The organism is Pseudarthrobacter sp. GQ63, from assembly GCF_059758765.1.
This window is the reverse complement of the sequence record NZ_JCAXEF010000014.1, coordinates 1-95,639: the sequence shown is the minus strand read 5'-3', so window position 1 is coordinate 95,639 and position 95,639 is coordinate 1. Positions and strand designations below refer to the sequence as shown.

Annotated in this window: 85 protein-coding genes and 1 tRNA gene; 63 read left to right on the top strand and 23 right to left on the bottom strand. The window is 66.0% G+C overall.

What is annotated here, in order from left to right:
* The first annotated feature begins 256 nt into the window (after positions 1 to 256).
* The 10 genes from AC6CHP_RS17935 (at position 257) to AC6CHP_RS17890 (ending at position 11,097) form a co-directional block, all read left to right on the top strand.
* The gene (locus AC6CHP_RS17935) at positions 257 to 2,119 is read left to right on the top strand and encodes a hypothetical protein (RefSeq protein WP_498231378.1); all 1,863 of its coding nucleotides are present in this window, start codon (positions 257 to 259) and stop codon (positions 2,117 to 2,119) included.
* A 3-nt stretch (positions 2,120 to 2,122) separates the two neighbouring features.
* On the top strand, positions 2,123 to 3,112 hold the full coding sequence (locus tag AC6CHP_RS17930) for an HAD-IIA family hydrolase (RefSeq protein ID WP_498231376.1): 990 nt from the start codon (positions 2,123 to 2,125) through the stop codon (positions 3,110 to 3,112).
* Between the two features lie 9 nt (positions 3,113 to 3,121).
* Positions 3,122 to 3,373: a hypothetical protein gene (locus AC6CHP_RS17925; RefSeq protein ID WP_498231374.1), complete on the top strand. Its 252-nt coding sequence runs from the start codon at positions 3,122 to 3,124 to the stop codon at positions 3,371 to 3,373.
* Positions 3,373 to 4,188 (top strand): TlyA family RNA methyltransferase, encoded by an 816-nt coding sequence (locus AC6CHP_RS17920; RefSeq protein ID WP_498231372.1) that lies wholly within the window; start codon positions 3,373 to 3,375, stop codon positions 4,186 to 4,188. The genes AC6CHP_RS17925 and AC6CHP_RS17920 overlap by 1 nt, the downstream gene beginning before the upstream one ends.
* 13 nt (positions 4,189 to 4,201) lie before the next feature.
* On the top strand, positions 4,202 to 5,227 hold the full coding sequence (locus AC6CHP_RS17915) for an NAD kinase (RefSeq protein WP_364318306.1): 1,026 nt from the start codon (positions 4,202 to 4,204) through the stop codon (positions 5,225 to 5,227).
* A gap of 4 nt (positions 5,228 to 5,231) precedes the next feature.
* Entirely contained in the window at positions 5,232 to 6,971 is a 1,740-nt protein-coding gene (gene recN / locus AC6CHP_RS17910; protein WP_104188805.1) for a DNA repair protein RecN, read from the top strand.
* 123 nt (positions 6,972 to 7,094) lie between these two features.
* Entirely contained in the window at positions 7,095 to 8,864 is a 1,770-nt protein-coding gene (pyrG, locus tag AC6CHP_RS17905) for a CTP synthase (protein ID WP_104188822.1), read from the top strand.
* A 24-nt stretch (positions 8,865 to 8,888) separates the two neighbouring features.
* A complete protein-coding gene (locus AC6CHP_RS17900; RefSeq protein ID WP_104188803.1) occupies positions 8,889 to 9,551 on the top strand; it encodes an NUDIX domain-containing protein in 663 nt (220 codons plus the stop codon).
* A 170-nt stretch (positions 9,552 to 9,721) separates the two neighbouring features.
* Positions 9,722 to 10,615, top strand: a complete 894-nt coding sequence (gene xerD / locus AC6CHP_RS17895) for a site-specific tyrosine recombinase XerD (protein ID WP_498231381.1) — start codon at positions 9,722 to 9,724, stop codon at positions 10,613 to 10,615.
* 2 nt (positions 10,616 to 10,617) lie between these two features.
* Positions 10,618 to 11,097, top strand: a complete 480-nt coding sequence (locus AC6CHP_RS17890; protein WP_498231369.1) for an 8-oxo-dGTP diphosphatase — start codon at positions 10,618 to 10,620, stop codon at positions 11,095 to 11,097.
* Between the two features lie 90 nt (positions 11,098 to 11,187).
* On the opposite strand, the gene AC6CHP_RS17885 is transcribed toward AC6CHP_RS17890, so the two are convergent.
* The 4 genes from AC6CHP_RS17885 to AC6CHP_RS17870 are packed head-to-tail and all read right to left on the bottom strand — an operon-like array spanning position 11,188 to position 15,476.
* Positions 11,188 to 12,339: a bifunctional 2-methylcitrate synthase/citrate synthase gene (locus tag AC6CHP_RS17885; protein WP_498231367.1), complete on the bottom strand. Its 1,152-nt coding sequence runs from the start codon at positions 12,337 to 12,339 to the stop codon at positions 11,188 to 11,190.
* Positions 12,340 to 12,398: 59 nt separating this feature from the next.
* Positions 12,399 to 13,304 (bottom strand): methylisocitrate lyase, encoded by a 906-nt coding sequence (gene prpB, locus AC6CHP_RS17880; protein ID WP_498231365.1) that lies wholly within the window; start codon positions 13,302 to 13,304, stop codon positions 12,399 to 12,401.
* On the bottom strand, positions 13,304 to 14,824 hold the full coding sequence (locus tag AC6CHP_RS17875; RefSeq protein ID WP_427117397.1) for an MmgE/PrpD family protein: 1,521 nt from the start codon (positions 14,822 to 14,824) through the stop codon (positions 13,304 to 13,306). Before AC6CHP_RS17875 ends, prpB begins: the two co-directional genes overlap by 1 nt.
* Positions 14,817 to 15,476: a GntR family transcriptional regulator gene (locus AC6CHP_RS17870; RefSeq protein ID WP_498231363.1), complete on the bottom strand. Its 660-nt coding sequence runs from the start codon at positions 15,474 to 15,476 to the stop codon at positions 14,817 to 14,819. The genes AC6CHP_RS17875 and AC6CHP_RS17870 overlap by 8 nt, the downstream gene beginning before the upstream one ends.
* Positions 15,477 to 15,650: 174 nt before the next feature.
* Here AC6CHP_RS17870 and AC6CHP_RS17865 point away from each other — a divergent pair, with 174 nt between their 5' ends.
* Positions 15,651 to 17,549 (top strand): AMP-binding protein, encoded by a 1,899-nt coding sequence (locus AC6CHP_RS17865; RefSeq protein ID WP_188732287.1) that lies wholly within the window; start codon positions 15,651 to 15,653, stop codon positions 17,547 to 17,549.
* A gap of 37 nt (positions 17,550 to 17,586) precedes the next feature.
* Here the strand turns inward: AC6CHP_RS17865 and AC6CHP_RS17860 are convergent, their stop codons facing one another.
* A complete protein-coding gene (locus AC6CHP_RS17860) occupies positions 17,587 to 18,300 on the bottom strand; it encodes a response regulator (protein ID WP_188732272.1) in 714 nt (237 codons plus the stop codon).
* On the bottom strand, positions 18,297 to 19,931 hold the full coding sequence (locus tag AC6CHP_RS17855) for a sensor histidine kinase (RefSeq protein ID WP_188732271.1): 1,635 nt from the start codon (positions 19,929 to 19,931) through the stop codon (positions 18,297 to 18,299). The genes AC6CHP_RS17860 and AC6CHP_RS17855 overlap by 4 nt, the downstream gene beginning before the upstream one ends.
* A gap of 182 nt (positions 19,932 to 20,113) precedes the next feature.
* Between AC6CHP_RS17855 and AC6CHP_RS17850 the strand changes: the two genes are divergently transcribed.
* The 10 genes from AC6CHP_RS17850 to AC6CHP_RS17805 all read left to right on the top strand — a co-directional run bounded on the left by AC6CHP_RS17850 (position 20,114) and on the right by AC6CHP_RS17805 (position 29,744).
* Positions 20,114 to 21,469: a cation:dicarboxylate symporter family transporter gene (locus AC6CHP_RS17850; protein ID WP_188732270.1), complete on the top strand. Its 1,356-nt coding sequence runs from the start codon at positions 20,114 to 20,116 to the stop codon at positions 21,467 to 21,469.
* Positions 21,470 to 21,719: 250 nt separating this feature from the next.
* Entirely contained in the window at positions 21,720 to 22,619 is a 900-nt protein-coding gene (locus AC6CHP_RS17845; RefSeq protein ID WP_104188770.1) for a ParA family protein, read from the top strand.
* A 7-nt stretch (positions 22,620 to 22,626) separates the two neighbouring features.
* Positions 22,627 to 23,439 carry a segregation and condensation protein A gene (locus tag AC6CHP_RS17840; protein WP_188732269.1) on the top strand — a complete coding sequence of 271 codons (813 nt, stop codon included), beginning with the start codon at positions 22,627 to 22,629 and terminating at the stop codon, positions 23,437 to 23,439.
* Positions 23,436 to 24,098 carry an SMC-Scp complex subunit ScpB gene (gene scpB, locus AC6CHP_RS17835; RefSeq protein WP_188732268.1) on the top strand — a complete coding sequence of 221 codons (663 nt, stop codon included), beginning with the start codon at positions 23,436 to 23,438 and terminating at the stop codon, positions 24,096 to 24,098. The genes AC6CHP_RS17840 and scpB overlap by 4 nt, the downstream gene beginning before the upstream one ends.
* A 110-nt stretch (positions 24,099 to 24,208) precedes the next feature.
* A complete protein-coding gene (locus AC6CHP_RS17830) occupies positions 24,209 to 25,408 on the top strand; it encodes a pseudouridine synthase (protein WP_498231359.1) in 1,200 nt (399 codons plus the stop codon).
* Positions 25,409 to 25,411: 3 nt separating this feature from the next.
* Complete coding sequence (locus tag AC6CHP_RS17825; protein ID WP_498231357.1) at positions 25,412 to 26,521, top strand: prephenate dehydrogenase; 1,110 nt, start codon at positions 25,412 to 25,414, stop codon at positions 26,519 to 26,521.
* A complete protein-coding gene (gene cmk / locus AC6CHP_RS17820) occupies positions 26,521 to 27,234 on the top strand; it encodes a (d)CMP kinase (protein ID WP_188732265.1) in 714 nt (237 codons plus the stop codon). The genes AC6CHP_RS17825 and cmk overlap by 1 nt, the downstream gene beginning before the upstream one ends.
* Before the next feature lie 31 nt (positions 27,235 to 27,265).
* Positions 27,266 to 27,946 (top strand): lysophospholipid acyltransferase family protein, encoded by a 681-nt coding sequence (locus tag AC6CHP_RS17815; protein WP_188732286.1) that lies wholly within the window; start codon positions 27,266 to 27,268, stop codon positions 27,944 to 27,946.
* A 10-nt stretch (positions 27,947 to 27,956) separates the two neighbouring features.
* Positions 27,957 to 29,507, top strand: a complete 1,551-nt coding sequence (gene der, locus AC6CHP_RS17810) for a ribosome biogenesis GTPase Der (protein ID WP_104188756.1) — start codon at positions 27,957 to 27,959, stop codon at positions 29,505 to 29,507.
* A 160-nt stretch (positions 29,508 to 29,667) separates the two neighbouring features.
* Positions 29,668 to 29,744: transfer RNA gene (locus AC6CHP_RS17805), tRNA-Pro, on the top strand.
* A 50-nt stretch (positions 29,745 to 29,794) separates the two neighbouring features.
* Here the strand turns inward: AC6CHP_RS17805 and AC6CHP_RS17800 are convergent.
* Positions 29,795 to 30,664: an Fpg/Nei family DNA glycosylase gene (locus tag AC6CHP_RS17800; RefSeq protein WP_498231354.1), complete on the bottom strand. Its 870-nt coding sequence runs from the start codon at positions 30,662 to 30,664 to the stop codon at positions 29,795 to 29,797.
* A gap of 165 nt (positions 30,665 to 30,829) precedes the next feature.
* Here AC6CHP_RS17800 and gcvH point away from each other — a divergent pair, with 165 nt between their 5' ends.
* The 5 genes from gcvH to AC6CHP_RS17775 all read left to right on the top strand — a co-directional run bounded on the left by gcvH (position 30,830) and on the right by AC6CHP_RS17775 (position 33,916).
* Entirely contained in the window at positions 30,830 to 31,216 is a 387-nt protein-coding gene (gene gcvH / locus AC6CHP_RS17795) for a glycine cleavage system protein GcvH (RefSeq protein ID WP_104188752.1), read from the top strand.
* A gap of 155 nt (positions 31,217 to 31,371) precedes the next feature.
* A complete protein-coding gene (locus AC6CHP_RS17790; protein ID WP_188732263.1) occupies positions 31,372 to 31,848 on the top strand; it encodes an FHA domain-containing protein in 477 nt (158 codons plus the stop codon).
* Positions 31,849 to 31,871: 23 nt separating this feature from the next.
* The gene (ftsR, locus tag AC6CHP_RS17785; protein ID WP_188732262.1) at positions 31,872 to 32,588 is read left to right on the top strand and encodes a transcriptional regulator FtsR; all 717 of its coding nucleotides are present in this window, start codon (positions 31,872 to 31,874) and stop codon (positions 32,586 to 32,588) included.
* Positions 32,588 to 33,091, top strand: coding sequence for a bifunctional nuclease family protein (locus AC6CHP_RS17780; protein ID WP_009358600.1), 504 nt, complete (start codon positions 32,588 to 32,590; stop codon positions 33,089 to 33,091). Before ftsR ends, AC6CHP_RS17780 begins: the two co-directional genes overlap by 1 nt.
* A gap of 231 nt (positions 33,092 to 33,322) precedes the next feature.
* A complete protein-coding gene (locus tag AC6CHP_RS17775) occupies positions 33,323 to 33,916 on the top strand; it encodes a MerR family transcriptional regulator (protein WP_066275050.1) in 594 nt (197 codons plus the stop codon).
* A gap of 78 nt (positions 33,917 to 33,994) precedes the next feature.
* On the opposite strand, the gene AC6CHP_RS17770 is transcribed toward AC6CHP_RS17775, so the two are convergent.
* Positions 33,995 to 34,813 (bottom strand): ParA family protein, encoded by an 819-nt coding sequence (locus tag AC6CHP_RS17770; RefSeq protein WP_498231350.1) that lies wholly within the window; start codon positions 34,811 to 34,813, stop codon positions 33,995 to 33,997.
* A gap of 301 nt (positions 34,814 to 35,114) precedes the next feature.
* Between AC6CHP_RS17770 and AC6CHP_RS17765 the strand changes: the two genes are divergently transcribed.
* Positions 35,115 to 38,513, top strand: a complete 3,399-nt coding sequence (locus AC6CHP_RS17765; protein WP_377195250.1) for a pyruvate carboxylase — start codon at positions 35,115 to 35,117, stop codon at positions 38,511 to 38,513.
* 196 nt (positions 38,514 to 38,709) lie between these two features.
* Here the strand turns inward: AC6CHP_RS17765 and AC6CHP_RS17760 are convergent, their stop codons facing one another.
* Entirely contained in the window at positions 38,710 to 40,518 is a 1,809-nt protein-coding gene (locus AC6CHP_RS17760) for an AMP-dependent synthetase/ligase (protein WP_427117383.1), read from the bottom strand.
* 190 nt (positions 40,519 to 40,708) lie between these two features.
* On the opposite strand from AC6CHP_RS17760, the gene AC6CHP_RS17755 reads away from it, so the two are divergent.
* Positions 40,709 to 41,803, top strand: coding sequence for an ROK family glucokinase (locus tag AC6CHP_RS17755; RefSeq protein ID WP_104188737.1), 1,095 nt, complete (start codon positions 40,709 to 40,711; stop codon positions 41,801 to 41,803).
* A gap of 62 nt (positions 41,804 to 41,865) precedes the next feature.
* Here the strand turns inward: AC6CHP_RS17755 and AC6CHP_RS17750 are convergent, their stop codons facing one another.
* From AC6CHP_RS17750 to AC6CHP_RS17740, 3 genes are read right to left on the bottom strand one after another with little or no spacing between them, the layout of a single operon-like run.
* Complete coding sequence (locus tag AC6CHP_RS17750; RefSeq protein WP_427117380.1) at positions 41,866 to 42,453, bottom strand: hypothetical protein; 588 nt, start codon at positions 42,451 to 42,453, stop codon at positions 41,866 to 41,868.
* On the bottom strand, positions 42,440 to 43,261 hold the full coding sequence (locus tag AC6CHP_RS17745; RefSeq protein ID WP_427117378.1) for an alpha/beta hydrolase: 822 nt from the start codon (positions 43,259 to 43,261) through the stop codon (positions 42,440 to 42,442). The genes AC6CHP_RS17750 and AC6CHP_RS17745 overlap by 14 nt, the downstream gene beginning before the upstream one ends.
* Positions 43,258 to 44,046 (bottom strand): alpha/beta hydrolase, encoded by a 789-nt coding sequence (locus AC6CHP_RS17740; RefSeq protein ID WP_188732256.1) that lies wholly within the window; start codon positions 44,044 to 44,046, stop codon positions 43,258 to 43,260. Before AC6CHP_RS17740 ends, AC6CHP_RS17745 begins: the two co-directional genes overlap by 4 nt.
* Positions 44,047 to 44,157: 111 nt before the next feature.
* On the opposite strand from AC6CHP_RS17740, the gene AC6CHP_RS17735 reads away from it, so the two are divergent.
* The gene (locus AC6CHP_RS17735; RefSeq protein ID WP_498231346.1) at positions 44,158 to 44,985 is read left to right on the top strand and encodes a lysophospholipid acyltransferase family protein; all 828 of its coding nucleotides are present in this window, start codon (positions 44,158 to 44,160) and stop codon (positions 44,983 to 44,985) included.
* A gap of 73 nt (positions 44,986 to 45,058) precedes the next feature.
* Positions 45,059 to 46,453, top strand: coding sequence for a class II 3-deoxy-7-phosphoheptulonate synthase (locus tag AC6CHP_RS17730; RefSeq protein WP_104188725.1), 1,395 nt, complete (start codon positions 45,059 to 45,061; stop codon positions 46,451 to 46,453).
* Between the two features lie 46 nt (positions 46,454 to 46,499).
* On the opposite strand, the gene AC6CHP_RS17725 is transcribed toward AC6CHP_RS17730, so the two are convergent.
* Together AC6CHP_RS17725 and AC6CHP_RS17720 are read right to left on the bottom strand one after the other, a co-directional pair.
* Positions 46,500 to 48,674, bottom strand: a complete 2,175-nt coding sequence (locus AC6CHP_RS17725; protein WP_498231344.1) for a protein kinase domain-containing protein — start codon at positions 48,672 to 48,674, stop codon at positions 46,500 to 46,502.
* Positions 48,675 to 48,775: 101 nt separating this feature from the next.
* Positions 48,776 to 50,161 carry a LysM peptidoglycan-binding domain-containing protein gene (locus tag AC6CHP_RS17720; RefSeq protein ID WP_498231342.1) on the bottom strand — a complete coding sequence of 462 codons (1,386 nt, stop codon included), beginning with the start codon at positions 50,159 to 50,161 and terminating at the stop codon, positions 48,776 to 48,778.
* Positions 50,162 to 50,400: 239 nt separating this feature from the next.
* Here AC6CHP_RS17720 and AC6CHP_RS17715 point away from each other — a divergent pair, with 239 nt between their 5' ends.
* Positions 50,401 to 50,754, top strand: coding sequence for an Rv2175c family DNA-binding protein (locus tag AC6CHP_RS17715; protein WP_188813264.1), 354 nt, complete (start codon positions 50,401 to 50,403; stop codon positions 50,752 to 50,754).
* A 91-nt stretch (positions 50,755 to 50,845) separates the two neighbouring features.
* On the opposite strand, the gene AC6CHP_RS17710 is transcribed toward AC6CHP_RS17715, so the two are convergent.
* Both AC6CHP_RS17710 and AC6CHP_RS17705 read right to left on the bottom strand, forming a co-directional pair.
* Positions 50,846 to 51,940 carry a polyprenyl synthetase family protein gene (locus AC6CHP_RS17710; protein ID WP_498231339.1) on the bottom strand — a complete coding sequence of 365 codons (1,095 nt, stop codon included), beginning with the start codon at positions 51,938 to 51,940 and terminating at the stop codon, positions 50,846 to 50,848.
* Positions 51,937 to 52,464, bottom strand: coding sequence for a hypothetical protein (locus tag AC6CHP_RS17705; RefSeq protein WP_498231337.1), 528 nt, complete (start codon positions 52,462 to 52,464; stop codon positions 51,937 to 51,939). The genes AC6CHP_RS17710 and AC6CHP_RS17705 overlap by 4 nt, the downstream gene beginning before the upstream one ends.
* Before the next feature lie 90 nt (positions 52,465 to 52,554).
* Here AC6CHP_RS17705 and dinB point away from each other — a divergent pair, with 90 nt between their 5' ends.
* The 23 genes from dinB to dnaE all read left to right on the top strand — a co-directional run bounded on the left by dinB (position 52,555) and on the right by dnaE (position 79,589).
* The gene (gene dinB, locus AC6CHP_RS17700; RefSeq protein WP_498231335.1) at positions 52,555 to 53,766 is read left to right on the top strand and encodes a DNA polymerase IV; all 1,212 of its coding nucleotides are present in this window, start codon (positions 52,555 to 52,557) and stop codon (positions 53,764 to 53,766) included.
* A gap of 274 nt (positions 53,767 to 54,040) precedes the next feature.
* Complete coding sequence (locus tag AC6CHP_RS17695; protein ID WP_104188817.1) at positions 54,041 to 54,415, top strand: SCO2097 family morphological protein; 375 nt, start codon at positions 54,041 to 54,043, stop codon at positions 54,413 to 54,415.
* Positions 54,416 to 54,809: 394 nt separating this feature from the next.
* Complete coding sequence (gene mraZ / locus AC6CHP_RS17690) at positions 54,810 to 55,238, top strand: division/cell wall cluster transcriptional repressor MraZ (protein ID WP_104188709.1); 429 nt, start codon at positions 54,810 to 54,812, stop codon at positions 55,236 to 55,238.
* 163 nt (positions 55,239 to 55,401) lie between these two features.
* Positions 55,402 to 56,394 carry a 16S rRNA (cytosine(1402)-N(4))-methyltransferase RsmH gene (gene rsmH / locus AC6CHP_RS17685; protein ID WP_498231332.1) on the top strand — a complete coding sequence of 331 codons (993 nt, stop codon included), beginning with the start codon at positions 55,402 to 55,404 and terminating at the stop codon, positions 56,392 to 56,394.
* Positions 56,391 to 57,125, top strand: coding sequence for a cell division protein FtsL (ftsL, locus tag AC6CHP_RS17680; RefSeq protein ID WP_188732246.1), 735 nt, complete (start codon positions 56,391 to 56,393; stop codon positions 57,123 to 57,125). The genes rsmH and ftsL overlap by 4 nt, the downstream gene beginning before the upstream one ends.
* 48 nt (positions 57,126 to 57,173) lie before the next feature.
* Positions 57,174 to 58,970, top strand: a complete 1,797-nt coding sequence (locus AC6CHP_RS17675) for a peptidoglycan D,D-transpeptidase FtsI family protein (protein WP_377195238.1) — start codon at positions 57,174 to 57,176, stop codon at positions 58,968 to 58,970.
* Between the two features lie 81 nt (positions 58,971 to 59,051).
* Positions 59,052 to 60,713, top strand: coding sequence for a UDP-N-acetylmuramoyl-L-alanyl-D-glutamate--2,6-diaminopimelate ligase (locus tag AC6CHP_RS17670; protein ID WP_188732244.1), 1,662 nt, complete (start codon positions 59,052 to 59,054; stop codon positions 60,711 to 60,713).
* 6 nt (positions 60,714 to 60,719) lie between these two features.
* Positions 60,720 to 62,186, top strand: coding sequence for a UDP-N-acetylmuramoyl-tripeptide--D-alanyl-D-alanine ligase (locus tag AC6CHP_RS17665; protein ID WP_188732243.1), 1,467 nt, complete (start codon positions 60,720 to 60,722; stop codon positions 62,184 to 62,186).
* Positions 62,183 to 63,292 (top strand): phospho-N-acetylmuramoyl-pentapeptide-transferase, encoded by a 1,110-nt coding sequence (mraY, locus tag AC6CHP_RS17660; RefSeq protein ID WP_104188696.1) that lies wholly within the window; start codon positions 62,183 to 62,185, stop codon positions 63,290 to 63,292. Before AC6CHP_RS17665 ends, mraY begins: the two co-directional genes overlap by 4 nt.
* Entirely contained in the window at positions 63,274 to 64,848 is a 1,575-nt protein-coding gene (murD, locus tag AC6CHP_RS17655) for a UDP-N-acetylmuramoyl-L-alanine--D-glutamate ligase (RefSeq protein ID WP_188732242.1), read from the top strand. The genes mraY and murD overlap by 19 nt, the downstream gene beginning before the upstream one ends.
* Before the next feature lie 2 nt (positions 64,849 to 64,850).
* Positions 64,851 to 66,191 carry a putative lipid II flippase FtsW gene (ftsW, locus tag AC6CHP_RS17650; protein ID WP_104188692.1) on the top strand — a complete coding sequence of 447 codons (1,341 nt, stop codon included), beginning with the start codon at positions 64,851 to 64,853 and terminating at the stop codon, positions 66,189 to 66,191.
* A 6-nt stretch (positions 66,192 to 66,197) separates the two neighbouring features.
* Positions 66,198 to 67,298, top strand: coding sequence for an undecaprenyldiphospho-muramoylpentapeptide beta-N-acetylglucosaminyltransferase (gene murG / locus AC6CHP_RS17645; RefSeq protein WP_498231328.1), 1,101 nt, complete (start codon positions 66,198 to 66,200; stop codon positions 67,296 to 67,298).
* On the top strand, positions 67,295 to 68,671 hold the full coding sequence (gene murC / locus AC6CHP_RS17640) for a UDP-N-acetylmuramate--L-alanine ligase (RefSeq protein ID WP_498231326.1): 1,377 nt from the start codon (positions 67,295 to 67,297) through the stop codon (positions 68,669 to 68,671). The genes murG and murC overlap by 4 nt, the downstream gene beginning before the upstream one ends.
* A complete protein-coding gene (locus tag AC6CHP_RS17635; protein ID WP_498231324.1) occupies positions 68,664 to 69,644 on the top strand; it encodes a cell division protein FtsQ/DivIB in 981 nt (326 codons plus the stop codon). Before murC ends, AC6CHP_RS17635 begins: the two co-directional genes overlap by 8 nt.
* A gap of 183 nt (positions 69,645 to 69,827) precedes the next feature.
* On the top strand, positions 69,828 to 71,066 hold the full coding sequence (gene ftsZ / locus AC6CHP_RS17630) for a cell division protein FtsZ (RefSeq protein ID WP_188732238.1): 1,239 nt from the start codon (positions 69,828 to 69,830) through the stop codon (positions 71,064 to 71,066).
* Between the two features lie 8 nt (positions 71,067 to 71,074).
* A complete protein-coding gene (locus AC6CHP_RS17625) occupies positions 71,075 to 71,764 on the top strand; it encodes a purine nucleoside phosphorylase YfiH/LACC1 family protein (protein ID WP_498231322.1) in 690 nt (229 codons plus the stop codon).
* On the top strand, positions 71,757 to 72,518 hold the full coding sequence (locus tag AC6CHP_RS17620; protein WP_498231320.1) for a YggS family pyridoxal phosphate-dependent enzyme: 762 nt from the start codon (positions 71,757 to 71,759) through the stop codon (positions 72,516 to 72,518). The genes AC6CHP_RS17625 and AC6CHP_RS17620 overlap by 8 nt, the downstream gene beginning before the upstream one ends.
* A 90-nt stretch (positions 72,519 to 72,608) precedes the next feature.
* Entirely contained in the window at positions 72,609 to 73,139 is a 531-nt protein-coding gene (locus tag AC6CHP_RS17615; RefSeq protein ID WP_104188679.1) for a cell division protein SepF, read from the top strand.
* 120 nt (positions 73,140 to 73,259) lie between these two features.
* Positions 73,260 to 73,547, top strand: a complete 288-nt coding sequence (locus AC6CHP_RS17610; protein ID WP_104188677.1) for a YggT family protein — start codon at positions 73,260 to 73,262, stop codon at positions 73,545 to 73,547.
* Positions 73,548 to 73,724: 177 nt separating this feature from the next.
* Positions 73,725 to 74,411: a DivIVA domain-containing protein gene (locus AC6CHP_RS17605; protein ID WP_104188675.1), complete on the top strand. Its 687-nt coding sequence runs from the start codon at positions 73,725 to 73,727 to the stop codon at positions 74,409 to 74,411.
* Positions 74,412 to 74,503: 92 nt separating this feature from the next.
* On the top strand, positions 74,504 to 75,076 hold the full coding sequence (gene lspA / locus AC6CHP_RS17600) for a signal peptidase II (protein ID WP_104188673.1): 573 nt from the start codon (positions 74,504 to 74,506) through the stop codon (positions 75,074 to 75,076).
* On the top strand, positions 75,069 to 75,995 hold the full coding sequence (locus AC6CHP_RS17595; RefSeq protein ID WP_377195229.1) for an RluA family pseudouridine synthase: 927 nt from the start codon (positions 75,069 to 75,071) through the stop codon (positions 75,993 to 75,995). The genes lspA and AC6CHP_RS17595 overlap by 8 nt, the downstream gene beginning before the upstream one ends.
* 36 nt (positions 75,996 to 76,031) lie before the next feature.
* The gene (dnaE, locus tag AC6CHP_RS17590) at positions 76,032 to 79,589 is read left to right on the top strand and encodes a DNA polymerase III subunit alpha (RefSeq protein WP_498231316.1); all 3,558 of its coding nucleotides are present in this window, start codon (positions 76,032 to 76,034) and stop codon (positions 79,587 to 79,589) included.
* Positions 79,590 to 79,672: 83 nt separating this feature from the next.
* Here the strand turns inward: dnaE and AC6CHP_RS17585 are convergent, their stop codons facing one another.
* On the bottom strand, positions 79,673 to 80,173 hold the full coding sequence (locus AC6CHP_RS17585; protein WP_188732234.1) for a flavin reductase family protein: 501 nt from the start codon (positions 80,171 to 80,173) through the stop codon (positions 79,673 to 79,675).
* A gap of 132 nt (positions 80,174 to 80,305) precedes the next feature.
* On the opposite strand from AC6CHP_RS17585, the gene AC6CHP_RS17580 reads away from it, so the two are divergent.
* The 3 genes from AC6CHP_RS17580 (at position 80,306) to nrdR (ending at position 82,871) form a co-directional block, all read left to right on the top strand.
* Positions 80,306 to 80,836, top strand: a complete 531-nt coding sequence (locus AC6CHP_RS17580) for a hypothetical protein (RefSeq protein WP_498231314.1) — start codon at positions 80,306 to 80,308, stop codon at positions 80,834 to 80,836.
* 9 nt (positions 80,837 to 80,845) lie between these two features.
* A complete protein-coding gene (hisD, locus tag AC6CHP_RS17575) occupies positions 80,846 to 82,216 on the top strand; it encodes a histidinol dehydrogenase (RefSeq protein ID WP_188732232.1) in 1,371 nt (456 codons plus the stop codon).
* Between the two features lie 151 nt (positions 82,217 to 82,367).
* Positions 82,368 to 82,871 (top strand): transcriptional regulator NrdR, encoded by a 504-nt coding sequence (gene nrdR, locus AC6CHP_RS17570; RefSeq protein WP_104188663.1) that lies wholly within the window; start codon positions 82,368 to 82,370, stop codon positions 82,869 to 82,871.
* Positions 82,872 to 83,062: 191 nt separating this feature from the next.
* Here nrdR and ppgK read toward each other — a convergent pair whose 3' ends face one another.
* Together ppgK and map are read right to left on the bottom strand one after the other, a co-directional pair.
* Entirely contained in the window at positions 83,063 to 83,866 is an 804-nt protein-coding gene (gene ppgK, locus AC6CHP_RS17565) for a polyphosphate--glucose phosphotransferase (protein ID WP_104188661.1), read from the bottom strand.
* Positions 83,867 to 83,998: 132 nt separating this feature from the next.
* Entirely contained in the window at positions 83,999 to 84,877 is an 879-nt protein-coding gene (gene map, locus AC6CHP_RS17560; RefSeq protein WP_498231311.1) for a type I methionyl aminopeptidase, read from the bottom strand.
* Between the two features lie 121 nt (positions 84,878 to 84,998).
* Here map and AC6CHP_RS17555 point away from each other — a divergent pair, with 121 nt between their 5' ends.
* Positions 84,999 to 85,163, top strand: coding sequence for an SPOR domain-containing protein (locus AC6CHP_RS17555; RefSeq protein WP_188732230.1), 165 nt, complete (start codon positions 84,999 to 85,001; stop codon positions 85,161 to 85,163).
* A 69-nt stretch (positions 85,164 to 85,232) separates the two neighbouring features.
* Here the strand turns inward: AC6CHP_RS17555 and panB are convergent, their stop codons facing one another.
* Positions 85,233 to 86,135, bottom strand: a complete 903-nt coding sequence (panB, locus tag AC6CHP_RS17550; RefSeq protein ID WP_498231308.1) for a 3-methyl-2-oxobutanoate hydroxymethyltransferase — start codon at positions 86,133 to 86,135, stop codon at positions 85,233 to 85,235.
* Between the two features lie 275 nt (positions 86,136 to 86,410).
* Here panB and glnA (AC6CHP_RS17545) point away from each other — a divergent pair, with 275 nt between their 5' ends.
* From glnA (AC6CHP_RS17545) to AC6CHP_RS17530, 4 genes are all read left to right on the top strand, one after another.
* Positions 86,411 to 87,751 carry a type I glutamate--ammonia ligase gene (gene glnA / locus AC6CHP_RS17545; RefSeq protein ID WP_066280551.1) on the top strand — a complete coding sequence of 447 codons (1,341 nt, stop codon included), beginning with the start codon at positions 86,411 to 86,413 and terminating at the stop codon, positions 87,749 to 87,751.
* A 9-nt stretch (positions 87,752 to 87,760) separates the two neighbouring features.
* Positions 87,761 to 90,772 carry a bifunctional [glutamine synthetase] adenylyltransferase/[glutamine synthetase]-adenylyl-L-tyrosine phosphorylase gene (locus AC6CHP_RS17540; protein ID WP_498231306.1) on the top strand — a complete coding sequence of 1,004 codons (3,012 nt, stop codon included), beginning with the start codon at positions 87,761 to 87,763 and terminating at the stop codon, positions 90,770 to 90,772.
* A 69-nt stretch (positions 90,773 to 90,841) separates the two neighbouring features.
* Positions 90,842 to 91,285 (top strand): VOC family protein, encoded by a 444-nt coding sequence (locus AC6CHP_RS17535; protein ID WP_427117344.1) that lies wholly within the window; start codon positions 90,842 to 90,844, stop codon positions 91,283 to 91,285.
* 5 nt (positions 91,286 to 91,290) lie between these two features.
* Positions 91,291 to 91,806 (top strand): N-acetyltransferase, encoded by a 516-nt coding sequence (locus AC6CHP_RS17530; RefSeq protein WP_498231304.1) that lies wholly within the window; start codon positions 91,291 to 91,293, stop codon positions 91,804 to 91,806.
* Positions 91,807 to 92,057: 251 nt separating this feature from the next.
* Here AC6CHP_RS17530 and glnA (AC6CHP_RS17525) read toward each other — a convergent pair whose 3' ends face one another.
* Positions 92,058 to 93,482 carry a type I glutamate--ammonia ligase gene (gene glnA / locus AC6CHP_RS17525; protein ID WP_174177032.1) on the bottom strand — a complete coding sequence of 475 codons (1,425 nt, stop codon included), beginning with the start codon at positions 93,480 to 93,482 and terminating at the stop codon, positions 92,058 to 92,060.
* Between the two features lie 300 nt (positions 93,483 to 93,782).
* On the opposite strand from glnA (AC6CHP_RS17525), the gene AC6CHP_RS17520 reads away from it, so the two are divergent.
* Positions 93,783 to 94,220 (top strand): RDD family protein, encoded by a 438-nt coding sequence (locus tag AC6CHP_RS17520; RefSeq protein ID WP_104188642.1) that lies wholly within the window; start codon positions 93,783 to 93,785, stop codon positions 94,218 to 94,220.
* 37 nt (positions 94,221 to 94,257) lie between these two features.
* On the opposite strand, the gene AC6CHP_RS17515 is transcribed toward AC6CHP_RS17520, so the two are convergent.
* Both AC6CHP_RS17515 and AC6CHP_RS17510 read right to left on the bottom strand, forming a co-directional pair.
* Positions 94,258 to 94,617: a DUF3817 domain-containing protein gene (locus tag AC6CHP_RS17515; RefSeq protein WP_188732225.1), complete on the bottom strand. Its 360-nt coding sequence runs from the start codon at positions 94,615 to 94,617 to the stop codon at positions 94,258 to 94,260.
* 82 nt (positions 94,618 to 94,699) lie between these two features.
* Positions 94,700 to 95,452, bottom strand: coding sequence for a DUF4191 domain-containing protein (locus tag AC6CHP_RS17510; protein ID WP_188732224.1), 753 nt, complete (start codon positions 95,450 to 95,452; stop codon positions 94,700 to 94,702).
* Positions 95,453 to 95,639 lie beyond the last annotated feature (187 nt).

The window sequence follows — 95,639 nt, the reverse complement described above, 5'->3', positions numbered from 1 at the left end:
AGAGAGCGCCCCGGGAAACCCCGCATCAAGTGAGAGAGCGTCACAGGAAACCCCGCATCAAGTGAGAGAGCGTGTGAATATTCCCACGATGCGGCGTACTGGGCTTCACCCGTGCTGCTCTGCGGGGCGGCTCCTCTAGAATTGATGAAGATGTACGGACTTCGAAGCGCTTGATTTCGGGTTGCGTAGGAAACGAAACACGGATACGAGCGGCTGCAGTTGCGCCAGTGGTCAGCTCATAACAGGAGGAATCCACATGGCTGAGCACAACGGGGGCAACCGCGGCGGAAATGACCGCGGCGGATTCCGGGGCAACAACAATTCGGGCGGTGACCCCAGGGGTTTCCGCTCCCGCGGCAACCGCGACGGCGGCGAGTCCTCCGGACGTCCTCCCGGTGGCGGGGAGCGGAAGCCTTTTGGCGACCGTGACCGCAAGCCGTATGGCGATCGTGACCAGAAGCCCTTTGGTGACCGTCCGCGTCGTGACGGCGAAGGGGACCGCCGCGGGTTCGGTGGCGGGGAGCGGAAGCCCTTCGGTGACCGTGACCGCAAGCCGTATGGCGATCGTGACCAGAAGCCCTTTGGTGACCGTCCGCGCCGTGACGGCGAAGGGGACCGCCGCGGGTTCGGTGGCGGGGAGCGCAAGCCGTTCGGTGGCGGGGAGCGCAAGCCGTTCGGTGACCGCAAGCCGTATGGCGATCGAGACCAGAAGCCGTTCGGTGATCGTCCGCGTAGTGACGGCGAGGGAGACCGCCGCGGTTTCGGTGGCGGGGAGCGGAAGCCCTTCGGTGACCGTGACCGCAAGCCCTTCGGTGACCGTGACCGCAAGCCCTTCGGTGACCGTGACCGCAAGCCGTATGGCGATCGAGACCAGAAGCCGTTCGGTGATCGTCCGCGCCGTGACGGCGAGGGAGACCGCCGCGGTTTCGGCGGGGGAGAGAACCGGAAGCCGTTCGGTGACCGCAGCGACCGTCCCGGCCGTGGCGACCGCCAGGACCGCGCACCGCGCAATTTCGATCGTGGCCCCAGCCGGGGAGACGCAGGTCCCCGTACCTTTGGCCGGGACCGTCAGGAAGACCGCCCCGTTCGCGAACCCAACGTCCGCGACCTCCGCAGCGCGAACCGTCCTGACCGGGAGAGGTCTCCGCAGATCGATGAGGACGTCACGGGCAAGGAACTCGACCGCGCCACCCAGCACCAGATCAAGACACTTGAAGCAAAGAGCGCGGAATGGGTTGCCCGCCACCTTGTGATGGCCGGCCGGCTCATCGATGAAGAACCGGAGCTCGCCTTCCAGCACGCCCTTGCTGCAAGCCGCCGCGGCGGCAGGCTGGCCGCCGTCCGCGAAGCCGTGGGCCTGACCGCCTACGCCGCAGGCCATTACGGCGAAGCCCTCCGCGAATTCCGCACCTACCGCCGCATCAGCGGTTCCAACGTCCACCTTCCGATCATGGCTGACTGCGAGCGTGGACTGGGACGCCCTGACCGCGCCCTTGACGTGGCTCGGTCCGAGGAAGCCCAGGACCTGGATGCGCCCGGCAAAGCAGAACTCGCCATTGTGGCAGCAGGTGCCAGGACCGACCTGGGACAGCTGGACGCCGCAGTAGCCGAACTCGAGATCCCGCAGCTGGACATCAACCGGGCGTTCTCCTACAGCCCCCGGCTGTTCCGTGCGTATGCTGACGCCCTCGCCGGCGTTGGCCGCGATGATGAGGCCGAGAAGTGGCGGAAGCAGGCCGTGGTTGCCGAAAACGCGCTGGGCCAGGGCGTAGACGAAGAGCCCGACATCATTGACCTCGGCTGGGACGAGGAGGAGGAGGCAAAGGAGGAAGCAGAGCGCCGCCGCCTGCTCGACCGTGCATCACAGGCATCCGACGCTGCCCCCAAAGCAGCATCCAACGCCGGCGCCCCAGCCGCGCCCGCCCACGCTGCAGATCCGCAGGACGCCAGCATCGATGACCAGGAAGCTGACTACTTTGTTTCCGACGACGCCGAATCGGACCAGGATTCGGTGGAACAGGACGAGCTGGAGTCCCCTGAAGCCCCGGAAAGCGGCGCTGCCGACGAACATGACTCCTCTGCGGAGTACCAGGACCAGCAGGACCGCCGGGCAGACTGACGAATGACCGACGTTCCCCTGATCTCCCTGTTCGATGCACTCCTGGCCGACCTGGACGGCGTGGTTTACGCCGGTCCGCACGCCATTCCTGGTGCCATTGAGTCGCTGAAGCAGCTCTCCGGTATTGGCGTGGGCCTGGGATACGTGACCAACAACGCGTCGCGCTCCCCGGGCCAGGTTGCCGCCCACCTCCGCGAGCTCGGGGCGCCCGCCGAAGACAACCAGGTGGTGAGCTCCTCACAGGCCGCAGCGGATCTGCTCGCGTCCCTGCTGGCTCCCGGCTCCCGGATCCTCATCACAGGCAGCCCGGCCCTCGCCGCCGAGATCGAACTCGTCGGGCTGGTGCCCGTGTACAGCCAGGACGAGGGTCCGGTGGCGGTGGTCCAGGGCTTCAACCCCGAGATTGGGTGGAAAGACCTGGCCGAAGCCACGTACGTGGTGAACGCCGGAGCCCTGTGGGTGGCCACGAACACGGACATGTCCATACCACAGGCCCGCGGCATCGCGCCCGGAAACGGAACGCTGGTCTCAGCCGTGGCAGCCGCAACAGGGCAGACACCCCGCGTGGCCGGCAAACCCGAGGCACCGCTCTTCCACTCCGCAGCCAAGCGTCTCGGGGCAGAACGCCCGCTGGTGGTGGGGGACCGGCTGGACACCGACATCCTCGGCGGAAACAACGCCGGCTTCGCCACCGTGGCGGTACTGACCGGCGTTGACACCCGCCAGACCATCCTGGCCGCCCGCGCCGCCGAACGCCCGGACTACATCATCAGCAACCTGGCGGACCTGCACCGGCCGTACCCTGACGTGACGCACCACGACGGCACGTACGCCTGCGGCACAGCCACAGCGCGGGTGGCGAACGGTGCGGTGGGCATCATTGGCAGCCAGGACAACCTGGACTCCTGGCGCGCCGCGTGCGCAGCGTGGTGGGCGGCGACGCCAGACGCCTCTGCCCCCCAGGCTCCCGAGCTGGTGTGGCTGGATCACTAGACTGGTGGAATGACTGAGCTGACCGAACCGGAATCCGCAGCAGCCCAGCCATCCCCGGACTGGCCCGGCATCAGCGATCCTGGAGTGAAGGATCCCGTGGTGGCACAGGCGCTGGCCCGGCTGGAGGCACTGCCGCAGGTCCCGGTGTCCGACCATGAAAACGTCTACAACGAACTCCACGACGAACTGCTCGCCGCGCTGAACAGCGTTCCCGGCAACAGCGCGCCCTCGAGTGCGGATCCGACGGACGGTGCCGCCTGATGCCGGTACGCCTCGACCAGGCTTTGGTGGCCCGCGGGCTTGCAAGGTCCCGGACGCACGCAGCCGCCTTGATTGCCGAAGGCAAGGTCACGTCAGCAGGACAGGTCCTGGCCAAGGCGTCCCTCCAGGTGGACGAGGACAGGCCCCTGGACGTCGACCATGACGAGCGGGACACCTACGTCAGCCGGGCCGGACATAAACTTGCCGGCGCGCTTGACGCTTTTCCCGGCATCACACCGGACGGCAAAAGGTGCCTCGACGCCGGTGCCTCCACCGGCGGCTTCACCGACGTCCTGCTGCGGCGCGGTGCCGCACACGTGGTGGCAGTCGACGTCGGGCACGGCCAGCTGGTGCAGCGGCTGCGGGAAGATCCCCGCGTGGACGTCCATGAGGGATTGAACGTCAGGTACATGTCGCCCGCGGACGTCGGGGGCGCCGCGGAACTTACCGTGGCAGACCTGTCCTTCATCTCCCTCACCCTGGTGGTCCAGCCGCTGGCGCTGTGCACCGAACCCGGCGGGGACCTGGTGCTGATGGTGAAGCCGCAGTTCGAGATCGGCAAGGACCGGCTGGGACGGACAGGGGTTGTCACCTCCGAGCGGGAACGCCGCCTGGCGGTGGAGAAAGTGGCCAGGGCAGCGCTCGACGCCGGGCTGGACCTCTGCGGCCTGGCGGTCAGTCCGCTGCCGGGCCAGGACGGAAACGTTGAATACTTCCTGTGGATAAAACGCAGGATCAGCCAAGACTTGCCTAAGATCGAAGAGCGGGAGGCAGCGGCTGCTGCCTTGCTCCGACGAATCTGGCCGAACCACTAGAGAGCGGAACCTGATGAGCAGGCGTGTACTGGTCCTCGCCCATACCGGCCGCGAGGACTCGCTGAAGGCCGCCTGGGAGGCATGCGCCCTCCTGCACGCCTCGGGCATCGTGCCGGTCATGCAGGAATCCGAACTTGCAGACATGGAACGGTTCTTCGGGCACCTGGCCCAGCCCGTGGAGGTCCTCCACGACCATGTCCAGCTGCCGGATGTTGAACTGGTGATGGTCCTTGGCGGCGACGGCACCATCCTGCGCGCCGCTGAACTGGTCCGGGAGGTGGACGTGCCGCTGCTGGGCGTCAACCTTGGCCATGTGGGCTTCCTTGCCGAAAGCGAGCGGGCGGACCTCGCCCAGACCGTCGAGTGGATCGCCAGCCGCGAGTACACCGTGGAAGAGCGGATGACCATTGATGTCCAGGTGTGGGTCCGCGGCCAGAAGATCTGGCACACGTGGGCGCTGAACGAGGCCGCCATCGAGAAGGCCAACCGCGAACGCATGCTTGAGGTCGTGACCGAAGTGGACGAACGTCCCCTCACGTCCTTTGGCTGCGACGGCATCGTCCTGGCCACCCCCACCGGCTCCACGGCCTATGGTTTTTCGGCCGGCGGGCCCGTGGTGTGGCCCGAAGTGGAGGCACTGGTGATCGTCCCCATCAGTGCCCACGCACTCTTCGCCAAACCGCTGGTGGTCTCGCCCCGTTCCCGGCTGGCTGTGGAGGTCCTGGGCCGGACGGATGCCCAGGGCGTCCTGTGGTGTGATGGCAGGCGGTCCGTGGACCTGCCGCCCGGTGCCAGGGTGGAAGTCACTAAATCAGCCACGCCCGTGAGGCTCGCCCGCACCCACCAGACGCCGTTTTCTGCCCGCCTGGTCCGCAAGTTCGAGCTGCCGATCCACGGCTGGCGGGGCCCTGTGCCCAAGGCGGACGCCATCCACACCGGCCCCATACCCATCGTCCGGACACCGCGGCCCATGCCGCCGCTCCAGGTGCCGCCGGCCAGCCAGCCCGACATTGACTCCGATCCGTCCACCGCAAAGTGAAGCCATGCTTGAAGAACTGAGAATCCGCGATCTTGGCGTCATCACTGACGCAACGCTGCCGCTCGGGCCGGGCCTGAGCGTGGTGACCGGCGAGACCGGCGCCGGCAAGACCATGGTGGTCACCGCCGTCGGCCTGCTCCTGGGCGCGCGTTCCGATGCCGGAGCCGTCAGGAGCGGCGCGAAGAGCGCCACGGCCGAGGCCGTGCTGAAGCTCGACGCCGGCCACCCCGCGATTGCCAGGGCATTGGAGGCGGGGGCGGATACGGAAGAGGTCGACGGCGGCGCGGAGCTGATCCTTGCCCGTCGCCTTGGCTCCGACGGCCGCAGCCGTGCCTTCCTGGGCGGCAGGGCCGCGCCGGTGGGTGTCCTGGCTGAAATCGGCGAGACGCTGGTGGTGGTCCACGGCCAGTCGGACCAGATCCGGCTCAAGGGAGCGGCCGCCCAGCGGGGCGCCCTGGACAAGTTCGCCGGTGAATCACTGGCCGGTCCGCTGGCCGCCTACCAGGACCTCTACAACCACTGGAAGTCCAGCCAGGCAGAGCTGGACAGCCTCCGCAGCGCTGCGCGTGACAGGCTGCGTGAGGCCGAATCCCTGCAAAGCGCCCTCGCCGAAATCGATGAGGTTGATCCGCAGCCGGGGGAAGACGAAGTCCTCAAAGCCGAAGCGGTGAAGCTGGCCAACGTCGAGGAGCTTCGCATCGCCGCGAGCACGGCCCATCAGGCGCTCATCGCCGAGGACTTCGGTGAAGAAGGGGACGCCACCACCCTTGTTGACGCTGCCAAGCGGACGCTGGAGCATGTGGCCGAGCACGATGCCGAGCTGGGGTCCGCCGCGGCGCGGCTGGCCGAAGTGGGCTTCCTGTTGAACGACATCGCCACCGAGCTGGCCAGCTACCAGGCCGGGCTGGATACGGAGGGGCCCGAACGGCTCGCGGAGATCGAGGACCGCCGGGCCGTGCTGGCCAAATTGGTCCGCAAATACGCTCCCACCATCGACGAGGTGTTGGTCTGGGCGGAGAACGCCCGCGTGCGCTTTGATGAACTGCAGGACGATTCCACCCGGATCGAAAAGCTGGACGCCGAAGTGGTTCAGGCGGAGGCCGACCTGAAGAAGCAGGCCGCGGCCATCAGCAAGATCAGGGCCAAGGCCGCGAAGGACCTATCAGCCCGGGTCAGCGCGGAGTTGAAGGCGCTGGCCATGGCTGATGCCACTTTGGTCATCAATCTCGAGCCCGGTGGCCAGCTGGGGCCGCACGGCGCGGACGAAATCAGCTTCCTGCTGCAGCCGCACTCCGGAGCCCCCGCCCGGCCCCTCGGCAAGGGCGCCTCCGGCGGTGAACTGTCCCGCGTCATGCTCGCCATCGAGGTGGTGCTGGCAGCCGTGGACCCGGTCCCGACGTTCGTCTTCGACGAGGTGGACGCCGGCGTGGGCGGCCGCGCCGCCGTCGAAATCGGCCGCAGGCTCGCCATGCTGGCCCGCCACGTCCAGGTGCTGGTAGTCACCCACCTGCCGCAGGTGGCCGCTTTCGCGGACCAGCACATCACCGTCACCAAGACCTCCGTCCGGGGAGCCGACGGCGGAACGGCTACCGGGTTCACGTCCAGTGATGTCCGCCTCCTCGACGGTCCCGAAAGGGTCCGCGAATTGGCCCGCATGCTGGCAGGCCAGGAGGATTCAGAGTCGGCGCAGGCCCACGCCCAGGAACTGCTGGACGACGCGAAACTGCTGCCACAGCGGGCCTGAAAGCGTGCCCGGGCGGGTTCCGGCCGGGCTCCGTATGCAGTCCGCCCCTTGATCGGCGGCCGGCACACGGGCAAACTTGGACGTTTGGGGAACACTGCCGGCGATCCGTGGAAGGCTCAAATGATGATAGGCTCGAATTCCGTGGTGCAGCGATCAAATTCCCGTGTAAATTCCCGGTTCCCGGGCTCATCCAAGACGACCAAACACATCTTCGTAACCGGTGGTGTGGCGTCCTCGCTCGGTAAGGGACTGACGGCATCAAGCCTCGGTCACCTGCTGCGCGCACGCGGCCTGTCTGTGACTATGCAGAAGCTCGATCCGTACCTGAACGTGGATCCGGGCACCATGAACCCTTTCCAGCACGGCGAGGTCTTCGTCACCGACGACGGTGCCGAGACGGACCTGGATATCGGACACTACGAGCGCTTCCTGGACGAAAACCTGGAAGGTTCAGCGAATGTGACCACGGGACAGGTGTACTCAACAGTCATCGCCAAGGAGCGCCGCGGCGAGTACCTCGGCGACACCGTCCAGGTCATTCCGCACATCACCGATGAGATCAAGCGCCGCATGCGCCTGCCGGCCGAGGGCAAGAACGCCCCGGACGTCATCATCACCGAAATCGGCGGCACCGTGGGCGACATCGAATCCCAGCCGTTCCTCGAATCGGCCCGCCAGGTGCGCCAGGACATCGGCCGCACCAACGTGTTCTTCCTCCACGTCTCCCTGGTCCCGTACATCGGGCCGTCCCAGGAGCTGAAGACCAAGCCCACCCAGCACTCCGTCGCAGCCCTGCGGTCCATCGGTATCCAGCCTGAGGCGATCGTCATTCGCTCGGACCGCGAAGTGCCCGAAGCCATGCGGGAAAAGATCGGTCGGATGTGCGACGTCGACATCGATGCCGTGGTGAACGCCGCCGATGCCCCCAGCATCTATGACATCCCCAAGACCCTCCACACGCAGGGCCTGGACTCGTACATCGTGCGCGCCCTGGACCTGCCCTTCAAGGATGTGGACTGGACCAGCTGGGACAAGCTGCTCGAGGCAGTGCACAACCCCAAGCACGAGGTTGAGATCGCGCTGGTGGGCAAGTACATCGACCTGCCCGACGCCTACCTGTCGGTGACCGAGGCCCTGCGCGCCGGCGGCTTCGCCAACGACACCAAGGTCAAAATCCGCTGGGTCCCGTCTGACGAATGCGAAACCCTCGAAGGCGCCATCAAGGCGCTCGATGGCGTCGACGCCATCTGCGTTCCCGGCGGCTTCGGCATCCGCGGGCTTGAAGGCAAGCTCGGCGCCCTGAAGTTCGCCCGCGAAACCAAACTGCCCGTCCTGGGACTCTGCCTGGGCCTGCAGTGCATGGTCATCGAATACGCCCGCAACGTGGTGGGCCTCGAAGGCGCTTCGTCCAGCGAGTTCGAGCCCGACTCGAAGTACCCCGTCATTGCCACCATGGAAGAGCAGCTGGAGTTCGTCGAAGGCGGCGGCGACCTCGGCGGCACCATGCGCCTGGGCCTCTACGAAGCAAAGCTCGACGCCGGATCCGTCATCGCTGAAACGTACGGCAAGACCACCGTCAGCGAACGCCACCGCCACCGCTACGAGGTCAACAACAAGTACCGCGACCAGATTGCAGCCGAAGGCCTGGTCTTCTCCGGCACGTCCCCGGACGGCAAGCTCGTTGAATTCGTCGAACTGCCTGCGGACGTCCACCCGTACTATGTGGCCACCCAGGCGCACCCCGAGCTGAGCTCACGCCCCACCCGGCCGCACCCGCTGTTCGCCGGCCTGGTCAAGGCAGCCCTGAAGCACCAGGAGGGCCCCGACACGGCCGCCACCGCAGATGCCGGCGCTGCCGACGCCCTGCAGTCCGGTACGGTAGCCGCTAAGTAGTTCCAACAGAAAAAGGACGGCGCGATGCCCGGTACACCTGAAGCCACCCCTGCTGCGAAGCAGGTTTCGGATGCACCGAGCCCGCGCCGTCTTTTGTCTACGGAGAAGGTCTACGAAGGCCGGATCTGGGACGTGGTCAGCGACAGCTTCCAGCTGCAGGAGACCGGCGAGGCACTCACCCGCGACTACATCGACCATCCCGGTGCGGTGGCCGTCCTGCCCATGAACGCTGCCGGCGAGATCCTCCTCCTCAGGCAGTACCGCCATCCGGTGGGCATGGATCTCTGGGAGATTCCCGCCGGCCTGCTGGACGTTGAGGGTGAGGACTTCGTGGTGGGGGCCGCCCGCGAACTGGCCGAGGAAGCGGACCTCGCTGCGGGTACCTGGAACGTTCTGGCGGACTTTTTCAATTCCCCGGGCTCCTCCAGCGAGGCCATCAGGATCTACCTGGCCCGGGACCTCGCAGACATACCCCATCACGAACGCCACGAACGGACGGATGAGGAAGCCGAGATCGAATTCCACTGGATCAGCCTGGACGACGCCGTGGACTCCGTCCTGGCCGGCCGGCTCCACAACCCGTCCGCCGTCGTCGGAATCCTGGCCGCCGCTGCCGCACGCGCCGGAGGGTACCAGGGGCTCCGGCCGGCCGATGCACCCTGGCCGGCGCACCCCAGCCAGCGCTGATGGTTCCGCCTCCCTCCGCCGAAGTGGCCTCCGCAGAGCTGGTCCCCGCCGAGGCAGTCCGGGCAGACCCGGCTCCCGCCGAGGCAGTCCGTGCAGAGCCGGTCAGGGATGCCGCCCCGCCCGCCCCGCCCACGGCCATCGACCGCGGCATCACCGACTACCTCCAGCACATGGGAGTGGAGCGCGGCCTGGCGGCCAACACCCTGTCGGCCTACCGGCGGGATCTTATCCGGTATGCCCGGTACCTCTCCGCCGCCGGCTGCACGCGCCCGGAGGACATCACCCGGCACCACGTCACGGGATATGTCCGGGCGCTGGCTGACGGGTCCGACGGCGGTTCCACCCTGGGCGTCAGGTCCGCCGCCAGGACCGTGGTGGCCGTCCGCGGACTCCACAAGTTCTGGGCTTTGGAAGGCTTCACGCCCACGGACCCCGCCAGCGAAGTCCACCCGCCCATGCCCGGCAAGCGGCTGCCGAAGGCCATCAGCGTGGACGAAGTCACGCGGATCCTCGAAGCGGCGGGAACGGACACGGCAACGGGGCTGCGCGATCGTGCCCTCCTTGAATTCCTGTACTCCACTGGAGCGAGGATCAGTGAAGCCGTGGGCCTGGACGTTGACGACATCTCATTGGATGCAGAGGCGTCCGGCCCGGCCATCGTGCGGCTCTTCGGCAAGGGCTCCAAAGAACGGCTGGTGCCCCTTGGCTCCTACGGTGCCAGAGCCTTGGACGCGTATTTGGTGCGGGGCCGGCCCCTGCTGGCAGCCAAGGGAAAAGGCACCCCGGCGCTGTTCCTGAATGCCCGCGGCGGCCGGATCAGCCGGCAGAGCGCCTGGACCATCCTGAAGGCGGCGGCCGAAAAGGCGAACATCACCAAGGACGTTTCACCCCACACCCTCCGGCACTCCTTTGCCACCCACCTGCTCGAGGGCGGCGCGGACGTCCGTGTGGTCCAGGAACTGCTGGGCCACGCCTCGGTGACCACCACGCAGGTGTACACCCTGGTTACTGCCGATACCCTGCGGGAGATCTACGCCGCCGCGCATCCCCGGGCGCTGGGCTGAGCATGGCTGCCGCGGTTGCCCTGTGCTTCCTGCTCCGCGAGGCTGACGGCGTACCCCAGGTGCTGCTGGGGCTGAAGAAGACCGGCTTTGGGCGCGGAAAGATCGTGGGCATCGGCGGCCACGTGGAACCGGGCGAGAGCGACGCGGAGGCCGCGATCCGCGAGGTGCGGGAGGAAGCCGACGTCGGGCTCCGCCACGAGGACCTTCGGGACGCTGGGGTCATCCGGTTCGTGTTCCCTGCCAAACCGGAGTGGGACATGCGCACGCGGCTGTTCACAGCGGTGCGCTGGGACGGCGAGCCCACGGAGAGTGTTGAGGTCGCCCCCGCCTGGTTTGATACCGCCACCCTGCCTGTGGAGCGGATGTGGCAGGATGCCGACCACTGGCTGCCGGTGGTGCTGGAGGGCGGAAAAGTCAACATCGTTGTGACCATGGACAACGACAACGAGGCCGTCGCCTCCTCCGAAAGCCTCCTTTTCTGAAACTTCGGGAAAACGACGGCGGCCCGGCCCCTCAAAGTGACCTGGCCGCCGTCGCGCCTTCCGGCCGTGGTGCCTTATCCGGCAGCAGCCCTAAGGCAGGTGCCGTTCCTCCGGGCCAACGTATTCACTCAGCGGACGGATCAGCGAGTTCGAGTCCAGCTGCTCCATGATGTGCGCCGTCCAGCCCGTGATCCGGCTGGCGACGAACAGGGGAGTGAACGTCTCGGTGTCGAAGCCCATAAGGTGGTAGGTGGGTCCCGCCGGGTAGTCGAGGTTGGGCTTGATGGCCTTGGCCTCGTCCATGGCAGTCTCGAGGCCCTGGTACAGGCCCAGGAGTTCCGGCCTGCCGTAATGCGCAATCATCTTGTCCAGGGCCGCCTTCATGGTGGGCACCCGGGAGTCGCCGTGCTTGTACACCCGGTGTCCGAACCCCATCACCTTCTTCTTGTTGGCCAGGGCGTCCTCCATCCAGGCCTTGGCGCGCGCTGCCGCTTCGTCCAGCGATTCCTCCGGCCGGATGCCAATCTCATCGAAGGTATGCATGACGGCCTCGTTCGCGCCTCCATGCAGCGGGCCTTTCAGTGCCCCAATGGCTCCCGTGACCGCTGAATGCAGGTCCGAAAGTGTGGAGGTGATGACCCGTGCCGTGAAGGTCGAGGCGTTAAAGCTGTGTTCGGCGTAAAGAATCATGGAAACGTTGAACGCCTCCACCACTTCCGGCACCTGTTCCTCACCGAAGGCCATCCACAGGAAATTGGCCGAGTAGCCCAGGTCGTCACGGGGCGCCACAGGTTCAACGGGGCGTCCCGCCGCGTGCCGGCGTCGCTGGTCATAGGCCACCACGGCCGGCATCGCAGCAAAAAGGTCCACGGCCTTTGCCATGTTGGCTTCCCGCGACGAATCACCGGTCAGCGGATGCCTGGCACCCATGACAGAGGCTGCCGTCCGGCAGACATCCATCGGGTGGGCGCTGGTGGGCAGGGCATCGACTACCTGCTTGACCACCGGGTCCAGGGCCCGCCCGGCCCGCTCCCGCACGGTGAATTCGGACAGCTGGTCCGCGGTGGGCAGCTCCCCGTTCCAGAGCAGGTACGCGACTTCCTCAAAGCTGCACCGCGCCGCGAGCTCCTGCACCGGGTAGCCGCGGTACAGCAGCGAGTTGGTGTCCGGGTTGACCTTCGAGACGGACGTGTAGTCCACTACGACGCCGGCGAGACCTTTTTTGATGTCCTGTTCAGCCATGCTGAAACTCCCTTGTTCCTGTCGCCTTTCGGATGCCGGCCGCGGCCGGCGGTGGTCCTTTAGTGCTTCCCGGGGACCTGGAAATTGAAGACCCCGGTGTCAAAACGGTTGTAAGCCTCGTAGTCAACGAGTTCGTACAGCCGCGCCCGGGTCAGCATGCTGCCGACCTGTGCCTCCTGCGTTCCCTCAGCCTTGATCGAGTCCAGCGTACGCTCAGCAGCGCCCATGGCACTACGGAGCAGAGTGACCGGATAAATCACCATGTTCACGCCCACAGCTGCCAGCTGGTCCACCGTGAAGAGGTCGCTCTTTCCAAACTCCGTCATGTTGGCCAGGATGGGCACGTCCACGGCATCGCGGATGGCCTGGAACTCGTCCAGGGTGGCCATGGCTTCCGGGAAGATTGCGTCTGCGCCAGCGTCCACGAGTGCCTTTGCCCGGTCCTGTGCCGCCGCCAGTCCATCCGTGGCGCGGATGTCGGTGCGGGCCATGATCAGGAAGTTGGGGTCGCGGCGGGCGTCTGCAGCAGCGCGGATGCGTTTGGTGGCGGTGTCCAGGTCCACGACGTTCTTGCCGTCCAGGTGGCCGCAGCGCTTGGGGTTGAACTGGTCTTCGATGTGCAGTCCGGCGAGGCCGGCGTTCTCGAGTTCCTGCACGGTGCGGGCAACGTTCATGGGTTCGCCGAAGCCGGTGTCCGCATCCACGATGGCGGGCAGGTCCGTCATGCGGGCGATCTGTCCTGCGCGGGTGGCCACTTCGGTGAGGGTGGTCAGTCCGATGTCCGGCAGGCCGAGGTCGTTGGCCAGCACTGCACCGGAGATATAAACCCCGGCGAAGCCCTTCTCCTCGATCAGCCGGGCGGAAAGGGGGTTGAACGCGCCGGGGAACTGCTGGATGGTTCCGGAGGCCAGGAGCTCCCGGAACCGGATCCGCTTCTGCTCCGGCGTGGTCCTGGAATACAGCATCAGAACAGTCCCTTGGGTGCGGCGGCGAAGTCGATAACGCCGGGGGCAGCGGTGATGTTCAGCTGGTCCAGCTCACCGGCGGAAAGTTCCGGCAGCCGCTCGGCGGCGGCCAGGAACCGTTCGATCTCGGCTTCCTCCACCAGCCCCGCGGCGAGGGTGCGGAACTTGTTGACGTACTGGTCCCGTCCGAACGGCCTGGCGCCCAGCGGGTGGGCATCAGCTACGGAAATGTCGTCCTTGATGACCGTGCCGTCCGTCAGGGTGATCTCCACGGAACCGCCGAAGGCCTTCTCTGCAATGTTGAGGGAGTGGTAGCGGCGGGTCCACTCAGGGTCTTCCTCGGTGCTGACCTTCTGCCACAGGTCCACCGTGTCCGGCCGCCCGGCACGTTCGGGGGAGTAGGAGTCCACGTGGTGCCAGGCGCCATCCTGCAGGGCCACCGTGAAGATGTAGGGGATGGAGTGGTCCAGCGTCTCCCGGCTGGCCTTGGGATCGTACTTCTGCGGATCGTTGGCGCCGGAGCCGATGACGTAGTGCGTGTGGTGGCTCGTCCTGATCAGGACGGACTTCACGTTGGCCGGGTCCGTGGCTTCGGGATGTTCACGGTTCAGTTTTCGGGCCAGGTCGATCCAGGCCTGCGCCTGGTACTCGGCGGAGTGTTCCTTGGTGTAGGTGTCCAGGATGGCGCGCTTTGCTTCCCCGGCCTCCGGCAGCGGCACCATGTAGGAGGCATCCGGGCCGTCCAGCATCCAGGCGATGACGCCGTCTTCACCTTCGTAGATGGGCACCGGAGAGGTCTGTCCGCGCATGGCACGGTCTGCGGCCTCGACGGCCATTTTTCCGGCGAAGGCGGGGGCGTGGGCCTTCCAGGTGGAGATCTCGCCCTTGCGGGACTGCCTGGTGGCCGTGGTGGTGTGCAGGGCCTGGCCGACGGACTGGAAGATGGTCTCGACGTCGAGACCCAGGAGTGTGCCGATGCCGGCGGCTGCCGACGGGCCAAGGTGCGCCACATGGTCGATCTTGTGCTTGTGCAGGCAGATTGCCTTGACCAGGTTCACCTGGATTTCGTACCCGGTGGCGATCCCGCGGATGAGGTCCTGTCCGCTGGCACCGGTGTGCTGGGCAACGGCCAGGATCGGGGGGATGTTGTCGCCGGGATGTGAGTAGTCGGCGGCCAGGAAGGTGTCGTGGTAATCCAGTTCCCGCACGGCAACCCCGTTGGCCCATGCGGCCCATTCCGGTGATACGCGCTCGCCGATGCCGAAGACTTTGGCGCCCTGGCCGCCGGTACTGGGGCCGTGGGCCAGGGCCTGGGCGCGGGCGGCCACAATAGGCCCACGGTTCAGGGAGGCGATGGCCACCGAGGCGTTGTCGATGACCCGGTTGATCACCATGTCGGCCACCTCGGGCGTTACCGCGACGGGGTCGGTGGCAACCTTGGCGATCTTGTAGGCGAGCTGTTCCTCGCGGGGCAGGTTTTCCTCGCTCCTGTAAACCCGGACGTGGTGTTCCTTAACCATGGTGCTCCTTGTGGTGGGGTGTGTGCGTGTTCTTGACGTGCGTAAGGCTTCGGTGCAGGTGGAGGATGGTGGCGGCTTCGGCCAGCCGGGGGTTGCGGGCGGCGATAGCTTCGGCGATGGCTGCGTGCTCTGCTGCTGCGGCTGTGAGCCGCTGCGCATCGTCGGCTGCCAGGCGGCGCACGCGCACCAGGTGCACCCGCAGGCCGCGCATGGCCTGCGCCAGGTAGGAGTTGGAGACGGCGGCATCGATGGCGGCGTCGAGGCGCCCGGCAAGATCGTAGTAGGCGTGCCGGCCTGGGTCGCTGCCGTCAATGAGGGCCGGGGCTTCGAGGAGCTCGTTGCGGAGCTGGAGGAAAACGCCGGGATCACCGCGTTCGGCTGCCAGCGCTGCGGCTTTGCTTTCGAGGGTTTCGCGGAGCTCGAAGAGTTCGTCGATGTCATCGAGCGAAACGTCGGTGACGACGACGCCGCGGCTGCCGGCCGTCGTCGTCAGCCCTTCGGCGGTAAGCCGGCTGAGCGCCTCCCGCAGTGGAGTGCGTGAGACGCCAAGGCGTTCGGACTGTTCTACCTCGGCAAGCACCGTGCCCGGCTGGAGGCGCCATTCTGTGATGTCGTCGCGTAGGGCGGCGTAGGCCCTGTCACTGGCGCGCATCGCTGCCTCCTTCGGTCATGGACTTCCCCCAGTGTATACAGAGGGTCCCCGTTTGCCAATGAAAAGATGCTAAAACTTGGAATAGCCGTATCTGTGTATACAAAACACTTGTTTCGCCATCGGACTCCCGGCTAACATGGCGGCTACACAACGTCGTGGATGGGAAGCACTTTCATGGTCACCAGCAGCTATCGCGAAACGTATGAAGCAAGCCTTGGGAAACCCGGGGAGTTTTGGCTCGATGCAGCCGCAAGGGTTTCCTGGTCGGTGCCGCCCCGGCACGCGCTGGACGCAAGCCGGGCTCCGCTCTACACCTGGTTTCCGGACGGGGTCCTCAACACCTCCTACAACGCCCTGGACCGCCACGTAGAGGCCGGCCGGGGTGACCAGGATGCGCTCATCTACGATTCCGCCATGCTCGGCACCCGCCGGCGCTTCAGCTACGCGGAACTCACCGGGCTGGTGGCACGCTTTGCCGGCGCCCTCCGCCGCAGCGGGGTGGGCAAGGGGGACCGCGTCGTGATCTACATGCCGATGATTCCCGAGGCCGCCATCGCCATGCTGGCAACAGCGCGCCTCGGAGCCGTCCATTCGGTGGTCTTCGGCGGGTTTGCCCCGAAAGAGCTCGCGGCACGCATCCGCGACGCCGTCCCCGCCGTGGTGGTCACCGCCTCCGGAGGGATCGAGCCCACCCGCCGGATTGAATACCTCCCCGCCGTCGAGGAAGCCCTCCAGCTGGCGGGAGTGCCGGACCTCCCCGTCATCGTCCGGGCCCGGGAGGGCTTCGCAGCCACAGCGGCGGACCATGGCTGGCAGGACTGGGACTCGGAAATGGCCGCTGCGGAACCTGCCGCGCCCGTGGACGTCGCGGCCACGGACCCGCTGTACATCCTCTACACCTCAGGCACCACCGGAGCACCCAAAGGCGTGGTGCGGGACAACGGGGGCCACGCCGTCGCACTCGCCTGGACCATGGACAACATCTACGGCGCCGGTCCGGGGGACGTTATGTGGACCGCATCCGATGTCGGCTGGGTGGTGGGGCACTCCTACATCGTCTACGGCCCGCTGATTGCCGGTGCCACCACGGTCCTCTATGAGGGCAAACCGGTTGGAACGCCTGATGCCGGCGCGTTTTGGCGCGTGATCCAGGAACACGGAGTCAACGTCCTGTTCACCGCCCCCACGGCGCTGCGGGCCATCCGGAAGGCCGACCCTGAGGCAGCCCTGCTGCGGAACTATGACCTCTCCAGCCTGCGCACGCTCTTCACGGCGGGGGAGCGGCTGGACACGGACACGTTCCACTGGGCCTCCCGGTCGGTTGGCGTTCCTGTGGTGGACCACTGGTGGCAGACGGAGACGGGCTGGGCCATCTGCGCCAATCCCCGCGGCCTGGAAGAACTGCCCATCAAGGCAGGTTCGCCCAGCGTGCCCATGCCGGGATTCAGGCTCAGCATTGTGGATGGCCTTGGCGTGGAGGTGGAACCCGGCACGGAAGGAAACATCGTGCTCGGGCTCCCGCTGCCGCCCGGGACCCTGGCCACGCTCTGGGGCAACGACGAACGCTACATCTCCTCCTACCTGCAGGCTTTCGAGGGGTGCTACGCCACCGGGGATTCCGGCTACCGGGACGCGGACGGCTACGTGTTCGTGATGGGGCGGACCGACGACATCATCAATGTCGCGGGGCACCGGCTGTCCACCGGCGCCATGGAACAGGTCATCGGACAGCATCCGGCCGTCGCCGAGTGCGCGGTGATTGGCCTGGCCGACCCCCTTAAGGGCCAGCGCCCCAGCGGCTACGTTGTGCTCAAGTCCGGGGTGGAGGTATCCGAGGACGTCCTGGCCAAGGACCTGGTGGCGATGGTCCGCCGGGACATCGGAGCCGTTGCGGACTTCAAGCACGTGACGGTTGTTGATGCCCTGCCCAAAACCCGGTCCGGGAAGATCCTCCGCAAGACGATGCGGCAGATTGCCGACGGCGAGGAGTACACGGTACCGTCCACAATCGAAGACGCCGGGGTGATTGACCAGCTGATCGGGAGCCTCCGGCCCGGCGGAAGCGGAGACTAGCAGCGGACGGAGCCAGGGGCCCGGGTCAGCGGCCGGGTCAGCGCCCGCGCCAGCGGTACTCGTTTTCCGGCCGGCCCGGTGTTCCGTAGCGGGCGGTCCTGGAGACCGTGCCGGCGTCCGCCAGGTACTCGAGGTAACGGCGGGCGGTGACGCGGGACATGCCGAGGGCGTCCATGACTTCCGTGGCGGATACGGCGTCGCTTTGTTGCCTGACGAACTCCTGCACCGATCCCAGCGTGGAAGCGGAGAGGCCTTTGGGCAGGGGCAGTTCCGACGGCGCCCGCAGGCTTGCGAAGGCCTGGTCCACTTCGCTTTGGGATGCTCCGGCCTTTCCGGAGCCGGCGTTCGGGCCTGCGAGCTGCTGCCTGAATTGCCGGTAGCTTTCCAGCTTGTCGGCGAAAGTGGCGAACGTAAACGGCTTGATCAGGTACTGCACCACCCCGATGGCCACGGCGCTCCGCACGATGGCCAGCTCCCGGACGGCGGTGATGGCAATGATGTCCGCCAGGATCCCGGCTGCCCGCATCCGCCGGGCGATGTCCAGGCCGTGGAGGTCCGGCAGGTTCATGTCCAGGAGGACCAGCTCCACCGGGTTGCCCGCCGCCGAGAGCTCACCGAGCAGCCGAAGGGCGGACTGGCCGTCAGGTGCGCTTCCGGCCAGCTCAAAGCCCGGCAGCCGCCCGATATAGGCTGCGTGTGCCGCCGATGCGATGGCCTCGTCCTCAACGACGAGGACCCGGATGTTGCTCACGGTGTGTGCTCCTTTTGCGGGGACTCTGCTGCGGGAAGGAATACTTCGAATTTCGCTCCGCGCCGTCCGTTGATGGTCAGGGTACCGCCCAGCCGCTGCACTGCCTGCCGGACCAGGGCCAGCCCGATGCCCCGGCCGCCGGGCCCGGAAGGCTTGGTGCTGAAGCCGTGGCGGAAGATGGTGTCCGCGGCCTGCGCGTCCAGGGCGGCGCCGGAATCGTGGACGGCGATGTCCAGCCCCTCCTCATCCGACTCCACCGTCAGCTCCACGCGCCGGGGCGGGGGAGCGTCCGCTGCCGCGTCGATGGCATTATCCAGCAGGTTTCCCAGGATTGTCACCAGGTCCTGCACAGCCACTCCCGCCACCGTACCGGAACCCAGCGTGGCAACATCAAGCTGGACACCGCGTTCGTGGGCTTCCGCCACCTTGCCCATGACGAGTGCCCCCAGGACAGGTTCATCAACGGAGCTGACCATGTCATCCGTCAGCTGCTGGCTCAGCTCCAGGTCCCGGGTGGCGAAATCCAGGGCTTCCTGCGTCCGGCCCAGCTCCAGGAGCGAGACCATGGTGTGGAGCCGGTTGGCGTGTTCATGGGTCTGGGCGCGGAGTGCGCCGGAAAGGGTCCGCATGGTTTCCAGTTCGGTGCCCAGCGCTTCAATTTCGGTACGGTCCCGCAGGGTTGCCACCGTACCGTACACGGGTGCCCTGCCCCGGGTTCCCGGGGAGCCGGGCGCCCTGGCCGGCCCCTGGTTGACCACCAGCACCCGGGAACCGGTAAGGATGATTTCGTCATTGGCCGGCCGGCCGGACTCGAAGAGGTCCCGGAGTTCCTCCTCGAGCGGCAGTTCCGCCAGCGACGGCGGCCGGGTGGGGTCCTTGCTCCCGGCACCTTCGAGGCCCAGCAGTTCCGCCGCCTGGTCGTTGTACATCACCACGCGGCCCTTCGTGTCAATCAGGATCAGGCCTTCGCGCACCGAGTGCAGGACGGATTCGTAGTAGGCGAACAGCTGCGAGAGCTGCTCAGGACCCCACCCCCGGGTCACCCGGCGAAGGTACCGGCCAAGGAACCAGGACGCCAGCGAACCTCCCACCAGCAGGGCCAGGCCAATCAGCAGCAGGGCCGGCAGGCGTCCGGCGAAGGCGACGTCCACCGTGCGGACCGTAACGCCCACCGCCACCAGTGCCTTCACCTCGCCCGCCTGGTCCTTGACCGGAACAATGGTCCGCACCGACGGGCCCAGCGTCCCCGCCGTCACTTCGGTGAGCTGCCCACCCTGCAGTGCAGCGTCGATGGAGCCGATATACGGGCGGCCGATCTCCCCGACCCGCGGATGCGTCCACCGGGTGCGGTCGGGAGCCATGATGGTGACGAAGTCGACGTCGGCCTCTGCCATAACGTCCCTGGCATAGGGCTGCAGAGAGGCAGTCGGGTCCGGGCTGGAGGCCGCCTCCAGCACCAGCGGGCTGGCCGCGATGGCAGCGGCGATCCCCGCCATCCGGTGGCCGGCCTCGTCGTAGGTGCGGTCACGGGCGTCAACGAACGTGGCCGAGCCGACGACGGCGATAAACACCACCACAATCAGCAGGTTCGCCACGAAGAGCCGGCGGGCGATACTCCAGGGGTGGATCACGTGTACCTCCCGACGCCGTTTCCGGGCGCCATCCTTAGTAAGCATGTGCGCCGCGACCAATATGAACGCAACGGTGAGCTGGGTCACGGCGTACCCAATGATGGATATCACACCGGAGGACGCGCAGAGCCCAGAGAATGTGCCGCAGCGTCTATCAGATTATCCATATAAGGAGACACATCATGGCTTCTCAACGAGGAGAGTCGCTTGACACCGTGAAGACGCGGCGCAAGGGCATCGACAAATCGCATTACCTCTACATTGCGGTCATCGCCGCCGTCATCCTCGGCGCCGTAGTGGGCCTGATGTTCCCCGAGGTCGGCAAGTCCATGAAGCCGCTGGGTGACGGGTTCATCAAGCTGATCAAGATGATGATTGCGCCCATCATCTTCTGCACCATCGTCCTGGGCATCGGCTCCATCGCAAAGGCCGCCACAGTGGGCAAGGTCGGTGGCCTGGCACTGGGATACTTCGTGCTCATGTCTACCTTTGCGCTCGCCATCGGCCTGGTTGTTGGCAACCTGATCCACCCGGGCGAGGGCCTGAAGCTGGCGCCGTACGATCCTTCCAAGAAGGCAGAAGTCGACAGCACCGTCGCCTTCCTCCTGGGGATCATCCCGGGCGACATTCCGGTCCTTCCGACGCTCTTTGCCGCGCTCCTTGTAGGTTTCGCCCTGCAGAAGATGGGCCCGCAGGGTGCGCCGGTACTCAAGGCCATCGGCCACGGCCAGGCCGTCGTCTTCCGCATCCTCATCATGATCATGTGGCTTGCTCCCGTGGGCGCCTTCGGTGCCATCGCCGCCGTTGTCGGAGCCACCGGCGTCCAGGCCATCGTCAGCATGTTCACCCTGATGGCCGCCTTCTACATCACCTGCGCACTGTTCATCGTCATCATCCTGGGCGGTCTGCTGAAGGTTGTGTCCGGAGTCAACATCTTCAAGCTCATGAAGTACCTGGGCCGTGAATACCTGCTGATTTTCTCCACGTCCTCTTCCGAAGCTGCCCTGCCCCGCCTGATCGCAAAGATGGAGCACCTCGGTGTTTCCAAGCCGGTGGTTGGCGTTACCGTTCCCACGGGCTACTCCTTCAACCTGGACGGCACCGCCATCTACCTGACTATGGCTTCCCTCTTCGTGGCCAACGCCATGGGAACCCCGCTGGATCTGGGAGCCCAGGTTTCGCTGCTGATCTTCATGATCATCGCTTCCAAGGGTGCCGCCGGTGTCACCGGCGCCGGCCTGGCCACCCTTGCTGCAGGCCTGCAGGCACACAAGCCGGAACTGCTGGGCGGCGTGGGCATGATCGTTGGAATCGACAGGTTCATGTCCGAGGCCCGCGCCCTGACCAACTTCACCGGCAACGCCGTAGCCACCGTCCTGATCGGCACCTGGATGAAGGAGATCGAACGGGGCCAGGTTGACCAGGTACTCTCCGGCGGACTGCCCTTCGACGAGCAGACCATGATTGCCAGCCACACCGGCCACGCGGCGCCGGCAGCCACGGAAACCGAAGAGCGGCGCGTTCCGGCCGGCGTCTAGGCACCACGCCGGGCGCCCGCCACGCACAAACAGTATTAACGCAGCAGCCCCCGCAGCCCTGGCCGCGGGGGCTGCTGCGTGCCCCGGCCAAACCAACCTTCGACCTCAGCTAGAGGGTCAAGGCTCAACATGGGGGGAAAGTCAAGTTCCGTCGAATACCGTGTCGGTCGCTGTAACCTTGGGAAGAAGAAGGAACGGCGCTGGCATCCAGCGGCAGGAAATCACCGTCATCGAAAGTGTGGATAGATACGTGAGCAGCGAACAGGGTTCGGCAACTCTGGAGGGCACGGAATTTGACCTGGACAACGCGGTGATGGGCCCCACGGGACGCCCATACCGGGAGTTCCCGGAACCGGCACCGCTGTCCTCCCACGGTCCGGCGCGTGTGATCGCCATGGTGAACCAAAAAGGCGGCGTCGGCAAGACCACCTCCACCATCAACCTCGCGGCAGCGCTGGCGGAGTACGGGCGCCGGGTACTCCTGGTCGATTTCGATCCCCAGGGTGCGCTGTCGGCAGGGCTCGGCGTGAACCCCCACGAGCTGGACCTTACGGTCTACAACGTGCTGATGGACCGCAAGGTCAACATCCGCGACGCCATCCACCAGACCGGCGTCGAGAACGTCGACCTGCTGCCGGCCAACATCGACCTCTCCGCGGCCGAAGTCCAGCTCGTCAACGAGGTGGCACGCGAGCAGGTCCTGGACCGGGCGCTGAAGAAGGTCGAGGACGATTACGACGTCGTCCTCATCGACTGCCAGCCCTCCCTGGGCCTGCTGACGGTCAACGCCCTCACCGCAGCACACGGCGTCATCATCCCGCTGATCTGCGAATTCTTCGCCCTTCGTGCGGTGGCCCTGCTGGTGGAAACCATCGACAAGGTGCAGGACCGCCTCAACCCGCGCCTGCAGGTGGACGGGGTGCTCGCCACAATGTATGACGCCCGGACCCTGCACAGCCGTGAAGTCATCACCCGGCTGGTGGAAGCGTTCGGGGACAAGGTGTTCGAAACCGTCATCAAGCGTTCCATCAAGTTCGCGGACGCCACGGTGGCGGCGGAGCCGATCACCAGCTACGCAGGCAACCACATCGGTGCGGACGCCTACCGGCGCCTGGCCAAAGAACTGATTTCGCGCGGCGGCGCACCCTAGCCAGGACGTGGCCGAATCCAAGCCCGGCTTCGAGGTGCGGCTGGCCAACTTCACGGGTCCCTTCGACCTCCTGCTGGGACTGATCGCCAAGCACCAGCTGGACATTACCGAGGTGGCCCTCGCCACGGTGACAGACGAATTCATCAAGTACATCCGCAACCTGCAGAAAATGGGCGGGGAATGGGCGCTGGATGAAGCCAGCGAGTTCCTGGTGATTGCCGCGACGCTCCTGGACATCAAAGCTGCCAGGCTCCTTCCCGCCGGTGAGGTGGAAGACGACGAGGACATGGCGCTGCTCGAGGCCAGGGACCTGCTCTTCGCCCGGCTCCTGCAGTACAAGGCCTTCAAGCACGTGGCCGGTCTCCTGGGTGAAACACTGCACCAGGAAGCCATGCGCTTTCCCCGGCAGGTTGCCCTGGAGGAGCATTTCGCGGCCATGCTCCCGGAACTCGTGTGGAAGCACACCCCGGAACAGTTTGCCGCGCTGGCGGAAACTGCGCTGCGGCCCAAGGCGCCGAAGCCCACCGAAGTGGGCCTGGCACATCTCCATGGCGGCAATGTCAGCGTCAAGGAGCAGGCGGAAATCGTGGGGCTGCGGCTCCAGCGGGAATCGCCGCTCACGTTCCGGGCCATCATCGCCGACGCCGAGTCCACCCTTGTGGTGGTTGCGAGGTTCCTGGCGCTGCTGGAACTGTTCCGGGACAAGGCGGTGTCCTTCGACCAGGTGTCGCCGCTGGCGGATCTTGCCGTCCACTGGACCGCCGGCAGCCGGCAGTGGTCCGCCGACAACCTAAGCGAAGAGTTCGAGGAGCAGCTGTGACCAGGGAAGCCACGGAAGACACGCAACTGGGGGAGGAGGACCTCGAAAACCTCCCGGGCGGGGCCAAGGCTGCCATTGAGGCTGTGCTGATGGTTATCGACCAGCCGGCCACAGAGGAGGAACTGGCAGCCGGCCTTGGCCTCACCGTGGACAAGGTCAGCGCGCTGCTGGCCGAACTGCAGCGCGAGTATAGCGGCTATACTGTTAAAGCCCCGGATATGGATCAAGCCAGTCACGCTGGTTTCGGCTCCAGCCCCCGGGGTTTTGAATTGCGGAACATCGCCGGTGGCTGGCGGATCTACTCCCGCACCGACTTCGCCGACATTGTGGGCAAGTATGTGCTGGAAGGCCAGACTGCCAGGCTTACCCAGGCAGCCCTGGAAACGCTCGCGGTCATCGCGTACCGGCAGCCCGTCTCAAGGGCCAGGGTTTCTGCAATTCGGGGTGTCAATGTTGACTCAGTGGTGCGGACACTCGCCCAACGCGGGTTGATCGAGGATTCGGGAACGGATCCGGAATCCGGGGCCATGCTGTACCGGACCACATCGTATTTCCTGGAACGGATGGGAATCGGCTCTGTGGCCGAGCTGCCGCAGTTGTCTCCCCATCTTCCGGGTCTGGACGGCATCGCGGAGTACTACGACGCCGAAGGGATCTAGGCAGTTTCGAGCTGCCTGGGCAAGGATATTTATCAGGGCAGATTATTTCTGCACGGCTGGTTAGGGTTGTCTCCGGACACCTTTCCGGCCAAACAATTGAAGGACGGGTCATGACACAGGCGGGACGCCAGGGTTCAGCACGTAACAGCTCGGGACGCAACAATCCCCAGCGCAACACCTCCCAGGGTGGCAAGTCAGCGGGCGGGTTCCGCGGCGGTGCCCCGAAGCGGGGCGGCGGGTTCGGCATCGACCGCCCGCAGCGCGCACCCAAGCCGCGCGAGGAACGCTTCATCGATCCGGATCTGGCGTCGGACGGCCCCCAGCAGGGCCGGGGCGCCGCAGATCCAAAGGCCGCCAGGCTTTCCTCACGGAAGCCTGCAGCGCGCAAGCCCGGAGCCAAGAAGGCGCCGGGCACTCCAGGCGCCCTCAAGCCGAAGCCGCGCACCGGTGTGCCCGGTGCCGCAGCCTCCCGTGCTTTCGGCAGCGAACGCTTCGGCCAGAACTTGGGGCCAGTGCGCCGGCCGTCACGGAAGAAGGGCCCGCGCGGCGACGTTCCCCAGTCGGAACTCCACGACGCCGACGGCGTGCGCCTGCAGAAGGTCATGGCCTCGGCCGGCGTCGCCTCCCGCCGCGTCTGCGAGGAGATGATTGCCGAGGGCCGGGTGGAAGTGGACGGACAGGTCGTCACCGAGCTCGGTGTCCGGGTTGATCCCAAGACCTCCGTCATCCACGTGGACGGCCTGCGCATCCAGCTGGATGAGAACCTCGTCTACATGGTCTTCAACAAGCCGAAGGGCGTTGTCTCCACCATGGAGGACCCTGAGGGCCGGCCCTGCATCAGCGATTTCCTCAAGAGCAACAAGAACACCGGCGAACGGATGTTCCACGTGGGGCGTCTCGACGTCGCCACCGAGGGGCTGCTCCTGCTGACGAACGACGGCGAACTGGCCAACCGCCTGACGCACCCCTCCTACGAAGTGCCCAAGACGTACCTGGTACAGGTCCGCGGTCCCTTCCCCCAGGGTATCGGCGCGCAGCTCAAGGAAGGCGTGGAACTGGAGGACGGCTTTGCGTCCGTCGACTCCTTCCGGCTGGTTGACTCAACCCCCGGCCACGTGTTGATCGAAGTTGTGCTGCACTCGGGCAAGAACCGTATTGTCCGCCGCCTCTTCGACGCCGTCGGCTTCCCGGTCCTGCGGCTGGTCCGCGTCAAGGTGGGCCCTATCGGCCTGGGTGACCAGCGCCAGGGCAGCATCCGCAACCTCGGCAAGCAGGAAGTCGGGCATCTGCTGGCATCCGTAGGGCTCTGAGGCATGTCCGCCTTCCATAGCCAGGGCCGCGGGCACCTGGATGGTCCGGTGGTGGTCCTCGGGACCGGCCTGCTCGGCGCCAGCATTGGCCTGGGCCTGCGCGGACGGGGCGTTCCGGTGTTCCTGTCCGACCCCTCGCCCACGAACCAGGCGGTGGCCGTGGACATCGGCGCAGGCCGGCCGCTGCCGGAACTGGGCAGCGCTGTTCCGCAGCTGGTGGTGGTTGCTGCGCCGCCGGACGTTACGGCCGACGTCGTGGATAAAGCCCTCTCGGATTTTCCCCGCTCAGTTGTGGTGGATATAGCCAGCGTCAAGGCGGGCATCCTGGCCAGCCTGCGGCGCCGCGGCGTCGACCTGTCCCGGTACGTGGGCACCCACCCCATGGCCGGGCGGGAAAAGTCAGGCCCGGTGGCTGCCCGGGGCGAGCTGTTCACTTCGATGCCGTGGGTAGTGTGCCCCACAGAGGAAACCTCTGGCGCCGCCCTCCAGACGGCCCGTTCCCTGGCCTCGGACCTGGGCGCAGTTGTATCCCAGTTCACGGCCGACGAGCACGATGAAGCTGTTGCCCTGGTGTCCCACTTGCCCCAGGTCATGTCCTCGCTGCTGGCGAGCCGGCTCCAGGGTACGCCGCTGCATGCCCTGTCCCTGGCTGGCAACGGGCTCCGGGACGTCACGCGGATAGCGGCGAGTGACCCGTCCCTGTGGGTCCAGATCCTCGGCGGCAACGCTGCGAAAGTCGTGGAAATCCTCTACGGCGTCCGGGAGGACCTCAACCGCCTGATCGGAACGCTCGAGGACCCCACGGCTCCGGGCGCACGGCTGGACCTCGCGCAGCTGATGAGCGAAGGCAACGCCGGCCAGGCACGTATTCCGGGCAAGCACGGCGGGCCGCCGCAGGCGTACTCCTGGCTGACCGTCCTGGTGGACGACAAGCCAGGACAGATCGCCCGGCTCCTCACGGAAATCGGCGAGATCGGCGTCAACCTCGAGGACCTCCGCCTTGACCACTCGTCCGGCCAAAACGTAGGTATGGTGGAAATCTCCGTGTTGCCGAACAAGCATGACCACCTGATCGAAGCACTCAACGACCGCGGATGGCGGGTACTCCAGTAATGACACAGGAACTTCTCGATACCATGCCTGCGCTGCGCATCGGCCGGCCGCTGGTGGTGGCCATTGACGGCCCGTCCGGCTCCGGCAAGTCCAGCGTCAGCAAGGAAGTGGCCCGCAGGCTCCGGCTCGCGTACCTGGACACCGGCGCGATGTACCGTGCCCTCACCTGGTTCTGCGTCAACAGGGGCATCGACCTCGACGACGCCGCAGCAGTGGAACAGGCCGCACGCGACCTCGTCCTGGAACTGAGCACCAGCCCGCTGGAGGAGTACGTTCGGGTGGACGGTGTTGACGTGACCGACGCCATCCGCGAGCCGGCCATTTCCTCCGCCGTCAGCGCCGTGGCCACCACCCTGGGGGCCAGGACTGAGCTGATCCGCCGGCAGCGGGAACTGATCGAAAAGCACCACCGCCGCATGGTGGTGGAGGGCAGGGACATCACTACCGTCGTCGCGCCCGGGGCGGAAGTCCGGATGCTGCTCACCGCCAGCGAGGAAGCGCGGCTGCGCCGGCGTGGAATCCAGCTTGGCGGCACCCAGAATGCCGAGCAGCTGGCGGCGCAGGTGACCCACCGCGATGCCAAGGACTCTTCCGTCGTGAACTTCACCAAGGCCGCCTCCGGTGTAGTGACGCTGGATTCGTCGGACCTCGACTTCGACCAGACCGTGGCCGCAGCCCTGGTGATCGTGACAAAGGTCCTCAACCGTGACTGACGGCAGGCCGGGCGTTCCCTCTGGCCTGACCATGGCGTGGAGCAGGCCGGTGGGCTGGATCCTCGACCACGTGGTGTACCGGACCACCGTCAGGGGCCGGGAGAATGTTCCTACCGGCGGACCCGTGATCTTTGCGGGCAACCACATCAGCTTCCTGGACGGGCCGGTCATGTTCGGCGCGTCACCGCGCCCCATGCACATCCTGGTCAAGCAGGAGATGTTCAAGGGCTTCCTCGGCCAGGTGCTGACAGCGTCGGGCCAGCTGCCGGTGGACAGGCGCGGCGACCGGACCGCGCTGCAGCGGTGCAAGGAAGTGCTCGACGCCGGCAGGTGCGTTGGCATCCTCCCCGAAGGAACCAGGGGGAGCGGGGCAGCGGCGGACATCAACGGCGGCGTCGCCTGGCTGGCGCTGAATTCCGGTGCCCCGGTGGTCCCCGTGGCCATCCTGGGCACCCGCAGGGGAGCGGAGCACCTCGATTCCGTGCCCCGGCCGGGCAGGCGCTTCCACGTCAGCTTCGGAAATGCCCTCACCCTTGCCCGCCGGGCAGGGGAAAGCGGGCGTGCTTCAATGGACAGGGCGGCGCTGGAAATCCGCGCCGCGCTGGCAGGGCACGTCCAGGACTCCATTCAACTCAGCGGGCAGCCACTGCCTTTCGCAGATGCCCGCCAAGACTTAACAGCAGTAGCCGGGACGCCGGCAGATGACCACTAAGGACAGTGCAATGAGCGATACGACTCAAACTCCCGGCCACTTCGGCGCCGGCGAAGACGAATACACGCCCACGGGCACGGACCAGGTGGCCGAGCGGCTGGCTGCCATTGACGACGACGAGGCAGAGCTCCGCGCGGCGTCCCTCCGGGCGGGCCTGGAGGACTACGACCTCGACGAGGAAGACGCCGCACTGCTGAGCGGCGAATACGGCGACGAGGACTTCGACGGCCCCGTCAAGCTCGATCCCGTCCTGGCCATCATCGGCCGGCCCAACGTGGGTAAGTCCACGCTGGTGAACCGTATCCTGGGGCGCCGCGAAGCCGTGGTGGAAGACACCCCGGGAGTCACCCGCGACCGCGTCATGTATTCCGCCAACTGGAACGGCCGCAACTTCACCCTGGTGGACACCGGCGGCTGGGAACACGACGCCCGCGGTATCCATGCCCGCGTGGCCGAGCAGGCCGAGATGGCCGTTGAGCTCGCGGACGCAGTGCTCTTCGTGGTGGACTCCGCCGTAGGGGCAACCGCCACCGACGAGGGCGTCATGAAGATGCTGCGCCGCAGCAAGAAGCCGGTCATCATGGTGGCCAACAAGGTGGACGACTTTGCCCAGGAGGCGGATTCCGCCACACTGTGGGGCCTGGGCTTTGGCGAGCCCTACCCGGTCTCCGCGCTGCACGGCCGCGGCGTGGCGGACCTGCTGGACCACGTGATGGACGTGCTTCCGGAATTCTCCACCATCGAGGGCCTGGAACGCTCCGGCGGACCCCGCCGCATCGCCCTGATCGGCCGCCCCAACGTGGGCAAGTCCTCCCTGCTGAACAAGCTGGCCGGGACTGAACGGGTGGTGGTGGACAACACCGCCGGCACCACCCGCGATCCGGTGGATGAGTTCATCGAACTCGGTGGCCGGACCTGGCGCTTCGTGGACACGGCAGGCATCCGCCGCCGCCAGCACATGGCGCAGGGCGCGGACTACTACGCTTCCCTCCGCACGCAGGCCGCGCTCGAAAAGGCGGAGGTCGCCGTCGTGCTCCTTGCCGTGGACGAGGTCCTCAGCGAGCAGGACGTCCGGATCCTGCAGCTCGCCATTGAGTCGGGCCGCGCCCTGGTGCTGGCCTTCAACAAGTGGGACTTGCTCGACGACGAACGCCGGCGCTACCTCGAGCGTGAAATCGAGCAGGACCTGGCCCACGTGGAATGGGCACCCCGCGTGAACATCTCGGCCAAGACCGGGTGGCACAAGGACCGCCTGGTTCCTGCCCTGGACCTGGCGTTGGAGAACTGGGACAAGCGCATTGCCACCGGCCGCCTCAACGCGTTCCTTGGCGAGCTTGTTGCCGCCCACCCGCACCCCGTCCGCGGCGGAAAGCAGCCGCGCATCCTCTTCGGCACCCAGGCATCCAGCCGTCCGCCGAAGTTCGTCCTGTTCACCACCGGTTTCCTGGACCCCGGATACCGGCGCTTCATCACCCGCCGGCTGCGGGAAACGTTCGGCTTCGAGGGCACGCCCATCGAGGTCAGCATGCGCGTGCGGGAAAAGCGCGGCAAGAAGCGTTAATTCCGGTGTTGTCTCCGACACACCAGAGGGCTGAATCCGGGAAAGTGTCACTGGCACGCTCCGGGATCGTGTAAGCTCTTCTAGGTGGTTCGGCCGGACTGCTGGTGGAAATCCTGGGAGCGATTCAGGGATCAAGCACAGCGGAGAACGGCAGAACCAGCGGGCTGTAGCGCAGCTTGGTAGCGCACTTGACTGGGGGTCAAGGGGTCGCAGGTTCAAATCCTGTCAGCCCGACCAACAAGCGGAAGCGCCGGAGAAAATCTCCGGCGCTTCCGCTTTTTGTGTGGTTACTTGAGGAACTTCGAGGTCCTGCGGTCAGCCAGGATCTTCCCCTTCGTCTGGCAGGTGGGGCAGTACTGCAGGGAGGTGTCGGCAAAGGAAACCTCTCGGACCGTGTCTCCGCACACCGGGCAGGGCTGGCCCGCCCTGGCATGGACGCGCATGTGGCTCCGTTTCACGTCCTTGAGATCCTTCGGCGGCTTGCCGCTGGCCTCCGCCAGCGCAGTGCCCAGGACGTCATGGATGGCGTCGTACAGCACCTGGACGGTTGCCCGGTCCAGGGATTTGGCGGTGGCAAACGGCGAGACACGGGCGGCATGCAGAATTTCGTCGCTGTAGGCGTTGCCGATGCCGGCTATCACGCCCTGGCTGCGCAGGAGTCCCTTGATCTGCTGGGAACTGGACCCCAGGATCCCAGCCAGCATGTCGGCGTCGAACGCTTCACTGAACGGGTCCGGGCCCAGCGTGGCGATGCCCGGCACCTCCCGGGGATCTTTCACCACATAAACCGCCAGGCTCTTCTTGGTGCCCGCCTCGGTGAGGTCGAAACCGCGCGCGCCCCCGGGGCCGGTGAAGGCAAGGCGGGCGGCGATGTGCCCCTTCCCCATTTTCAGCTGGGCGTCGGTGGGGGAGTCCGTGAAGCGGACCCAGCCCGCCCTGGCCAGGTGGAAGACGAAGGAAATGCCGCCGGTGTCAATGCTGATGAACTTTCCGAAGCGCCGTACACCGGTGACGGTCCTGCCCTCGAGGGCACTGAAGGGAGGATCGGCTGTCTTCAGCACGGCAAAGGACACGATCTGCACTTTGGAAACCACGGTTCCCTGCAGATGGTCGTCCAGGTAGCCTGCCAGGCCGGAAACCTCGGGGAGCTCAGGCATCCGTCACCCGCCGTTCCTGGCGTGGCCGCTGACCGTGCGTGCGCTCATGCGTCCCATCTTGTCAGAAACCCCGGCGAACGCCCCGGCAGTTGTGCCTATACTTTCAACGCAGCCCGTTTCCCGGGCCGCGTTGACAGTGGTGTTCGACCCGATGAAAGGCCCCTGATGAGCAACATTCCCGAGGATCTGTCCTACACCGCCGAGCATGAGTGGGTCACCGCCCCCAATGCCGACGGCGTGGTCCGGGTAGGCATCACCGACTTTGCCCAGGACGCACTCGGGGATGTTGTCTACGCCCAGATGCCGGAAGTTGGCACCAAGATTACGGCAAACGAAGTTGTGGGCGAGGTGGAGTCCACCAAGAGCGTCAGCGACATCTACGCTCCCGTCAGCGGCGAAGTTGTGGGCCGGAACGAGTCCCTGGACACCGATTCCGCCCTGATCAACACCGATCCCTATGGGGACGGCTGGCTGATCGAGATCAAGCTTGCCGAAGCTGACGCCGTCGACTCATTGCTCAGTGCATCGGAGTACGAACAGCAGGTAGGCTAAAGCTAACCGGAATTTCCGGTCCGGCCCAGGGCGAAGCCAGAATGTCTTCGCACGTCAGCGGCCGGATCGGCAGCCGGTTCCGGACCTGCGCTGCAGGCCCGGAGGACATATGTTGGTTGCAGGCCTGACGGCCGCAGCGGAAAGAGGAGGAGTCCATGGCTGGCCACACACAGAACCCTGCCGACGGGGAATACGGCTCGGGTGCGGCCAGGGAGTCGGAGACCACCTCCATCCATCTCACCCCGGTGAGGGATGAGCCCACGATCACACCCAAACTCTCGTCCGAGGAGCGCAGCTCCGTGGAGGCGCTGCCGGCTGGTTCGGCGCTGCTGGTCGCCCACAGCGGCCCCAATGCCGGCGCACGGTTCCTGCTCGACTCCGATGTCACCACGGCAGGCCGGCACCCGGACGCCGATATCTTCCTGGACGACGTCACAGTCTCCCGCCGCCACGTCGAGTTCCGCCGCACGGCACGCAGCTTCGAAGTGGTGGACAAGAACAGCCTGAACGGCACCTACGTCAACCACGACCGCGTGGACAGCGTGGAGCTCAAGTCCGGCAGCGAAGTCCAGATCGGCAAGTTCCGCCTCACCTTCTACCTGAGCCCTGCCACCGCTGCAGGCCGCGGCTGAACCGGGGACCACTGCCTGTGGCAATGGCACAACCGGAACGCCGGGGACCCCAGGTCCTCAACATCGGGGAAGTCCTCGCACAGCTCAGCGGGGACTTTCCCGGCATGACTGCGTCCAAAATCAGGTTCCTTGAGGAAAAAGGGCTGATCAACCCCCGCCGCACGCCTGCCGGGTACCGGCAGTACTCCGACGGCGACGTCGAGCGGCTGCGCTTCGTGCTCGCCCTGCAGCGGGACCAGTACCTTCCCCTGAAAGTCATCAAGGACTACCTTGACGCGATCGACAGGGGCGAACGCCCGGAGAACCTGCCGCCCGGCGTCGTTGTTTCCCCCCGCATCGTCTCCGACGAGCTGGCGGCGGAACTGCAGAGCCGGGGGCGCAAGCTCACCGAGGAACAGCTCCGCACTGAGTCCGGCGCAAGCGTGCCGCTGTTGCAGTCCCTCCTGAGCTTTGGCCTGATCAGCCACACCAACGGGCAGTTCGACGAGCACGCCCTCCAGGTGGCCCGGGCCTGTGTCCAGCTGGAAAGCCACGGCCTTGAACCCCGCCACCTGCGCCCCTTCCAGGCGGCTGCCGAGCGGGAGTTCGGCCTGGTGGAACGCGCGGTGGCGCCGCTGGCGTCCCGCAAGGACGCTGCGTCCCAGGCGCGCGCGGCCGAGGCCGCCCGTGAAATCAGCGACCTCTGCCTCACCCTGCACCGGGCTCTGGTGCAGGACCATATCTCACGCATGGACATCTGATGATTGAAGTCGAGATTGTAGGCGTTCGCATCGAACTGCCTTCCAACCAGCCGCTGGTCCTGCTTCGGGAGATGCACGGTGAGCGGCACGTTCCCATCTGGATCGGTACTCCCGAAGCCAGCGCTATCGCCCTGGCCCAGCAGGGCGTCGTGCCGCCCCGTCCCATGACCCACGATCTCCTGGTGGACGTGGTGGAAGCGCTGGGGCACTCGGTGGTCAGCGTCAACATCGTGGCAGTGGAGGACAACATCTTCTACGGCCAGCTCCAGTTCGAGAACGGCACTACGGTGAGTTCGCGGGCCTCGGACGCGCTTGCAGTGGCGCTGCGCGCGAAGTGCCGGATCTGGTGCGCCGACTCGGTCATGGACGAGGCCGGCGTGCGCATCACAGAGCACGACGAGGGCGAGGACACCGAGCCCGGCCCCACCGTTGACGAAGAGCGCGAACTGCGACGGTTCCGCGAGTTCCTGGACGATGTGGAACCCGAGGATTTCGACGGCTAAGGTCACGTTAAGGTTAAAGTTGAGGATGAAACTTTCGACACGCCTCGTGAAACCCCTCAGGGTCTTTGACCTTGCAGGCCGCCGGGCCTAACGTCGAAGTATCAAGTTCCCATTGCTTACGGCAGCCTCGCAAGTCACACTGGAAAGTGCGCCCCGCGAAAATTACATGCATGGTCTTCATGCACCGCTGCTGCAGTAGTTACCCGGGAGCGCATGACAAGGAGGATCCAGGTGAGTCCCAAAGGCGAAGCAGGCGGGCTGAAGCAGCCCACGGCTGGTGTTGCTGTGCCCGCGAGCGGTGCCCAGGGCCTCCTGTTTACCGAGGACCTTCCTGTGCTGGACGAGGACGCCGGTTACCGGGGCCCCACGGCCTGCAAGGCTGCCGGCATCACCTACCGCCAGCTCGACTATTGGGCCCGCACCGGCCTGGTGGAGCCTGCGGTCCGCGGCGCTGCCGGGTCCGGATCCCAGCGACTCTACGGCTTCCGCGACATCCTTGTCCTCAAAGTGGTCAAGCGCCTCCTGGACACGGGGGTATCGCTGCAGCAGATCCGCAGCGCCGTGGAGCACCTGCGGGAACGCGGCGTCGAGGACCTTGCCCAGATCACGCTGATGAGCGACGGCGCGAGCGTCTACGAGTGCACCTCCGCCGATGAAGTCATCGATCTTGTCCAGGGAGGGCAGGGCGTCTTCGGAATCGCCGTGGGACGGGTGTGGCGTGAAGTGGAAGGCAGCCTGGCATCACTTCCCAGTGAGCACGCCGCCGAACAGTCCTTTCCGGACGACGAACTGAGCAAACGCCGAGCAGCCCGCAAAATCAGCTGAGGCTTAACAGATAAGGGGCCGTCCTCCATGTGGAGGACGGCCCCTTATCCGTTTAACCGGATTTGACGGCTTGGTGCCTTACCGGGCGCGGCTGCGCAGGCCGCTTCCCACTGCCATCACGTTTGCCAGCAGGTCATCGAAGAGTGCCGCGGCAGACTTTGCGGAGTCGCCGGGCCAATGGTGCACGGGGTGGGCAGCGCCCTGGATCTGCTGCCAGTTGGCCTGCTCGGGGATCCGGGGGCTCAGGAGGAGGTCGCCGAACATGGATTCCATTTCCGCGAGCCGGTAGGTGTGTTCGGAGGACCCTGACCGCACCCGGTTTGCCACGATGCCTGCGGGGGAGAGATTGGGGGCGAACTCCTGCCGGAAAAGCTGGATGGCCCGCATGGTCCGCTCGGTACCCGCAACCGAGAACAGGCCGGGCTCGGCGACCAGCGCCACCTTGTCGCTGGCAGTCCACGCCATCCGGGTCAGGCCGTTGAGCGACGGCGGGCAGTCCACCAGGACAAGCTGGTAATCGCCGCCGGTGGCCAGCACCGAGGAGAGCCTGCGGAGGTCCCGGCGGCGCAGGTCCGGACGGTCGTAGATGCCCGTGTAGGCGGATCCGACGGCGACGTCGAGTACTGCCGGGCCGGAGCCGTTGGCCTGGGCGCGCGCCGTCCAGCTGCTGCGGACCACGTTTTCGGCCAGGTTGGCACGGCGGGGGCTCTTGAGCATGCGGCCAATATCCAGCTGGTCGCCGGGCTGCACGCCCAACGCAGTGGTGGCATCTGCATGCGGATCAAGGTCCACCACCAGCGTGCTGATGCCTGCGGCCAGCGCCGCAGACGCCAATCCTGTGGTGACGGAAGTCTTGCCGACTCCACCCTTGAGGCTGCTGATGCTGACTACTTGCACTTGAGAGACCAAAACCTAACGCCGGATGCCGTGTTGGGGGTAATGTTTGCTCCGGCAGTGCCGAAGCCGGACGGTCCTGCCGCCCTACTCATCATATGTTGATGCGTCGGCGAATCCTGCTTTATCGGGCGTCGGCATGGCACCGACTGTGCTGCGGGGGCGGTTTCCGCCCGCGGCGGCAAAAGGGTTCGGGACATGACGGGGAAATCTGTGATGGTGGCCACAAAGATTTGTGTTTGTCCTTGTAGGTCCTAGACACTGTGACCACTCACCGATCCACCCGCAATGATGCAGGAGAAGTATGTTTTCCAAAGTTCTGGTGGCCAACCGCGGCGAAATCGCGATCAGGGCCTTCCGCGCCGGCTACGAGCTGGGCGCCAAGACCGTTGCCGTATTCCCCCATGAGGACAGGAACTCGATCCACCGCCAAAAAGCGGACGAGGCCTACCTGATTGGCGAAGAGGGCCACCCCGTCCGGGCATACCTGGACGTTGACGAAGTAGTGCGGGTAGCCAAGGAATCCGGAGCGGACGCAATCTACCCGGGCTACGGTTTCCTTTCCGAGAACCCGGACCTCGCCCGGGCAGCCAAGGCTGCGGGCATCACGTTCGTTGGGCCGCCCGCTGAAGTCCTGGAACTGGCGGGCAACAAGGTGGCAGCGCTGAAGGCTGCCCGCGACGCCGGCGTGCCGGTCCTGAAGTCCAGCGCGCCGTCCAAGGACCTGGACGAACTCATTGCGGCTGCCGACGACATCGGATTCCCCATCTTCGCCAAGGCCGTCGCCGGCGGCGGTGGCCGCGGCATGCGCCGGGTGGATACCCGGGAAGCCCTCCCCGAGGCCCTGCAGTCCGCAATGCGCGAAGCCGATGCGGCATTCGGCGATCCCACCATGTTCCTGGAGCAAGCCGTCCTCCGCCCGCGCCACATCGAGGTACAGATCCTGGCCGACGCCGAGGGCAACGTCATGCACCTCTTCGAGCGCGATTGCTCCATCCAGCGCCGCCACCAGAAGGTCATCGAAATCGCGCCGGCCCCCAACCTGGACGAAGGCATCCGCCAGGCGCTCTACCGGGACGCCGTCAAGTTCGCCAAGGCACTGAACTACGTCAACGCCGGCACCGTGGAGTTCCTGGTGGACACCGTCGGTGAGCGCGCCGGCCAGCACGTCTTCATCGAAATGAACCCCCGCATCCAGGTGGAGCACACGGTCACGGAGGAAGTGACCGACGTCGACCTGGTCCAGGCGCAGATGCGCATCGCCTCCGGCGAGACGCTGGCGGACCTGGGCCTCTCGCAGGAGACGGTGCACCTCAAGGGCGCGGCGCTGCAGAGCCGCATCACCACGGAGGACCCTGCGAACGGCTTCCGTCCCGACGTCGGAAAGATCACCGGTTACCGCTCCGCCGGCGGTGCAGGAGTGCGGCTCGACGGCGGCACGGTTTACTCGGGTGCCGAGATCAGCCCGCACTTCGATTCCATGCTGGTGAAGTTGACCTGTCGGGGCAGGGACTACCCGTCCGCCGTCGCCCGTGCCCGCCGTGCGCTGGCGGAGTTCCGCATCCGCGGCGTCTCGACGAACATCTCTTTCCTGCAGGCAGTGCTTGACGACGCCGATTTCATTGCAGGCGACGTCGCCACCTCCTTCATTGACGAGCGCCCGCAGCTGCTCAAGGCCCGCGTTTCCGCCGACCGCGGCACCAAGCTCCTCACCTGGCTGGCCGAAGTCACCGTCAACAAGCCCAACGGTGAGCTGACCGTCCACTCCAACCCGGCCAGCAAACTGCCGTCGGTCAAGGACAAGCAGGCTGCACCCGGCTCCCGCCAGAAGCTGCTTGAACTGGGACCCGAGGGTTTTGCCAAGGCCCTGCGCGAACAAAACCCGGTGGCTGTCACGGACACCACCTTCCGGGACGCACACCAGTCGCTGCTGGCCACCCGGGTGCGCACCCGCGACCTGGTGGCGGCCGGCCCCGCGGTCACGGCACTGCTGCCGGAGCTGCTGTCCGTTGAGGCCTGGGGCGGCGCCACCTACGATGTGGCCCTCAGGTTCCTGGGCGAAGATCCCTGGGACCGGCTCGCCGCCCTTCGCCAGGCGCTCCCGAACGTGTGCCTGCAGATGCTCCTCCGCGGCCGCAACACCGTGGGCTACACGCCTTACCCGGAGGAGGTCACCGAGGCCTTCGTCAACGAGGCCGCGGCAACCGGCATCGACATCTTCCGGATCTTCGACGCCCTGAACGATGTAAGCCAGATGGCTCCTGCCATCCGTGCAGTCCGGGCAACCGGCACCGCTGTCGCCGAGGTGGCCCTGTGCTACACGGCGGACATGCTGGACCCGGAAGAAAAGCTCTACACGCTGGATTACTACCTGGAGCTGGCACAGAAGATCGTGGACGCCGGAGCCCACATCTTGGCGATCAAGGACATGGCTGGCCTGCTCCGTCCGGCCGCGGCCGCGAAGCTCGTTGCGGCCCTCCGTGAACGGTTCGACCTGCCGGTGCACCTGCACACCCACGACACCGCGGGCGGCCAGCTGGCCACCCTCCTTGCTGCCGTGGACGCCGGTGTGGACGCCGTGGACGTTGCCTCGGCATCGCTGGCCGGAACCACCAGCCAGCCGTCGGCCTCGGCACTGGTTGCGGCACTGGCCCACACACCCCGCGACACCGGCCTGAGCCTGGCCGCGGTGAGCTCCCTTGAGCCGTACTGGGAAGCGGTCCGCCGGGTCTACGCGCCCTTCGAATCCGGCCTGCCGGGCCCCACCGGCCGCGTGTACCAGCACGAGATTCCGGGTGGACAGCTGTCCAACCTCCGCCAGCAGGCCATGGCTCTGGGCCTGGGCGAACGGTTCGAGGCCATTGAGGACATGTACACCGCCGCCGACCGTATCCTTGGCCGCCTGGTCAAGGTCACGCCGTCGTCGAAGGTAGTCGGTGACCTTGCCCTGCACCTGGTGGGCCTGAACGCGGATCCGGCCGACTTCAACGAGAACCCGCAGAACTATGACATTCCCGATTCGGTCATCGGGTTCCTGTCCGGCGAGCTCGGCGATCCTCCGGGCGGATGGCCGGAGCCGTTCCGCACCAAGGCCCTGCAGGGCCGCAGCGTGAAGGTCCGGGACGTGGAACTCAGCGCCGAGGACAGTGCTGCCCTGAAGTCCGACTCGAAGACCCGGCAGCACACGCTTAACCGGCTGCTCTTCGACGGTCCCACCAAGGACTACCTCAAGAGCGTGGAGACCTACGGCAACCTCTCCGTTTTGGACACCCGAGACTACCTCTACGGCCTGCAGCGCGGCGCGGAGCACGAAATCCAGCTGGAGAAGGGCGTACGCCTGATTGCTTCCCTGGAAGCGGTGTCGGAGCCGGACGAGAAGGGCATGCGCACCGTCATGTGCACCCTCAACGGCCAGTCCCGGCCCGTCGTGGTGCGGGACCGGTCCGTGGTGAGCAACGTGAAGGCCGCCGAGAAGGCGGACCCGGGCCAGCCCGGCCACGTTGCGGCGCCCTTCGCCGGTGCCGTCACCCTGACGGTCAAGCAGGGCGATGAGGTCAAGGCAGGCGACACCGTGGCCACCATCGAGGCAATGAAGATGGAGGCGTCAATCACGACGCCGGTGGCCGGCAAGGTTTCCCGTCTCGCCGTCTCCGCCGTCGAACAGGTGGAAGGCGGGGACCTCCTGCTGGTGGTCGAGCAGTAGGGCACGGCAGCGAGTGATACGACGAGAGGGTCCCCCGTCAGGAGGACCCTCTCGTTTGTTTGCGGCAGTGGTTGAGGCAGGCCTGATCCTCTGCGTGCTATTCCCCGTGCCCCGCTAAGGCCGCTTCGCGGCGAGCGGGGGCACGGGGCCCCTTTTACGCACGCTGCCGGACCAGGCCTGCCTCATGAGATGCCTGCTACGAGCGTGGTGCCGAGTACATTTCCTCGATGACCGTTTCGAAGTCCTTCATGACCTGGGCCCGCTTGACCTTCATTGAAGGCGTCAGGTGGCCGGACGCCTCGGTGAAGTCGGCGGGCACAATGCGGAACGACTTGATCGCTTCGGCCTGCGAGACGGAGGTGTTGGCCGCCGTGATCAGGTCCTGGACGGCCGCCTTGACCACCGGATTGTTCGCGGCGTCCGCAAGGGAGGTGTCCGCGGGGAGGTTGTGGCGCTGGAGCCAGCCGGGGAGGGCTTCCTGATCCAAGGTGACCAGCGCACCGATGAACGGCCGGTTGTCACCCACCACCAGCACCTGCGAGACGAGCGCATCCGCTCGGATCTGGTCTTCCAGCAGGGCGGGAATGACGTTCTTCCCGCCGGCGGTGACAATGATTTCCTTCTTGCGCCCCGTGATCCAGACGAAGCCGTCCTCATCCAGGCGGCCTATGTCTCCGGTGCGCAGCCACCCATCCTCGAACGTTTCGTCGGTGAGGTCCGGGCGCTGGTAGTAGCCCCGCATAACGCAAACACCCTTGGCAAGGATTTCCCCGTCCTCGGCGATCTTGACCGAGTTACCGGGCAGGGGCTTCCCGACGGAGCCGATCTTGATCCGTGACGGCGTGTTCACGGAAATGGGGGCGGTGGTTTCGGTCAGGCCGTATCCCTCGAGCACCTGCAGCCCGATGCCCTGGAAGAAGTGGCCCAGGCGTTCGCCCAGGGGGCCGCCGCCGGAGACTGCGTGGGCCACGTGCCCGCCCATGGCCGCCCGCAGCTTCCCGTAGACCAGCTTGTCGAACAAGGCGTGGCGGAGCTTCAGGCCCAGGCCGATGCGGCCGTCCTGCCGCGCCTTGGAATACGCGATGGCAGTGTCGGCCGCCTTGTGGAAGATCGCACCCTTTCCGCCGTCCTCCGCCTTGGTCAGGGCAGAGTTGTAGACCTTCTCGAAGACGCGCGGCACCGCGAGGATGAACGTGGGCTCGTAGCTCTGGAGGTCTGCCAGGAGGTTCTTGATGTCCGGGGTATGGGCCACCGTGGTGCCGGCAGCCATCGCAAGGACGGAGATGAAGCGGGCGAAGACGTGTGCCAGGGGGAGGAACATGATGGTCTTGGCGTTTTCATGGACGATTTCGCCAATAATGGCCAGCGCGTTGTCCGACAGCTCGACGAAGTTGCCATGCGTGAGTTCGCAGCCCTTGGGCCTGCCTGTGGTGCCGGACGTGTAGATGATGGTGGCGGTGTCGCGCAGTCCGGCGGTCTTCCTGCGGGCTTCAAGGTCGTCGTCGCTGACGCCACGGCCGGCTTCGCGGAGGGCATCGAGACCGTTCCCTTCGAGCTGCCAGACATGCTGGAGCGCGGTGAGTGCTTCCGCCGTCACGGCCTGGCGGATGGTGTCCTCATGGTGGGCTGCCTCGCCGAAGGCGGCCACAGCGCCGGAGTCACCGAGGTTCCACGCAACCTGGGAAGGCGAGGACGTTTCGTAGATGGGGACGGAGACGGCTCCGGCGAACCAGATGGCAAAGTCCACCAGGGACCATTCGTACCGGGTGCGGGACATGATGCCCACGCGGTCGCCCGCTCCCACGCCGCTGGCCATCAGTCCTTTTGCAAGCGCCCGGACGTCCGCCAGGAAATCAGTGGCGGAAATGTCCTGCCAGGCTCCGGAGGCATCGAGCCGCGAAAAGAGTGCCGGGTTGCTGGCCTTTGCTGCCTGCCGCAGCACTAGGTCGGTGATGTTGGTCTCCGGTGGGACAACAACAAGAGGCGGAACACTGAATTCGCGCACTATAGCTCCTTTGATATCCGAGGTCCCGCGCAGGGGTATGCCTAAAGACTAGTACGCCCATGCGTGACCATGCAGTATCTAAAGTTACTGGCCGGTAACTTTGCCGTCAATGCTGCCCTGCGGACATGCCGGCAGCAGCTCAGCCCGTCCGCGCACGGCCGTGGAATAAGCCCACCTAGAATGGGGAACTATGTACGCACCGCCCCCCGGCAAGCAGCCCGGGCCCTTGAGCAGAACTGCCCCCTGGAGGGCGCGGCCCACCTCGCGCCGGGCCGGGACACGGCACGACGGCGGGGGCTTCCGTGAGCATCTTCGCCTCGGCCGCAAGGGCCTCGCCATTGGAATCGACATCGGCGGGACCAAGGTGGCCGCCGGCGTCGTGGATGCAGACGGACGCATCCTCCGCGAAGCGCGGCGCGCGACCCCCGGCAGCGACCCCCGGGCCGTGGAGCAGGTCATCGTGGAGCTGGTGGAGGAACTGGGCAGGGGGCATCGCATCTGGTCCGTGGGCATCGGTGCCGCCGGGTGGATGGATCTCGACGGCGGCACGGTGCTTTTCAGCCCCCACCTGGCCTGGCGCAATGAACCGCTCCGGGCAAACCTGCAGCAGCTCCTCCGCAGGCCCGTACTCCTGACCAATGACGCCGATGCCGCGGCGTGGGCGGAATGGCGCTTTGGCGCGGGGCAGGGGGAAGACCGGCTGGTCTGCATCACCCTGGGCACCGGCATTGGCGGCGCCATGGTGATGGACGGCAGGGTGGAGCGCGGACGGTTCGGCGTGGCAGGCGAGTTCGGCCACCAGATCATCATGCCGGGCGGGCACCGGTGCGAATGCGGAAACCGCGGCTGCTGGGAACAGTATGCCTCCGGGAACGCGTTGGGGCGCGAAGCCCGTATCCTGGCGCGCGCAAACTCTCCGGTGGCGCAGGACCTGCTTGCGGCCGTCGGCGGGCGGACCGAAGCAATCACGGGTGCTATCGTCACGGAGCTGGCACTTGCCGGTGACCCGGCGTGCCGCGAGCTGCTTGAGGAAGTGGGGGAGTGGCTGGGGCTGGGGCTGGCCAATCTGGCGGCGGCGCTGGATCCAGGACTTTTCGTCATCGGCGGCGGCCTGTGTTCAGCAGGCGACCTTCTGGTGGAGCCTGCCCGGAAGGCCTTCGCCCGCAACCTGACGGGGCGGGGTTTCCGGCCGGCCGCCGGCATCCAGCTGGCTGCCCTCGGGCCGAATGCCGGACTCATCGGAGCCGCGGACCTGTCCCGCGTCAGCAGCCGGGCGCGCCGCTGACGGCACGCGGCGCGCTCCTCCGGCGTTGACCAGGGGGAGCGCAGCCGGGGAAGCCGGCCGCGCTAAACCCGTGCGCCGTCGTCGTTCTCGTCTTTTTCCTGCGGAAGCTTCATGATCAGGTAGACGGTTCCCAGGACGAACGCGGCCACAATAGCCACGATGGCCAGGAGCGGGGCGGAGCGCCAGAACATGACGGACAGCAGGAGCGCCACCGGCCCGCCCACGGCGGCGAGCCACGCAAGCATGGTCAACGGATCTGTCCCGGCCAGGCTGGGCGGTTCCTCCGGGACGAATTCACCGTCATCCGGGTCCACATCGTAGTCGCGGGGGCCGGAAGGGAAGCCCGCCTCGAGGCCGGGGCCCGCTGTTTCCGCTGAGGCCTGCCGTTCCGCCGCGGACAACTCCGCGGGGACTGCGCCCGCAAGGCCCAGCGGGTCGAAGTCGCGGAATGCCGGCGGCCTTCCGCCCGGTGCTGCAGCATCCAGGCGCGGCCCCGCGTCCGTAGCGGGATCGTTGTCGGTTCCGGTTCCGGTGGTGCTGCCCGGGCCTGCATGCGGGGCGCCGGATTCAAGGCGGGCCACGAGGTCCAGCCAGACGGCGTCGTCGGGGTTAGCGCCCTGGTCCTGCGGTCCGGGGTCAGGCCTGTTCATGGGGCGTGGCCTCCAGGTTCGATATTGCATTTGCGGCTGGCCGTTCCGGGTTTCCGCCGGAAACCACTGCCCGGATGAAGTCCACGGAGCCCTGGAAAATCTGCTCGGCGTCGTTGTCCAGGGTGGCCACGTGGTAGCTGTTTTCAAGACTGACCAGATCCAGGGGAGCGTGGGTCAGTCCGCGGCGGAGGGCATGGATGCTGGAGTCGGATACCACGTGGTCAACGGTGGACCGGTAGACCCTCACCGGAGCGGTGACCCTGGGCAGGATCCTGATGGTGTCCTTGAACAGCTTGTTGAGCTCATGGGCGGCAGCTACCGGGGTTCGCGAATAGGCGCCCTCGTCCATGCCCTTTTTAAGGATGTCGTTTCCGATGGCCGGCGTACTTTTCATGACCAGCTTCAGGATACCGGCGAGGGGCGCTCGCGGATCGTCAATGACCAGCCCCGGGTTGACAAGGACCACCCCGGCCACAGGGCGGGTGGCAGCGATCCGCAGGGCAAGCGCTCCACCCATGCTCAATCCTGCCGAAAAGACATAATCGCAGCTGGCGTCCAGCTCCAGGTACGCGTCGTCCAGCGCGCCGTGCCACTGCTGCCACCGCGTACGGGCGAGTTCCTGCCAGCTGGTGCCGTGACCGGGCAGCAGGGGCATGCGCACGGCGAAGCCGGCGCCGGCCAAGGCCTGGGCCCAGGAACGCAGCCCGTGCGGGCTGCCGGTAAATCCGTGGGAGAGGACCACACCGATGCGGGGCCCGTCGCCGGTGCAGCCGCTGCTGAAGGGGCTGTGGTCCAGGCCGGAGGTCATGGAGTCTCCAATGCGGTGTTCTGGCGGGCGAGGGCGTGGAAGAAAGCACTGGATTTCGCAAAGATCTCCGGTGCGTCCACGTCCAGCGTAGCCACATGTCCGCTGCTGTGGAGGTCCACCACCTCAGTGAGGTGGCTGCCGAGTCCTTTCCGGAGCAGCGCCAGGGACGTCGGCGGTACCACGGCATCGGTGCGGGACTTGAAGACCTGGACCGGCGCCGTGACTTTGGGCAGGCCGCGGGCCGCTGCACCAAAGAGCTTCTTCAGCTCGTGCACCGCTGCCAGGGGAGTACGTGAGTAGTCCCCGTCATTGGTGACTGCCGCCGTCGCCTGTTCCTCCTCTATTGGGAGGGTTGTCCGCTGGAAGTACTTCAGCACTCCGATCACCCGGACCCGCCGGTCGTAGAAGCTCAGGCCCGGGTTGACCACGGACACTCCGGCAACGGTGTGACGGGAGGCCGTCAGCAGCGCAATGGCCCCGCCCATGGAGAGCCCGGCCACAAAGCACGTTTCGGTGTTCCGCGCGAGCTCCAGGTAGGCGGCCTCGAAGCTGCGGTACCAGTCGGTCCACCGTGTCCTGGCCAGGTGGCGCCAGTCCGTCCCATGGCCCGGTAACAGGGGTACGGTCACGGCGTAACCCTGTGAAGCGAGGTGCTCGGCCCACGGCAGGACACTGAGGGGGCTTCCCGTGAAGCCATGGCAGATGGCGATGCCGATCCGCGCATTGGGCCCGTGTCCGGGATAGCTGAAAGCGGCAGGAGGGGACGGGATGCTGCTTTCGCTCATGCCTCCATCGTGTCACTGTTCCGGACAAATCTCACTAGAGTAGGGTTGCATTGAACTGCTGGCCAGGCCCGACGCGGGGCCTGCAGGCCGCCTTCCGGAGAGGTTTCTCACGTGTTCTATTGGGTCATGAAGCGGATCTTCCTCGGTCCTGTGTTGAAGCTCCTTTTCCGCCCCTGGGTGAAGGGACTGGACAATATTCCGGCTGAAGGCCCGGCGATCATTGCGTCCAACCACCTCTCCTTTTCCGATTCAATCTTTATGCCGCTGATGGTCCGCCGTCCGGTGGTTTTCCTGGCCAAATCGGAGTACTTCACCGGCACTGGAATCAAGGGCAGGCTGACTGCCCTGTTTTTCCGCCTGACCAACCAGCTGCCCATGGACCGGTCCGGGGGAGCTGCCTCCGCGGCGTCACTGACTGCCGGCATGGAGGTCCTCACGCATGGCGGACTGCTGGGCATCTACCCTGAGGGCACGCGGAGCCCGGATTCCAGGCTTTACAGGGGCAAGGTTGGCGTGGCCAGGCTTGCGCTGCAGGCCGGGGTCCCGGTGATTCCTGTCGCCATGATCGGTACAGACAAGGTCCAGCCCATTGGAAAGCGGCTGCCCAACATCCGCAGGATCGGCATGATCTTCGGGGAACCGCTGGACTTCAGCCACTACCGGGACCAGGCCGAGGACCGCGACATCCAGCGGAAAGTCACCGATCAGATCATGTTCGAACTGATGCGTCTCTCCGGGCAGGAATACGTGGACGAGTACGCCGCGGTGGTAAAGCTGCGGCTGGCAGGCAAGGCGGTTGAGCCGGCAGCTGCCGCCGAGCCCCTGGCAACGCCCGCACCTGAATCCGGCAGTGTAAGTCAGGCCTCTCCCGGCGCCGGCAAGGGCGGTCCTTCGGATGACACGCGAAAAGCGGACGACGGCGGTGCTGCCGCGGGCTGAGCGGGTTGTGACGCGGCAGGCCCGAAGCGTGACAGTGCGGTGTCCCGGGGACCTGCGCGACCGCTAGTCTTAGATGGTGACTGAGCTATCTGCAAAACCCGCCTTTTCGCTGTCCAGCACCGCCCAGAGCGGAGCAGCCGACTATCCCGGACTTGATAACTGGCGGGACCTCCCCATTTCCCAGCAGCCCAGCTGGCAGGACCGTGACGTGTTCGACGCCTCGGTGAAGGAACTCTCCGTCCTTCCCCCGCTGGTTTTCGCGGGCGAAGTGGATGTCCTCCGCGAGCGGCTGGCCGCTGCTGCCCAGGGCAAGGCCTTCCTGCTGCAGGGCGGTGACTGCGCCGAGACCTTTGAGGCTGCCACGGCAGACAAGATCAGCGCCCGGGTCAAGACCATCCTCCAGATGGCCGTGGTGCTGACGTACGGTGCCGCCATGCCCGTCATCAAGATGGGCCGCATGGCCGGGCAGTTTGCCAAGCCCCGTTCATCCAATGACGAAACCCGCGGCGGCATCACCCTGCCCGCCTACCGGGGCGACATTGTGAACGGTTACGAGTTCACTCCAGAGTCCCGGGGCCATGATGCCTCCCGGATGCTCCGCGCCTACCACACGTCCGCTTCCACGCTGAACCTGATCCGTGCCTTCACGCAGGGAGGGTTTGCGGACCTGCGTTCGGTGCACCAGTGGAACAAGGGCTTCACCGAGAACCCGGCACACGCACGCTACGAGTCCCTGGCCCGCGACATCGACCGCGCCATCAAGTTCATGGCCTCCTGCGGCGCCGACTTCGAAGCACTGAAGCGCGTCGAATTCTTTGCCAGCCACGAAGCGTTGCTGCTGGACTATGAGCGGGCGCTGACCCGGATCGATTCACGCACCGGATTCCCGTACGACACCTCCGCCCACTTCCTCTGGATCGGCGAGCGGACCCGCGAACTGGACCACGCGCACGTTGACTTCCTCTCACGGGTGCGGAACCCCATCGGCGTGAAGCTGGGCCCGTCCACCACAGGCGATGACGCCCTTCGCCTGATCGACAAGCTGGATCCGGAGCGCGAGCCCGGCCGGCTGACGTTTATCACCCGCATGGGGGCCGGCAATATCCGCGAGAAGCTGCCTGCCGTCGTCGAAAAAGTCACCGCGTCCGGCGCTCAGGTGCTGTGGGTCACGGACCCCATGCACGGGAACACCGTTACGTCCCCCAACGGCTACAAGACCCGCAATTTCGACGACGTCATTGACGAAGTGCGCGGCTTCTTCGAGGTGCACCACGCGCTGGGGACCGTTCCTGGCGGCCTGCATGTGGAAATGACCGGCGACGACGTCGCAGAGTGCCTCGGCGGCGCCGATCCCGTGGACCAGGACGCATTCCTGGACCGTTACGAGTCGGTCTGCGACCCGCGCCTGAACCACATGCAGTCCCTCGAGATGGCCTTCCTGGTAGCCGGCGCCCTGGCAAAGCACTAGGCGCCGCACACTCATGACCCGATAGTGGTGTGGCCGGCAGGTCCGGCTACACCACCGTCAGGGTGATGACTGATCCCTCCGGAACCTCTTTGTTGACCGGGTCCTGATCCCTGACGGTTCCGAAGAAGCCGCCGAGGATATTGTTCACCTTCACGTCGAAGCCGAGCTGGCGCAGTGCCTGTTCGGCTTCTTTGGCCTGCTTGCCGATGTAGCTAGGGACTTCCACCATCCGGGGGCCCTTGGAGATGGTCAGGGTCACGGTTCCGCCGCGGGTAAGCGTTCCCTCCGCCGGCGCCTGGCTGACCACAGCGCCCTTGGGAATGTCCCGGCTGAAGACTTCCTCGCCGGCCACATCTGCCCGGAGACCGGCTGCCGTGATGGCATCAACGGCGTCGTCCTGGTCCTGGCCCACCACCACCGGCACCGGGATAGGCTCGGGCCCCTTGGAAACCACCAGGCTGACAGGCGTACCGCGGCGGACATCCGTCCCTGCAGCGGGGTCCTGCGACAGGACCGTGCCCGCGGGTGCCTGCTCGTCGAACTGCTCCGTCGCGGGCCCCAGTGCCATGTCCGCCGCGTTGAGGCCGTTCTTGGCTTCCTCAAGGGTGCCGCCGGCCAGAACGGGCAGCGGAAAAAGCTGGGGCCCCTTGGAAACATAGAGGGCCACGGGCTGGAACTTGCGGATTTCCGCGCCCTCGGCGGGCTCGCTGCCCACCACCAGACCGGAAGGCACGTCGTCGTCGAACACGTCCCTGGTGGTGGACCGGAAGCCGGCGTCGTTGAGCAGCTGCTGCGCCTGCGCTACGGTCTTGTTGGCGACGGAAGGGATGGACGCGGCTGCGCCGGGGCCCATCCCGAAAAACCAGCCGGCGCCTGTCGCCAGGAGGGCAGCCACCACGAGGATTATCACCCACAGGGCGCCGCGGCGCCGGGGATTCCCTTCCCGGAGCGTCCGTGCGGGGGTGGCGGCGGCACGCGCCCGTGCCTTCTCGTCCTCCCTGTCGGCCTTGCGCTGGGCGCGTTTGCCCAGCACCGGAGGAGGCGGCGCCCACGCCTGGTCGTCGTCAGGTGGTGACAGGGTGCGCCTGGCAGCACCGGCAGCAGGACCTGAAGGCTGCATGGCGGCCCGGGACTGGCCCGGCGAGGGCTGGTAGGCGGGCCCAGGCGTCTGTCCGTAAGGCATCACCGTGGTGGGATTGTTGGTGCGGCCGATGACCTCGGTGGGATGCTGGACATGCCCGGTGTTGTTGGACCCGACAGGCTCACGGGATGGCGGAGGCCCCGGGGGCGGGGAAGGAATCCGGACCGGGGCAACCTGTTGGGGCGCGGTCACGGTGCCGCCGGCGGCAGCCGCCGGCGGACGCAGGTCCAGTTCAGCATCTGTGAGGTTGGTCCGGATGTGCCGCAGTTCCTGGAGCAGGGCGTTCCCGTCCACTGGCCGGTTCTCGGGGTCGTTGGCAGTGCACCACTGCACGAGTTCGTCCACTTCGGCGGCCAGGCCCGGGACCAGGGCCGACGGCGGTCCGACCGTCCCGTTGACGTGCTGGTACGCCACCTGGATAGGGACTTCGCCGTCGAACGGCTGCTGTCCGGTAAGCATCTCGTACAGCATGATGCCGAGGGAGTAGATGTCGCTGCGCGCGTCAGCCGGCCTGCCCAGGACAAGTTCAGGGGAAAGGTATGCCACCGTTCCAATCAGGGTGCCGGTGCTGGTGGCGGTGGTGACAGCACGGGCCAGGCCGAAATCCCCGATCTTGATCCGTCCGTCGTCCGAGATCAGCACATTTTCTGGCTTGACGTCACGGTGGATGAAACCGGCGGTATGCGCTGCACCGAGCCCCTCAACAACCGGGTCGATCAGTGCCAGTGCCAGGCGGGGCGGGAGTGCGCCCTTTTGGTTAATAAGGTCACGCAGCGTGTGGCCTTTGATGTATTCCATGACCAGGTAGGCCGTGCGGCCGTCGTTCCCTTGGTCGAGGACCCCCACCACATGGGGATGGGACAACCTGGCAGCCGCCTTCGCCTCGCGGCCGAGCCTGTCCAGGAAGTTGTCATCAGCGGAGAGGTGGGGGTGCAGCACCTTCAGCGCCACGTCCCGCTCCAGCCGCTGGTCCGTGGCAAGGTAAACCGTGGACATGCCGCCACGCGCGAGCTTGGACCGCACGGCGTACCGGTTGTCCACCAGCGTTCCTACAAGAGGGTCTGACACGTGTTCCTGCACCCTACGATCCTAATCCCCGCAACGGAACGGGCCCGAACCTTTACCGGTCCGGACCCGTTCAAACTTTCCCGTCCCCGCGGTGCGCGGGCGGCAGCAGCAGCTCAGCCGAAGTTTTTCTGGTGTGCCTTGATGGCCGCCACATAGGCTTTGGTGTCGTCGTACATGCCGTACTTGCTGACAGAATACTGGCCCTGGTAGTAGCCGGCGATGGCCGTGTCCCTGTCCTTGCTGGTGGCCAGGAGCTGGCGGATGATTGCTACCCCGGCCGTGGCGTTGTCATAGGGGTCCAGCAGGTTCAGCTTGCGTCCCACCAGGTCCGAAGCCCACTGGCCGGAGGTGGGGATGACCTGCATGGTACCTATGGCGTTGGCAGGGGAAACTGCCCGCTGGTCAAACCCGGATTCCTGGTGCGCGAAGGCGAGGGCCAAGGAGGGTTCCACGCCCATCCTGCGCGCGGTATCTGCCACGATGTTCCGCATTTCAGCTCGGGAGGGCACCGGGGAGGCGTTCAGCAACGCTTTGTTCTCGTTGGCGGAGCTGACCACTGCGGCAGGGTAGCTGAAGCCCAGGAATGAGCTCGGGACCAGGGGCGTGACCGAGGCTGCCGGCTGCGGAGCGGCAGGCTGTCCGTTGGCGCCGGGGATGGCCAGCTTGTTGCCCGGGTAGATGACACTGGTCATGCCCAGGCGGTTGGCGGACAGCAGCTCGGAAAGCTTGACGCCGAGCCGGGACGCGATCGCAGAGAGCGTGTCGCCGGCTTTGACGGTGTACGAGCCGGAGGCAGGGGCCGCAGGCGCGGCGGGAGCCGATGTCGAGGCCAGCCCGCCCGGGACAGGAGCGGCGGCGGGCGCGGGAGCCGCACCACCGGCCCCGACCTTGATCTTCTGCCCCGGGTAGATAACGGAGCGCATGTTGAGGTTGTTCCACGAGAACACATCCGCCAGGCCCACGTTGTGCCGGGCAGCGATGGCACCCAGCGTGTCACCGGGCTTCACCGTATATGTGGCGCCGCCTGCGGGTGCGGCTGCAGGTGCGGCCGGGGCGGGCGCGGCGGAGGGCGCTGCAGGTGCGGCGGCCGAGCCGGAAAGCTTGATCTTCTGGCCGGGATAGATGATCGTGTTCGCCTGAAGGTTGTTCAGCTTCAGGACCTCAGCAGTGTTAAGTCCGAATTTTCCCGCAATGGCACTGATGGTGTCCCCACGGGCAATCGTGTACTCTGCCGGGGCGGAAGGCTGGGCCGGCTTAAAGGCCGAGGGGATCGCCGTCGACACCGACGCTGCGGGAATAACCGTTGCGGTGGCCGTCGCGGCCTGGGCTTTCATGGCCGCTGCAAGCGTCCCCGGAATGGCGCGGACAGGCTGCTCGGCAGCGGCTGGCTGGGCCAGCGCCAAGGATGACAATACGACCGCTGGCAGCGCTGCCGTCGTCGCGGCGAGCATAGGCAGGCTCGGCTTGGGGGGCTGCTTGTGCGAGCGGGACATCGTCATGGAAAGAATCCTCTTCTCAACTGCGGGCGCGGGCGGGGATGCCGCTGATTCCGATACTACTGTTACTGCTGTTAATACTGTTACAAATGTGGTCAATGAGAATCTCTCACGGATTGTGGATTAGCACAAGAATTCCGGTATCAGCTGCAAGGAAGAATTTTGGGAGTGTCTGCGGGTCAACGCGTTCCGCCGAATGCATCAACTAGGCGGCAAGGCGCACGCCGTGGCAACCTTGATCCGTGAGCAATGTAGAAAACCTTGTGGGCGAATGGTTGCCCCTGCCCGACGTCGCCCGTTTATTGGATGTTTCCATCACCAAGGTGCACAGCCTGCTGGATGAACGTGCCCTGGCGGCGCTGAGGGTCGGTGAACGGAGAATCAGGTCGGTGCCGGCAGAATTTATTCAGGACGGCCAGGTGGTGGACAGCCTTAAGGGAACCATCGTTGTCCTGTCTGACGCAGGGTACTCGGACGAGGACCTGATCGTCTGGCTCTTTACCCCGGACGAGTCACTGCGCGGACGGCCCATCGACGCCCTGCGTGAGGGCCGGAAAACAGAAATACGGCGCAGGGCCCAGACCCTCGCCTGGTAGTTTCCCGGCCCGGCACGTCGCCTGGCTTGCCGTAAACCGCACGTCGCCTGGCTTGCCGTAAATCGCACGTCGCCTGGCTTGCCTTAAACCGCTAGGAGGCGCGGCTGACGGTCGCTTCAGCCAGCCGCCGAAGGGCAGTCTTGGGCAACTCCACGAGGGGGAGTGCCTCCAGGGCCTCGAAGGCGGCGGCGCCAAATTCATTGATGAGGACCTCGGTGGCCGCCAGTGCCCCGGACTCCTCAATAATCCGCCGGATCTCGTCGACGTCGTCCTCCGAGAGGTCCGGGCTCCCGAGCCTGGAGTCGATGAAGGCCGCCTCTTCAGCCGTTGCCTGGCCCATGGCCAGGGCAACCAGCACAGTGCGTTTCCCTTCCCTCAGGTCGTCGCCCGCCGGCTTGCCGGTTGTCAGCGGATCGCCGAAGACACCGAGCACGTCATCCCGGAGCTGGAACGCTTCCCCCAGGGGCAGCGCAAATGCCGAGTAGCCGCGGAGCAGGTCATCCGAGGCTCCCGCGAGTGCGCCTCCTAGCGCCAGCGGATGTTCGGTGGAGTACTTGGCAGATTTGAAGCGGATGATGGACTGGGCCCGCGAGACGGCGCCGGCGCGGTCCCTGGCCGGCCCGGCAACCTCTTCCAGGATGTCCAGGTACTGGCCTGCCATGACTTCGGCCCGCATGAGGTTGAAGATCAGCCTTGCCCTGCTGCCGGCTGCTGCCCGCTCGCCAATATCCGTGAAGGCCTCCTCGCTGAAGGAGAGGCAGAGGTCTCCCGCCAGAATGGCGGCTGCCTGCCCGAAGCGTTCGCTGTCCAGCGCCCAGCCCTGTGAGCCGTGCAGCTCGCTGAACCGGCGGTGGACGCTTGGTCCGCCCCGCCTGGTGTCAGACCGGTCGATGATGTCGTCGTGGATCAGCGCAGCGGCCTGGAACAACTCAAGGGCTGCGCCTGCCGTTACTACCTGCTGGGCCGCAGGTTCTCCACCGGCACCCCGCCAGCCCCAGTAGCACATCAACGCGCGCAGGCGCTTGCCGCCGGTCACCAGGTTGGAGATTGACCCCATGATCGGATCAATGTCCGGCGAAATGGCGGACATGACTGATTGCCGCGAGGCCAGGAACCCGGTGAGTTCGCCGGCCACCGCCGCCACGAAGTCGGCCTGTTCATGCCTGAGCTGCTCGGCCGCCGTCACTTGGCTGACTCAGCTGGCACGTTGGCGCCGATGGTAAAGGTGGAAATTCCAGCTGCTTCAACTACCGAGATATTGACGGTCTCGCTGTCCCCCCGGAGAAAGTCCCTGGATGCCACCGCCCCCACGGCTTCGCCGGGCACGGCCTTGAAACCCTGGCCTTCAAGCGCCTTAACGTAGAAATCGAGGACTGCCGCGGTGGGGGCCGCCACGGTACCCACCAGTGCGGCGGTGGCGGGGGCCGACGCTTTATCGAAACTGCTCGATACCACTGTGGCCCCGGGCATGAGGGGAAGGAGTTGCTGCGGGAAGCCGTCCACCAGCGCGCCGACGGTGGCGGAGGTATTGGGCGAGGCGGAAGGGCTGGGGGAAGCCGTGACGGTGGACGCGGCAGTTGCCGGCGCCGATGCGGAGGCGGAAGGATCCGGGCTTGCTGACGGAGTTGGACTGCAGGCTGCAAGTGCCATCGCTGCGCCGGCAGCTAGAACTGCAGCGCCTGCTGGCTTGAGGTTTCCAAAGACCGTCACAGGGACTTTCCTCCTGGTGTTGATGCCGGATTCAGCCTTCAGTTTAGTCAGTACAAAACGGCTAGGATTGCAGCCGTGGGGCCCGAAGGTATGAACCAGCCACCCGGAGCGGTGCTTCCGGGACGTCGGCGCACGTGCATCATGCACGTGGACATGGATGCCTTTTACGTCTCGGTCGAGCTGCGGACGCGCCCTGAACTCCGCGGCAAGCCAGTCATTGTTGGCTTCCCCGGGGACCGTTCCGTGGTCCTCTCTGCCTCCTACGAAGCCCGTGCGTTCGGTGTGAAATCGGCCATGCCGATGGCCGTGGCGTCCCGGATGTGCCCGCAGGCGGTCATCATCGAACCGCGACACAAGCTCTACTACGAGGTGTCCGCCCAGCTGATGGCGATTTTTGGGTCAGTCACCGAACTCGTTGAACCGCTCAGCGTCGATGAGGCGTTCCTCGACGTCACAGGCGCCATACGCCGGCTGGGGGCACCGCGCGGCATCGGAGAGATGATCCGGCGCAAGGTAGCTTCGGAGCTGGGCATCACTGCATCCGTGGGGATAGCGGAATCAAAGTTCGTGGCGAAGATCGCGTCAACCCGCTGCAAGCCTGACGGACTACTCCTGATTGGTCCCGACGAAACGGTGCCCTACCTCCACAGCCTGCCGGTTGGTGCCCTGTGGGGCGTAGGCGCCAAGACCTCGGATGTCCTGGCAAGGATGGGCATCAGGACGGTTGCGGACGTGGCAGCAACGCCGGTGTCCACCCTTAAGAGGATGCTGGGTGCTGCTGGTGAGCACGTTTATCAGCTGTCGTGGGGTATTGACCACCGGGCGGTGACTCCGGTCCGGCTGGAGAAGAGCATCGGTGCCGAAGAGACCTTTGCGGTCGACACGGGCGACGACGCCCTGCTCCACCGTGAAATCCTGCGGCTGTCTCACCGGACGGCTTCGCGCCTGCGGAGTTCCGGGATGGTGGCCCGGACAATTGCCCTGAAGCTGCGGTTCGCCGATTTCTCCACCATCACCCGCAGCCGGACGGTCCAAACGCCGGTGGACAGTGCCCAGCTGATCTATTCCGTGGCGCTCCAGCTACTGGAATCGGTGGGGGACAGGACCATGACGGTGCGGCTCGTGGGCGTGCGTGCCGAACAGTTGGAGGAAGCCGCCCGCACCTCGCTGCAGCTGAGCATCGACCGGCGGGACGACAACTGGCGTGCGGCCGAACAGGCCCTCGACGAAGTGGCTCGCAAATTCGGCAGCAAATCTGTCCTCCCGGCCCGCTTGATGGAGCCGGGAACCGGCCCTGACTAATGGGCCGGTTGCGGCAGCCGGGGGTCCCGGATAAGTCATTGCCGTCTTTCAGAACAGCCCTCAACAAACTATCCTTAGATATACATAGTTTTTGAGTGACTGGACTTACTGCCGGACCCTCTTGGACATGCTCCCGCTCCTGCGACGGCGTGCCTGGTTACCGACTTTTTGCCATTGTGGGCAGGGCGGGAACCTCTTAGGCACAACACCCGTTAACGGTGCAGAAGTAGTGGCTGGGATCAGCCCGGACGTTGGCCTACAAAAGGAGGTCGTGATGCCGCTGTCGGAGCACGAACAGAAGCTGCTTGAGCAGCTGGAGAAGCAGCTTCACGAGGACGACCCGAAGTTCGCAAATTCCATGGGGTCAGACCCAGGGCGTTCATGGTCCACGAGGCACGTGGTGATTGGCGTCCTCTGCGCCCTGGCTGGCGTCTTCCTGTTGCTCGTGGGCGTCACTCTCCAAAATATCTTTGTTGGAGTACTGGGCTTCATAGTGATGGGCGGCGGCGTCTACTTCGCCACCATGCGCAGCAGTGCGGCCGCGAAGCCAGGATCCAAGGCCGGCAGCCGAAAGCCCGGCAAGCAGAAGAACTCCTTCATGAGCAGCCTCGAGGAGCGCTGGGACGAAAGGCGCAGGGGCGAACCCTAAACCTCCGGGCGCTGCCCATGACGGCACCTCCACTTCCCTCCCCCCTCGTGGGGTAAGCGCGAAAAGACCCGCCTTTGGCGGGTCTTTTCACGTTTAAGCACGCCTCTGTCGAAACGTCCCTCCCTTGCCGGAGCCTGGCCGGACGTGGCCACGCGTTTAGTCCTTTGGAAGTGACTCTGTCCGGACCCGGGGAACCGCCCGGCGGCAAAACTCCTCCACTTTCCACCACCGCGGTGAAATCCGCGCCAATTCAGCCTCCATTTCCCACAAAGTGGAGGCTGAGGCGCCCTGTTTGCGTTGACTGTGGGGGAAAGTGGAGTAATGTGGAGGACATAAGAGGGTAGTTGCAACATAGGGGATGTGCAGTTCCTGACATCGGACAGGCGGTGGGCCAGTGTTTCTTGGCACTCACTCGCCGCGTCTGGATGAAAAGGGGCGGATTATCCTCCCCGCCAAGTTCCGTGAGGAACTTGCCAGCGGGCTGGTGCTCACAAGGGGCCAGGAACGTTGCATCTACGTCTTCAGCGAGAAGGAATTTGCGCGGGTCCACGAGCAAATGCGGGATGCGCCAATCTCCTCGAAACAGGCGCGGGACTACATCCGCGTCTTTCTCTCTGGAGCCTCGGACGAGGTACCTGACAAGCAGGGGCGCATAACTATTCCACCGGCGCTCCGGGAGTATGCAGGCCTCGGCAGGGAGCTCGCCGTCATCGGCGCCGGTTCCCGCGCCGAGATCTGGGATGCCCAGGCCTGGACTGAATACCTCGCGGAGAAGGAGACGGCCTTCTCCGAGACTGATGACCCCATTCCGGGCATTCTCTGACCGGGGGGGACAACAGGCTGTTTCTTGGATGAGATCTCCAGCCGCCCATCGGCTGGCCATCCTGGCTCACTTCCCCGGAGCCAGGCTGGCGGACGATAGGCGCGGATGGGGATCTGGTCCCAGAAGCACCACAGGCAACACCTACGGCGAGAAAGGACGAGGCATGAACGAACACCCGAAGCCCACGTCCGAACGCCATGTGCCGGTCCTTCGGGACCGGTGCATCAATTTGTTGGCACCTGGTTTCGAGGCCGCAAGGCTGCGCGGGGAAACCCCGGTAGCTGTTGACGCGACCCTGGGCATGGGCGGCCACTCCGAGGCCATGCTGCAGCGTTTTCCCGACTTGCACCTCATTGGCATCGACCGCGATGAAGAAGCCCTGGCCCTTGCCGGCGAGCGGCTGGCCCCGTTCGCCGCCCGCACGGACCTGGTGCATGCCGTCTATGACGAGATCCAGGACGTCCTGGCTGACCTTGGCGTTTCCGGGGTCCACGGGATCCTGATGGACCTCGGTGTCTCCTCCCTCCAGCTTGATGAACGCGAACGCGGCTTCGCCTACTCCTTCGACGCCCCGCTGGACATGCGGATGGACACCAGCCGCGGCCAGACGGCGGCGGACGTCGTGAACAACTACTCCGAAGAGGAACTCGTCAGGATCATCCGCAAGTGGGGCGAGGAAAAGTTCGCGGGCAGGATCGCCAACAGGATTGTTGCAGCCCGGGCCACCAAGCCCTTCGCAACAACCGGAGAACTTGTGGAACAGATCCGCTCGGTGGTGCCGGCGTCCGCAGCGAAATCCGGCGGACACCCAGCCAAGCGGACCTTCCAGGCTCTCCGGATCGAGGTCAACGAAGAACTCGACGTCCTGCAGCGTGCTGTTCCGGCCGCCGTCGACTCCCTGGCCATGGGTGGGCGGATCGTTGTCATGTCCTACCACTCGCTGGAGGACAAAATCGTCAAGGGCGTCCTGCAGGCACGTTCCAAATCCTCGGCTCCGCTCGGATTCCCGGTGGAGCTGGAAGAACATAAGGCCGAACTGAAAACCCTCACCAAAGGCACCGAGGTGCCCACCGCCGTCGAAATCGCCGAAAACCCGCGTGCTGCCTCCGCAAGACTGCGCGCGGCGGAACGAATCAGAGCCAGGAGAGCTGCATGAGCACCGCTGCCGTCAAGGACTTTCCCGTCGCTTCAGGCAGTTCGGCGGCCGGCAGGAATCTTCCCGTCCGTACCTCCGGTGACGGACGGAAGGCCCGCACTCCGCTGTCTGTGGTGCGCACCGTACCCCGCAAGCGCCGGGCACCCTTCGTGGTGCTGTGCTTCGCCATGCTTGCCCTGGCGCTGATTGCCGTGCTGGTACTGAACATCTCGGTATCCACCTCCCAGTACCAGCTGGTGGAGCTTCGGGCCAAGCAGAGTACCCTGACCAAGCAGAACCAGGACCTCACCCAGCAGGTACAGAACTTCGAAGCACCCCAGAACCTGGCCGCGAAAGCCACGGAACTGGGGATGGTTGCCTCCACGGTAAAAGGCCAGATCGATCTGTCAACCCTTTCTGTCACTGGTAAGGCGACGCCCGCGGTCAAGGGCGGTGCTGAAGGGGCGGTCATTCCCGCGCCCGCCGTGGCCGGGCAGCTGATCGTGGTGCCGCCGGCAAGCAAAGGTGAACCGCTGGCAAGCCGCAAGCCGGCAGAATCGGCTGCTCCCGCATCGCAGGGTGGTGAAACAACGGATGCTGCGGCGTCCGGCGCGGCAACGCCAGGTCCTGCGGCCCCCGCAGCCGGTGATCCAGCTGCTGCTGCCGCGGCTGCAGCAGCACCGGCCGCGGCTGCCGTTGAACTCCACGGGGGCTCCGTCCCTGCGCCGGAACAGAAGGTGCCCGGACAGTAATACGGCAGGTCTGGCAGGCAGCAGGGTCGAACAGCAAGGAAATTAACGGTGGCGCAGAGGACCGGCAAGGCAAACAACGGCAGGGTTCCCAACGCCACCAAGCGCCTGCGCCTGGGCCTTGGCATCATGCTGACGCTCCTGCTGGTGGTGGGCGGAAAACTTTTCCTGGTCCAGGGGCTCGACGTGGGGGGAATGGCCGAGGCCGCCCTGAACAGCCGGATGCAGCAAACCGTCCTCCCGGCGGAACGCGGAAGCATCCTGGACTCACGGGGTACTGTGCTCGCCAACAGCGTGATCCGCTACAACGTGGTGGTGGACCAGCGGGTGAACACCAAAACGGAGACATTCAAGCGCCTGGACGACGCCAAGGAGAAGCTGGTGGACGTCAGCCGGGAGCAGGGGCTGACGGAACTTGCGGCTGCCCTCGGCATGGAAAAGGACGCGATCCGCGAGGCCGTCACCGGGCAGCAGCCCTATTACATTGTGGCCAAGGACGTGAAGCCGGACGTTGAGGACCGCATCTCGCAGCTCCAGATTCCCGGCATTGTGACCGAGGGCGTCAGCAAACGTGTCTACCCGAACGGATCCGTTGCCGGCGGCATCATCGGTTTCCTCCAGGACGGCACCACCGGCCAGGCGGGGATCGAGCAGACCCAGGATGATCTCCTGAAAGGTGCTGACGGCAAGAGGCTCTTCGAGATCGGTGCGGACGGCCTGCGCATCCCCGTGGGCGTCGATGAACTGACTCCGCCGGAGGACGGCAAGGACGTCAAGCTCACCATCAACTCGGACCTTCAGTATTTCGCGCAGCAGGCCATCCAAAGCCAGACGGAGAAACTGAACGCCGAGTGGGGCTCCATCATTGTGATGGATGCCAAGACCGGTGACCTGGTGGCCATGGCGGACACCAACGCGCCGGACCCGAACGACCCTGGCAGGGTGGCTGCGCAGGACCGCGGTGTCCGCTCCGTCACCGCGGCCTACGAGCCCGGCTCGGTGCAGAAGATGATGACCGTGGCCGCGCTGATCGAAGAGGGCAAGGCGGGCCCGCTCGATGAATTCACCCTGGACCCGACCTACACGGTCAACGGCCAGACCTTCAGCGACTCCTTTGCGCACGGCACGGAAGAGCGGACGCTCGCCGGTATTCTGGGCTACTCGATGAACACCGGAACCGTCATGGCCGGTCAGCGGCTGAGCAAGGAACAGCGCTACGACTGGCTGAAGAAGTTTGGCATCGGCGAAGCCCCGGACATTGGCCTGCCTGCCACGGCCTCCGGGATACTGACACCCTGGCAGCAGTGGGACGGCCGCCAGGAATTCACGGTCCTGTTCGGCCAGGGCGTCTCCCAGTCCACCCTGCAGACCGTGCGGGCATTCCAGTCCATCGCCAATAACGGCGTGATGCTGCAGCCGCGCCTCATCGACTCATACGTTTCCGCAGATGGAACCGAGGAAAAGGTTGCGCCGGCGGAACCACGCCAGATCGTGTCGGAGGACACCGCCCAGCAGGTGCAGGACATCCTGGAGAGCGCGGTGACCGAGGGCCAGATCAAGGACGCCGGCATCGACGGTTACCGGGTGGGGGCAAAAACCGGCACGTCCGAGTCCCCGTGCGACGACGGCAAGTCCGGCTTCTGCGGCTACACCGCCTCGATCGTGGGCATGGCCCCGATGGATGATCCGCGGTTTATTGTTGAGGTGGTACTCCAGCGGCCCAAGGGCAGCATCTACGGGATTACCAACGGGCCGGTCTTCCGGTCGGTTTTGAGCCAGGCACTGCGGACCTACAACGTCCAGCCGTCCACGGGTGAACCGGCCCGGCTGCCCCAGTTCGCCAAGTAATACCCCGGCAGCAGCCGCAGCAGCCCGCCTGCTTCGGCTGATCCACGCCGGGCACGGTCCACTAGCACCATCGGAGATCCCTTGTCAGAGTTCAACGCGTCCGATCAGCGCCCTGCCCCGCAGGAAGCGGCTCCACAGGGAGCGGCCCCGCAGGGACCGGACAGCCAGGCACGCTTCCGCCCCTCAGCTGTGGAGGCGGTCCGGCTGGAAAGCATTGGTGACGCAGTCGGCGTCGTCATTCCGGGAGCCTCGGCGGATGTGGCGGTGACCGGCATCTCGCTGAACTCCCGCACAGTGGAACCGGGTGACCTGTACGTGGCCCTGCCCGGTGCCGTCCGGCACGGCGCAGACTTCGCCGCCCAAGCCGTTGAAGCGGGAGCCGCGGCTGTCTTGACGGACGACGCCGGTGCGCGCCTCCTGGCACTGTCCTCCGAGACGCCGGTACCTGTGCTGGTGGTTGATGCGCCGCGGAACGTGGTGGGCCCGCTCTCCGCCATGATCTACCGCAGCGGGCAGGACACTGCCCCGCAGCTGTTCGGTGTGACGGGCACCAACGGCAAGACCACCACCACGTACTTCATCACCTCGCTGCTGCGCTCCCTTGGCAAAAGGACCGGCCTGATCGGGACCATAGAGATCCTGGCCGGCGGGGACCCCATTCCCAGCCTCCTCACCACACCGGAGTCCCCGGAGGTCCACGGGCTCCTGGCGCTCATGCGTGAAAAGGAACTCGACGCCGCCGCCATGGAGGTCTCCTCCCACGCCATCTCCTACCAGCGGGTGGACGGAGTGCTGTTCGACGTGGCCGGCTTCACCAACCTCACCCAGGACCACCTGGACCTGCACCACACCATGGAGGACTATTTCGCCACCAAGGCGGAGCTTTTCACGCCTGCACGGGCGCGGAGGGCCGTGGTAACGGTCGACGACGAATGGGGCCGCCGCCTTGCCGGCAGCGCCGGGGTGCCGGTCACCACCCTCAGCACCTCAAGGGCCAACCCCGCCGACTGGACCGTGACGGAAACCATGCCCCGGGGGCTGGGCACGCAGTTCACGCTCAGCGGACCCGGCGGCACCGTCCTGACAATCCACACGGGGCTTCCCGGAAGCTTTAACGTGGCCAACGCAGCCCTGGCGGTGGTGATGGTGCTCGCCGCCGGCGTGGACGCCGCAACGCTGCAGGCTGCGCTCGACGCAGGCGACCCCTTTACGGTGGCCGTGCCGGGACGGATGCAGCTGGTATCCGAACAGCCCGCCGCCGTCGTGGATTTTGCCCATAACACCGACGCTCTGGCCCGGGCGCTGGAAGCTGTCCGGTCACCGGAAGCGGACTCCCGCCTGATCGTTGTGTTCGGTGCGACAGGCCAGCGTGACCAGGGCAAACGGCCGGCCATGGGCGCCATCGCCGCACGGCTGGCGGACACCGTGATCATCACCGATGACGACCCCCACGACGAGGACGCGGCCGCCATCCGCGCCGATGTCCTAGCCGGGGCCCGGGAGGCCCAGGAGCGGGAAAAGCTGCCCTGTACCGTGCTGGAGGTTTTCCCCCGGGACACAGCCATCCAGCGCGCCGTGGAACTCGCCCGGCCGCATGACACCATCCTGGTGGCCGGCCGCGGCCACGAGGTGTGGCAGGAAGTGAAGGGCGTCAACCTTGCGCTCGACGACAGGGTGGAGCTGCGCAGCGCCTTGACAGCCAGGGGATTCAACGTTCTCCAAGACGACCGGATAGAGTCCTAGACCGAGATGATTGCATTTACTGCGGCGGAAATCGCCGATATCACCAAGGGGCGCCTGGACGCCGATCCTGGAATCACCCCTCTTTCGGTGGTCACGGATTCCCGCGAAGCCACGCCTGGGTCGCTCTACGTAGCGAAACCTGGGGAGTACGCCGACGGCCACGACTTCACAGCCGCCGCCTTCGCAGCCGGCGCCACCCTTGCGCTCGTGGAACGCCCCGTAGCCGGCCCCGACGGTGCTCCCTACCCTTCCATCGTTGTTCCTGATGCCGTGCTCGCCATGGGCGCACTCGCTGCGGAGGCCGTCCGCAGGATCCGCGCCGCACGTGCTGCGGCAAACGGCGAACTGACAGTCGTCGGCATCACCGGCTCGGCAGGGAAGACCACCACCAAGGACCTGCTCGCAGGCATTCTCTCCCTTCACGGCAATACCGTGGCGCCGAGGGGTTCCTACAACGGCGAGATCGGGGTGCCCCTCACGGTCTTCACCGCCGGAACGGATACCCGGTACCTGGTTATTGAGATGGGCGCCACAGGAGTTGGCCACATCAGCTACCTCGCAGACATGGTCAAGCCGGATATCGGCGTGGTACTTGGAGTGGGAACTGCACACGCCGGCGAATTCGGGGGAGTGGACAACATCGCCCTGGCCAAGGGCGAACTGGTGGAAGCCCTTGCAGCCTCCGGAACCGCCGTCATTAACCTCGACGACGACCGGGTGGCGGCCATGCGCGCACGCACCTCAGCGTCCGTCGTCGGATTCTCCGCCGAAGGGCGGCCCGACGCCGCCGTGCAGGCACTCAATGCGGACACCAACACTGACGGCAACCCGGAATTCGACCTCCTCCTCCCCGGAGAAGACACGCCTCACCATGTCATAAGCCGGCTGATCGGCGCCCACCACACCGGCAACCTGCTGGCGGCGGCAGCAGCGGCCCGGGCCGCAGGAATCTCCGGCGCAGACATCGCCGCCGCCCTCAGCAGCCAGGCGGCCGCCAGCCGGTGGCGCATGGAGCGCACCGAGCGGCCGGACGGCGTGACCATCATCAACGACGCCTACAACGCCAACCCCGAATCCATGCGCGCCGCGTTGCGCACACTCGCCGACCTGGGGCAGGGCAGGCGCACCTGGGCAGTCCTGGGCGCCATGCTGGAGCTCGGCGAGGATTCCATCCGCGAGCACACAGCCGTGGGCACCCAGGTGGTGCGGCTCAATATTTCCCGGCTGGTGGTGGTGGGCAGGGAAGCCCGCGCACTCTACGTATCCGCAGTCCAGGAGGGCTCCTGGGGGGACGAATGCGTCTTCGCCGAGACCGCCGACGAAGCCTACGAACTGCTCAACGCCGAACTCGAACCCGGCGACCTGGTGCTCTTCAAATCGTCCAACAGCGTTGGACTTCGCCACTTGGGCGATCAGATAGCATTACCCCCACAAACCCCGCAACCCGCCGATGAAAGGAGCACTCTGCTGTGATTGCACTTTTGATCGGCGCCGGACTGGCCCTGTTGTTTGCGCTGGTGGGCACCCCGCTCTTCATCCGGCTCCTGGTGCGCCGCGGCTACGGACAGTTCATCCGCGACGACGGGCCCACCTCCCACCACACCAAACGCGGAACGCCCACCATGGGCGGGACCGTGGTGGTGGCTGCCGTCCTGCTGAGCTACGGCCTGACCCACCTCATCATGCTGATGGTCAACCCGGCTTCCCCGGGCCCCTCCGCGTCCGCCCTCATCCTGCTCTTCCTGATGGTGGGCATGGGACTTGTGGGGTTCCTGGACGATTTCATCAAGATTTCGCGGCAGCGCAGCCTTGGGCTCGACGCCAAGGCCAAGCTGATCCTGCAAGCCGCCGTCGGCATCATCTTCGCCGTGCTGGCCCTGAACTTCCCCGACGAGGACGGCCTCACGCCGGCGTCCACCAAGATTTCCCTGGTGCGCGACCTGCCGTGGCTGGACCTTGCCTTCGGCGGAACTGTGCTGGGGGCCATCCTCTTCGTTGTCTGGTCCAACCTGATCGTTACCGCTGCAACCAACGGCGTGAACCTCACCGACGGCCTCGACGGGCTGGCGGCAGGGGCCTCGGTCATGGTGTTCGGCGCCTACACGCTCATGGGCATCTGGCAGAGCAACCAGGCCTGCGGCTCGCCCCGCGAGGCGGGCAGCGGCTGCTACTCGGTCCGGGACCCCCTGGACCTCGCCCTGCTGGCAGCGATCATGAGCGCGGCCCTGGTGGGCTTCCTCTGGTGGAACACCTCTCCGGCCAAGATCTTCATGGGCGACACCGGCTCGCTGGCCATCGGTGGCGCCATCGCGGGATTCGCCATCCTGTCCAGGACCGAGCTGCTGCTGGGCATCATCGGCGGGCTGTTCGTCCTGATCACACTGTCCGTCATCATCCAGGTGGGCTACTTCAAAGCCACCGGAGGTAAACGTGTTTTCAAAATGGCGCCTTTGCAGCACCACTTTGAACTTCAGGGGTGGGCCGAGGTGACCGTGGTGGTCCGGTTCTGGATCCTCGGTGGACTCTTCGTCGCCGTGGGCCTGGGAATCTTCTACGCTGAATGGGTCGTGCTGCTGTGACCGTTTCCCCCCGCCTCCATAACCTCGTGAGCTGGGACTCCGACTGGTCCGGACTCCGGGTGGTCGTCACCGGCATTGGGGTCTCAGGTTTCGCCGCTGCGGACACCCTGATCGAACTCGGCGCCCGCGTGGTGGTGGTGGATGCCGCCACCAGCGACAAGGCCAAAGCCCACGCCGACACCCTGAAAATTGTCGGCGCTGCGGACGTCCTGCTCGGGGAGGACGCAGTCACCCGCATTCCCAGGATCGACGGCGAGCTGCCGGAACTGATTGTCACGTCGCCGGGCTGGCGTCCGGACCAGGCCCTGCTGGCCGCAGCCGCACGGGCCCACATCCCGGTATGGGGGGACGTTGAACTGGCCTGGCGCGTGCGCGTGCGGGAAGGCCGCAAGACCGCGGACTGGCTCGCCATAACGGGAACCAACGGAAAAACCACCACGGTAGGGCTCACCGAATCAATGCTGCGCGCGGCCGGGCTGAAAGCCATTGCCGTGGGAAACGTGGGTACGCCCATCCTGGATGCGCTCCGGGATCCGGTGGAGTACGACGTCCTGGCCGTGGAGCTTTCGAGTTTCCAGCTGCACTGGTCCGAGTCACTCTCGCCGGTGGCCAGCGTTTGCCTCAACGTTGCCGAGGACCACGTCGACTGGCACGGATCCTACGATTCATACCTGGCGGACAAGGCCAAGGTCTACGAACGCACCCAAAAGGCCTGCCTCTACAACGCGGAGCAGATCGAAACAGAACGCATGGTGGAAAACGCCGACGTGGTGGAAGGATGCCGCGCCGTTGGTTTCACCACCGTCACCCCTGCCGTCAGCATGCTCGGTGTGGTGGAAGGGCTCCTGGTGGACCGGGCGTTCATCGAAGAGCGCCGGGACAGCGCAGCGGAGCTCGCCTCGATGACCGACCTTGGTGCGCTGGCGCCGCGGCACATGGTGGCCAACGCCCTGGCGGCAGCAGGACTGGTGCGCGCCTACGGCATCGAGCCCAAGGGGGTCCGGCAGGGAATCCAGGACTACGTGCCGGGGGACCACCGCATCCAGCCGGTAGCACGCCACAACGGCGTCCTGTGGATTAATGACTCCAAAGCCACCAACCCGCACGCAGCATCGGCCTCCCTGGCCGCCTTCAGCAACGTCATCTGGATCGCCGGAGGCCTCTCCAAGGGCGTGACCTATGACGACCTGGTGCGGGAACACGCCCCCCGGCTCAAGGCCGTGGTGCTCATCGGAGCGGATTCCTCGGCACTGGCGGACGCCCTCCGGCGACACGCGCCCGATGTCCCCGTGATCGGGACGGCCCCGGGTGAAACTGAACAGGTGCAGACTGCTGCAACAGACGGCACTGAGGCCGGTTCTCCCGACGCCGGGAGAACCGTCATGTCCCGTGCAGTTGCGTCAGCAGCCCAGCTGGCCGGGTCCGGCGATACTGTGCTGATGGCTCCGGCAGCTGCTTCCATGGATCAGTTCTCTTCCTACGCTCACCGTGGTGACACTTTCATCGAAGCTGTCCGCGAGCTGGTGGAAGGGCAGGCCCAGACCGGCGAGGAGTAACAATGGTCAGCACGCCCACACGCCCGCCAGCCCAGAAGCAGGCAGGCAAGCCGCGTCCCGGCTCCTCCGCATCACCGGTCCGGCCCCCGGCCGCTGCCGGCACCCGACTGCGCGCCGCATACCGTAAGTTCTGGTCGGCGCTTGAGGGAACCGGAACGTCCAGGAACGGCTCCACCTACTACCTCATCCTGGGCTCCACCCTCGCACTGACGGCCATCGGCATCATGATGGTTCTCTCCGCCTCGAGCGTGGAGTCGATCGCCGCGGGCAAGTCCCCGTACGGCGATGCCCTGAAACAGGGCATGTTCGCCGCAATCGGCATCTTCACCATGTTCGTGCTGTCCCGCATCAACGTGGTGTGGCTCAAGCGGCTTGCCTGGCCCGCCATCATCGCCGCCGTCGTCCTCCTTGGCCTGGTCCAGCTTGTCGGCGCGGAAGTCAATGGCAACAAAAACTGGATCGACCTTGGCGGCATCACCTTCCAGCCGTCCGAAGCATCCAAGCTCGCACTCGCACTCTGGATGGCCACCGTCCTGGCCCGAAAGGGAAAGCTGCTCAGCCGGTGGCAGCACGTCGCGGTCCCTGCCGTCCCGATGGCCATCATTATCGTCGGCCTGGTCCTGGTGGGAAACGACCTCGGAACCGCCATGATCATCATGATGGTGACGGCTGCAGCACTGTTCTTCGCCGGGGCGCCGCTCTATCTCTTCGGCATTGCCGGCCTGGCCGCAGCCGCCGGAACGGCGCTCATGGCTGTCACCAGCTCCAACCGCATGTGCCGCATCACCTCATGGTGGACCGGGCAGTCCTGTGCCGATGGCATCGACGCCAACTACCAGGCCACGAACGGCCTTTACGGGCTCGCCTCCGGGGGATGGTTCGGCGTGGGGCTGGGACAAAGCCGGCAGAAGTACAGCTGGATCCCCGAAGCCCATAACGACTTCATCTTCGCCATCATCGGTGAGGAACTTGGACTGGTGGGGACCGTCGTCGTCCTGATCCTTTTCGCCATCCTGGGAACGGCAATCTACCGCGTGGTGGTGGCACAGGAGGACATGTTCCACCGTGTCCTCGCCGGCACCATCATGGTGTGGCTGCTGGGCCAGGCAACCGTGAACATGTCAGTGGTGACCGGCCTGATGCCCGTCATCGGCGTGCCGCTGCCCTTCATCTCCTACGGCGGCTCGGCACTGCTGATGTCGCTTTGCGCCATCGGGGTTGTGCTTTCGCTGGCCAGGGAACAGATGGCCCCGGCGATCCGGCCCAAACGGATGCTCAAGTTCAAGGCCAAGCCGGCGCGGAAAAACGCGGACCGGAAGAAAACTGCAAGAAAGCGTACCTAGACCTCCATGACCACCAACACCCCGTCCATCGTCCTGGCCGGCGGCGGCACTGCCGGACACATCAGCCCGCTGCTCGCCATCGCCGCGGCACTCCGGAATGCCTCCCCGGAAGCCGCCATCCTCGCCGTCGGCACGCCGTCCGGAATGGAAACCAGGCTGGTTCCCGCTGCAGGAGTTGAACTGGCCACCATCGACCGGGTGCCGTTCCCGCGGCGGCCTTCCACGGACCTGCTGCGCCTCCCCGCCAGGCTGGCCGGGGCCGTACGCCAGGCGGGAGCAATCCTGGACACAGCGGCCGCTGATGTCCTGGTGGGGGTTGGCGGCTATGTCTGCACGCCCATGTACCTGGCCGCGCGCAAACGCCGCATTCCGATCGTGATCCACGAGGCCAACGCGCGTCCCGGACTGGCGAACAGGGTGGGAGCCCTGATGACCCGCCGCGTCGCTGTAGCCTTCGCCAACACCCCGCTCCGCCACGCCAGGCACGTGGGCATGCCCATGCGCACCGAAATCTCGGGACTGGACAGGGCAGCCGCGCGCACCGCTGCCCGCGCTGCCCTCGGCCTGGACCCGGTCCAGCCTGCGCTGATCGTCACCGGAGGATCCTCCGGCGCCCAAAGCATCAACCGCACCATTGCGGCCGCTGTTGAACGGTTGTCGGCGGCGGGTATCCAGACCCTGCACATCACCGGCCGCGGCAAGACCGTCATGGACAGCGAGGGCCGGCCGCTTGGCGCGAAGGACTACCGCCAGGTGGAGTACGTGGACGGCATGGAGCTTGCCTACGCTGCCGCGGATGTGCTGCTGGCCCGCTCGGGTGCGGCCACCGTCTGCGAGGTCGCCGCCGTCGGTGTCCCCGCCGTGCTGGTGCCGCTGCCCATCGGTAACGGCGAGCAGGCCCTGAACGCTGCCGGCCTGGTGGCTGCCGGCGGAGCCTTGATGGTGAATGACCGCGACTTCACCCCCGAATGGGTGGACAGGGAACTGATCCCACTCGTCACAGACCAGCCGCGGCTTGATGCCATGGCCGGCAGTTCCTACCGGCTTGGCATCCGAAACGCAGATCAGCGCATGGCAGACCTCATCCTGGAAGCAGCAGCATCATGAACCACGGCACCGTACCCAGCCTCGAGTCGCTGGGCCGCGTCCACTTTGTGGGAATCGGAGGCGTCGGCATGTCCGCCGTTGCCAGGATCATGGTTGCCCGCGGCGTTCCGGTCAGCGGCTCCGACGCCAAGGACCTGCCGGTGATGGCCGACCTCGCCTCAGCCGGTGCCCGCGTCGCGGTGGGATACGCCTCCGCCAACCTGGGCGATGCCCAGACAGTCGTGGCCGGATCCGCCATCCGCCCCGATAACCCGGAGCTTGTTGCTGCGAGGGAAGCAGGGCTGCCCGTGCTGCACCGGTCCGAGGCCCTGGCTGCCACCATGGGCGGCGACACGGTGGTCACGGTGGCGGGCACCCACGGCAAGTCCACCACCACGTCCATGGTCACGGTCCTGCTGCAGGGCGCAGGGCTGGACCCTTCATTCGCCATCGGCGCCAATGTTCCCGCGCTTGGCGTCAACGCAGCGCACGGGAGTTCCGGAATCTTCGTGGCCGAGGCTGACGAATCCGATGGCTCCTTCCTCAACTACCGGCCCGGGATCGCCGTGGTGACCAACGTTGAACCGGACCACCTTGACCACTACGGCACGGCCGAGGCTGTGTACGAGTCCTTTGACCGGTTCACTGCGCTGCTTCCCGCTGACGGCGTGCTGGTTGCCTGCGCGGACGACGCCGGCGCGCTGGCCCTCGCTGAAAGAACACGGACCAGGGGCACCACGCGCGTGGTGCTGTACGGAACCACCGAGGGGGCGGACCTCGTGCTGCACGACGGCGGTCCCGGCGACGTCGCAGTCTCCACGGCCTCCGGGCGTTTTCCGCTCGCCCTGCAGGTGCCCGGGCGGCACAACGCCCTGAACGCGGCGGCCGCGTTCGCCGTCGCGCTTGAACTTGGCGTTGACCCCGCAGCGGCCGCGGCCGCCCTGGCGCACTTCTCCGGCGCCTCCCGCCGCTTCGAGTTCAAAGGCGAGGCCCGCGGAGTCCGCGTGTTCGATGACTACGCCCACCACCCGACCGAAGTCCGGGCCGCCCTCGCCGCTGCCCGCTCGGTCGCCGGCGCGCACAAGGTGCACGTCCTCTTCCAGCCCCACCTGTTCTCCCGCACCCGCGAGTTCGCGAAGGAGTTCGCCGAGGCGCTCAACCTCGCCGACACCGCCCTGGTACTGGATATCTATCCCGCCCGTGAGGATCCCATTCCGGGAGTGACCAGCCAGCTCATTGCCGACCACCTGGACAGCGGAGGACGCCTTGTGGCCGCCGGTGACGCCGTCTCAGCACTGAGGGCTGCCGCCGCGGCCGGTGACATTGTGCTGACGGCCGGCGCCGGTGATGTCACGGCGTACGGGCCGCAGATCGTCGAGGCCCTGCGTGGCTAGCACCCGCCGCCCCACGTACACCTCCACCGGCCGCTCGGCCCGCTCCGGAGGCACAGGCGGCAGCGATGGAAATGCCGGCAACGGCGGGCAGACCGGACCTGCATCGGAGGACGTCATTTCGGCCTCCCGGAGCGTTCCCGAGTCGGCGCCCGAAGGGGTCGGCAAGGGCAAGGAGCCGGAAAAACCGAAACGGGCCGGCATTCCCGGCCTGGGCAGGGGCAGGAAGGCGGAACAGCCTGCGGCAGCCGCGGAGAACGTGCTGGCTTTTCCCGAGCCCAAAGGGAAGCGCCGCAAGCGGAATATCCTCGCCGTAGCCGGAACGCTCATCGCCCTCGTGGCCGGCCTCCTGGCGGTGGCCACCTTCTCGCCCGTCCTGGCCGTTGACACCATCTCTGTTTCCGGGACGCGCCTGCTGACGCCTGCCCAGGTGGAAACCGCGCTGGAGCCCCTGCGGGGAAAGCCCCTGCCGCAAATCAGCGACGACGAGGTGGCGAGGCTGCTGGAGCCCCTGGTCCAGGTCAAGTCGGTCTCCGTGCAAGCCCGGCCGCCCTCAGGGCTGGCTGTGGCAGTCCGGGAACGGGTGCCGGTGGCACTGGTCAAGCAGGGGGAGCAGTACCAGCTCGTGGACGTCGAAGGCGTCCAGCTGGCGGCCACCGCCGATCCCGCGTCCGTCTCCCTGCCCGTCATTGACGGCGGGGCGGGAGCCATCGGACAGGATCTCTTCCGCGCGACGGCCGCCGTCCTGGGCGCCCTGCCCGCCGACGTCCTCGCCAGGCTTTCCAACGCCTCTGCGCAGTCGGTGGATGCGGTGGAACTCAAGCTCGTGGACGGCCAGACCATCATCTGGGGCAACGCGGGGGAGAAGGAGCTCAAGGCCAAAGTACTGGCTGCACTCCTGAAGGTTCCCGCCGATCCCAAGAACCCCGTCAAGGTTTATGACGTCAGCGTGCCCCGGCACCCGGTGACGCGCTGAAGGGTTTATTTCCGGTATTAATCCGACACGCGGAGCCGGTTATTGAATGTGGCAGGCAGAGGAAATACCGTCACAGACATGAGTTACTTGACATAACTATAACCTTCAACTCGAAGGTTAAGGTTACTGGCTTCAAGCTCTCCATCAGTTTTCGCAATAAGACACGAACAAGGGACACGTAACGTGGCAGCTCCGCAGAATTACTTGGCCGTCATCAAAGTCGTCGGCATCGGCGGCGGTGGCGTGAACGCAGTCAACCGCATGATCGAGGTCGGCCTCCGAGGTGTTGAATTCATCGCCATCAATACCGACGCCCAGGCCCTGCTCATGAGCGACGCGGACGTGAAGCTCGACGTCGGACGCGAGCTGACCCGCGGGCTCGGTGCAGGCGCCAACCCGGAGGTAGGCAAGCAGGCCGCCGAGGACCACGCTGACGAGATCGAGGAAGTGCTCCGCGGCGCGGACATGGTCTTCGTCACGGCCGGCGAAGGCGGTGGTACCGGAACCGGCGGCGCTCCCGTCGTCGCCCGCATTGCCCGCTCGCTGGGTGCGCTGACCATCGGCGTGGTCACCCGTCCCTTCACGTTCGAGGGCCGCCGCCGCGCCGGTTCCGCGGAGGCCGGCATCGACGCCCTCCGGGACGAGGTGGACACCCTCATCGTGATCCCCAACGACCGGCTCCTGTCCATCAGCGACCGCAACGTGTCGGTCCTGGACGCCTTCCGCTCAGCAGACCAGGTGCTCCTCTCGGGTGTCCAGGGCATCACGGACCTCATCACCACCCCGGGCCTGATCAACCTCGACTTCGCCGACGTGAAGTCCGTCATGCAGGGTGCCGGCTCTGCGCTGATGGGCATCGGCTCTGCCCGGGGTGAAGACCGAGCCGTCAAGGCAGCCGAGCTGGCCATCGCGTCGCCGCTGCTGGAAGCGTCCATCGACGGCGCACATGGCGTCCTGCTGTCCATCCAGGGCGGCTCTGACCTTGGCCTGTTCGAGATCAACGAAGCCGCGCGCCTGGTCCAGGAAGTTGCCCACCCTGAGGCGAACATCATCTTCGGTGCCGTGATCGACGACGCCCTCGGCGACGAGGCCCGCGTAACGGTCATTGCTGCCGGCTTCGACGACGTCAAGGCCACCTCGCCGTCCATGGACCAGTCGCAGCCCCAGGTTGCTCCCCAGCGGCCCGCCGCTCCGGCAGCCGTCCCGGCGCCGTCGCAGGCACCCTCCGCCGGAAACCACCAGGTGCACGTCCAGCCGGTCCACGCAGGTGTAGGGGCAGCAGGCCTCAGCAACTGGGGACAGCAGCGCCCGTCTGCCGTCCCGGCCGATTCCGGCTTCGACGTTGACCTTCCCTCCGTCGTGGAACCGGACCTCACCGGCAGCCGCTCGGATGACCTGGATGTCCCCGACTTCCTGAAGTAGGCCGCGGCTTGTTCCATTGGCGGGCCGAGATCCTTCCGGGGATCTCGGCCGCTTTTACTGACAGTGGCGCGGGGAATCTCGCCCTGCACGTGGGCGACGACCCCGGCGCCGTGCAGCGGCGGCGCGAACAGCTCGAAGCCGCGGTGGGAATCGAAACCCGCAGCCTGCGGTTCATGCACCAGGTGCACGGCACCACGGTGGCCGTTATGGACCGGGGGAGCGGCACACCGGAAGCAGATGCGATGGTTTCGCGTTCCCAGCCGCTGGCCGTCATGGTGGCTGACTGCATCCCGCTCCTGCTGGCGGGAACCTCCGCTGACGGTCCCGTCCTGGCCGCCGTCCACGCCGGGAGGCCCGGCGTGGCCAACGGGGTTATCCCCTCCGCCGTGCACACCATGAAATCGCTCGGCGCGGTGGACATCCGCGCCTGGCTCGGTCCGTCCATTTGCGGCAGGTGCTACGAGGTGCCTCCTGTGTTGCGGGACGAGGTGGCCGCGGCGGTGCCCGCCACCTGGTCCGAGACCTCCTGGGGAACCCCGGCACTGGACCTTCCGGCCGGCGCGCGCAGCCAGCTGGAAGACGCCGGGGTTGGCGTTGAATACGCCGGACCCTGCACCCTGGAAACAGTTTCCCTCTACTCCTACCGCCGCGACTCCGGCACGGGCCGTTTCGCCGGCGTTGTCTGGTGCCATGACTGACCCCGCGTTGAACGACGGCGGTGCAGGCGCAGGGGATCCGCGCACCGCCGAGCTGGCCGGGCGGCTCGAAGCAGTCCGGCGCAGGATCAGCGTGGCCGCGGCGGCGGCCGGCAGGGCGGACAGGCTGCCAACCCTGATCGTGGTCACGAAGTTCCATCCCGCGGAGGACATCCGGCGGCTCGCCGCCCTGGGAGTCACCGACGTCGGGGAAAACAGGGACCAGGAGGCTGCGGAAAAGGCGGAAATCCTGGCCGACTGCGCGCTTACCTGGCACTTCGTGGGCCAACTGCAGACGAAAAAAGCCAAATCGGTGGTCCGCTACGCTTCCGCCGTGCACTCGGTGGACCGGCCACAACTCGTGGATGCCCTGGCGAAGGCGGCGCAGAACGAGCGCACCGCGGCAGGACGCGCGCCCCTGGACTGCTTCATCCAGGTCAACCTTGATGACCATGCCGACGCCGGTGCGCAGCGGGGAGGTGCCGACCCCGGCGACGTGTTGCTCCTGGCGGACCGGATTGCCGCGGCCGAAGGCCTGCGGCTGGCCGGCGTGATGGCAGTGGCGCCCTTGGGCGCCCCGCCGGAGACCGCCTTCGAAAAGCTGGCCGGAGTCTCGGCGCGGCTGGTGGCGCACCACCCAGGGGCAGCCGCCATTTCCGCCGGCATGAGCCAGGACCTGGAAGCAGCCATTGCGTTCGGGGCGACACACCTGCGAATCGGGTCCGATATTCTCGGATCGCGTCCAGCCGTGGGGTAGCGTCGGAGCTATTGCAAGTGATGGGCGGGGGACTTCAATGCTGTCAAGTCATTGGGCGGCCCGCTTACGGGACACGATTAGGAGTCGACCATGGCCGGCGCTCTGCGCAAGACAATGATCTATCTTGGGCTCGCCGACGGCGATGAGCATTACGAGTCCGAGCAACAGACAACACGTAAGGATGAGGACGAAACTATGGAAGCTGACCGCGAGGAGCGCCGTGCACCTGCACCCGTCCGTGAGGTCAGCCGCGAAACGTCCTACACCCCCGAAGAGGAATACCGCGCCCCAGTGACCCCCATCAAACGTGCGGCCTCGAGCCGCGAAGAGACCAGCGGGCTTCGCCAGATCACCACCATCCACCCGCGCTCCTACAACGATGCCAAGCTCATCGGTGAGAGCTTCCGGGACGGCATTCCGGTGATCATGAACGTTACGGACATGGGCGAGGCTGACGCCAAGCGCCTGGTGGACTTCTCCGCAGGACTGGTCTTCGGACTCCGTGGAAGCATTGAGCGGGTGACCAACAAGGTTTTCCTGCTGTCGCCGTCGTACGTTGAAGTCATCGGTGACGACAAGAAAATCAGCGAAACGCAGGCCAGTTTCTTCAACCAAAGCTGAACCTCGTTCAGTATGCGGATGCCAGGCAGGGACACCTGTCTGGCATCTGTGTTGAAATAGACGGGACACATCGGCAGGAAGCCGCGGTACACAGATGAACATGGAGATATGAGTTAAGTCATGGGAATTGCTTTCGGACTTGTCTATCTCGCGCTGCTCCTGTTCTTCGTTGCCCTGATCATCCGCCTGGTCTTCGACTGGGTGCAGATGTTCGCACGTGAATGGCGTCCGCGGGGCGCCGCACTGGTGGCCGCCCACGCGGTGTACTCCATCACCGATCCGCCACTGAAGGTACTGCGCCGGGTCATCCCGCCCCTGCGACTTGGCGGCATCTCCCTGGACCTGGGCTTCCTGGTTCTGTTCATCGCCGTCAGCATTGCGATGGGAATCACAAGGGGCCTGGCCTGATTTACCCCCAATAGACCTAGCAGCACAGGGTGGACCCGTCCGGGAACAGCTACTGTGAAGCGAAGAAACTCACGTTTGACACCCCAGTGTTGAATTAGAGTAACCAGACCAAATTTAGGTACCGTAGTTTTGACGGCCGGAAGGCCTACTGACTAACCAGACCAGTGAGGTGACCAGATGGCTTTGACGCCAGAAGACGTTGTCAACAAGCGCTTTCAGCCGACCAAGTTCCGCGAAGGGTACGACCAGGACGAAGTTGATGACTTCCTGGACGAGATCGTCGTTGAACTCCGCCGCCTGAACCAGGAGAACGACGAACTTCGCAAGAAGCTCGCCGAGGCCGGTTCCAGCGTTCCGGCCAGCTCGGCCGCCGCTCCCGTTGTGGAGAAGGTCCCCGCGCCCGTCAAGGCCGACAAGGATGAGGCACGCGAGAAGGCGGAAGCCGACGCCAAGGCTGCCGAAGCCAGCAAGAAGAAGGACGTCCAGCCGGCCGCTGCTGCAGCCCCTGCCGCCTCAACCCCCGCCGCCGTCGCAACACCTTCTGCCGAGTCCGCAGCCGGCCTCCTGGCCATGGCCCAGCAGATGCACGACCGCCACGTGGCCGACGGACAGGCCCAGAAGGACAAGATCATCGCCGAGGCGCAGATCGAAGCCAGCAGCCTGGTCAACGATGCACAGGAGAAGTCCCGCAAGATCCTGGGCGCCCTCGAGCAGCAGCGTTCGGTCCTGGAACGCAAGGTAGAGCAGCTCCGCGGCTTCGAGCGCGACTACCGCTCACGCCTGAAGGCCTACATCGAAGGCCAGCTGCGCGACCTCGACGCCCGCGGTTCCGTGGCTACGCCGGAAGTCAGCGAAGCCAACTAGTCGGTCAAAGCACGTATTCTGAAAGCCGGTGGCTGAGGATTCCTCGGCCACCGGCTTTTGGCATTGACACCTGTTGTACGAATGAAAGCACCATGACTGACGAACTTGCTGCGGATCCCGCACGCCCTGTCCCACCCTCACCGCGACCGCGCCGGGCGGTGCTGTTCTCCGTCTTCGCCGGGTTCGCCCTCTTTGCCTACGTCCTGGACCAGCTCACCAAGCTCTGGGTCACCTCCAGCATGGTGGAGGGCGAACGGATCCCCGTGTTCCCGCCGCTCCTGCACTGGTACTTCATCCGCAACTCGGGCGCGGCCTTTTCCATCGGCGAGAACGTCACCTGGGTGTTTTCGATCATCATGGCCGCGGTGTCCGTGGCGATTCTCTTCCAGGTCCGCAAGCTGGGCTCGGTCTGGTGGTCCCTGGCGCTGGGCCTGCTTTTGGGAGGGGCGCTCGGCAACCTGACCGACCGGCTGTTCCGGGAACCGTCCTTCGGCATGGGCCACGTGGTGGACTTTATCCAGCTCCCCAACTTTGCCATCTTCAACATCGCGGACTCCGCGGTGGTGTCCGCCGTCGCCATCATCTGCATCCTGACGCTGCGTGGCATCACCCTCGATGGAAGCAGGCTCACCCCAGAACGCAAGGACAAGTCCGGCGATGCCTGAGCAGATTATCGTTGCCGACGAATACGGGGGAACCCGTGCCGACGCCGGGCTCGCGGCCCTCCTGGGCATCTCGCGGTCCCTTGCCGCGTCCCTCCTTGCGGAGGGCCATGTGGAGAGCAAGGGCAAACCGCTGGGCAAGTCGGCAAAGCTGGTGGCGGGCGATGTCCTCAAGGTCAGCATGCCGGAACGGCGTGACCCGCTGGAAGTCGTGGAGGAAGTTGTGGAAGGCCTGAAGATCCTGCTGGACGACGAGGATTTCGTCGTCGTAGACAAGCCCGTCGGCGTGGCCGCGCACCCCTCCCCGGGATGGGTGGGGCCCACGGTGGTGGGAGGCCTCGCAGGGGCAGGCTACCGCATCTCCACCTCCGGGTCGCCGGAGCGGGCAGGCATCGTGCACCGGCTCGACGTCGGGACATCCGGTGTGATGGTCGTGGCAAAGTCGGAGCGTGCCTACACGGCCCTGAAGAGGGCCTTCAAGGAGCGGACGGTGGACAAGGTCTACCACGCGGTGGTGCAGGGCCTGCCCGACCCCCTGGCGGGAACCATCGACGCGCCCATCGGCCGGCACCCGGGGCATGACTGGCGCTTCGCGGTGATTGAGGACGGACGCCCGTCCGTCACGCACTACGAAGTGATTGAAGCTTTCGGCAAAGCCAGCCTGGTGGAAGTCCACCTGGAAACGGGCCGCACCCACCAGATCCGCGTCCACTTTTCCGCGCTCCGGCATCCCTGTGCCGGAGATCTCACCTACGGCGCCGACCCGCGGCTGGCCGCCACCCTCGGCCTGACCCGGCAGTGGCTGCACGCCCGCGAACTGGGGTTCGACCACCCGGTGACAGGGGAACGCGTCCGGGTCGCAAGCGACTACCCACAGGACCTGGCCTATGCCCTGGAAGTCCTCGGGTCCGGGCAGGCCTAGCGCTTTCGCCGCCTGTCCGGCGCATAGAATAGTGCGGTGACTTCCAGCAATGACTCGTTTGTCCATCTCCACAACCACACCGAGTACTCGATGCTGGACGGCGCCGCCAGGCTCGGTGAGCTGTTCGACGAGACCGAGCGGCTGGGGATGCCCGCACTCGCAACCACCGACCACGGCTACCTTTTCGGCGCCTTCGACTTCTGGAAGAAGGCCACTGACAAGGGGATCAAGCCGATCATCGGCGTCGAAGCCTATGTGACCCCGGGAACGGCCCGCGGCGACAAGAGCCGTGTGCGCTGGGGCGAGGAGCACCAGCGCAAGGACGATATCTCCGGCGGCGGATCCTACACCCACATGACCCTGCTCAGCTACAACAATGCGGGCATGCGGAACCTGTTCCGGGCTTCCTCCATCGCCTCACTGGACGCCGTGTTCGGCAAATGGCCACGCCTGGACCGGGAACTGCTCAACACCTATTCCGAGGGATTGATTGCCACCACCGGCTGCCCCTCCGGGGAGATCCAGACCCGGCTCCGGCTGGGACAGTACCGTGAGGCGCTGGAAGCCGCCGCGGAGTTCAGGGACATCTTCGGGGCCGAGAACTACTTCTGCGAGCTCATGGACCACGGACTTGACATCGAGCGGCGCGTCACCGGCGACCTGCTGCGGCTCGCCAAGGACCTGAACCTTCCCCTGGTGGCCACCAACGACCTCCACTACACCCACGAGCACGACGCCAAGGCCCACGAGGCCCTGTTGGCCATCCAGTCCGGGTCCACCCTCCTGGAGCCCACTTACGACAACGGCGGTTCACGCTTTGCCTTCTCCGGCAGCGGCTATTACCTGAAGTCCCCGCAGGAAATGCGGGAACTGTTCCGCGACCAGCCGGACGCCTGCGACAACACACTCCTCATCGCCGAGCGCTGCGAGGTGTCCTTCAATACCGGTGCCAACTACATGCCGCGCTTCCCCTGCCCGCCGGGGGAGGACGAAACGTCCTGGCTGGTGAAAGAGGTTGCCACGGGGCTCGAGTACCGCTATCCGGGCGGCGTCCCCGACGACGTCCGCGCCCAGGCTGACTACGAATTGGGCGTCATTACCTCGATGGGTTTCCCCGGGTACTTCCTGGTGGTGGCGGACTTCATCAACTGGGCCAAGAACAACGGCATCCGGGTCGGCCCGGGCCGTGGTTCAGGCGCCGGTTCCATGGTGGCGTACGCCATGCGCATCACGGACCTCGACCCGCTGCGGCACGGCCTGATCTTTGAACGGTTCCTCAACCCGGACCGCGTTTCCATGCCCGACTTCGACGTCGACTTCGATGACCGGCGCCGGTCCGAGGTCATCGACTATGTGACCCGGAAGTACGGCGACGAACGCGTGGCCATGATCGTCACGTACGGCACCATTAAGACCAAGCAGGCGCTGAAGGACTCCTCCCGCGTGCTGGGCTACCCGTTCAGCATGGGTGAGCAGCTGACCAAGGCGCTCCCGCCGGCCGTGATGGCCAAGGACATTCCGCTGGCGGATATCCAGAACCCGGAAGCCAAGCGCTACGGTGAAGCGGGCGACTTCCGCCAGCTGATCAGCACCGACCCCGAGGCTGCGAAAGTCTTCGAGACGGCCCTGGGCATCGAGGGCCTGAAGAGGCAGTGGGGCGTCCACGCCGCCGGCGTCATCATGTCCTCGGACCCGATCATCGACGTCATCCCCATCATGCGCCGCATCCAGGACGGCCAGGTCATCACCCAGTTCGACTACCCCACGTGCGAGGGCCTGGGGCTGATCAAGATGGACTTCCTGGGCCTGCGGAACCTGACGATCATTTCCGACGCCCTGGAAAACATCAAGATGAACCGCGGCATCGACTTGGACCTCGAGTCGCTGGAACTGGATGACGCCCCGTCCTACGAGCTCCTGGCCCGAGGTGACACCCTGGGCGTGTTCCAGCTCGACGGCGGGCCCATGCGGTCCCTGCTCAAGCTGATGAAGCCTGACAACTTCGAAGACATTTCCGCCGTGCTTGCCCTGTACCGTCCCGGGCCCATGGGCGCCAACGCGCACACGGACTACGCGCTCCGCAAAAACGGTATCCAGGAAGTCATCCCGATCCACCCCGAACTGAAGGAACCGCTCGCGGAGATCCTCGGCGGAACCTACGGCCTGATTGTGTACCAGGAGCAGGTCATGGCGGTGGCGCAGAAACTGGCCGGTTACTCGCTGGGCCAGGCGGACATCCTCCGCCGCGCCATGGGCAAGAAAAAGAAATCGGAGCTGGACAAGCAGTTCGCCGGATTCTCCCAGGGCATGCAGGACAACGGCTACTCAATGGAGGCCGTCAAGACCCTGTGGGACATCCTGCTTCCCTTCTCCGACTACGCCTTCAACAAGGCACACTCCGCCGCGTATGGCGTGATCTCCTACTGGACTGCGTACCTCAAGGCCCACTATGCGCCGGAGTACATGGCCGCGCTGCTGACGTCGGTGGGGGATGACAAGGACAAGTCGGCGATCTACCTCAACGAGTGCCGCCGCATGGGCATCACGGTGCTGCCACCGGACGTCAACGAGTCCGCACTGAACTTCACCCCCGTGGGCAACGACATCCGCTTCGGCATGGGCGCCATCCGCAACGTGGGCGTAAACGTGGTGGAGGCCATGGTGGCCGCCCGCGAAAGCGAGGGCGCGTATACCTCCTTCAAGGATTACCTGATGAAGGTGCCGGCGGTGGTCTGCAACAAGCGGACCATCGAATCACTGATCAAGTCCGGCGCCTTCGATTCGCTGGGCCACCACCGCCGGGCCCTGGCCATGATCCATGAAGAGGCCATCGACTCCGTCATCACACTCAAACGGAACGAGGCGATCGGACAGTTCGATCTCTTCGCCGGGTTCGACGAAGCCGAATCCGAATCGTCCCTGAGTATCGAGATCCCCGACCTGCCGGAGTGGGAGAAGAAGGACAAGCTTTCCTTCGAACGGGACATGCTCGGGCTGTACGTCTCGGACCATCCGCTGCAGGGCCTGGAGGGACTGCTCAGCCAGCACGCGGAGATGAGCATCACCTCCGTCCTCGGCGAAGACGGGCCGCAGGACGGCGCCATCATCACCATTGCGGGCATGATCACCTCGCTGAGCCGGCGCATTGCCAAAGCCAGCGGCAACGCGTACGCCCGGGCCGAGGTGGAGGACCTTGGCGGTTCCATGGAAGTCATGTTCTTCGGCCAGGTCTACGGCCCCATCGCCTCTGTCCTTGCGGAGGACCTGATCGTGGTGGTCAAGGGGCGCCTCCAGAAACGCGACGACGGTGCCATCACCCTGAACTGCATGGAACTGTCCGTTCCGGACCTCAGCGAGGGGCTCAATGGCCCGCTGGTGATAACCATGCCCACCTACAAAGCCACCGAGGCTGTGGTCACCGAACTGGGCGACGTCCTCCGCACGCACCGCGGCAACTCCGAGGTGCGCCTGCACCTGCAGGGCGATACGCGGACGGAAGTCATGGGACTGCCGGTCCACCTCCGCGTGAACCCCAGCCCGTCACTGTTCGGCGACCTCAAGGTGCTGCTCGGCCCGGCCTGCCTGGACGCCTAAGCGGCCTCCTTGCGAAAGGAAGACAAGGGAAGGACGACGACGGAAGGCACGTCCCGTCGTCGTCCGCGGGTGGTGGGGGACCGCTAGATCTCGTAGTCCAGCGGGACGGGCTGGCCGTACGCGCCGCCGTGGTACAGCAGCGGTGAGCCGTCGCCGCCCACCTGGCCGTCCACCACCTGGACCACCACGACGGCATTGTTCTCGAAAGACAGCCGCATCTGCACTTCGCCGATCAGCCAGCCGGCCACGTCTTTCAGGATGGGCACCCCGTGCGGACCGGTTTCCCAGTGGTCGCCCTCAAAACGGTTGCCGGCGCCCGCGAACAGGTCGGCCAGCTGCATGTTTTCGAGGCCCAGCATGTGGACCCCCAGGTAGGTGGTATTGGCCACGGCCGGCCACGACCGGGAGCTGCGGGCCATGTTGAACGTGAAGCGCGGAGGCTGCGCGGAAAGCGAAGCCACGGAGGTGGCGGTGAAGCCGTAGGGCTGGTCCTGGTAGTTCACCGTGATGATGGCGACGCCGGCAGCGTGGCGCCGGAACATCTCCCTGAACGTCCGCTCGAACGGAACGTCATTAGTTGTCACGGAAACTCCTGGTGGCTGGAAAGTCGGGTACGTGTGCTCTCCTTCAAGGGTATGGCTCTGCCGTGCCGGCGGTGAATTCCCGGAAGGCCCGGGTCCGGCGATGAACGCCGCGGATTTGTTAAGGTTTGTTGCATGACAAAAGCCACCCGCCGCACTCGCCCGCGGCTGCCCTGGGCGATGCTGGTGATTCCGGCTGCCGCAGGTGTCCCGCTGGGCATCCTTTGGTGGATCCTGGCGCCCGGGGGCCTGAACCTGATCACCAGGGACCCGGCCTTGGGCAGCGGAACCAATCCGGAGGTCTGGCTGCCGCGTGACCTGACGCTGGCAGGACTGCTGGTTCTTGCCGGATGCCTGCTGGCCGTTGTCCTGGCGGACAAGAAACGGGCGGATCCGCAGGCGGACCTTGTGGCGGGCCTGGCGGGAGCCTTGTGCGGGGCAGCCCTGGCCTGGCAGGCAGGGCTGCTGGCCGCGCAGCTGTGGGCGCCTGCAGTTGATGCCTCAGCCAACGCCAGCATCGCCTTTTCGCTGCGCGCCTGGCCGGTGCTGCTCCTGTGGCCCGCAGCCACGGCCGTCTCGGTTTTCGTGCTGGAGCTTCTCGACCTCATGAGCCGGAAGCCGCCGGCGGACCACGGGAGTCGCCGGACGCTGTGGCAGGGCCAGTAAAATAGGCCAGTGACCATTTCTTCGGAGAACTCCGCCAGCCCAGCCGCCACCGCCACCGTGGACTTCCGCACCGTTGACCTGCGCGGCCAAAGCCTTACCCTCGCCGGGCTCCGGGCCGCAGTGCCGCGGGCCCAGGGCCAGACCGTGGCCGATGCCGAGGAGAAGGTCCAGGACATCATTTCGTCTGTCCGGCAGGGAGGTTTCGCGGCGCTGGGTGAACTCGCCCGGCGTTTTGACGGCGTGGCGCAGCACCACCCACTGGTTCCCCGGAAGGCCCTGGCGTCCGCGCTGGAGGAGCTGGACCCGTCCGTCCGCGGCGCGCTGGAGGAATCCATCAGCCGGGCCCGCCGGTTCGCTGACGGCCAGCGTCCGCGCAATATCGAGGTGCAGCTCGGCGACGGCGCAGTGGTGGCGCAGAACTGGGTGCCGGTGGCGCGGGTGGGGCTGTATGTTCCGGGCGGCCTCGCCGTCTACCCCTCCTCCGTGATCATGAACGTCGTCCCGGCCCTCGCAGCAGGTGTCCGGTCCATCGCCCTGGCGTCCCCTCCGCAAAAGGAGTTCGGCGGGCTGCCCCACCCCACCATCCTTGCCGCTGCCGCGCTGCTGGGGATCACCGAGGTCTATGCCATCGGCGGCGCCCAGGCCATCGCCGCGTTCGCCTACGGTATCCCGGCAACGGAGGCCGGCCCGGCCCTGGAGCCGGTGGACGTTGTGACCGGACCGGGCAACATCTTTGTAGCCACCGCCAAGCGTCTGGTCAAGGGCGTGGTGGGGATCGACTCGGAGGCGGGCACCACGGAAATCGCGATCCTCGCGGATTCCACGGCCCAGCCCCGTCTGGTGGCGGCCGACCTCATCAGCCAGGCCGAGCACGATCCCAAGGCAGCATCCGTGCTGATCACGGATTCCGGGGACCTCGCCGCCGCTGTCCGTGCCGAGCTCGACCGGCAGGCTGCGGCCACCAGGCACTCCGCGCGCGTCCGCGAGGCGCTGTCCGGCCCGCAGTCCGGGGTAGTCCTGGTGGACAACCTTGAACAGGGCATTGCAGCGTGCGACGCCTATGCGGCAGAACACCTGGAGATCATGACGCAGGATGCCGCGGGCGTCGCCGCCAGGATCCGGAACGCCGGTGCGATCTTTGTGGGCGACTACAGCCCGGTCAGCCTGGGGGACTACTGTGCCGGCTCCAACCACGTCCTGCCCACCAGCGGCACGGCTGCCTTTTCGTCCGGCCTGAACGTCACCACGTTCCTGCGGGCCATCCAGGTAGTGAACTATTCCCGTGACGCGCTGGCGGAAGTCAGCGGCCACATTGTCAGCCTTTCCGGAGCCGAAGACCTTCCCGCGCACGGGGATGCGGTGACCGCCAGGTTCTCCTGACATCTGCCGCAATGCCGACATGTAGTGGTGGCAACCACAACATGTAGTACTTACACGCTTGTTATTAGCCGGAGCGGAGACGTAAACTGGGATAGGGCGCACTTGCGCTTGCAATTTTCCGCTGGCACAGGTCCTGGGAGAGGGAGGCACGATGTACTGTCCGTTTTGCCGCAACCCCGATTCCCGGGTGGTGGACAGCCGGATGGCGGATGACGGCTCGGCCATCAGGCGCCGCCGCCAGTGCCCGGAGTGCGGCCGCAGGTTTACCACCGTCGAAACCACCAGCCTTTCCGTGATCAAGCGCTCCGGCGTGGGCGAGCCCTTCAGCCGCAGCAAGGTGATCAACGGGGTACGCAAAGCCTGCCAGGGGCGTCCCGTCAGCGAGGACGACCTCGCACTGCTGGCGCAGGAAGTCGAGGAACAGATCCGTTCCTCCGGCGCCGCCGAAATCGACGCCCACGAGGTGGGCCTGGTGATCCTCGGGCCCCTGCAGAAGCTGGACAAGGTTGCGTACCTTCGCTTCGCGAGCGTGTACCAGGCATTCGAATCCCTTGAGGATTTCGAGACTGCCATTGCCCTGCTCCGCCAGGAAGAACAGGACGCCCGGGGCGTTGCCGCTAAGGGCGCCAAGAGCTCCGAGAAGAGCCCCCTGTAAACTCCGGTGGCGGCAGCGGAGGGGAAGCCGAAGCCGCCACCGGCACTCTGTTCCGGAGGATCGCCGGACGGAAGAATGTATCGCCTGCGGCGGAACTCCCGAGCTGGTGGAATGCCTCCAGCCACACTCCAGCGGAACTCCCGTGCCGCCGTCGCCTGTTGGATCGCTGCGACGACGGCACGGCACCCGCGCTACTTGGCGAGCTTGTGCTTCAATGCAATTTCGATCGCGGCTCCCACGATGCCTGCCTCGTTGCGGAGGACCGCCGGGACGATCGGCGTGCGCAGCCGCAGGTTGGGCAGGTACTCGTCAGCGCGCTTGGAAATGCCGCCGCCAACAATAAACAGTTCGGGCGAGAACAGGAACTCGACGTGGGAGAAGTAGCGCTGCAGCAGCACGCTGTACTCGTCCCAGGACAGGCCGTCGCGTTCGCGGGCCACTGCGGAAGCCTTGGTCTCGGCGTCGTGGCCGTCGATCTCGAGGTGGCCAAGTTCAGCATTGGGGACGAGCTTGCCGTCGAAGATAAAGGCGGAGCCGATTCCCGTGCCGAGCGTGATGACCAGGACAGTGCCCTTGACACCGGCACCGGCGCCGTAGCGCGCCTCGGCCAGGCCCGCGGCATCGGCGTCGTTGATGACCTCAACGGGCCGGCCAAGGCGGGCAGTCAGGAGCGCATCGATGTCCGTGTTGAGCCAGCTCTTGTCCACGTTGGCGGCGGAGTGGACCACGCCGTGCTGGATGATGCCGGGAAAGGTCACCCCGACGGGCGAGCCTGCAGCAGGCGCCTCGGGCCGGGCGGACAGCTCGGAAACCACCAGCGCCACGGCTTCGGCAACTGATTCAGGCGTGGCGGGCTGCGGGGTGGGGACGCGGAACCGTTCCCCCAGCAGTTTGCCCTTCTTCAGGTCGACTATGCCGCCCTTGATTCCGGTACCTCCGATGTCGATGCCGATCAGCGGGGCGTTCTTGTGCGACTTCTCGTCCTTCTTGGCCAATGGGTTTCCGTTCGTGGCAGGGGCGGTCAGGGTTGCGGGGGCCGGTGGCCGGCCGGGAATTGATGTCCGGTCAGGAACCGGGAAGGGGTGGGCCATGGTGTGTGCGTCGTGGTGGTGCCCGGTTGGGCAGGGCTAGGGCAGCGTGAGGATTTCCGCGCCGGAGTCCGTCACCAGCAGCGTGTGCTCGAACTGGGCAGTGCGCTTCCGGTCCTTGGTGACAACGGTCCAGTCATCGGCCCACATGTCCCATTCCACGGTGCCGAGGGTGAGCATCGGTTCAATGGTGAAGACCATGCCGGCCTCGATCACAGTGTTGTAGGCAGGTGCCGCGTCGTAGTGCGGAATGATGAGCCCGGTATGGAACGCTTCGCCCACGCCGTGCCCGGTGAAATCACGGACAACACCATAGCCGAAGCGCTTGGCATAGGACTGGATGGCCCTGCCGATGACATTGATTTCCCGTCCGGGGGCCACAGCCTTGATGGCCCGGTTCAGGGACTCCCGGGTGCGTTCCACCAGCAGCCGGGATTCCTCGTCCACGCCGCCCACGAGGAAGGTGTAGTTGGTGTCCCCGTGGACTCCGTTGATGAAGGCGGTGATGTCGATGTTGAGGATGTCCCCGTCCCGGACCACGGTGCTGTCCGGGATGCCATGGCAAATGACCTCGTTCAGGGAGGAGCACAGCGACTTTGGGAAGCCCCGGTAGCCGAGGGTGGACGGGTAGGCGTGGTGGTCAAGGAGGAACTCGTGGCCCACTTTGTCCAGCTGGTCGGTGGTGACGCCGGGCTGGATATGCTTGCCCACCTCCACGATGGCCTGTGCTGCGATCTTCCCCGCGATCCGGATCTTCTCGATTGTTTCCGGGGACTTGACCTCCGAACCGGTGAATTTCGCCGGTGCGGGCCTGCCGACGTACTCCGGCCGGGGGATGGACGCCGGGACGGGACGCTGCGGACCTATGGTTCCCGGGGTGAGGGTGCCGATGGGTGCAGTCGAGGCAAGGGAAGGCATAGATTGATCATATAAGGCAGTGCAGAACGCCTAACAACCGGAAGCCGCGCGGGGCCTGCGTAAGAATTTAAGTTACGCGGGTCACGCCACAGCTTTCCCGCCGCCGGAACGAGGAGCAACGATGACTGAGTACTGGTACAACGTCAATACGCATGAGATCGAAGAGGACCGGCTGTCCGACTGGAGCCAGCTGATCGGACCGTACAAAACGCGGGAGGAAGCCGAGCACGCGCTGGAAAAGGTGCGCGCCCGCAATGAGGCTTGGGAAAAGGACGACGACGACTGACCGTCGCGCGGGCAGGCAGGCCGGGTGCCGGCCGCCTGTTCCGTCGCCGTCTTTAGAAGCCGGCGCCTTTTAGAACGAGTGTTCCGGCCCGGGGAACTGTCCTGACCTGACGTCCTCGCCATACTGCGTGGCCGCGTCCTTAAGTGTGCTGCGCAGGTCTGCGTACTGCTTGACGAACTTGGCCATCCGCCCGCCGCGCAGCCCGGCCATGTCCTGCCAGACAAGCACCTGTCCGGTTGTTTCCTTGCCCGCGCCGATGCCCACCGTGGGGACGGGAACAGCCGCGTCCACGGCGGCTGCCGTCCCGGCTGGGACCATCTCCATCAGCACGCAGAATGCCCCCGCCTCAGCGAGGGCGACCGCGTCATCGACAAGGCGCTGCGCATCGTCGCCGCGGCCCTGCACGCGGTAACCGCCGAGGGCATGCTCGCTCTGCGGGGTGAAACCGATGTGTGCCATGACCGGAATGCCGGCCTGGACCATGGCCTTCACCGTGGGCGCATAGTAGGCGCCGCCCTCGATCTTGACCGCGTGCGCCAGGCCTTCCTTGAGGAATCGGACGCCGGCGCCGACTGCCTGTTCCGCGGACACCTCATAGCTGCCGAACGGCAGGTCGGCCACGATGAGCGCGCGCTTGGCGCTGCGTGCTACGGCGCGGCAGAGGGGCAGCAGTTCGTCCACAGTGACCGGAAGGCTGGTCTCGTTGCCGAACACGTTATTCGAGGCCGAGTCGCCGACCAGGAGAACTTCTATTCCGGCGGCATCAAATATTTCAGCCGTGTACTGCTCGTAGGCAGTCAGCATGGCGAACTTGGTACCGTCCCTCTTGGCCTGCTGCAGGTGGTGGATGCGCACCTTGGCCGGCTTCTGCTGTGCCGCAGCCGCAGGCGCAGCTGCCTGGCCCGGCCCGCTGCCGTAGGGGGCGGGGACGTCGGCGGACATGCTGGAATCGGAGCTGTTGCTTGAGGACATGGCATGAGCGTAGTGGGGGAGCCGCTGTCCTAGCTACCGCGGGCCGGAGGCTCACCTGGTGATAAGGGTCATACGGGCTGGCCTGCGGCGGGTCCCGACGGTGCGCACAGCCGGGTTGCGCGGCTTAAATCCGGAGGCCGGGCGTTAACGCTGTGTTACGCGCGGCGCAGGCTTCAGCATCGGCGCCGAATGCTTAGTACAGTGTTGGTGAACTGCTGCCGGCTTCCCTTTACTGCGGGCCCGGAGCATGGACGTTGACCGGAGAAGAGGCCATCATGGACCGCCAGCAAGAGTTTGTCCTGCGCACAATCGAAGAGCGCGACGTACGTTTCGTGCGGCTGTGGTTCACCGACGTCGTGGGTTCGCTCAAGTCCGTGGCACTTGCCCCCGCCGAGGTTGAGGGTGCGTTCGAGGAAGGACTGGGCTTCGACGGCTCCGCCATTGAAGGCCTGGCCCGGGTGTTCGAGTCAGACATGCTGGCCCAGCCCGATCCTTCCACCTTCCAGATCCTGCCGTGGCGCGGGGAGACGGAACAGACCTCGCGCATGTTCTGCGACATCCTCACCCCGGACGGCGAACCGTCCGCCGCGGATCCCCGCAACGTCCTGAAGCGGACCCTCGCCAAGGCCGCCGACATGGGCTTCACCTGCTACACCCACCCCGAAATCGAGTTCTACCTTCTCAAGTCCCAGGAACCCGGCCCGGACGGCGCCCCCGTGCCCGTGGACGAGGGCGGCTATTTTGACCATGTTCCCGGCGGCGTGGCCCAGGACTTCCGCCGGACAGCTGTCACCATGCTCGAATCCGTGGGTATCTCCGTGGAATTCAGCCACCACGAGGCTGGTCCCGGCCAGAACGAAATAGACCTGCGCTACGCGGACGCCCTGCAGACCGCGGACAACATCATGACTTTCCGCACCGTCATCAAGGAAGTGGCGCTGCAGCAGGGCACCTACGCCACCTTCATGCCCAAACCGTTCACCGCCCACCCGGGCTCCGGCATGCACACGCACTTCTCGCTGTTCGAAGGCGACACCAACGCGTTCTACGAGGCCGGCGCCGAATTCCAGCTCTCAAAGACCGCCCGCCAGTTCATCGCCGGCATCCTCAAGCACGCGCCCGAGTTCACCGCAGTGACCAACCAGTTCGTGAACTCCTACAAGCGGCTCTGGGGTGGCGGAGAGGCTCCGAGCTACCTGAGCTGGGGCCACAACAACCGCTCAGCCTTGGTGCGGGTCCCGCTGTACAAGCCGGGCAAGGGCCAGTCCGCACGGATCGAGTACCGTGGCATCGATTCCGCGGCCAACCCCTACCTGGCCTACGCGGTACTGCTGGGGGCCGGCCTGAAGGGCATCGAGGAAGGCTACGACCTTCCGGCCGCCGCCGAGGACGACGTGTGGTCGCTGAGCTCGGCCGAACGCCGGGCCATGGGCCACGATCCCCTCCCCGCCAGCCTCCATGACGCCATCCGGACGATGGAAGACTCGGAGCTCATGCCCCAGATCCTGGGCGAACAGGTGTTTGAGCACTTCCTGCGCAACAAGCGCGCCGAGTGGCAGGACTACCGCCTGCAGGTGACGCCCTACGAGCTGCAGCGCAACCTCGGCATCCTCTAGGCTGCGGGCGTGAGCCTGGCACGCCGCCTCATTGCGGCTGGATTCAGCGACCTCGACAAGGGGGAGCGGTTCCTCGCTGCGCCGGAACTGGAAGGGCTGGACCAGGACAGGCTGTTTGCGGGCCTGCAGTTGGCAGCCAGTCCGGACACGGCGCTGCAGTCCCTGGTCCGCCTGATCGAAAAGCACCCGGCGCTCCGGGAACTGGCCACCGCCGACCCCGACACCAGCGAACCGATGTACCGCGTGCTGGGTGCGTCCGAAGCCCTGGGGGAGTTCCTGATACGGCATCCGGAACACCTGGAGGCCTTCCAAGTCCGCGCCAGCCCCGAGCCGCTGCAGTCCGATCCTGCCGCCCTGCGCGGGGTCCTCCTGCAGTCCGTGGGCGCTGACCCCCGCGCTGCCCGGCCCGTGGCAGCCAGCACCGGGAATGACGCCCATGCGGCGCTTCGCACGGCGTACCGCAGGGGTGTGGTGGACCTCGCCGTCAAGGACCTGTGTGCGGCCGATCCGCTGGATTTCCTCCCGTCAGTGGGAGCGGAACTCGCGGACCTTGCCGGCGCAGCCATCGAAGCGGCCCTTGCCGTCTCGCGCGCAGAGGCGGGTGAGCAGTACGGCGCCGGGGACGTTGCCGACGTCGGCCTTGCCGTGATCGGGATGGGCAAGTGCGGCGCCCGCGAACTGAATTACATTTCCGACGTCGACGTCATCTACGTGGTGGACCCCGGCACCCTCGATGACGCGAAGGCGAACACCATAGGAACAGCGCTGGCGAGCGGAATCTCCCGCGCCATCTCCTCCGTTGCCCGTGAACCGGGCCTGTGGGAGGTGGACGCGAACCTTCGGCCGGAAGGAAAATCCGGACCATTGGTCCGCACCCTTGCCTCGCACCAGACGTACTATGCCCGCTGGGCTGAAAGCTGGGAGTTCCAGGCGCTGCTCAAGGCCCGGACCATTGCCGGCGACGCAGACCTTGGCCGCCGCTACGAGGAAGCCGTCGCACCGCTGATCTGGAGTTCGGCAAGCCGGGACGGATTCGTGGAATCGGTGCAGGCCATGCGCCGCCGGGTGACCGAACACATTCCGGCTGCGGAGGAGCAGCGCCAGATTAAGCTTGGCCGCGGCGGGCTGCGTGACGTCGAATTCACCGTGCAGCTGCTCCAGCTGGTCCACGGCAAAGCAGACGAAACACTCCGACGCCGGGACACTACCTCCGCCATCGCTGCCCTGTCGTCCGGGGGCTACATAGGCCGCTCGGACGCGGCCGCCTTCGACAACGCCTACCGCTACCTGCGCCTGCTGGAACACCGCATCCAGCTCTTCCAGCTGCGCAGGACGCACCTGATGCCCGTTGCCGAACCGGCGCTCAGGTCGCTGGCGAAAGCCGTGCTGGGCCCCTTCTCCAACGAGCGTCCCCATCCGGACGCGCTGCTGTCCACCTGGCAGAAAACCAAGCGCTCCGTCCGGGAACTGCATGAGCGCATCTTCTACCGGCCGCTGCTCAACACGGCGGCCAAGCTTAGCAGCGAAGACGCCAAGCTGACGCCGGAAGCAGCCGAGGGCCGCCTGGCTGCCCTGGGGTACCGGGACCCGAAGGGCGCCATGCGCCATATCGAGGCCCTGACCGCTGGCGTCAGCCGGCGCGCAGCCCTCCAGCGGCAGCTGCTGCCGATCCTGCTCGACTGGCTGGCTGAAGGCGTGGACGCGGACGCGGGGCTCCTTGCGTTCCGGCGCGTCAGCGAGGCCCTGGGAACCACGCACTGGTACCTGGGGATGCTCCGGGACTCCAATGCGGCCGCAGAGCGGTTGTGCCACATGCTGTCCAACTCACGGCTCATTGCGGATCTGCTGGAGGTTTCGCCGGAGTCGGTGGCCTGGCTGGGCCAGGACAAGGACCTGGCACCCGTGGGGTTCGATGCCCAGTGGCAGGAAATCACCTCCAAGATGTCGCGGCACGCGGATCCGGAAAGCGCCATGCGCCTCATCCGACTGATCCGGCGCCGTGAAATCCTCCGGATCGCCATCGCCGATTCAGCCGGACTGCTGGACCAGGACCAGGTGGGGAGGGCCCTGGCGGATACGGACAGGGCCGCGGTCCTGGGGGCCCTGCGCGTGGCGGAGGGCATCGTCTCCGCCAACGGGCCGCTGAAGACCACCGTGCTGGTGGTTGCCATGGGACGGCAGGGCGGCCGCGAGATCGGCTACGGTTCGGACGCGGATGTGATGTACGTGCACAGGGCCCTGCCCGGGTTCAGCCCCGAAGAAGCACAGGAACAGGCCACCCGGATCGTCAACAAAGTCTCCACCCTGTTGACCCAGCCCTTGAAGCCCGCCATCATGGCCGAGCGGGTGCTCCAGATGGACGCGGACCTGCGCCCCGAGGGGAAGAACGGTGCCATGGTCCGATCCCTCGACTCGTTCGCAGAATACTACCGGCGCTGGTCCCTCATCTGGGAGGCGCAGGCGCTGCTCAGGGCCCGTCCCATGGCCGGCAATGACGACCTGGCCAGGGACTTCCTGGAACTCATCGAGCCCATCAGGTATCCGGAATCGGTTGCGGAGACGGACGTGCGGGAAATTAGGCGGATCAAGGCGCGCGTGGAGTCCGAACGACTGCCCCGCGGCGCCGACCCCGCACGCCACCTCAAGCTGGGCCGGGGCGGATTGAGCGACGTCGAATGGCTTGTCCAGCTCCTGCAGCTGCAGCACGCCGGCAGCCACCCGGAGCTTCGGACCACGTCCACCCTGGAAGCGCTGGACGCTGCCGCCCGGACCGGCCTGCTCGCACAGGACGACGCCGGCCTGCTGGCCGCCGCCTGGCGTCTTGCAAGCCGGATCCGGTCCGCGAACGTCATCTGGAGCGGCAAGGCCTCGGACCTTCTGCCGTCGTCCCGGCGCGACCTGGAAGCCGTTGCCCGCTGGTGCGGATACGAACCGGGACAGGCAGCGGCACTGGAGGAGGACTACCTCCGGGTCAGCCGCCGGGCCCGGGCGGTCTTCGAGCGGGTCTTCTACGGCCAGTAGCCGGTAGGAGGCGGCGGAAGGTGGCAGGGACGGCTGACACCTGTCGGGGCCCGGTGCTAGGTTGAGCGCATGGCTAGCCAACTCTTCCTCAACCTGCCTGTCCAGGACCTCCAACGCTCAGTCGGTTTCTTCACGGCCCTGGGCTTCACCTTCAACCCCGATTTCACGGACGAGAACGCCACGTGCATGGTGGTCAACGAGAACGCGTACGTAATGCTCCTGGTGGAGGCCTATTTCAAGACCTTCACCACAAAGGGGGTCGCCAGCACCAGGGATTCAGCCGAGGCAATCATCGCCTACTCCGTGGACAGCAGGGAGGCCGTGGACCAGGCAGTGCAGTCTGCCCTGGCCAACGGCGGCTCCGCGTCCCAGGATGCCCAGGACTACGGCTTTATGTACAACCACAGCTTCCAGGACCCGGACGGGCACCTTTGGGAGGTCTTCTGGATGGACCCTGCTGGCCCGCCCGCGGAGTCCCCCTCAAACGAAGATTCTGCCGGACCGCAGACCTGAACGGCGTGGCCACGGACGTCTGGCTGATTTCGCTCCAGGACCTCGACGACGACGCCCGCGCCATCCACCTCGAGGCAGTTGCCGGCCTCGAAATGGGGCCAGGGCAGGACAGGTTTGTTGGCGATCCGCTCCGGATGGCCCTCACCGGGCTTGCCGAGGAATCACGCCGGCCCTATGTCATCGAGTCCGCCGGCCGGGCCGTCGGCGTCCTGACCCTGCAGGCCGCTGCGGCGCGCCTGGCCGGCTGGCCGGACGACCACTCTGCGTGGCTCCTGAGGGGCTTCCTGCTCGACAGGCGCGAACAGGGCAGGGGACTTGGTCCGCTCGCGGCAGCCGCCGCCGTGTCCGCCGCCCAAAAACTCACGGCCAGGCACCACACCGGGGAGGCCGGCGTCGTTCTTTCCGTCAATGAAGCGAACGCTGCGGGCCTGTCCGCCTACCGCCGGGCCGGGTTCGTGGACCGGGGACAATACACCGGCGGGCAGGCGGGTCCGCAGCGGATCATGTTCCGCAGTTTTTGACCACAATGGCATAACAGGCGGCGGGCCGTATTGCGCTGAGAAAGCGATTGCCCGATCATGTGGAATGGCGGTGTTCTTCAACCTTGTTGGGGGGAGGGCTGAAACTGGTCTTCGTCCCGGGGGGCATTCGTCAGGGGGTCCGGCTCCCGGTCTCAGCACGTCTGGAGCCGGGCTCCCACCTTCGGGCCACACGCAAAAGGCGGCCACCGGTGAACCGGTGGCCGCCTTTGGTGTCTCAGGAGACGGTGATGCTAGACGCCGTAGTAGAGCTCGAACTCGTAGGGGTTCGGGCGCAGGGACAGCGGGCGGATCTCGTTCTCGTACTTGTACTCGATCCAGGTGTCGATCAGGTCCTGGGTGAACACGCCGCCGGCCTGGAGGAACTCGTTGTCCTCGCGCAGGGCCTCCAGTGCTTCCTCGAGCGTGCCCGGAGCCTTGGGGATGTCCTTGGCCTCTTCGGCGGGGAGCTCGTAGAGGTCCTTGTCGATCGGGGCGGGGGGCTCAATGCGGTTGCGGATGCCGTCGATGCCGGCCATCAGCTGGGCAGCGAACGCCAGGTACGGGTTGGAGGAGGGGTCCGGAGCGCGGAACTCGATGCGCTTGGCCTTGGGGTTGGAGCCCGTGATCGGGATGCGGATACCTGCGGAGCGGTTGCCCTGCGAGTAGACCATGTTGACCGGAGCTTCGAAGCCCTTGACCAGGCGGCGGTAGGAGTTCACCGTCGGGTTGGTGAAGGCCAGGACGGCGGAGGCGTGCTTGAGCAGGCCGCCAATGTACCAGCGGGCGGTGTCGGACAGGCCGGCGTAGCCCTTCTCGTCGTAGAACAGCGGCTCGCCGCCGTTCCACAGCGACTGGTGGCAGTGCATGCCGGAGCCGTTGTCGCCAAAGACCGGCTTGGGCATGAACGTTACGGACTTGCCCCAGGCGTCTGCGGTGTTCTTGATGACGTACTTGAACTTCTGCAGGTCATCGGCAGCGTGCGTCAGGGTGGTGAACTTGTAGTTGATCTCAGCCTGGCCGGCGGATCCAACTTCGTGGTGGCTGCGCTCGACCTCAAGGCCGGCCTCGTCCAGGGCGACACACATGGCGTCGCGCAGGTCAGCCTGCTTGTCGGTGGGGGAAACCGGGAAGTAACCGCCCTTGACGGGGGTCTTGTAGCCCAGGTTTCCGCCTTCTTCCTCGCGGCCCGTGTTCCAGTGGGCTTCCTCGGAGTCGATCTTGTAGAAGCTGCCCTGCGGGGAGGACTGGTACTGCACGTTATCGAACACGAAGAACTCAGCTTCGGGAGCGAAGAACGCGGTGTCGGCGATGCCGGTGGAGGCCAGGTAGGCTTCGGCCTTCTCGGCCACGCCGCGGGGGTCGCGGTGGTACGGATCGCCAGTGCGGGGGTTGACGATGGAGAAGTTCAGCGCCAGCGTCTTCTCCATGCGGAAGGTGTCCAGGAACGCAGTGGTGACGTCCGGGATCAGCTGCATGTCAGATTCTGCAATGCCCTGGAAGCCACGGATGGAGGACCCGTCGAAGAGCTGGCCGTTGACGAAGAAGTCGGCGTCAACGCTCTTGGCCGGCACGTTGAAGTGCTGCTGGACGCCGGGGAGGTCGGTGAAGCGGATATCGACGAATTTAATATCTTCGTCCTTGATGAACTTGAGGACTTCGTCCGCAGTCTTGAACATCTATGCTCCTAACGCATATGTAATATCTGGCTGGCAAGCCAGCTGATCCAGCGCAATCCGACGCGCAGGGAAACGCAGTTTCCCTGCTGTAAGTACCCTGCTGGTATTACCTGCCCTCTACTGCCTGGCGGCGGATTGCTTGAAACTGGTAACAGCCTATGGACGCGGCATTTCCCGTCCGTGTCCGCATTGTTTCGGGCAGGTTACATAGTGCCCTGATATGGCAACGCTATCTTCCGTCCACTCTGTGGTCTAACTCCATCCACAGTGTGGTCGGCGGGAAGTCGCTAAGCTTGGACCGTGGTAGATCGCAAAGACATCGGCTCCTGGCTCTCCGGCCCCGACACATCGGGCATCTCGAAATATCCGGGGGAGCGGCTGGGACTGCCCGAGTCGGGGCCCGGCTCCATTGCGCGGGCGGGCCGCAGGATCGCGGCCATCATGATTGACTGGGGCATCGCGCTCCTGATCAGCAACTTCGCTTTCGGGGGAGATCCGTGGGCCACCCTGGCGATCTTCGCCGTCGAACAGACCCTGCTGATAGGAACCCTTGGCTACAGCATCGGACACCGTGCCATGGGCATCCACGTGGTCAAAGCCGGCGGCGGGCCGGCCGGGCCGCTGGCCGCGCTGGTGAGGTCCCTGCTGCTTTGCCTGGTCATCCCCGCGGTCATTTTCGACCCCGACCACCGGGGCCTCCACGACAAGGCCATGGACACGCTGCTGGTGCGGCGCTAAAGGCTGCAGCCCCGGACTTCCCGGCCTCGACGCCCCGCTATACGGAGCTGGCTTCCCGAACTGCCGCGGTGCCTGGTGATGCCGGTGCGGCGTCCAGGTAGTTCCGCTTGTCCGCCCAGCGTTCGAACAGGACCGTGGCGAACGGGAAAACGGCGGAGATGCCTGCGAACAGCGCCACGACGAAGGGCCACCGCTGCAGCCTCCAGAGGGCAAGGGCGGCAATGCCATAGCCCACAAAGAGTGCACCGTGTATTGGTCCGGCAACCTGGACGCCTATTTCGGTGGTTCCGGCAATCCATTTGAAGTACATGCCGATAAGGAGCGCCGCCCAGCTGAAGGCTTCGGCGATGGCCAGGATCCGGAATGCGCGGATCACCGCTGTTTTCTTGTAGGTCACGATAACGTCCTCTCCTGCCGTGAAAGCGGCAAAGAAACGCCCCGGCTGCCGGCAGGAGCCGGAACCGGGGCAGGTTCATAAACTAGCGTCCGCGGTTGGGACGCGCCTTGTAGGGGTCGATGCCCTTGGGGATCGGGAGGCGGTTGCCCAGTGAGGAGATGCGCTTGGACACTGCGTTCACCTCAAGCTTGGTCAGTTCCTTCTTGAGCTTGCCCATCTTCTTGGCCACCTCGCTGATGGGCACCTGCCCCTCGCCCCGGCCGCTTTCGATGACGTGGACGGTGACGTTCGGCAGTATGCGCGCAAGGCGTTTGCGTTCCGCGTCCAGCAGCGGCTTTACCCGGTGCGTGGGGCCTTCGCTGACAAGGACGACGCCGGGACGGCCAATGGCGCGGAAGACGGCGTCCTGCGTCCTTGGGTTAACGGCAACAGGCTGTTCCTCAGTGATCCAGCCGCGGCGGAGCGTTCCCAGTGCGGCGCCGGAAGCGCCGGGCTGGTTCTCGATCTGGGCGAATGCGGCGCGTTCTGCCCTGCGGGACAGGATGAACGTGGCGCCAAGCAGGCCCAGGGGGATGCCGATGATCAGGCCGGTGATCCAGTTATCCAGCCAGAAGCCCACCAGGAAGCTGACAGCCACGACGCCAAGAAAAACCAGCAGCATTAGCCACGGGACCATGGGGTCATGACGGCGGGTCATGGTGAAGACTTCGCGGATCTGCTTGAGCCGGCTGGGCTTCTTGGCCTTCGCTTCTTTCGGCTTGCGGGAGAAGAGGCCACGCTTGACTGCGCTGGAGCCAGACGGAGTGGAGTTGCTGGAATCAGGGGATTTCGCCATAGTGCCTTAATTCTACGTGACCAAAGCGGAAGGGCCGGCACCGAATTGTTCAGGTGCCGGCCCGTCGGGGACGCTGCGTTTTATGGGTACTTCAGATCAGTGGTGTGCTGCGATGAGGGAGCTGGCTTCCTGGCGGGTGCTGCCGGAGGATTCGATGTGGGCGAGTTCGGCGGGGATCTCCCAGCCT

Excerpts from the sequence above, each read along its gene's own strand:
- AC6CHP_RS17935 (WP_498231378.1), top strand. The coding sequence starts at position 257 with ATGGCTGAGCACAACGGGGGCAACCGCGGCGGAAATGACCGCGGCGGA.
- AC6CHP_RS17930 (WP_498231376.1), top strand. The coding sequence starts at position 2,123 with ATGACCGACGTTCCCCTGATCTCCCTGTTCGATGCACTCCTGGCCGAC.
- AC6CHP_RS17925 (WP_498231374.1), top strand. The coding sequence starts at position 3,122 with ATGACTGAGCTGACCGAACCGGAATCCGCAGCAGCCCAGCCATCCCCG.
- AC6CHP_RS17920 (WP_498231372.1), top strand. The coding sequence starts at position 3,373 with ATGCCGGTACGCCTCGACCAGGCTTTGGTGGCCCGCGGGCTTGCAAGG.
- AC6CHP_RS17915 (WP_364318306.1), top strand. The coding sequence starts at position 4,202 with ATGAGCAGGCGTGTACTGGTCCTCGCCCATACCGGCCGCGAGGACTCG.
- recN (WP_104188805.1), top strand. The coding sequence starts at position 5,232 with ATGCTTGAAGAACTGAGAATCCGCGATCTTGGCGTCATCACTGACGCA.
- pyrG (WP_104188822.1), top strand. The coding sequence starts at position 7,095 with ATGATAGGCTCGAATTCCGTGGTGCAGCGATCAAATTCCCGTGTAAAT.
- AC6CHP_RS17900 (WP_104188803.1), top strand. The coding sequence starts at position 8,889 with ATGCCCGGTACACCTGAAGCCACCCCTGCTGCGAAGCAGGTTTCGGAT.
- xerD (WP_498231381.1), top strand. The coding sequence starts at position 9,722 with ATGGGAGTGGAGCGCGGCCTGGCGGCCAACACCCTGTCGGCCTACCGG.
- AC6CHP_RS17890 (WP_498231369.1), top strand. The coding sequence starts at position 10,618 with ATGGCTGCCGCGGTTGCCCTGTGCTTCCTGCTCCGCGAGGCTGACGGC.
- AC6CHP_RS17885 (WP_498231367.1), bottom strand. The coding sequence starts at position 12,339 with ATGGCTGAACAGGACATCAAAAAAGGTCTCGCCGGCGTCGTAGTGGAC.
- prpB (WP_498231365.1), bottom strand. The coding sequence starts at position 13,304 with ATGCTGTATTCCAGGACCACGCCGGAGCAGAAGCGGATCCGGTTCCGG.
- AC6CHP_RS17875 (WP_427117397.1), bottom strand. The coding sequence starts at position 14,824 with ATGGTTAAGGAACACCACGTCCGGGTTTACAGGAGCGAGGAAAACCTG.
- AC6CHP_RS17870 (WP_498231363.1), bottom strand. The coding sequence starts at position 15,476 with ATGCGCGCCAGTGACAGGGCCTACGCCGCCCTACGCGACGACATCACA.
- AC6CHP_RS17865 (WP_188732287.1), top strand. The coding sequence starts at position 15,651 with ATGGTCACCAGCAGCTATCGCGAAACGTATGAAGCAAGCCTTGGGAAA.
- AC6CHP_RS17850 (WP_188732270.1), top strand. The coding sequence starts at position 20,114 with ATGGCTTCTCAACGAGGAGAGTCGCTTGACACCGTGAAGACGCGGCGC.
- AC6CHP_RS17830 (WP_498231359.1), top strand. The coding sequence starts at position 24,209 with ATGACACAGGCGGGACGCCAGGGTTCAGCACGTAACAGCTCGGGACGC.
- AC6CHP_RS17825 (WP_498231357.1), top strand. The coding sequence starts at position 25,412 with ATGTCCGCCTTCCATAGCCAGGGCCGCGGGCACCTGGATGGTCCGGTG.
- cmk (WP_188732265.1), top strand. The coding sequence starts at position 26,521 with ATGACACAGGAACTTCTCGATACCATGCCTGCGCTGCGCATCGGCCGG.
- AC6CHP_RS17815 (WP_188732286.1), top strand. The coding sequence starts at position 27,266 with ATGGCGTGGAGCAGGCCGGTGGGCTGGATCCTCGACCACGTGGTGTAC.
- der (WP_104188756.1), top strand. The coding sequence starts at position 27,957 with ATGAGCGATACGACTCAAACTCCCGGCCACTTCGGCGCCGGCGAAGAC.
- AC6CHP_RS17800 (WP_498231354.1), bottom strand. The coding sequence starts at position 30,664 with ATGCCTGAGCTCCCCGAGGTTTCCGGCCTGGCAGGCTACCTGGACGAC.
- gcvH (WP_104188752.1), top strand. The coding sequence starts at position 30,830 with ATGAGCAACATTCCCGAGGATCTGTCCTACACCGCCGAGCATGAGTGG.
- AC6CHP_RS17790 (WP_188732263.1), top strand. The coding sequence starts at position 31,372 with ATGGCTGGCCACACACAGAACCCTGCCGACGGGGAATACGGCTCGGGT.
- ftsR (WP_188732262.1), top strand. The coding sequence starts at position 31,872 with ATGGCACAACCGGAACGCCGGGGACCCCAGGTCCTCAACATCGGGGAA.
- AC6CHP_RS17780 (WP_009358600.1), top strand. The coding sequence starts at position 32,588 with ATGATTGAAGTCGAGATTGTAGGCGTTCGCATCGAACTGCCTTCCAAC.
- AC6CHP_RS17765 (WP_377195250.1), top strand. The coding sequence starts at position 35,115 with ATGTTTTCCAAAGTTCTGGTGGCCAACCGCGGCGAAATCGCGATCAGG.
- AC6CHP_RS17755 (WP_104188737.1), top strand. The coding sequence starts at position 40,709 with ATGTACGCACCGCCCCCCGGCAAGCAGCCCGGGCCCTTGAGCAGAACT.
- AC6CHP_RS17750 (WP_427117380.1), bottom strand. The coding sequence starts at position 42,453 with ATGAACAGGCCTGACCCCGGACCGCAGGACCAGGGCGCTAACCCCGAC.
- AC6CHP_RS17745 (WP_427117378.1), bottom strand. The coding sequence starts at position 43,261 with ATGACCTCCGGCCTGGACCACAGCCCCTTCAGCAGCGGCTGCACCGGC.
- AC6CHP_RS17740 (WP_188732256.1), bottom strand. The coding sequence starts at position 44,046 with ATGAGCGAAAGCAGCATCCCGTCCCCTCCTGCCGCTTTCAGCTATCCC.
- AC6CHP_RS17730 (WP_104188725.1), top strand. The coding sequence starts at position 45,059 with ATGGTGACTGAGCTATCTGCAAAACCCGCCTTTTCGCTGTCCAGCACC.
- AC6CHP_RS17720 (WP_498231342.1), bottom strand. The coding sequence starts at position 50,161 with ATGACGATGTCCCGCTCGCACAAGCAGCCCCCCAAGCCGAGCCTGCCT.
- dinB (WP_498231335.1), top strand. The coding sequence starts at position 52,555 with ATGAACCAGCCACCCGGAGCGGTGCTTCCGGGACGTCGGCGCACGTGC.
- AC6CHP_RS17695 (WP_104188817.1), top strand. The coding sequence starts at position 54,041 with ATGCCGCTGTCGGAGCACGAACAGAAGCTGCTTGAGCAGCTGGAGAAG.
- rsmH (WP_498231332.1), top strand. The coding sequence starts at position 55,402 with ATGAACGAACACCCGAAGCCCACGTCCGAACGCCATGTGCCGGTCCTT.
- ftsL (WP_188732246.1), top strand. The coding sequence starts at position 56,391 with ATGAGCACCGCTGCCGTCAAGGACTTTCCCGTCGCTTCAGGCAGTTCG.
- AC6CHP_RS17665 (WP_188732243.1), top strand. The coding sequence starts at position 60,720 with ATGATTGCATTTACTGCGGCGGAAATCGCCGATATCACCAAGGGGCGC.
- murD (WP_188732242.1), top strand. The coding sequence starts at position 63,274 with ATGGGTCGTGCTGCTGTGACCGTTTCCCCCCGCCTCCATAACCTCGTG.
- ftsW (WP_104188692.1), top strand. The coding sequence starts at position 64,851 with ATGGTCAGCACGCCCACACGCCCGCCAGCCCAGAAGCAGGCAGGCAAG.
- murG (WP_498231328.1), top strand. The coding sequence starts at position 66,198 with ATGACCACCAACACCCCGTCCATCGTCCTGGCCGGCGGCGGCACTGCC.
- murC (WP_498231326.1), top strand. The coding sequence starts at position 67,295 with ATGAACCACGGCACCGTACCCAGCCTCGAGTCGCTGGGCCGCGTCCAC.
- AC6CHP_RS17620 (WP_498231320.1), top strand. The coding sequence starts at position 71,757 with ATGACTGACCCCGCGTTGAACGACGGCGGTGCAGGCGCAGGGGATCCG.
- AC6CHP_RS17615 (WP_104188679.1), top strand. The coding sequence starts at position 72,609 with ATGGCCGGCGCTCTGCGCAAGACAATGATCTATCTTGGGCTCGCCGAC.
- AC6CHP_RS17610 (WP_104188677.1), top strand. The coding sequence starts at position 73,260 with ATGGGAATTGCTTTCGGACTTGTCTATCTCGCGCTGCTCCTGTTCTTC.
- AC6CHP_RS17605 (WP_104188675.1), top strand. The coding sequence starts at position 73,725 with ATGGCTTTGACGCCAGAAGACGTTGTCAACAAGCGCTTTCAGCCGACC.
- lspA (WP_104188673.1), top strand. The coding sequence starts at position 74,504 with ATGACTGACGAACTTGCTGCGGATCCCGCACGCCCTGTCCCACCCTCA.
- AC6CHP_RS17595 (WP_377195229.1), top strand. The coding sequence starts at position 75,069 with ATGCCTGAGCAGATTATCGTTGCCGACGAATACGGGGGAACCCGTGCC.
- AC6CHP_RS17580 (WP_498231314.1), top strand. The coding sequence starts at position 80,306 with ATGACAAAAGCCACCCGCCGCACTCGCCCGCGGCTGCCCTGGGCGATG.
- nrdR (WP_104188663.1), top strand. The coding sequence starts at position 82,368 with ATGTACTGTCCGTTTTGCCGCAACCCCGATTCCCGGGTGGTGGACAGC.
- map (WP_498231311.1), bottom strand. The coding sequence starts at position 84,877 with ATGCCTTCCCTTGCCTCGACTGCACCCATCGGCACCCTCACCCCGGGA.
- AC6CHP_RS17555 (WP_188732230.1), top strand. The coding sequence starts at position 84,999 with ATGACTGAGTACTGGTACAACGTCAATACGCATGAGATCGAAGAGGAC.
- panB (WP_498231308.1), bottom strand. The coding sequence starts at position 86,135 with ATGTCCTCAAGCAACAGCTCCGATTCCAGCATGTCCGCCGACGTCCCC.
- glnA (WP_066280551.1), top strand. The coding sequence starts at position 86,411 with ATGGACCGCCAGCAAGAGTTTGTCCTGCGCACAATCGAAGAGCGCGAC.
- AC6CHP_RS17535 (WP_427117344.1), top strand. The coding sequence starts at position 90,842 with ATGGCTAGCCAACTCTTCCTCAACCTGCCTGTCCAGGACCTCCAACGC.
- glnA (WP_174177032.1), bottom strand. The coding sequence starts at position 93,482 with ATGTTCAAGACTGCGGACGAAGTCCTCAAGTTCATCAAGGACGAAGAT.
- AC6CHP_RS17510 (WP_188732224.1), bottom strand. The coding sequence starts at position 95,452 with ATGGCGAAATCCCCTGATTCCAGCAACTCCACTCCGTCTGGCTCCAGC.